The 85,262-nt window shown below is 65.9% G+C and carries 74 protein-coding genes, 1 pseudogene and 3 riboswitches; of the genes and pseudogenes, 29 read left to right on the forward strand and 46 right to left on the reverse strand.

The window, feature by feature from the left end; genetic code table 11:
- Positions 1–72: 72 nt before the first annotated feature.
- From GPL20_RS31140 to GPL20_RS31170, 7 genes are read left to right on the forward strand one after another with little or no spacing between them, the layout of a single operon-like run.
- Positions 73–1,095 carry a xanthine dehydrogenase family protein molybdopterin-binding subunit gene (locus GPL20_RS31140; RefSeq protein ID WP_157334978.1) on the forward strand — a complete coding sequence of 341 codons (1,023 nt, stop codon included), beginning with the start codon at positions 73–75 and terminating at the stop codon, positions 1,093–1,095.
- A gap of 10 nt (positions 1,096–1,105) precedes the next feature.
- Positions 1,106–1,987: an AAA family ATPase gene (locus tag GPL20_RS31145; protein WP_254125323.1), complete on the forward strand. Its 882-nt coding sequence runs from the start codon at positions 1,106–1,108 to the stop codon at positions 1,985–1,987.
- Positions 1,984–3,105 carry a vWA domain-containing protein gene (locus GPL20_RS31150; protein WP_157334979.1) on the forward strand — a complete coding sequence of 374 codons (1,122 nt, stop codon included), beginning with the start codon at positions 1,984–1,986 and terminating at the stop codon, positions 3,103–3,105. Before GPL20_RS31145 ends, GPL20_RS31150 begins: the two co-directional genes overlap by 4 nt.
- On the forward strand, positions 3,102–3,986 hold the full coding sequence (locus GPL20_RS31155; protein WP_254125324.1) for an amidohydrolase family protein: 885 nt from the start codon (positions 3,102–3,104) through the stop codon (positions 3,984–3,986). Before GPL20_RS31150 ends, GPL20_RS31155 begins: the two co-directional genes overlap by 4 nt.
- Positions 3,987–4,017: 31 nt before the next feature.
- Entirely contained in the window at positions 4,018–4,866 is an 849-nt protein-coding gene (locus GPL20_RS31160; protein WP_157334981.1) for an MBL fold metallo-hydrolase, read from the forward strand.
- Positions 4,867–4,897: 31 nt separating this feature from the next.
- Complete coding sequence (locus GPL20_RS31165) at positions 4,898–6,469, forward strand: isochorismatase family protein (RefSeq protein ID WP_157334983.1); 1,572 nt, start codon at positions 4,898–4,900, stop codon at positions 6,467–6,469.
- A 6-nt stretch (positions 6,470–6,475) separates the two neighbouring features.
- Entirely contained in the window at positions 6,476–7,102 is a 627-nt protein-coding gene (locus GPL20_RS31170) for an FMN-dependent NADH-azoreductase (protein WP_254125325.1), read from the forward strand.
- Between the two features lie 64 nt (positions 7,103–7,166).
- Here GPL20_RS31170 and GPL20_RS31175 read toward each other — a convergent pair whose 3' ends face one another.
- From GPL20_RS31175 to GPL20_RS31185, 3 genes are all read right to left on the reverse strand, one after another.
- Positions 7,167–7,352 (reverse strand): hypothetical protein, encoded by a 186-nt coding sequence (locus tag GPL20_RS31175; RefSeq protein WP_157334985.1) that lies wholly within the window; start codon positions 7,350–7,352, stop codon positions 7,167–7,169.
- Positions 7,353–7,458: 106 nt separating this feature from the next.
- Positions 7,459–7,653, reverse strand: coding sequence for a hypothetical protein (locus tag GPL20_RS31180; protein ID WP_157334987.1), 195 nt, complete (start codon positions 7,651–7,653; stop codon positions 7,459–7,461).
- 409 nt (positions 7,654–8,062) lie between these two features.
- Complete coding sequence (locus GPL20_RS31185) at positions 8,063–11,167, reverse strand: DEAD/DEAH box helicase (RefSeq protein ID WP_157334997.1); 3,105 nt, start codon at positions 11,165–11,167, stop codon at positions 8,063–8,065.
- A 22-nt stretch (positions 11,168–11,189) separates the two neighbouring features.
- Between GPL20_RS31185 and GPL20_RS39215 the strand changes: the two genes are divergently transcribed.
- Positions 11,190–11,501 (forward strand): hypothetical protein, encoded by a 312-nt coding sequence (locus GPL20_RS39215; protein WP_205751217.1) that lies wholly within the window; start codon positions 11,190–11,192, stop codon positions 11,499–11,501.
- A 14-nt stretch (positions 11,502–11,515) separates the two neighbouring features.
- Here the strand turns inward: GPL20_RS39215 and GPL20_RS31195 are convergent, their stop codons facing one another.
- A complete protein-coding gene (locus GPL20_RS31195) occupies positions 11,516–11,776 on the reverse strand; it encodes a hypothetical protein (protein WP_157334999.1) in 261 nt (86 codons plus the stop codon).
- Positions 11,777–11,897: 121 nt separating this feature from the next.
- Between GPL20_RS31195 and GPL20_RS31200 the strand changes: the two genes are divergently transcribed.
- Positions 11,898–12,629, forward strand: a complete 732-nt coding sequence (locus GPL20_RS31200; protein WP_157335001.1) for a DUF3750 domain-containing protein — start codon at positions 11,898–11,900, stop codon at positions 12,627–12,629.
- Positions 12,630–12,703: 74 nt separating this feature from the next.
- Here GPL20_RS31200 and GPL20_RS31205 read toward each other — a convergent pair whose 3' ends face one another.
- A complete protein-coding gene (locus tag GPL20_RS31205) occupies positions 12,704–13,723 on the reverse strand; it encodes a glycoside hydrolase family 5 protein (RefSeq protein WP_157335112.1) in 1,020 nt (339 codons plus the stop codon).
- On the reverse strand, positions 13,720–15,030 hold the full coding sequence (locus GPL20_RS31210; RefSeq protein ID WP_157335003.1) for an O-antigen ligase family protein: 1,311 nt from the start codon (positions 15,028–15,030) through the stop codon (positions 13,720–13,722). The genes GPL20_RS31205 and GPL20_RS31210 overlap by 4 nt, the downstream gene beginning before the upstream one ends.
- Positions 15,031–15,253: 223 nt before the next feature.
- Here GPL20_RS31210 and GPL20_RS31215 point away from each other — a divergent pair, with 223 nt between their 5' ends.
- Positions 15,254–16,390 (forward strand): GNAT family N-acetyltransferase, encoded by a 1,137-nt coding sequence (locus GPL20_RS31215; RefSeq protein ID WP_157335005.1) that lies wholly within the window; start codon positions 15,254–15,256, stop codon positions 16,388–16,390.
- Positions 16,391–16,419: 29 nt separating this feature from the next.
- Here the strand turns inward: GPL20_RS31215 and GPL20_RS31220 are convergent, their stop codons facing one another.
- Positions 16,420–17,643 carry an FAD-dependent oxidoreductase gene (locus tag GPL20_RS31220; RefSeq protein WP_157335007.1) on the reverse strand — a complete coding sequence of 408 codons (1,224 nt, stop codon included), beginning with the start codon at positions 17,641–17,643 and terminating at the stop codon, positions 16,420–16,422.
- Positions 17,644–18,104: 461 nt separating this feature from the next.
- Here GPL20_RS31220 and GPL20_RS31225 point away from each other — a divergent pair, with 461 nt between their 5' ends.
- Positions 18,105–19,451, forward strand: a complete 1,347-nt coding sequence (locus GPL20_RS31225; protein ID WP_157335009.1) for a lipopolysaccharide biosynthesis protein — start codon at positions 18,105–18,107, stop codon at positions 19,449–19,451.
- Between the two features lie 22 nt (positions 19,452–19,473).
- Here the strand turns inward: GPL20_RS31225 and GPL20_RS31230 are convergent, their stop codons facing one another.
- Positions 19,474–21,567 carry a GumC family protein gene (locus GPL20_RS31230; RefSeq protein ID WP_157335011.1) on the reverse strand — a complete coding sequence of 698 codons (2,094 nt, stop codon included), beginning with the start codon at positions 21,565–21,567 and terminating at the stop codon, positions 19,474–19,476.
- Between the two features lie 284 nt (positions 21,568–21,851).
- Here GPL20_RS31230 and GPL20_RS31235 point away from each other — a divergent pair, with 284 nt between their 5' ends.
- A complete protein-coding gene (locus tag GPL20_RS31235) occupies positions 21,852–23,042 on the forward strand; it encodes a glycosyltransferase family 4 protein (protein ID WP_254125327.1) in 1,191 nt (396 codons plus the stop codon).
- Between the two features lie 29 nt (positions 23,043–23,071).
- Positions 23,072–24,607, forward strand: coding sequence for a glucosamine inositolphosphorylceramide transferase family protein (locus tag GPL20_RS31240; protein WP_157335013.1), 1,536 nt, complete (start codon positions 23,072–23,074; stop codon positions 24,605–24,607).
- A gap of 19 nt (positions 24,608–24,626) precedes the next feature.
- On the opposite strand, the gene GPL20_RS31245 is transcribed toward GPL20_RS31240, so the two are convergent.
- From GPL20_RS31245 to GPL20_RS31320, 16 genes are all read right to left on the reverse strand, one after another.
- Positions 24,627–25,610, reverse strand: coding sequence for an ABC transporter ATP-binding protein (locus tag GPL20_RS31245; protein ID WP_157335015.1), 984 nt, complete (start codon positions 25,608–25,610; stop codon positions 24,627–24,629).
- The gene (locus GPL20_RS31250) at positions 25,607–26,596 is read right to left on the reverse strand and encodes an ABC transporter ATP-binding protein (protein ID WP_157335017.1); all 990 of its coding nucleotides are present in this window, start codon (positions 26,594–26,596) and stop codon (positions 25,607–25,609) included. Before GPL20_RS31250 ends, GPL20_RS31245 begins: the two co-directional genes overlap by 4 nt.
- Before the next feature lie 18 nt (positions 26,597–26,614).
- Positions 26,615–27,538, reverse strand: a complete 924-nt coding sequence (locus GPL20_RS31255) for an ABC transporter permease (protein WP_157335019.1) — start codon at positions 27,536–27,538, stop codon at positions 26,615–26,617.
- Positions 27,535–28,476: an ABC transporter permease gene (locus GPL20_RS31260; RefSeq protein WP_157335021.1), complete on the reverse strand. Its 942-nt coding sequence runs from the start codon at positions 28,474–28,476 to the stop codon at positions 27,535–27,537. Before GPL20_RS31260 ends, GPL20_RS31255 begins: the two co-directional genes overlap by 4 nt.
- A gap of 17 nt (positions 28,477–28,493) precedes the next feature.
- Positions 28,494–30,098 carry an ABC transporter substrate-binding protein gene (locus tag GPL20_RS31265; protein ID WP_157335023.1) on the reverse strand — a complete coding sequence of 535 codons (1,605 nt, stop codon included), beginning with the start codon at positions 30,096–30,098 and terminating at the stop codon, positions 28,494–28,496.
- A 395-nt stretch (positions 30,099–30,493) separates the two neighbouring features.
- Positions 30,494–31,927 carry an NAD-dependent succinate-semialdehyde dehydrogenase gene (locus GPL20_RS31270; protein ID WP_157335025.1) on the reverse strand — a complete coding sequence of 478 codons (1,434 nt, stop codon included), beginning with the start codon at positions 31,925–31,927 and terminating at the stop codon, positions 30,494–30,496.
- 99 nt (positions 31,928–32,026) lie between these two features.
- Positions 32,027–33,724 (reverse strand): GMC family oxidoreductase, encoded by a 1,698-nt coding sequence (locus GPL20_RS31275; RefSeq protein WP_157335027.1) that lies wholly within the window; start codon positions 33,722–33,724, stop codon positions 32,027–32,029.
- 60 nt (positions 33,725–33,784) lie between these two features.
- Positions 33,785–35,116, reverse strand: a complete 1,332-nt coding sequence (locus GPL20_RS31280; RefSeq protein WP_157335029.1) for an MFS transporter — start codon at positions 35,114–35,116, stop codon at positions 33,785–33,787.
- A 76-nt stretch (positions 35,117–35,192) separates the two neighbouring features.
- Positions 35,193–35,999, reverse strand: a complete 807-nt coding sequence (locus GPL20_RS31285) for an enoyl-CoA hydratase/isomerase family protein (protein ID WP_157335031.1) — start codon at positions 35,997–35,999, stop codon at positions 35,193–35,195.
- Between the two features lie 29 nt (positions 36,000–36,028).
- Complete coding sequence (locus GPL20_RS31290) at positions 36,029–37,573, reverse strand: AMP-binding protein (protein ID WP_157335033.1); 1,545 nt, start codon at positions 37,571–37,573, stop codon at positions 36,029–36,031.
- Positions 37,566–38,084 carry a (2Fe-2S)-binding protein gene (locus GPL20_RS31295; RefSeq protein WP_157335036.1) on the reverse strand — a complete coding sequence of 173 codons (519 nt, stop codon included), beginning with the start codon at positions 38,082–38,084 and terminating at the stop codon, positions 37,566–37,568. Before GPL20_RS31295 ends, GPL20_RS31290 begins: the two co-directional genes overlap by 8 nt.
- Positions 38,081–38,896: an FAD binding domain-containing protein gene (locus GPL20_RS31300; RefSeq protein WP_157335038.1), complete on the reverse strand. Its 816-nt coding sequence runs from the start codon at positions 38,894–38,896 to the stop codon at positions 38,081–38,083. The genes GPL20_RS31295 and GPL20_RS31300 overlap by 4 nt, the downstream gene beginning before the upstream one ends.
- On the reverse strand, positions 38,893–41,904 hold the full coding sequence (locus GPL20_RS31305; RefSeq protein WP_157335040.1) for a xanthine dehydrogenase family protein molybdopterin-binding subunit: 3,012 nt from the start codon (positions 41,902–41,904) through the stop codon (positions 38,893–38,895). Before GPL20_RS31305 ends, GPL20_RS31300 begins: the two co-directional genes overlap by 4 nt.
- Positions 41,905–42,034: 130 nt before the next feature.
- Entirely contained in the window at positions 42,035–42,874 is an 840-nt protein-coding gene (locus GPL20_RS31310) for a helix-turn-helix transcriptional regulator (RefSeq protein ID WP_157335042.1), read from the reverse strand.
- 124 nt (positions 42,875–42,998) lie between these two features.
- The gene (locus GPL20_RS31315) at positions 42,999–44,420 is read right to left on the reverse strand and encodes a UbiD family decarboxylase (RefSeq protein ID WP_157335044.1); all 1,422 of its coding nucleotides are present in this window, start codon (positions 44,418–44,420) and stop codon (positions 42,999–43,001) included.
- Between the two features lie 24 nt (positions 44,421–44,444).
- On the reverse strand, positions 44,445–45,062 hold the full coding sequence (locus tag GPL20_RS31320; protein WP_157335046.1) for a UbiX family flavin prenyltransferase: 618 nt from the start codon (positions 45,060–45,062) through the stop codon (positions 44,445–44,447).
- A gap of 172 nt (positions 45,063–45,234) precedes the next feature.
- Here GPL20_RS31320 and GPL20_RS31325 point away from each other — a divergent pair, with 172 nt between their 5' ends.
- The 5 genes from GPL20_RS31325 (at position 45,235) to GPL20_RS31345 (ending at position 49,944) form a co-directional block, all read left to right on the forward strand.
- Complete coding sequence (locus GPL20_RS31325; RefSeq protein ID WP_157335117.1) at positions 45,235–46,203, forward strand: LysR family transcriptional regulator; 969 nt, start codon at positions 45,235–45,237, stop codon at positions 46,201–46,203.
- A 99-nt stretch (positions 46,204–46,302) separates the two neighbouring features.
- Positions 46,303–47,127, forward strand: a complete 825-nt coding sequence (locus GPL20_RS31330; RefSeq protein WP_157335048.1) for an AraC family transcriptional regulator — start codon at positions 46,303–46,305, stop codon at positions 47,125–47,127.
- A 103-nt stretch (positions 47,128–47,230) separates the two neighbouring features.
- A complete protein-coding gene (locus tag GPL20_RS31335) occupies positions 47,231–47,917 on the forward strand; it encodes an O-methyltransferase (protein WP_157335050.1) in 687 nt (228 codons plus the stop codon).
- Between the two features lie 84 nt (positions 47,918–48,001).
- Entirely contained in the window at positions 48,002–48,688 is a 687-nt protein-coding gene (locus tag GPL20_RS31340) for a siderophore-interacting protein (protein ID WP_157335052.1), read from the forward strand.
- 215 nt (positions 48,689–48,903) lie between these two features.
- Positions 48,904–49,944 carry a Bug family tripartite tricarboxylate transporter substrate binding protein gene (locus GPL20_RS31345; RefSeq protein WP_157335054.1) on the forward strand — a complete coding sequence of 347 codons (1,041 nt, stop codon included), beginning with the start codon at positions 48,904–48,906 and terminating at the stop codon, positions 49,942–49,944.
- Positions 49,945–49,955: 11 nt separating this feature from the next.
- Here GPL20_RS31345 and GPL20_RS31350 read toward each other — a convergent pair whose 3' ends face one another.
- On the reverse strand, positions 49,956–51,365 hold the full coding sequence (locus tag GPL20_RS31350) for a PepSY domain-containing protein (protein WP_157335056.1): 1,410 nt from the start codon (positions 51,363–51,365) through the stop codon (positions 49,956–49,958).
- Positions 51,366–51,377: 12 nt separating this feature from the next.
- Complete coding sequence (locus tag GPL20_RS39050) at positions 51,378–53,732, reverse strand: TonB-dependent receptor (RefSeq protein ID WP_254125329.1); 2,355 nt, start codon at positions 53,730–53,732, stop codon at positions 51,378–51,380.
- Positions 53,733–53,849: 117 nt separating this feature from the next.
- Positions 53,850–54,052: riboswitch (cobalamin riboswitch) on the reverse strand.
- A gap of 73 nt (positions 54,053–54,125) precedes the next feature.
- On the opposite strand from GPL20_RS39050, the gene GPL20_RS31365 reads away from it, so the two are divergent.
- Positions 54,126–54,698: a histidine phosphatase family protein gene (locus GPL20_RS31365; RefSeq protein ID WP_157335059.1), complete on the forward strand. Its 573-nt coding sequence runs from the start codon at positions 54,126–54,128 to the stop codon at positions 54,696–54,698.
- On the opposite strand, the gene cobT is transcribed toward GPL20_RS31365, so the two are convergent.
- The 8 genes from cobT to cbiT all read right to left on the reverse strand — a co-directional run bounded on the left by cobT (position 54,679) and on the right by cbiT (position 61,887).
- Positions 54,679–55,743 (reverse strand): nicotinate-nucleotide--dimethylbenzimidazole phosphoribosyltransferase, encoded by a 1,065-nt coding sequence (cobT, locus tag GPL20_RS31370; RefSeq protein WP_157335060.1) that lies wholly within the window; start codon positions 55,741–55,743, stop codon positions 54,679–54,681. The two genes, GPL20_RS31365 and cobT, sit on opposite strands and share 20 nt — an antisense overlap.
- 10 nt (positions 55,744–55,753) lie before the next feature.
- Entirely contained in the window at positions 55,754–56,503 is a 750-nt protein-coding gene (gene cobF / locus GPL20_RS31375) for a precorrin-6A synthase (deacetylating) (protein WP_157335061.1), read from the reverse strand.
- Between the two features lie 40 nt (positions 56,504–56,543).
- Entirely contained in the window at positions 56,544–57,221 is a 678-nt protein-coding gene (locus GPL20_RS31380) for an energy-coupling factor ABC transporter permease (RefSeq protein WP_157335062.1), read from the reverse strand.
- A 37-nt stretch (positions 57,222–57,258) separates the two neighbouring features.
- Positions 57,259–57,478: riboswitch (cobalamin riboswitch) on the reverse strand.
- Positions 57,479–57,523: 45 nt separating this feature from the next.
- Positions 57,524–58,255, reverse strand: a complete 732-nt coding sequence (gene cobA, locus GPL20_RS31385; protein ID WP_254125331.1) for a uroporphyrinogen-III C-methyltransferase — start codon at positions 58,253–58,255, stop codon at positions 57,524–57,526.
- Entirely contained in the window at positions 58,252–59,562 is a 1,311-nt protein-coding gene (locus GPL20_RS31390) for a cobyrinic acid a,c-diamide synthase CobB (protein WP_157335063.1), read from the reverse strand. The genes cobA and GPL20_RS31390 overlap by 4 nt, the downstream gene beginning before the upstream one ends.
- Entirely contained in the window at positions 59,562–60,344 is a 783-nt protein-coding gene (gene cobM, locus GPL20_RS31395) for a precorrin-4 C(11)-methyltransferase (protein WP_157335064.1), read from the reverse strand. Before cobM ends, GPL20_RS31390 begins: the two co-directional genes overlap by 1 nt.
- Positions 60,341–60,709 (reverse strand): cobalamin biosynthesis protein, encoded by a 369-nt coding sequence (locus GPL20_RS31400; RefSeq protein WP_167533299.1) that lies wholly within the window; start codon positions 60,707–60,709, stop codon positions 60,341–60,343. Before GPL20_RS31400 ends, cobM begins: the two co-directional genes overlap by 4 nt.
- Complete coding sequence (gene cbiT, locus GPL20_RS31405; protein ID WP_157335120.1) at positions 60,706–61,887, reverse strand: precorrin-6Y C5,15-methyltransferase (decarboxylating) subunit CbiT; 1,182 nt, start codon at positions 61,885–61,887, stop codon at positions 60,706–60,708. Before cbiT ends, GPL20_RS31400 begins: the two co-directional genes overlap by 4 nt.
- Before the next feature lie 10 nt (positions 61,888–61,897).
- Between cbiT and GPL20_RS31410 the strand changes: the two genes are divergently transcribed.
- Positions 61,898–62,644 carry a cobalt-precorrin-6A reductase gene (locus GPL20_RS31410; RefSeq protein WP_157335068.1) on the forward strand — a complete coding sequence of 249 codons (747 nt, stop codon included), beginning with the start codon at positions 61,898–61,900 and terminating at the stop codon, positions 62,642–62,644.
- Here the strand turns inward: GPL20_RS31410 and cobJ are convergent.
- Genes cobJ through GPL20_RS31445 form a run of 7 tightly spaced genes read right to left on the reverse strand, consistent with a single transcriptional unit; the run spans position 62,620 to position 70,527 of the window.
- Positions 62,620–63,354: a precorrin-3B C(17)-methyltransferase gene (gene cobJ / locus GPL20_RS31415; protein WP_157335070.1), complete on the reverse strand. Its 735-nt coding sequence runs from the start codon at positions 63,352–63,354 to the stop codon at positions 62,620–62,622. The genes GPL20_RS31410 and cobJ overlap by 25 nt on opposite strands.
- A complete protein-coding gene (locus tag GPL20_RS31420) occupies positions 63,351–64,082 on the reverse strand; it encodes a precorrin-2 C(20)-methyltransferase (RefSeq protein WP_157335072.1) in 732 nt (243 codons plus the stop codon). Before GPL20_RS31420 ends, cobJ begins: the two co-directional genes overlap by 4 nt.
- 2 nt (positions 64,083–64,084) lie before the next feature.
- Positions 64,085–64,714 (reverse strand): precorrin-8X methylmutase, encoded by a 630-nt coding sequence (locus tag GPL20_RS31425; protein ID WP_157335074.1) that lies wholly within the window; start codon positions 64,712–64,714, stop codon positions 64,085–64,087.
- The gene (gene cobG, locus GPL20_RS31430; protein ID WP_157335076.1) at positions 64,714–65,877 is read right to left on the reverse strand and encodes a precorrin-3B synthase; all 1,164 of its coding nucleotides are present in this window, start codon (positions 65,875–65,877) and stop codon (positions 64,714–64,716) included. The genes GPL20_RS31425 and cobG overlap by 1 nt, the downstream gene beginning before the upstream one ends.
- On the reverse strand, positions 65,874–69,122 hold the full coding sequence (gene cobN, locus GPL20_RS31435; RefSeq protein ID WP_157335078.1) for a cobaltochelatase subunit CobN: 3,249 nt from the start codon (positions 69,120–69,122) through the stop codon (positions 65,874–65,876). Before cobN ends, cobG begins: the two co-directional genes overlap by 4 nt.
- On the reverse strand, positions 69,122–70,156 hold the full coding sequence (gene cobW / locus GPL20_RS31440) for a cobalamin biosynthesis protein CobW (protein WP_157335080.1): 1,035 nt from the start codon (positions 70,154–70,156) through the stop codon (positions 69,122–69,124). The genes cobN and cobW overlap by 1 nt, the downstream gene beginning before the upstream one ends.
- On the reverse strand, positions 70,153–70,527 hold the full coding sequence (locus GPL20_RS31445; RefSeq protein WP_157335082.1) for a DUF1636 family protein: 375 nt from the start codon (positions 70,525–70,527) through the stop codon (positions 70,153–70,155). The genes cobW and GPL20_RS31445 overlap by 4 nt, the downstream gene beginning before the upstream one ends.
- 93 nt (positions 70,528–70,620) lie before the next feature.
- A riboswitch (cobalamin riboswitch) is annotated at positions 70,621–70,840 on the reverse strand.
- A 39-nt stretch (positions 70,841–70,879) separates the two neighbouring features.
- On the opposite strand from GPL20_RS31445, the gene cobO reads away from it, so the two are divergent.
- Positions 70,880–71,515, forward strand: coding sequence for a cob(I)yrinic acid a,c-diamide adenosyltransferase (cobO, locus tag GPL20_RS31450; protein WP_157335084.1), 636 nt, complete (start codon positions 70,880–70,882; stop codon positions 71,513–71,515).
- 12 nt (positions 71,516–71,527) lie between these two features.
- Entirely contained in the window at positions 71,528–72,976 is a 1,449-nt protein-coding gene (locus GPL20_RS31455) for a cobyric acid synthase (protein ID WP_157335086.1), read from the forward strand.
- Here the strand turns inward: GPL20_RS31455 and cobD are convergent.
- Both cobD and cbiB read right to left on the reverse strand, forming a co-directional pair.
- Positions 72,965–73,930, reverse strand: coding sequence for a threonine-phosphate decarboxylase CobD (gene cobD, locus GPL20_RS31460; RefSeq protein WP_157335088.1), 966 nt, complete (start codon positions 73,928–73,930; stop codon positions 72,965–72,967). The genes GPL20_RS31455 and cobD overlap by 12 nt on opposite strands.
- An 11-nt stretch (positions 73,931–73,941) precedes the next feature.
- The gene (cbiB, locus tag GPL20_RS31465) at positions 73,942–74,883 is read right to left on the reverse strand and encodes an adenosylcobinamide-phosphate synthase CbiB (protein WP_254125335.1); all 942 of its coding nucleotides are present in this window, start codon (positions 74,881–74,883) and stop codon (positions 73,942–73,944) included.
- Between the two features lie 121 nt (positions 74,884–75,004).
- Between cbiB and cobU the strand changes: the two genes are divergently transcribed.
- The 5 genes from cobU to GPL20_RS31490 all read left to right on the forward strand — a co-directional run bounded on the left by cobU (position 75,005) and on the right by GPL20_RS31490 (position 80,844).
- Positions 75,005–75,508: a bifunctional adenosylcobinamide kinase/adenosylcobinamide-phosphate guanylyltransferase gene (gene cobU / locus GPL20_RS31470; RefSeq protein WP_157335090.1), complete on the forward strand. Its 504-nt coding sequence runs from the start codon at positions 75,005–75,007 to the stop codon at positions 75,506–75,508.
- Complete coding sequence (gene cobS / locus GPL20_RS31475; protein ID WP_157335092.1) at positions 75,505–76,287, forward strand: adenosylcobinamide-GDP ribazoletransferase; 783 nt, start codon at positions 75,505–75,507, stop codon at positions 76,285–76,287. Before cobU ends, cobS begins: the two co-directional genes overlap by 4 nt.
- A gap of 4 nt (positions 76,288–76,291) precedes the next feature.
- The gene (bluB, locus tag GPL20_RS31480) at positions 76,292–76,924 is read left to right on the forward strand and encodes a 5,6-dimethylbenzimidazole synthase (RefSeq protein ID WP_157335094.1); all 633 of its coding nucleotides are present in this window, start codon (positions 76,292–76,294) and stop codon (positions 76,922–76,924) included.
- 186 nt (positions 76,925–77,110) lie between these two features.
- Positions 77,111–78,154 (forward strand): ABC transporter substrate-binding protein, encoded by a 1,044-nt coding sequence (locus tag GPL20_RS31485; RefSeq protein WP_157335096.1) that lies wholly within the window; start codon positions 77,111–77,113, stop codon positions 78,152–78,154.
- Positions 78,151–80,844: a hybrid sensor histidine kinase/response regulator gene (locus GPL20_RS31490; RefSeq protein WP_347340048.1), complete on the forward strand. Its 2,694-nt coding sequence runs from the start codon at positions 78,151–78,153 to the stop codon at positions 80,842–80,844. Before GPL20_RS31485 ends, GPL20_RS31490 begins: the two co-directional genes overlap by 4 nt.
- Before the next feature lie 55 nt (positions 80,845–80,899).
- On the opposite strand, the gene GPL20_RS40335 is transcribed toward GPL20_RS31490, so the two are convergent.
- Together GPL20_RS40335 and GPL20_RS31500 are read right to left on the reverse strand one after the other, a co-directional pair.
- Entirely contained in the window at positions 80,900–81,322 is a 423-nt protein-coding gene (locus GPL20_RS40335; RefSeq protein WP_157335098.1) for a GFA family protein, read from the reverse strand.
- Between the two features lie 153 nt (positions 81,323–81,475).
- Entirely contained in the window at positions 81,476–82,363 is an 888-nt protein-coding gene (locus GPL20_RS31500; protein ID WP_157335100.1) for a LysR family transcriptional regulator, read from the reverse strand.
- Between the two features lie 126 nt (positions 82,364–82,489).
- Between GPL20_RS31500 and GPL20_RS31505 the strand changes: the two genes are divergently transcribed.
- Together GPL20_RS31505 and GPL20_RS31510 are read left to right on the forward strand one after the other, a co-directional pair.
- Complete coding sequence (locus tag GPL20_RS31505; RefSeq protein WP_157335102.1) at positions 82,490–83,428, forward strand: ring-cleaving dioxygenase; 939 nt, start codon at positions 82,490–82,492, stop codon at positions 83,426–83,428.
- The gene (locus tag GPL20_RS31510) at positions 83,425–84,066 is read left to right on the forward strand and encodes an alpha/beta hydrolase (RefSeq protein ID WP_157335104.1); all 642 of its coding nucleotides are present in this window, start codon (positions 83,425–83,427) and stop codon (positions 84,064–84,066) included. Before GPL20_RS31505 ends, GPL20_RS31510 begins: the two co-directional genes overlap by 4 nt.
- 1,072 nt (positions 84,067–85,138) lie before the next feature.
- On the opposite strand, the pseudogene GPL20_RS31515 reads toward GPL20_RS31510, so the two are convergent.
- Positions 85,139–85,262, reverse strand: a pseudogene (locus tag GPL20_RS31515) (IS481-like element ISRm20 family transposase); the annotation flags it as partial.

Below are 85,262 nucleotides of genomic sequence, written 5' to 3' on the forward strand. Positions count from 1 at the left end.
CGCCACGCCCGGCCGCGCCATCCCACGGCGCCACCCGGTTCTCGTCCGTGTTCGGGACAAGGAGACGCTGAGATGACCAGGCATCGCGGACGCGGCATGGCGTCGATCAACTATCCCATCGGCATGAACCTCGGCGGCGATCCGAGCCAGGCGCTGGTTCACTCCAATCCCAGCGGGAAGTTCACGGTGGCGCTGTCATCGATCGATCTCGGCCAGGGCATGAAATCGGTGACGCGGCAGATCTGCGCCGAGACGCTCGGTGTGCCGGTCGAGGATGTCTATGTCGACACGGCGGATTCCGATACCGGCCCGCACTGCATGGGCTCGTTCGCTTCGCGCGGCACACATCGCGTCGGCAACGCGGTCATGGCCGCCGCGCGGGAAGCGCGCGGCGTGATGATGGAGGCCGCTGCCGAGGAGCTGGAGGTCAACGCCGCCGATCTCGATACTGACGGGCGCGGCAACATCCATGTCAAGGGCGCGCCGCATCGCTCGATCTCGACCAAGGATGTCGCGATCGCCGCGCAGTTCAAGCAAGGCAAGACCATCTCCGGCCGCGGCATCTTCCTGGTCCCGCTCTCCGACGTCGATCCTGAGACCGGCGAGATGTCGCCGGCAACCTGTTACGCGCATGCCTGCCTCGTGGCCGAGGTCGAGGTTGACGACGAGACCGGCGAGGTCGCGATGGTCCGGATGGACTCCGCCTATGAGCTCGGCCGCGCGCTCAACCCGCGGCTCGTCGAGCAGCAGCTGGTCGGCGGCGCCTGGATGGGCGTCAGCCACGCGCTCTACGAGACGCCGGAGCCCTATTACCCCGACCCCAGCCACGGGCCCCGCGACTTCGTCGAATATCTCATGCCCGGCCCCGGCGACATCTGTCCGCACGATATCGCGGTGCTGGAACGTCCGGCACCCGATGGACCCTTCGGGGCCAAGGGCCCCGGCGAGATGTGCGCCAACCCGGTGCTGCCGGCCGTCGCCAATGCGATCTTCAACGCGGTCGGCGTCCGCATCGACGAGCTGCCGATCACCCCCGAAAAGGTGCTGCGCGCGATCAAGGCCCAGGGCGGCGCACGGCCGCAGGCGCGGCGCTAGAGGATCGACCGTGGCGGTTCGCGGCAACATCGTCGGCATCGACAGCCCCGAGGCGCTGGAGAAGGCGCTGCGCGCGGCCTATTACCTCGCCGACGAGGGCCTTGCGACCGCAGCCTATCTCGGCCTGGCACTCGGCAAGCCGCTGCTGCTGGAAGGAGCGCCGGGCGTCGGCAAGACGGAGGCCGCGAAGGCGACCGCCGCCGTGCTCGGCCGCCGGCTCATTCGCCTGCAATGCTACGAGGGCATCGACGCATCCGCCGCGCTCTACGAGTGGAACTACCCGCGCCAGATGCTCGCGATCCGCCAGGCCGGCGACGAGAGCATCGACATCTATGGCGAGACGTTCCTGATCGAGCGGCCCATGCTGGCAGCGCTCCGCGCGCCCGACTCCACCGTGCTGCTGATCGACGAAATCGACCGCGCCGACCAGGAGTTCGAAGCCTTCCTGCTCGAATTCCTCTCCGACTTCCAGATCTCCATTCCCGAGCGCGGCACGGTTCGCGCGGCGGAACGCCCCGTGGTCGTGCTGACATCGAACCGGACGCGCGACCTGCACGAAGCCTTGCGCCGCCGCTGTGTCTATCACTGGATCGACTATCCCACGGCCGAGCGTGAGGCGCGGATCATCATGATGCGGGCGTCCAGCGTTGCGGAGGCTACGGCGCGCGCCGTCGTCGCAGCCGTCGAGAAATTGCGCCGCGAACCGTTGAGCAAGGCGCCTGGGATTGCCGAGGCCGTTGACTGGGCCGAGGCAGCGACGCTGCTGCACAAGGGCGGCGCGCGCTGGCCGGACGCGTTCAAGCGCTCGATCGGCGTGGCGCTGAAGGACGAGGAGGACCTGCATTTCATCTCGCCGCGGCTCGACGCGCTGCTTGCGGAGGCGACCGCATGAGCACCGAGCCGCAGCTTCCGCGAGCCGCGCGCATCTTCGTCTCCTTCGTCGCACTCATGCGCGCGAATGGATTTTCCGTCGCGCCGGAGCAGACAACTGCGTTCCTCGCCGCGATCGAGCTGCTCGGCCCTCGCAATCTCGACGATATTCGTCAAGCGGCGCTGGCGACGCTCGCGCCGCCGCCGGAGCGGCGCGCGACATTTGACCGGTTGTTCGATCTGCATTTCCGCGGCAGCGAGGCGATCGAGCGCGACGATGACGGCGAGGACGACGAGACCGTTCGGCTCCAGGAGGAGGGTCGCGGCGACGAGGAGCCGCTGTCCTCCGACGAGGCCAGCGAATCGGGCCTCACCGCGACGCGAACCGAGGCCCTGGTCGAGCGCCGCTTCGCAGCCGCCTCCACCACCGACGCGCTGCGCCGTCTGGCGCGCGAGGCGCCACGGCGCCTGCCGAAACGGCGCGGCCACCGCCGCATGCGCGCGCGCCGCGGTCCCTTTGCGGATCTGCGCCGCACCCTGCGCGACAGCATACGCAGCGACGGCGAGATCTTGCGGTTGGGTCACCTGAAGCGGCGGCAGCGCCCGCGAAAGCTGCTGCTGCTGATCGACGTGTCGGGTTCGATGAAGAGCCGGACCGAGGAGAACATGAAGCTCGCGCATGCGCTGGCGCAGGCGGCGCCAAGCGTCGAGGTCTTCACCTTCGGCACGCGGCTGACGCGCGTCACCCGCCCCCTACGGCTGAAACGCCGCGAGCAGGCGCTGAATGCGGCCGCCCACCTCGTCAGCGACTGGGATGGCGGCACGAGGATCGGCGATGCGCTCCAGGCATTCCTCGCGGTGCCGCGGTTCGGCGGCTATGCCCGCGGTGCCGCCGTGGTCATCGTCTCCGACGGGTTAGAGCGCGGCGAACCCGACGCACTTCGCGACGCGGTCGCAAAATTGGCGCGACGGGCCTGGCGCTTGAGCTGGCTGACGCCGCTCGCAACAAGCCCCGCCTTCCGCCCGCAGACGGAAGCGCTCATCGCCATCGCGCGCTTCGTCGATGATCTCGTGGATGGCGGTTCGAGCGCGTCGATCGTGGCGCACATTCTGGCGTTGGGACGAAGGAGAGCGGCGTGACCGATATTGTCGACGGCCATCATCACATCTGGCGGCAGGCCGACCTGCCCTGGCTGATCGGTCCGATGCAGCCCCGGATCTTCGGTCCCTACGAGCCGATCCGGCGCGATTATCCGATCCGGGAATATCTCGACGATCTCAGGGGTACCGGTGTCATCCGCTCGGTCTATGTCCAGACCAACTGGGCCAACGACCGTTTCGAGGACGAGGCCGCCTGGGTGCAGCGGACCGCCGACGAGCACGGCTGGCCGCATGCGATCGTCGCCTATGCCAACTTTGCCGTCGAGGATGTCCGGCCGCAGCTCGATCGTCTCAAGCGCTATCCGCTCGTGTGCGGCGTGCGCATGCAGCTGCATTGGCACGACAACCCGCTCTACCGCTTCGCGGCCCGACCGGATCTCTGCGCCGATCAAGCGATCCGCCGCAACGTCGCGTATCTCGCAGACTATGGCTGGAGCTTCGATTTGCAGGTGTTCACCCCGCAAATGCCGGATGCCGCAGCGCTTGCCGAAGCCTGTCCCAAGGTGACCTTCATCCTTCAGCATGCCGGCATGTTGGAAGACCTCTCGCCGGCAGGCCGCGCCGCCTGGCGCGCCGGGATGGCCCGGCTCGCCGCCTGTCCGAACGTGGTGTCAAAACTCTCCGGGCTCGGCACCTTCATCCATCGCAACGATCCCGCACACATCGCCGCGGTGCTCGCCGACACCGTTGCGATCTTCGGTGCCGAGCGCTGCCTGTTCGGCTCCAATTTCCCGATCGAGAAGTTGTGGACCAGCTATCGCGAGCTCGTCGACGCCCTTCGCGCAGCCGCCGCGCCGCTGACGGCCGAACAGCAGGCTGCGATCTTCAGGGGCACCGCGACACGCGTCTATCGAGTTTGACAGACAGGAAGCAAAACAGGGAGGCCAACGAATGGCGCTGGAGATCAAGATCCTGGACTATGGCGATATCGAGCTGGAATCGAGCTTTCTGGTGCTCGGCCGCGACTGCGGCCGCACCCGCCGCGTCCTCACGCTCGGGTTCCTGATCCTCGGCGGCCCCTACCCGGTCGTGGTCGACACCGGTTACCGCTCCAACCAGATCATGGAGACGCTGGGCATGCGGGGGCTCCAGTACCACGAGAACATGATCGAGAACCAGCTCGCCCGCCACGGCGTGCGCATGGGCGACGTCCGTTTCGTCTGCCACACCCATTTGCACATCGACCACGCCGGCAAGGACGATCTCTTTCCGATGAACACGACCGTTGTGCTCAACCGCAAGGAGCTCGAATATTCCGTCTCCGGCCTGATGCATCCGCAATATCCGGCGCCCGACATCAAGCACCTGATCGACCGCCTGCACACCAAGAGCGCGCTGCGCTTTCTGGATCTCGAGATCACCGGCCCGATCGAGCTGATGCCCGGCGTCTACTGTGATGCCGCCAATGCCCACACCGAAGGTTCGATGAACATCATCGTCCACACCGCCGACGGCATCGCGACGATCTGTGGCGACGTGATCTATGATTTCAACGACCAGATCGTGACGCCCTTCAACGAGATCCACGATTGGGAGCCACGTACGACCGGCAACCACGGCACCAGCAAGCGCGCGGAGAAGGCGGCGATCAAGAAGCTGCTCAGCAATTCGCGCTACCTGCTGCCGGTGCATGACCGCCCCGCCAAGATCGAGGGTGGCCACGTCGTCGGCCGGTTGCACGACCAGGTCCCCGGACCAATCGTGCAGTCCCTGCCCCAGCGCAACTGGTTCCCGGCGTGAGGCCTTTTGTCTGCGCATGAAGGATCGACCGATGACGCACGTCACTCTGCGCTCCGATTTCGAAACCCTGATCGACCCGTATGCGCCCGTCGCGCAGATCGGCACCGGATTCGACTTCACGGAGGGGCCGATCTGGCATCCGGTCGACCACTATCTCCTGTTCTCGGATATGCCCGCCGACGTGCGGCGGCGCTGGGATGCCCGGCGCGGCGTCGTGGAGGTCAAGCGTCCCTCGAACAAGTGCAACGGCATGACCTACGATGCCGAGCTCAATCTGATCGTCTGCGAGCACGCGACGTCGTCACTGATCCGCGAACGTCCGGACGGACGGCGCGAAGTGCTCGCCTCGCATTTCGCCGGCCAGGAGCTCAACAGCCCCAATGACGTCTGCGTTCACTCATCCGGCGCGATCTATTTCTCGGATCCCTGGTATGGCCGTATGCCGGTCTATGGCGTCGAGCGGCCGCGCCAGCTCGGCTTCCAGGGCGTCTATCGCGTCGTGCCCGGCGGCGAACCGAAGCTGGTCGTCGATCGCAACCTGTTCGACCAGCCGAACGGGCTGTGCTTCTCCCCGGACGAGAGGCTGATCTATGTCAACGACACCGTGCAGGCGCTGATCCGCGTCTTCGACGTCGATGCGGATGGATCGTTCGCCAATCCGCGCGTGTTCGCAAGCGGCATCCGCTCCGAGCTCGAGCCAGGTCTGCCCGACGGCATGAAGTGCGACCAGCACGGCAATGTCTGGGTCACCGCGCCCGGCGGCGTCTGGGTCTATTCGCCGCGCGGCGAGCTGCTCGGCAAGGTCCGCGCGCCCGAGCTCGTCGCCAACCTCGCCTGGGGCGGTCCGGACTTCCGCACGCTGTATCTGACCTCGACCCATTCGGTGTACGCAATCCCGACCAAGGTCGGCCCGCGGCATGAGCCCTATATGAGCGGCCGGCGCAGCGGCGGCGCCAGCGCGAGTGCCGCGCCCGCGGCGCCGATCCTCGCCGAAGGCGAGATGCGGCTCGATCCCCGGCGTTGTGCCATGATCATCCAGGACCTCCAGAACGACGTCATCATGGACGGCGGCGCGTTTTCCGATTCCGGCGCGCCGGGTCATGCGAAGCAACAGCATGTCGTCGAGAACGTCCGCCGCCTTGCGGAGACGGCTCGCGCGCGTGGCGTCGCCATCATCCATGTCTGGTTCGTCGTCGAGCCTGGCGCGCCCGGCGTGACGCTGAATGCGCCGTTGTTCGAGGGACTGGTCGACAGCAAGGCGATGGTGCGCGGAAGCTGGGGTGCGGCGCCCGTGTCCGGGCTCGAACCGCGGCCCGGCGATTTCATTGTCGAGAAGATGCGCATGAGCGCCTGGGAGGGCACGCGGCTGGAGACGATCCTGAAGGCGACAGGGCGCGACATGATCATCAATACCGGCGCCTGGACCAACATGTCGGTCGAGCACACCGCGCGAACGGGCGCGGACAAGGGCTACTTCATGATCGTGCCCGAGGATTGCTGCTCGACCATGAACGCCGACTGGCACAACGCCTCGATCAATTTCGCCATGCAAAACGTCGCGGTCGTGACCAGGGCAGACGCCGTTATCAGAGCACTGGGATGACGGACGGTGCCGAAGCTCCTGCATTTGTCCTGCTCGCCGCGTCCCGACTCCTTCTCGAGCGAAGGGGCACGCGCCTTCCTTGACGGCTTCCGCCTCGCGCATCCCGATTGGGACCTCGACGTCATGGACATCTGGCACGAGCGGATGCCGGAGTTCGCCGGCCCCATCGTCGAGGCCAAGTACGCCCGCATGAAGGGACAGCCCTTCAACGATCCGCAGCGCAGCAGCTTTGCCGAGGCCGAACGCATGGCGATTCGCCTCTCGCTCGCCGATCGGGTGTTGATCTCGACGCCGATGTGGAATTTCGGCATTCCCTACAAGCTCAAGCAGTGGCTCGACATCATCGTTCAGCCCGGGCTCACCTTCCGGTTCGACCCGTCGCAGGGATATTTCCCGCTGTTGAACGACCGCCCGACGCTGGTGATCCTCGCCAGCGGCAGCGATTTCATCACCGGGATGAATCGCGGCCGCATCGACATGGCCACGCCCTACCTCCGCGAGATCCTTCGCTTCATCGGTATCAACGACGTCCGGTTCGCACTGATCGGACCCACCACCGGACCGCAGCAAGCCATCGAGGCAGCCCGCGAAAGCGCGCATCGACGCCTCGTCGCACTAGCTGCAAATTTCTGATGTGCTGTTCGCTCGCAAAAGCCGGAATGCGTTGATCCGACGTCGGGACGCGTGACCAGCGGCGTCATCGCTGGGCGCAGCAGTCCACAAGCAGCTCCCAGATGCGCCGAGCTTCGTCCCGCCGGCGGCTTTCCAGCGTCTTCTCCGTGTTCGACTGCGAGGAGGACGCCGTGGCTGCGAGCGGCTCACGCGGCACGATCCATCGCTGCGAGATCGGATCGTACCATTTTCCAATGTTCATTTCGGTCACGGCGATCGACTCCGTAGTTCACCGACGCGAACCGCGCCGGCCGAACCGTCTACGCCTCGCGTCATGTGCCAACCAGAAACCGACGCGAACGTTCCTGGCCGCGGCCTCAGGCCGGCCCCGCCGGATGAAACGTTCGCGGATGTCGCTCGTGCAGCAACCGTGCGAGCTCCTCACGTTCCGTCGCCCGTCCCTTCATGGCCGTCTCGAACAGGGCTTCCTGGATGTCGCGAGGCATGTCGCCCCACACCTCTATCGCTGCTCGTCCGAGCAGGTTGGCAAGGTGTTCAACTCCATCGCTCATTCGGCTCTCCTGATCTGCGCACGACTATGGAACAGCTGCCGCCGGGCTGCGTTCCAGTCGCATCATTGTGAAAGGAGGCGTCATTTACGGGTCTCTTCGCCAAGGACGTCGACAAGGGACGTCAAGCCGATGGTTTCTGCACCCGGCGGCAACAGGAACATAGGCCGATCGGCTGCGTTCGACCAGACGGGGCATCAGTCGCGAGACCACGCAGATGAAGTTCACGGCCGGCGCCGGCATTGCCGGGCAGCCCGGCAGCAAGAGCGGCCCGGCCGCCAAGCGCCCCGAAACTCGCTGATCGAACACGCGCGTGATCCCGTCGATCGAGGAAACTCGATCAGGTCCTCAACACGATCGCTGATATCCGTCGCGGCGAATGCCGACGACAGGCGACCAGGCTGAATGACCTTCATTCATCCAGGAGATCCAGGAATTCCTCGACCCGGCCGAACGGGTCCTCATGCCCCCGGCCGGCGTAGACGACGCGGTCGCCATCGCGTTGCAGCGATCGCGCCCTGGACTTCCGCAGCCGCCCGGGAAGGAATGTCGCGGCGACGGCATCCGGCCCGACATCCAGCCTGACGATGCCTCGCCGCTTGCAATCGATCCTGAGCCTAGCCGCGGCAAAGAAATCGCGCGCCTCCGGTGGCAGCTTGCCGAAACGACGGGACGTCTCCTCCTCCAGATCGTCGAGGTCGTCTTCGCTCCGACACCTGGCGGCGCGACCGTAGATCTCGAGCCGAACGGCTTCCGACTGCACATAACCTTCAGGCAACATGTCGCCGACGGGCAGGTTCAGATCGGGCACCCACAGAATGGAGCCGGTGTCACTGGTTCTCTCGGAAGCCAGCTTCAGCAGATGACTGTAGAGGACCGGACCGAACACCTGCACGTGCCCGGACTGCTGTTCCGAAAACAGATCGCCCGCCCCCCTGAGGTCGAGGTCGCGCTCGCTGATGGCGAAGCCGGCGCCCGGCTTGCTGAACTCCTCGAGGACGGCCAAACGCTTCTCCGATTGCTCCGAGGCCGACTCCGTCAGCAAATATGCAAAGGCGCGCGTTCCGCCGCGTCCGACCCGGCCTCTGAGCTGGTGGAGCTGCGCGAGGCCGAACTTTTCGGGCCAGCACACCACGATGGTGTTCGCGCGCGGAATGTCGAGACCGCTCTCCACGATATTGGTTGCCAGGAGGACGTCCGCTTCGCCATCGACGAAACTCATCATGCGGTCGTCGAGCTCGTCGACGGGCATCTTGCCATGAAGGCAGACGACGCGAAGGTCCGGCGCCACCGCCTGCACGCGCGCCAGCATCGGCTCCAGATCCTGGATGCGCGGGCAGATCAGAAAACTCTGCCCGTGCCGCCGCCGTTCGCGCAGCAGGGCTCCGGCAATGGCCGCATCCGAGAGCTGGGCGATCTTGGTCACGATCGGAAGCCGGTGAACCGGCGGCGTCGCGATCACGCTGAGATCCCGGAAACCCGCAAGACCGGCAGCCAGCGTGCGTGGGATCGGCGTCGCGCTCATCCACAGCGTATGGGCATTCTTTGCCAAGCCCGAGAGTTTCGCCTTCTCCGCCGCTCCGAAATGCTGTTCCTCGTCGATGATGACGAGGCCAAGATCGGCGAATTTCACATCTTTCGCCGAAAGGGCCTGCGTGCCGACCACGACCTTCATCCGGCCGTTTCGCAAGCCGTCTTTCGTCTGTCTCGTCTCAGGCCCCGAGGTGGCTCGCGACAGGCTTCCGACCTCGATTCCGAGGGGGCCGAAGCGCTTGCGGAAGGTTTCGAGATGCTGTCGTGCCAGCACCGTCGTCGGCACCGCGATCGCCACCTGTTTCCCCGATAGCGCCACCGCAGCCGCCGCGCGCAGGGCCACCTCGGTCTTTCCAAATCCGACGTCGCCGCACACCACCCTGTCCATGGGGTGACCCGCCGCGAGATCATCGAGGACGTCCTGAATGGCCTTCGCCTGATCCACCGTCGTGAAATAGGGAAAACGCGCGACGAACCGCTCATAGACCGGCCCCGGCGCGACAAGCTTCGGCGCACGGCGGCGGTGGCGCTGGCTGATGTGCTTGGCGAGCGCCTTGGCGGCGACCTGAATTTCCGCTTCGGCCTCGGTCCGCCGCGCCCACCATGTGCTTCCGTCCGCCTTGTCCCGCGCCAGTTTGCCGGGCTCGGTCGCGTACGGCCAGATCAATGCAAGATCGGCGGGAGGCACGAGAACGGCGTTGTCTTGCGCGAACGCAAGCCTGACCATTTCGCGCCGTGATCCCTTCCCCATATCGAAAGTCTGCAAGCCGTCGAGCAAAGCGAGCCCGCGCTGCAAATGGACCACCGCCGTGCCGCGCTCCGGTACGTCCGGATGATCGAACGCGGCGGTCCAGGTCCGCGCCATCGGCTGCGGATGATGGGCTCTGCTGCCGAGCACGTCGGACGCCGTCACCACGACCAGAGGCTTGCGGCCAGCCCCGACGAAGCCGGCATCGAAGTCGGCCAAGAGCGCCGTCTCGCGATCTCGTCCCTTTATTGCTTCGCTCCAATCGGCACAGCGCTCCGCCTTGATGCCGCTCATCCGCTCCATCGCGCGAACGTCATCCTCGACCGCCGCGACGAACAGCAGCTGCGAACCCGCGTTCTGCATATCGGCAATGAATCCGCGGAGCATCTTTCTTGGGGAGGCGGCTTTCGAGAAATCCGGTGTCGAGGTGAAAGCCGATCTTTGCGGCAGCACGCTCATGCGCTTCTTCAGCCGCTTCCAGTCCGCCCGTCCCAGATATTCGCGCTCCACATCCCTGCGGCCGGCCGCCTCCTCGATCGTCCCCAGCCAGCTATCGGCGTGCGCCGGCACGCCGGCATCCACGATCCACCGCGCGCGAGCGCAATAGTCCGGCAGCGTCGCCCGCTGTCCCCGTTTGCCGCCGAGCGCAATCTGCTCGGACATCGGATCGATCAGCAGTTCCTTGGTCTCGAAGACGACCTCATGCTCGACCGGATCGACGGCGACTATTTTGCGGATGACACCGCCGGAGTGTTCAATCCGGAACGGACCGAGCGCACCGGCGGGAAACACTTCGAACGTCTTGCCGTGGAACAGGACGCCGCCCGGGTACTCCGCCTCTTCGTCGAGATCGTAGCCGAGCGCTTCCAGGCGGCTCTCCAGCTCGGCTTCCGAATAGGCCGCGCCGACCTTCAGGCTGAGGCTGGTCTTCGACCAGCTCGCCGGCAGCGGCAGCCGTTCCATGATCGCCTCTGCGGTCGACACGAGGAAAACAGGCTTTCTTGCCTTGGCAAGGCGCCGCAACACCGAGCTGCGCCTGCCTGCGATCTCGCGCGACGGCTCCAGACCGTCGAATGGCAGATTGTTCAGTCGCGGGAATACCAGCACCTCGACTGAAGAGTCGAGCGCGTGGATCACGCCCCCAAGACGCTCCGCTCTGTTCTCGTCGTCGCAGAGGAAGACGAGGCCATCGCGGCCGGACTTCTCCCATTGCTCCAGAAGGTGGGGCGCCAGCATGCCGAGAGGCGATGAGGACGAGATGACGGAACGCGACGAGCTCCTGGTCTTTGCGCTCTTGGGTCTTGAGCTCCTGGTTCTTGAGCTCCTGGTTCTTGAGCTCGTGGGCTTTGAGCCCTTGCTCTTTGTCTTTATCGCGGAGCTCGCGACCCGGGCTTTCCTGGTGGGCGCCAATGTGTATCCAACTTTGTTTCGCGAATGGAGGCGAGCGACGACGAGCCCTCCCGTCGAGCTCCGTCGATCACGCACGTCGGGCCTGAGCGCCCAGAGACGTCATTACAATTTCGCGATGGCGTTGAAAAGCGAAAGACACGAGCCCGGCCAACCGGCTTGAGCGCGATCGAAGGGCTATTGCAGGACCTTCGGCAGCACCACGACCACGTCGACGCTCTGCCCGAGGACTTGCGTTGCAACCACTGCGAGCTGATGCGAGAACGCGTCCTCGATCTCGGCCGCGCAGTCCTCGTCCCTGGCAATGGCAAACAGCAAATTGCCATCGACTTCGTCGAACCGGATACCGGCGAAGATGCGGTCGAACGTCTCGGCGCCCGCGATGAACGCGATTCGCGCCTGGATGGCCTGATCTTCGACGAGTGACAGCTTCATCATAACGGGAACATGGGGATGCACCTCCCAAATGCAAGGGCATTGGCCGCGTTGGCGCTTGCCGCCGGCCGAACTATATTGATGGCGTATTCCCGCCCCATGGCTGCCCGCATTGAGGAAATTCTTGATTCTCTTCCTGCTGCTGATCTTCGTGCCGATCGGCTTGTCGGCCGGTCGATATTATTTGTTCGGCGACGGCCGCGGCAATTGGCAGACCGCGGATCGCTCGAGCGCGGGGCTGCTGCCGCCGGCATCCCTCAATCCGGAGGCGGTGGTCCGCGTCTTCGCCGCGCGCACCGTGCGCTGGCGCAGCATTTTCGCGGTCCACACCTGGATCGTCGTCAAGGAGAAGGGCGCCACCAGCTACAGCCGCTACGACTACACGGCGTGGGGTGACCCGATCCGCAGCAACGGATTTACACCCGACGGCCGCTGGTTCGGCGCCATGCCGGAGACCGTGGTGGCGGTCGACGGCGCGCGGGCTGAAGCGCTGATCCCGAAAATGCGTTATGTCATCGAGAACTACAGGTTCCGCGCCTACGGCGAGTACAGCGCCTGGCCGGGACCGAACTCCAACACCTTCGTGCAGGCGGCGCTGGACGCCGTTCCCGAGCTTCGTGCGGTCCTTCCACCGACGGCGATCGGCAAGGACTATCCTTACAACGGAAGATGGGCGGGCCTTACTGCGTCCGGCACCGGCATTTATGCCTCACTCTCGGGCTACCTTGGCATGACGATCGGCTGGGTCGAAGGTATCGAAATCAATTTCTTCGGAGCGGTGCTTGGCCTCGACATTCGACGACCGGCGCTCAAGCTTCCCGGCATAGGCCGCCTGGGCCTCGCTGCCGCCGCATAGCTGGACATTTCACGCCTCGAGATCGCGGCGCCCGCGTCATGCAGCGCGCGGCGTTCAGCCCTTCCGGTGGCGCTTCAATGCGGCGACGGGATCAGAGCCCGCAGGATGCCCGGTTTCCAGGCCTGACGCGCGCTGTCGAAGGCAGCGAAATCATGATCGAACTGCCAATAGGCCCATGACCAGCCAAGCCTGTCGGCGCTTCTCGCCATGAAGGAGAGGTATCGCAGGCGACTATCCGACGGGGCACGCTCGTACACACCGAACTCCCCGAGATAGATGGGACGCTTCTCCCTCTGCGCCCAGAGACTCATTTTCCTGAAATCGGCCGCGGCCCTTGCTTCGTCGTCCGGCGTGCCCCAATCCAGGGGGCCGATCTTCGAGAAAGTCTGAGACCACGGTGCACCCTGGTGCGTGAACCGTATCGGCGCGTAATAGTGAAACGTGACAATGAGCTTCCTGTCCTCGGCCGGCAGAGCCAGCTCGTCGACAGGGATGTCATCCGTGTTGAGAACCGCGGCAATGATCGGCCGCTCGGGATTGGTGCGGCGGATGATGCCGAGACATTCATTGAGCAGCGAATTCCAGCTGGCGGACGTCATTTGCCCGCCGGGCTCATTCAGGACCTCGAAGACAAGCACGGGATATTTCCCGGCATAGCGCTCGGATATCTGCCTCCAGAACGCCCTGAGCTTCTCGCCGCATCCGGCAACGTCGCTTTGGCAAATGTGGGTATCGTGCTCGTCGAGGACGGGAATGAGGTTCCTGGCGAGAACTTCCTCGATGACGGCGTCAAGCCGCCTCAGGACGATCTCGTCCAGGACATTGCCCGAGCCCATGAACTTGAAACCGAAGAAATTGATCCTGACATGCGAGAACCCGGCCTTCCTGATTGCCGTCAAATTGTCCAGGCGGAACGGAGCGTTCTGTCCGCCCTCCCAGATCCCATCGTAACCAAGAATATTGATGCCGCGCCCTAATCTCGGCAAGTCGCGGGCCTGCTCGGCCCCGTGGACGTGAGAGAACAGCGACGCAACGCAAACCACCGTTGCTGCGAGAATGACGCTCCCGGGCCATCGAGCACGCATGACGGTCATCTGGCGTCCATTTGCAAAGACTTGAAACCTGCCTGCGGCACCGGCCTGCACGCTGCGAAGAAGAATGCAACCAGCAGCACTGATGTGAACATGGTCGAACGAAGAAATGTCGTCTCCGTGAAATTGGTCTGGAAGCTGAGGACGACGAATCCGATGATCAGGGCGCAGTGCGATCGATCGATCGATCGGGCCGAAATCAGATGGAGAATCTTGTTCGAGAACAGAAAGACGCTGGTGGCGAAAAGCACGTATCCCAAGAGCCCCGTTTCCATCAGGATCGCGATGTAGCCGCTGTGATAATTGTCGAGCACCCAGGTGTGGTTCTGTTCGAAGTAATCGTAGATCGACGGGATCGTCCAGAACCCGTTGATGCCGAAGCCGAGCAGCGGCACGTCGTCGAAATGGCTTATCGCGTATTGCCAGATGAAGGTCCGCTCGGTGAAATCGATGGTCGCATCGCCGATATGGATCGCGTCATGTCCGGTCACATAGAAATAGAGGATCAGGAAGACGGCCAGGATGCACATGACGAATGGCAGGACCGCATAGATCCTCATGCAGCGGACCGACCACATCGAGGTCACGAGCAGCGCACAGGCAGCCAGGGCAACAGCGCCGGCGCCTCTCGATTCCGAGGCGAGGACACACGTTGACGCCAGGAGGAACGTCACGAGGAAGCCCGGCCAGCCCTGCCCTGTCATCTTCCGGTAGCAGGCAAAGAACATCAGGTAGGCCCCGACGAACCCAAGCGTTTGCTTCGATTCATAGACGCCTTGCCACTGACCATTATGCATCCAGCTGTGGTCTATCCCGATATCAGGTACGGCGACTGCGCAGACGGCGGATGCGGCTACCAGGATGAAGAGCCCAAGGGCCGTGGCTCTCACCACCTCGTCCATATCGACACGCGTGATGAGGCAGAACGCACCGAATGTCGTCATCGCAAGCGCCGCGCTCTTCATGATCGCTGCGGCGCTCAGGCTGGTCCAGAACACGGAGACGACGGCGAACGTATAGAATGCGACCAGTACGATCAAATCGGGATTGAATTGCAACCGCAGGCGCGGACGCACGAATGCGCTCGCATAGATGAGGACGCCCCACATCAGGAGAGTCACGGCCTGTTGCAGATAGGTCAGCTCTGCCGGCAACAGCGCGGTGTTGAGGGTGCCCATCGAAGCAACCACATTGATGGTGACCGAGCAGCTGATTGCGACCCTGGCAATCTTCTCGACGCCAACGCTGCGCGTCTTCCAGATCGCGCTCTCGAGTGCCCCGGAATCCACCTGAGTCTGTAGGCTGGCCATGAAACGACCTTCCTTAAGCACGGTTAATTATTTGCTAGCGCGGGACGATCTCCGCCGCTCACGCCCACGCGGATCGTTAAGAATTCGGTAACGGCAGGGGTCCGGACCCGCGCATTAATGCAATTCGCACCCTGTCGGTGTCTCGACCGTCACGACCCTGCTATAAGACCGCAGTTCCGGCTCGATCGACCTTTCTTAAGTTATCTGGTTTCCCTGGTCACGCATGAATAAGCCTAGCAACACGTTCGACGTCGTTCTTGAGCAGGCGTTCGATTTTCTGTCTCCGGAATACGCGGCGCTGTTCGACAATTCGGCCGCCACCGCGTTTCAGCATCCGCTCTGGTTGCATTGCCTCTACACCAGGCTCGCGTCTCATGCAGGGGCGACCCCTCTTGTCGTCGTGGTCCGACAGCGTGCGACGGGCACCCTTGCGATGGTGCTGCCTCTGCTCCGGGTCCGGCGCGGTCCGATCCGGACCATCGAATTCGCCGACCTGCGCGTGTCCGACTATCTGGCGCCGGTTTGCAGCCCGGAGGTGTTTTCGCAACTGCTGGCGGACGGAAGTGCATGCGCTGAGATCCGGCGCCTCGTCCGTCCTTTCGATCTGCTCCGGATGACCAAGCTGCCCGACGGGCGGCTTCCGATCGAGAACCTCCTGGCCGCGCCCCGCCGCGTATCGATGGACACGAATGCCTACGCGACCGTTCTCGTCGCGCCGTTCGATCAATGGCGCGCCAGCGCGATGGACCGATCCTATCAGAAAGAGCTCGCGAAGAAGTATCGTCAGCTCCAGAAGAAGGGCGCGCTGAGCTTTTCATGCTGCAACGACAGCAGTACCATCCTCGATGCGCTGGACGTGATGAGGAAATTTCGCGGGCCCCGGTTTCAGTCACAGGGCGACGGTGACCTGCTCCAGCGCCCCGAATATTACGACTTCTATTCCGACGTGGCGCTCCGTGGCCTCGGTTCCTTCGTGCGGCTCTATGCCATGAAGATGGACGGCGAGGTGATCGCGGCCGTGCTCGGATTGTGCCATCACGGCAGCTTCCTCGTCATCATGAGCGCCTTCGACATTGCCGGATACAAGAGCCAGTCCCTCGGCGCGCTGATGTTCGAGCAGGTGGCGAGGGATTGCATCGAGCGCGGCGATCAGATGCTCGATTTCACCATCGGTGACGAGCCCTACAAGAAGCTGTTCGGCGGGCAGCCGTCGCCGATGTGGGCGGTCACGCAGGCCGGCAGCACGGTGGGCGCCGCCACCCTGTTCGCCCTGAAGCAAGCTCCCTGGCTCAAACTCGCCGCCAAGCGAATGTCGGAGTTCAGGCTCTTGCCGACCCGCACCTCAACTCCCACGCGCTGACCGGCGCGTCGCGTCAGCCGGTCTGGCGCTCAGGCGCGCAGCGCAGTCCGGACGTGCGCGAGCCAGCCGGGGCGCATCTGATCGACCCGGTGGGTGATACTACGCCGCAGGAAATGCAGCCGTCGGCGCACGTCCCAACGGATATCGTCGCGGGACGTCAGGGCCTGACGGAAGCGCGCCATCTTCAATGAATGCTGATCGGACGCGACCTTGTCGCGATCGGCATAGAATTCCGAAATCTTTTCCCTACCCATGCCCTCGGTCATGAGCCATCGCGGCGCATATTCGGTGCAAAGGCGCTCGACGTCTGTCAACAGGCGGGCAACGCCGGTGCCGGCAGCAGGACAATTGGTCTGGAACGCATCACCGATGAGCACGACACCCGCCTGAAGGTGGCCCTCGACGACGGAGAGGTCCATCACCCAATTCTGGATCCGGTCTGTCACACGGAAATCGCCGAGATAGGGCTGCAAGCCCGGCAGCAACCGCAGGACCGTCGCTTCCGTCTCGCGACGTAGATCGCGCATGACCGGATCGGTCGGATCGCGGAACATGAAGAGATTTGCCCGCATGCCGCCAGGCACGGGAAACAGGCTGAGATAGTCGATGCCGTCCGCGGTGCGCTCGCCGTAACAGGTCAGGGCCTCGAAATCGAACGGTGCACCATCACGGCGGGCGATCGTGAAGCCGAACGAGACCGAGTGACGCTCCGCCAGCACGCGCCGCCTGATTCCCAGCTTGTATCCGAGAGCTCCCGCCATGCCCGTGGCCAGAACGACCAGCCGCGCGTTTACACGCCGGCCGGAGGCGAGTTCGAGATGCTGGACATCATCGCTGGAGCGGACTGCGGTGACCTCGTCGACGATCAGACTGCATGGATCGGGCATCTGACGGCGCGCCATAGCAACGAGATCGGCATAGGGAAGCCCGTAGGCCCGGCCAACGCTGACATCGACCACCTTGCCTTCCCGGATATTGAGCACACGGTCGTACGGACAACCGACGCTCTCGAGGCCGCCGATGAAGCCCAGCCTGCGTAAGATCTCGAGCTGATGACCGCCAATCTTCTCGACCCGGAACTCGTCCGGATAGATTGCGCGCTTGTCGATCAGGGCGACGCGATGTCCTGCCCGCGCAAGGACAGCCGCCGCGAGCGATCCCGCAAGCCCGCCGCCGACGACCGCGATGTCCGCAACGATCGTTGCGGTCTCGGTCGCGGCGATCGTCTCGGTCACGGTTCTATCGGCCGTCATGGTTCAGGCTCCAAGGTTAACGGTGGTTCCATGTGCAATTATCTCGCCTGATGTCGCATCGCCGGACCAAACGCGATCTTTTCCAATGATCGAGGTTAATGAATCGAAGTGCTGATCCGCTGGATGTCGTCCCGGCACGCGCCTTGCTCTGGATGCCGTGCAAAATCCCGGCCTCTGACCGTTCGGCGGCTTTTCACGGCGCGTCATCCTGCATCGAAGCCGCTGATCTCGTCTTCAGCGGCCGGCGATGCGGCGCTGTGCCGCCATACGGTCAAGCTGGGCCTTGCTCGATCCGGGACAATCGGGGCGGCGATGTTTCACAGTGAAGCAACCGGCTTACCCGCGACATCGTCGCGGTCGGCGAAATCCCCGGGCCTCCTATTAACACTCGCGGTTTTTCGGCATGCTAGGCTGTCACCGCTATCGCAACGCGTATTCCTGGGGGACGCCCCGTATCTTCGATGATCGAATCCATTGCTCAGTTCATGCGGCGCGACGTGACGCGCGGGGTCGTCGGGACCATCCTGCTCAAGGTTGGTAGCGGCGCGCTCGCGTTCGCATTGTTCTCGCTGGCGGCACGAACGATGTCGCCCGATGGATTCGGCATCTTTGCGACCTGGCTTTCGGTCGCCCAGATCGCATCGGTCGTGGGACTGGTCGGCCAGGAATCGCTTCTGGTGCGATTCCTGAACGAATATCAGGTTGACGATAAGCCCGATCTGACGAAAGGCGTGCTGCTATCAAGCCTGAAGATCTCGGGGCTCGCCATGCTGATCGCAATCGTCGCGATCGCGTTGATCGCGAACGTGCGGGGCGACTGGTGGCTGCTGATCCTCGCAGTGTCGGCCTACACCGCCGTGAATGCAGGGCTTATGCTCGGCAGCCAGGTCGCCCGCTCGCTGGTCAGCATTCTCATGGGAGAGGGAAACCGGGAGTTCTTCTGGCGGGTGATCGTCGTTCTGTTTCTGCTCGCCATGTTGCTCGGTCATCGCCAGCTCGATCCGGCCGAATTGATCGCGGTGATGACAATTGCGATGTCGGTTGGCCTCGTTGCGCAAATCATCGCGATTGCGCGAGCGCTGCCGGATTTCCGCGGCACGGCGGCGCGTTCCGAGACGTCGCGCTGGAGATCGAGCGCGCTTCATTTCTGGGTCGCGTCGATCCTCGAAGCTGCAAACCAGTATTTCGACGTCATTCTGGTCTACTGGATGCTGGATCCGACGACCGCCGGAATCTATTTTGCCGCCTCGCGCCTGGCCAACGTCTTCGCCATGGTGTCGGCCGCACTGTACAGTTTCGGCGCGCGCCGGCTTCCCTCGCTGTACTTCAGCAAGAACCACCGGGAATTCGAGCGGACGTTGCAGCTGATGGCGGAAGTGACTGCGCTTTGCGTGGTCAGCGGGCTCTTCCTGATCTGGATTGGCGGCCCTTACCTTCTCAACCTGTTCGGTCCCCATTTCGCCGCGCAGCACTGGGTGCTGATTGTGCTCGCGATCGGAACGGCATTCCAGGCGGCGGGCGGTCCATCCGCGGCGATCTTGCAGTTGACCGGCCATGAACGCAATTACGTCCCCGTCGTTGCTGCGAACGTGGCGCTGCGGCTGATCGGATTTCTCGTCCTGATTCCCTGGCTCGGCGTGCTCGGCGCGGCAATCTCCGCCACCGTGTCGCTGGCGCTCGCGACGATCGCTCTCAACGTCCTCTGTCGCCGGCGAACCGGAGTCGATCCATCAATTCTCGCGCTGTTGCGCTTCGCTGGATCGAAACGCGGCACCTACGCCGTCCGTGGCGCCGACGCGAGCGAATAGGCGCCAATTCACCGAACGACAATCAACCGGCCAAGCCCAGCACTTCGCCGCGGCGATGAGAAGCCGACGGATCGGCCGGTACATGATTGACGACGATGCCGGTCGGCACGCCGCCGAAGCGGGCGAGCGCAGCCGTCGCCCTGCGCATCGCGGCTGATCCGATCGCATCTTCGCGGGCCACGAGAACGACCAGATCGGCGTGAGCTGCCAGAGCCGCCGCCTCCGGCTGCAAGGCAAGCGACGTTGCATGGACGATGATCAGATCGAACTCCGAACGAATATCGTCCGCGGGCAATGGCTCCGGCCTCTTGCCGGCGCTCAGAAGCGCATCGACGCTGCGAAAGTCCGCCGTGGTCGCGCCGTCTGCCTGCCCCTTGACGGGTCCGCCCCTGGCGCTGCCGAGGTCCGGCTCGACCCGGATCAGAACGCTCAGCTTTCCGTTGTTCACCGCCCACCGGTTCAGCGACCGCGCGACGGTGTTGCCGCCGGCCAATTTCCCGACCGACATCACGAGGACTACCTTGCCCGCAGGTCCCGGCAATGCCACCAGCCTGTCGAGCAGCGGCCGCAGATGGAAACTGAGATCGAGCTCAGTCGCCGTGGACACCGGACCCTGCCAGATGTTTCTGGTGACTTCTCGCATCAGCTCGGGAATGCGAGCCCACACCGGCGGACGCGGCCACACCTCGGGCTGGCGCGGAGCCGCTTCGGGCTCACGAACGCCCGGAACGGATTTGTCCGACGCCCGTCCCGTTGCGGCAACGATCGCGGTCGATGCCAGCAGCGAGCCGATCGCGAGGGCGGCAAGCAGCAAGGGCAGCGGCGGCAAGGTCGAGCGAAGCGGCGGAATGGCGGAGGACGCAACCTTGGTCTGAGAGCTCTGCAAGAGGCGCTGCTCGTTCGTCGTCTTGGACCGCGACAGGAACTGCTCGTAGATGTTTCTGTTGGCTTCGGCGTCGCGCTGCAATTCCTGAAGCCGGACGAGAGCCTGCCCATCGACCAGGAGCTGCGATTCAGCCGCCTTCATCTGGCTCTCCAGCGCCTTCTGCTGATCGCGCTGAGCCTCATATTCCGACTTCGCGGTGTCGATGCCCTTTGACCGCTCGACCTCGATTTGCCGGTTCAGATCGTTCAGCTGGCTGTACGACATCACGAGATCGGGATGGCGATCGCCGAACACCGCCCGCTTCTGCGCAATCTGGTCGTTGAGTGCAGATCGCTGGGCGCGCAGCGCGCTCAGGAGATCCTGCTTGACGGGGCTGTCGACATTCGCCTTCACGTCACGCTGCGCCTGCTCGTAGCGGGCCTTCGCCTCTTCGGTCCGGGCACGCGCAGCGGCCACCTGCTGCGACAGTTCGGTCACCCGCAATTGCTGGGTCGTGGAGTCCTTGCCGGCGTTGACGATCCTGTGCTCGAGCTTGAAGGCCGCAACGGCATCCTCTGACGCCTTCAAGCGGTCGTTCAACGTCTTGAGCCGGCCGCTGAGCCAGTCGGCGGCCTCGTCCGTCGCCTCGGTGCGGATGCGGCCCTGGCTCGCAACGAACGCTTCGGCGATGGCATTGGCATAGTAGGCCGCGCGCTCCGGCCGGTTCGAGGTGAACCGGATGGCGATGACATAAGTCAGCCCGCGACGGGAAATGTCGAGACGATTGCGGAATCTTTCGAGCAGGCGCGTGGGGTCGGTGTATCCGCCGGAAATGTCCTGGTCATCCTGGACCTTGAGCTGCTCGATCAGCGGCTTGAGAAAGCCGTCGGACTTGGCCACCTCGACCAGGCTTTGCAGTGCGGCGCTATCCTGCCCTATGCCCGGCAGAACGTCCTGCTCCGTGGTCACGCGCTGCTCGCGAGGATCGACGACGACCAGCGCTGTCGCCGCAAATCGAACCGGAATCACCAGGAGAACGACGGCGCCAAGCGCGAAGATCGCGAGAGCGAGCGTCAGGATGCGGCGAGCATTGTCCCGAAGGAAGGAGATCGCGCCGGCGGCAGTGAGCGCGCCGCCCAGGCGTGCGCTGGTTTCGCGAACCTCACCGTTCGACGAATTCCGCGGCTGCCACGACGCGGCGACATCGGTCGATCCGGAACTTGTCGGGTCTGCGCGGCGACCGAACGTCATGGACTTTACTCGGATTCAACTGGCGAACACTGTTCAGTGGCCTGCTCCAACGTAAATATCTATGGTTAATCCGCAGTTACCCGCCCGCTACGCGACTATGACCAATTGGTTAACGCACTCGCATCATTTCGCCTGGGAACCAGCGGAATTCGCTTGCGAGAGACGCCCTTCCGATGGGCCTCGCATTAACTCCGTTTGTTGCTAGTCGGTGTCCGCCCGATGCTCGCATGATAGGTACGGAGTTAAGAAGGTGATAATTTCATTTCTTCAACGGGTCGGGATTCGTGCTCCATTACCAACCAGGCGCAGAACTGGGCGAGGCACCGAAGCTGCCGTCGACGGCGGCCACACTCGCAAGACCCAACAGCGGCGGATCGAAGCTGCACGTGCTTCTCGTGCAAACCCAGGCCGAGAACGCGGGCGCCCAGGAGATCTCGCGGCTGCTTGGCGCCGGCCTCTCCGCTCGCGGCTATCGGGTCACCAATCTGTTCTTCTTCCGCAAGTCGAGCTCCTTCGACGAGCCGCCCGATACGTTCTATTGCGCATCGCGCCGGCCGGGCAATCCGCTGGCCTTGCTGCGGATGCTGTGGACACTGGGCCGCCATATCAGGACCACCAGGCCCGACGCCGTCCTGACCTTTCAGCATTTCGGCAACGTCATCGGCGCCGGCGTGTCGTGCCTCGTCAGCCGGGCCCCGGTCGTCGCCAATCAGGTGTCATCGGCGCTGTCGATGAGCTGGCCGGTCCGCGCGGCCGACATCGCCATGGGCAGCCTCGGCTTCTTCGACCGCATCACGCTGAACTCACAGGCCATGGAGCGCGAATATTCGCGCTACCCCGCGACCTATCGCTCGCGCATGGTGCATGTCCCGCACGGCTTCGACGACAAGGCGCTAACACTGTCGAAGCAGGCCGCCCGGCAGACGTTCAACCTTCCGCCGGACAGCACACTGCTCGGCTGCGCAGCAAGGCTGCACCCGCACAAGCGGCTTGATGCGGCGATCCGTCTGTTGCCGGGTGAACCATCCTGGCACCTCGCGCTGGCCGGCCAGGGAGCCGACGAGGCCCGGCTGAGGCAGTTGGCGGACGAGTTGAAGGTATTGGACAGGCTGCATCTGCTGGGCGAAATCCCACCGCGCCGAATGGCGGACTTCCTCGCCGGTCTGGACGTGTTCGTATTCCCGACGCAGGCCGAGACCTTTGGCCTGGCCGCGGTCGAGGCCGCAAACGCCGGCGTTCCCTCCGTCGTCACCGATCTTCCCGTTCTGCGCGAGGTGTTGTCGTTCGAAGGAGAACCGACCGCACTCTTCGTCGACGCCTCCGATCATACGAAACTGGCGGCGGCCGTTTCCAGAATTCTGACGGATCAAACCCTGAGCGACCAACTGCGGCAAAACGCCAAGGGATTGAAATCGCGCTATTCGGTCGATGCCATGGTGGAGGAATACGTTCGAATTCTCGGCCAGGTCATTTGACGGGGCGCGTTGGGACAGATTGGCTCGACATGATCATCGAGTTTCGCTGTGAACGAGAGCATGCGCGGCGGTGGATGGACCGCGAGACGCTGTCGATCGACGGGCGCGATGTTCCGGTTCAAATCGCTTGGACCGCAACGACCGAGTCACGCCCCACAGGTCTCGACGCGCTGTTCGAACTCGAACGCATGGTGTTGCACAGGGGCAAACATAGCGGCGCCGAGAAACTGAAGATCACCCCGGAACGGACGCGGGCTCGCACTGGCACGGCCGACGCGATCATCGATTTTACGGGCGCAGCGCGGGACCCCGGCTGTTCTGTCCGGCTCTATCTGCGCCCATTGTTCAATGGAGCCGCGGGCGAAAACGCCGCGCTCGCTGCCATTCTCGCCGGCGACCTGCCGCTGATCGAGATCGTCAACGACGTCGACGGTGCAGTCCTCGATCGCGGCCACCCCTCCGGAGAGATTGCAACCGGCTTGAGCGGTGCGCTCGAAACCGTCATGGCGCGAACCCTGACCATGGTCGCGGCAATCCTGTCGGAACGCCCGCGCATCGTGCCGCAACTGGCACGTCCAGCCGGAGACAACATCGGCCGGCAGCCGGCGGCATACGTTGCGCGCGGCCTCGCGGTATCGATCGCCAAGGAGATCTATCGGCTCTGCTGCTATGCCCCGCATTGGCATATCGGATGGCGCTTCAATGACGGCGCAGGCGTCTGGCAAACCGGAAACCTATCCGGACCTCGCTGGAATGTTCTGGGAGATCCCGGCAACCACTTCTACGCCGATCCATTTCCCATCAAATGGCAGGGACGGACATTCGTCTTTTTCGAGGATCTCGACCACCGCGTTGGGAAAGGCATCATCTCGGCGATCGAGTTCGACGACGCGGGCCCGATCGGCGAAGTCGTGCCCGTGCTGGAGGAGCCCTGGCACCTGTCCTATCCGTTCCTGATCGAGGACGATGGCGCGGTGTGGATGATCCCGGAAAGCTCCGTCCACGGCGACGTCGCGCTCTACAAATGCGTTCGGTTTCCTGACAAATGGGAGCGCCACGCGACGCTACTGTCAGGCCTTGAGCTCGCCGATGCCACGATCACGCGGCACAACGGCCTGCACTATCTGTTCGGCGCCTGGCGCGACGGAACCGGCGGCTACTCGGATTCGCTCGCGATCTACTACGCCGAGCATCTCCTGGGCCCGTGGCTGCCCCATGCCAGCAATCCGGTCCTGATCGATCGTGCAAGCGCGCGGCCAGCGGGGAATTTCGTCACCATCAATGACAAATTGTGGCGACCGGTTCAGGATTGTGCCGACGGCTATGGCGCGGCGCTCCGCCTTGCGGAGATTGTCGAACTGTCGCCGACGACGTTCAAGCAGATCGTCCGCCATTCGCTCAAGCCCGGACCGGCATGGCCCGGCAGGAAGCTGCATACCCTGAACCGTTGCGGCCGCCTCGAGGTGATCGACGGATCACGCGTCCAACCCAAGACCCACGCCTTCACGCGCAGATTTCCCTCGGCTGTTCTGTCTCCGCGAGCCAGTCCGCACGCCGCCCGCTGAAGCCGGCATCCTGATCTGCTCAATCCTGCGGCAGCGCGTCGAGATGGCAGGCCACCCACTGGTCACCTTCGGCCGAACGAAGTGCCGGCTCCTCCGTTCTGCAACGGTCGAAGGCGAATGGGCAACGGGTGTGAAACCGGCATCCGCTCGGCGGATTGATCGGGCTCGGCACGTCGCCGCGGAGGATGATCGGACTGCGCCGGGCGCCCGGCTCGGGCAGCGGCACCGCGGAGAGCAGCGCCTTGGTGTAGGGATGCCTCGGCGCGGCAAAGATCTCGCGGCGCGGCGCTACCTCGACGATCTTGCCGAGATACATCACCGCGACGCGATGGGTCATATGCTCGACGATGGCGAGGTCATGGCTGATGAACAGCAGTGCCAGGCCGAACTCGCGCTGGAGATCCTGGAGCAGATTGACGATCTGCGCCTTGACCGAGACGTCGAGCGCGGACACCGCCTCGTCGCACACGATCAGCTCGGGCTCCGCAGCGAGCGCCCGCGCGATCCCGATGCGCTGGCGCTGGCCGCCGGAGAATTCGTGTGGCCGGCGGTTCAGGGCCTCGCGCGGCAGGCGGACGGTATCCATCAGTGCGGTGACGCGCACCTCGAGATCCTCTGCCGATTTGGCGAGACCGAAATTGCGGATCGGCTCGGCCAGGATGTCGCGCACGCGCATGCGCGGGTTGAGGCTCGAGAATGGATCCTGGAACACCACCTGCACGCGGCGGCGCATCTGGCGCATAGTGCTCGGATGTGCGTCGTCGATCCGCTGGCCGTCGAGGATCACCTGCCCCGCGGTGACGTCGAACAGGCGCAGGATGGCGCGGCCGACCGTCGACTTGCCGCAGCCGGACTCGCCGACCAGCGACAGCGTCTCGCCGCGCGCGATCTCGAACGACACGCCGTCTACCGCATAGACGAATTCGGTTTGTCGCCCGAAGAGGCCCTTATTGATCGGGAAATGCTTCTTGAGGTCGTTGACCTGGAGCAACGGAGCGCTCATGCCGCAACGGCTCCCTTGGCCGCATAGTGACAGGCCGCGATGTGACGGGGCCCCTTCTCTTCGAGTCCCGGCGCATATTGGCGGCAGAGATCGGTTGCAAGCGCACAGCGCCCGGCAAACACGCAGCCGATGATCGGCTTGCGCAGATCAGGCACCTGCCCCGGGATTTCTGCGAGCCGCGTCGCGGTGCCGGTGAGCGAGGAACCGAGCTTCGGCACGGCGCCGAGCAAGCCTTGCGTATAGGGATGGCGCGGCGAGCGGAACAACTCGGCGACCGGCGCCTCCTCGACCTTGCGGCCGGCATACATCACCATGACGCGCTCGGCGATCTCGGCGACGACGCCGAGATCGTGCGTGATCAGGATGATCGCCGCGCCCACGCGGCGCTTGAGGTCCAGCATCAGCTTCAGGATCTGCGCCTGGATCGTCACGTCGAGCGCGGTGGTCGGCTCGTCGGCAATGAGAAGCTTCGGATTGCAGGCAAGCGCGATCGCGATCATGACGCGTTGACGCATGCCGCCGGAGAGCTGGTGCGGATATTCGCGCACGCGGCGCTTCGGCTCGGGAATGCCGACCAGCGTCAGCATCTCGATCGCATGCGCCTCGGCAGCAGCCTTGTCGAGGCCCTGATGGATCATCAGCGTTTCGCGGATCTGGCGCCCGACCGTCAGGACTGGATTGAGGCTCGTCATCGGCTCTTGGAAGATCATCGAGATGTCGTTGCCGCGGATCGCCCGCATCTCGCGATCGGAGAGTTGCAGGAGATCCCTGCCCGCGAAACGAATGGCGCCTGCGATCCTGCCGGGCGGCTCCGGGATCAGCCGCATCAGCGACATCGACGTCACCGACTTGCCGCAACCGGACTCGCCGACGATGGCCAGCGTCTCGCCCTCGTTGACATGGAAGGACACGCCGTCGACCGCGCGGTTGATGCCGCCCGGTGTGCGGAAATGGGTCTGGAGATTCTCGACTTCGAGCAGCGCCATCGCAATCAGCCCTGAAAACTAGAGGCTCTTGGCCATGCGCGGATCGAGCGCATCGCGAAGGCCGTCGCCGAGCAGATTCACGGCGAGCACGGTGACGGACAGGAAGGCCGCCGGGAAGAACACGATGTAGGGCTTGACCTGCCACAGCGCGCGGCCTTCGGCCATGATGTTGCCCCAAGACGGAATGGTCGGCGGCGTGCCGGCGCCGATGAAGGACAGGATCGCCTCCGTGATCATGGCGCTGGCGCAGATATAGGTTGCCTGCACCAACATCGGCGCGAGCGTGTTGGGCAGGATGTGACGCAAAATGATCATCGGCGTGCGTGTGCCGCAGGCAACCGCCGCGTCCACATAGGGCTGCTCGCGCAGCGACAGCACCACGCTGCGAACGAGACGGGAGACGCGCGGGATTTCGGCAATGGTGATGGCCAGGATGACATTGCCGACGCTGCCGCGGGTCAGCGCCATCAGCGCGATCGCAAGCAGGATCGGCGGGATCGACATCAATCCGTCCATGAAGCGCATCAGGATTCCGTCGGCCCAGCGAACGAAGCCAGAAACCATGCCGATGGCGAGACCTATCACGGATGCAAATATCGCAACGGACAGGCCGACCGTCAGCGAGACCCGCGCGCCGAACAGCACGCGCGAATAGATGTCGCGGCCGAGCACGTCGGTGCCGAACCAGAAATCGGCCGACGGCGCGCGCGTGCGCTTGGCAGGCGCAAGCGCGGTCGGATCGACCGTTCCGAGATGGGGCGCGAAAATCGCGATCAGGACGAGCGTCAGCAGCAGCGCGCCGCCGATCGCGACGGTGGGATGGCCGCGCAGCAGACCGACGAAGCCGCGCCGGATCGTGACCGGCCGGAGGATCTCAGGCAGTTGCGGCGCGACGACGAGACCGGCCGGAAGTGATTGCGGGTTGACGGTCGTATCGGTCAATAGCGGATCCTCGGGTCAACGAGCGTGTAGACGACGTCGATCATCAGATTGACGAGGACGTAGACGAAGCTGAACAGCAGCACGATGCCCTGGATCACCGGATAGTCGCGGCGCAGGATCGCGTCGATCGTGAGCCGGCCGAGGCCGGGGATCGCGAACACGCTCTCCGTGACGACGGCACCGCCGATCAGGAGCGCGATGCCGATCCCGATCACGGTCACGATCGGCACTGCCGCGTTCTTCAACGCGTGGATGAACAGGATGCCGCCCTGCCCGAGCCCCTTGGCGCGCGCGGTGCGGATATAGTCCTGCTGCAAAACTTCGAGCATGGCCGCGCGGGTGATGCGCGCGACCAGCGCGATGTAGACACAGCCGAGCGCGATCGCCGGCAGGATCAGGTTCTCCAGCCACGGCCAGAAGCCCGCCGTGAGCGGCGTGTAGCCCTGCACCGGAAGCCATTCGAGCTCCAGTGCGAAGATATAGGCGAGCATGTAACCGACCACGAAGACGGGCAGCGAGAAGCCGAACACCGCAAAACCCATGATGGCGCGGTCGATCAGGCTGCCCGCCTTCCACGCCGCCACCACGCCAAGCGGCACCGCGACCACGATCGTGAGCAGGAGCGTGACGATCATCAGCGACAGCGTCGGCCCGAGACGCTGTCCGATCATCGCCGAGACCGGCAAGTTGGTGAAGATCGAGGTGCCGAGATCGCCATGCAGGATGCGCCAGACCCAGCTTCCGAACTGGATCAGGAAGGGCCGGTCGAGGCCGAGGCTCTGGCGGATGCGCTCCACATCCTCCGGGCTTGCCTGATCGCCCGCGATCACCACGGCGGGATCACCCGGCGCGATGTAGAGCAGGCTGAACACGAACAATGCGACGATCGCCATCACCGGCAAGGTCGCAACGATGCGGCGGAGGATGTAGGAGAGCATATCGCCTCAGCGCAGGATCATACGGTCTTCGATACGCCCCAGAAGAACGGCAGCGGCCCCTTGGTGATGCCGGCAACGTTCTTGCGCCACGCCGTGTAGGTCAGGAAGAAACCGGTCGGCGCGTAGACGACGTCGTCGAGTGCCGCCTTGTTGAGGCGGCCGACCGCGGCCTTTTCCTCTTCGAGATTCTTGGCCTCGAACCAGGATGTGACCTCCTTCTCGGTGCCGGGGCTGTTCGGCCAGCCGAACCAGGCCTTGTCGCCATTGGCGCGAATGGCGGTGTAGGAGGCAGGAGTGATGCAATCGGCGCCGGCATGCCAGCTGTGGAACATGTTCCAGCCGCCCTGCCCCGGCGGGGTCTTTGCGGCGCGACGGGAGCCCACCGTGCCCCAATCGGTGGCGACGAAATCGACATTCATCCCGAGCTTCTTCAGGAGGTCAGCGGTGACGTCGCCTTGCGCCTTCGTGATCGGCTGGTCCTGCGCCACCAAACACGTCACCGGCTGACCGGAATAGCCGCTCTCGGCCAGCAGCTTCTTGGCGGCATCGAAGTCGCGCTTGCCCTTCAATATCTCCCCGCCCATCTCGCTGTAGAGCGGTGTGTCCGGGGTGAAGAAGCCCGGCAGCGACTTCCACAGTGCGTTGTCGTCGCCGACGATTGCGCGCATATAGTCTTCCTGGCTGAGCGCCATCAACACCGCGCGCCGCGCCCGCACGTCGTTGAACGGCGCGAACAGATGGTTCATGCGGAACGAGCCGATATTGCCGAGGGGATCGCCGATGTCGACGCTGATGTTCTTGTTCTTCTTCAGCACGGGCACGAGATCGGCGATCGGGTTTTCCCACCAGTCGACCTCGCCGTTCTGCAATGCAGCCGCCGCGGTCGCGGGGTCCGGCATCACGATCCATTCCACGCGATCGACCATGATTTGCTTGCCGCCGGCGAGCCAGGATGCCTTCTCCTGCCGCGGCACATAATCGGCGAATTTCTCGAACACGGCCTTGGCGCCAGGGACCCACTCGCCCTTGGCGAACTTCATTGGACCTGAGCCGATATATTCGGTGATCTGCTTGAAAGGATCGGTCTTGGCGATACGCTCGGGCATCATGAAGGAGCACGGCGCGTTGTTCTTGGCCAGCGCGTAGAGCATTTTCGGGTAGGGCTGCTTCAAAACCCATTTGAACGTGCGATCGTCGACAGCGGTCAATTCCTGCTGGATCGCAACGATCATCAGGCCCATCGGGTCGCGCGCGGCCCAGCGAGACAGGCTCGCAACGACGTCCTTGGCCAGCACCGGCTCGCCGTCATGGAACTTGAGGCCGGGCCTTAAGCGGAATGTCCAGATCTTGCCGTCGTCGGTGGTCTCCTCGGACTCGACCATCTGGCGCTGCGGTTGAAGCTGTGCGTCGATACCGTAGAGCGTGTCCCAGACCATCGCGGCAGCATTGCGCACGACATATTGGGTACCCCAGATCGGATCGAAATTGGCGAGATTTGCCTGGGGCACGAAGCGCAGGGTGCGCGCCGCCGCCCCTTGCGACAGCGCGGGAGCCGCGAGGCCACCGGTCAGTGCCAGACTGCCCGCGCCAGCCAGTCCCTTCAATACGGTCCTGCGATCCATGAAGTCCTCCCAGTAATGCCGTGGTGCCGGCCAATTGTTGGCCAAGGGCAGGTGAAACCAGAGCCCATTGGCGTGCAAATGGTATGCCAGTAGCCGCGACTTCGCCAGCGGGATTTGGATCGGACCTCACGGGTCCGGACAGATGCCGCCGCGATCGAACACGGCGCATCGCTCTCGCGGCATGTTTGCCGGAGTTTTCTCACGCTGTCGTCAGGAGGGCACGGAGGCGACGGCTGAAATCCGCGACGGGACTCGTGGTGACGGCGATCACGACCGTCAGCTGCTCTGATGCCTCGTCACGCCGTCTGCGTGCATGGTCGGAGGACCGTAGGGCGATGGGTTCGCCCTTGCGGACTGCGCTTCGCACAGCCGCTGGGCCAACCCACCCTGTCTTTTTACGCGCTCGCCTGAGTCACGAACTTGGTGTTGAGGTAACCCTCGATCGCCTCGAGGCCGCCCTCGGAGCCGTAGCCGGAATCCTTGATGCCGCCGAACGGCACTTCCGGCAGCGCAAGACCGTGATGGTTGATCGAGACCATGCCGCTCTCGACGTCGGCGCCGATCGCCTGCATCGTCTTGGTCGACGTCGTGTAGGCATAGGCTGCGAGGCCATAAGGCAGACGGTTCGCTTCCGCCACCACCTCGTCATAGCTGCGGAATGACGTGATCGGCGCCAGCGGGCCGAACGGCTCCTCGTTCATGATGCGGGCATCGCGGGGCACGTCGGTGAGCACGGTCGGCTCGAAGAAGAAGCCTTCATTGCCGATGCGCTTGCCGCCGGTGCGCACCGTGGCGCCGCGCTGGACCGCGTCGGAGACAAGTCCCTCCATGGCGTCGACACGGCGCGGGTTCGCCAACGGACCCATGCGGGTGTCCTTGTCGAGACCGTTGCCGACCTTGAGGCTCTTGGCGGCCGCCACGAACTTGTCGACGAAGGGCTCGTAGACGCTTTCATGCACGAGGAAGCGCGTCGGCGAGACGCAGACCTGGCCGGCGTTGCGGAACTTGTTGGCCGACAGGACCTTCGCGGCATTGTCGAGATCGGCGTCGGCGAACACGATCGCCGGCGCATGGCCGCCGAGCTCCATGGTGACGCGCTTCATGTGCAGGCCGGCGAGCGCGGCGAGATGCTTGCCGACCGCAGTGGAGCCGGTGAAGCTGATCTTGCGGATGATCGGATGCGGAATGAGATATTCCGACACTTCCGACGGCACGCCGAACACCAATTGGACGACACCGGGGGGAATGCCCGCGTCGGCATAGGCGCGCACCAGCTCCATGCAGCTCGCCGGCGTCTCCTCCGGTCCCTTGACGATGATCGAGCAGCCCGCGGCGAGCGCGGCGGAGATCTTGCGCACGGCCTGGTTGATCGGGAAATTCCAGGGCGTGAACGCGGCGACCGGGCCGACCGGCTCCTTGGTCACGAGCTGGGAGACGTTGCCCATCCGCGGCGGCACGATGCGGCCATAGGCGCGGCGGGCTTCTTCAGAGAACCAGTCGATGAGGTCGCCGGCCAGCATGGTCTCGCCTTGTGCTTCCACGACCGGCTTGCCCTGCTCCATGGTCATCACAGGCGCGATCTCGGCGGCGCGCGAGCGGATGATGTCGGCCGCTTTCCGCATCAGCTTGTAGCGGTCGAACGGCGAGGTCTTGCGCCAGACTTCGAAGCCGGCCTTGGCAGCCTCCAGCGCGCGGTCGAGGTCTGCGCGCGAGGCGTGCGGGGTCTTGCCGATCGGCTGGCCGGTGGCGGGATTGAGGATGTCCTCCGATTTGCCGGAAGTGCCGTCGGTCCACTCGCCGGCGATGAACATCTGAACTTTCGGATACATCCGTGCTGCCTCCTGCATGACTTTCGGTCGCGGCGGGATCGACGCCCGCCATTTCAAGCCGGGGCAGAGCTACACTGAAAGCCGGCCGGCGAAAAGGGATCAATGATGCCGCAGCAATGCATCGCTGATCTTCTCGGCCGCCATGATCACGGGGATGTTGGTGTTGGCCGTCGGCAGTCGCGGCATGATCGAGGCGTCCGCCACGAAGATGTTATCGCTGCCGATCACCCTGCCCCCGGGATCGACCACCGCCATTGGATCGACGGGATCGCCCATGCGGCAGGTGCCCACGGGGTGCCAGACGCCGAACACGCTCTGCCGCACGAAGGCCTCCAGCGCGCGGTCGTCCGCGAGCGTCGCCTGGAAGGCCGTGCCGTTCAGCAGCACCAGGCGGATCAGGAGCTGCCGCAGGCCCGCAGGCACGTCGAGCATCGGGCCGAGGACGGAGGCGATGATGCGGTTCGCCGTGCTATATCGGCTCAGCCGCTTGATGCGCGGAGAATAGGAGGCCGGAAAGAAATCACCGGACTCGGCATTGAGCGCGGGATGAACGACGAGCCTCGCCAGTAGCCGGACGGACGCAACCAGCCGTTCGAGATCGCGCGGATCGGACAGCAGGTTGAAATCGACGACCGGATAGGCCTTCGGATCGCGCGCCGCCAGCGTGAGCGTGCCGCTCGAATACGGCCGGTTGCACCAGAGGAAATAGAGGCCGAGCCGCGTGCCCAGCGCATGCCAGCCACCGCGGGCCGAGGCCGTGATGTACATGTCCGAGATATCGCAGCCCGGACGTCCCGATGAGAAACGGAGCGCCGCGAAGTTGGGACGCCGCCGGGCCAGCGGCAGTCGCAGCCGGCGCGGCAGATATTGGCAGAAGGTCAGCGCGGGGTGATCGCGCAGATTGCTGCCGACGCCGGGACGATCGATGTTGACCGGGATGCCCAGCGCTTGCAGCGCCGAAGCCGGCCCGATGCCCGCCCGCATTAGGATCGCCGGCGATTGCAGCGCGCCTGCGGTGAGGATCACGCGGCCGGCGCCGACCGTGACCCGCTGGCCCCCACGAGCCACGACGACGCCCGTCGCGTGGCGACCGTCGACCTGAAGCTGCTCGACCTCGCTGTCGGCCCAGATGATCAAGTTCGGCCGCGCCCGCGTCGCCGCGTCGAGATAGCCGGCAGCGGTCGAGACGCGGCGGTCGTTACGGTTGGAAAAGGCGGGCGGGAAAATGCCGTCCTCGAATTCGGCATTCTGGTCCTTGCGGAACGGCAAGCCGGTTGCGGACAAGGCCTCGCCCACGGCGCGGCCGAACGGCGGCATTGCTTCGCGCGCGATGCGGCGGATCGGGATCGGACCGCGCGTGCCGTGCAGCGGACCGTCGAAATCAAGGTCGGTCTCGAGCTTGAGAAAATATGGCAGCACATCCGCCCAGCCCCAGCCGTGTGCGCCGAGATCGCGCCATTCGTCATAATCGCGCGGCAGGCCACGATTGGCCGACTGCACGTTGATGCTGGAGCCGCCGCCCATCACCCGGCCCTGCTCGTAGGCACGAACGACCGATCTGCCCTCGGCGTTGTGGCCGGCCGCAGCCGAGAGTCCCGGCCAGATGTATCTGTCGCCGAAGAACAGCGGCATCGGATAGCTGTCGAGGATTTCGGGCGGCGTCGCGTCCGGCGGCGTGTCGATCCCGGCCTCGATCAGGAGAACACGGCGGCGCGCGTCGGCGGAAAGACGGTTGGCGAGCACGCAGCCCGCCGATCCGCCGCCGACGATCACGTCGTCGAAATGCAGCTCATCCATTCCAGTCTCGTCGTGTGGTGAGCCGGTGCGGCCGCGAGTGCAGCCGCGCCGGTCTTCTGCTTAGCGGAAATTGCCCTTGGTCTCGGGGATCACGATCGCCCCGATCAGGTAGACCACGAACACACCGACCGCGAACCAGGCCAGCGACATCGGGATCTCCGCGGGGCTGCCGCTCACCAGCGAGACGAAGGTCGGCATCATGCCGCCCAGCGCAAAGCCGATGTTCCAGGACAGGCCCGTGCCGCTCGCCCGTAGCGCGGTCGGAAAACGCTCGTTCAGGAAGATCAGCACCGGCGCATAGCCGGCATTGCCGATGAAGGCGATGGCGAGCGCATAGAGCGTGATCTGCGTCGTGTCCTTGGTGGCCGCGAGATTCAGATAACACAGCGGCAGCAGCACCGCCGCGCAGACGCCGATCAGCAGGAACGTCTTCTTGCGGCCGATGCGGTCGCTGAGTGCGCCGATCAGCACGGCGGAGAAGAAAGCCGACACGCTCGCGCCCATCAGGATCAGCGACGAGGTCTGGTTCGGCACTGCGTTGATCACCTTCAGGAAGCTCGGCAGATAGCCCGAGGTCAGGTAGTAACCGGCGCCGCCGCCGAAGGTGATGAGCAGATTGACCAGCAAGACGCCGCGATACTCGCCCGAGAACACGTCCTTGACCGGCGATTTCGACACCTTCGCCTGCTTGTTGCCCTGCTGGCGCTTGAGCTCCTTGAAATACGGCGATTCCTCGAGGTTCCGGAAGATGAACCAGCCGAGCAGCGAGCTCAGCAGCCCCGAGAAGAACATGAAGCGCCAGCCCCACACGGCGAAGGCATCGCCGGGGAAGACCGAGGACGTGATCAGGAAGACGAAGGACGCGAGCAATGCGCCGATGCCGGCGCCGCCGCCGCCGACCAGGCCGGACATCGCCCCGCGCCATTGCGCCGGCACCGATTCCGTCCCGATCGTATGGGTCGAGGCCACGACGCCGCCGACGAACACGCCCTGCACCAGACGCAGGATCAGGAAGATGATCGGCGCGATGATTCCGACCTGCGCGATGGTCGGCAGCAGGCCGAAGGCCGCCGTGCTGAGGCCGACGCCGACAATGGCGATCAGCATCGCCTGCTTGCGCCCGTGCACGTCGGCATAGTGTCCAAACACCGCCGAGCCGAGCGGCCGCATCAGGAGCGTGACGGCGAACGAGCCGTACACTGCGGCGAGCGACAGCGCTGCATTGCTCGACGGAAAGAACAGCGCGCCGACGACCGGCGCCACGTAGAGCAGAATGAACAGATCAAACAGATCGAGCGCCCATCCGAGCACCGATGCGATGATCGCGTTGACCATCTGCTTGTTATCGGCCGATGCTTGCGCACCCGCGACCGGCATATCCATCTCAGCCATTTTGTTTTACCTCCCCCGTTTGAGTAGCGCCGCGGTCCGCGCCATTGCGAACCGCGGCAGTTCGTTGCATCGCGTATCAGCGGCCGACGAATTTCGGCGGACGCTTGGCATTGAAGGCTTCGACGCCTTCCTTGAAATCGTCCGACTGGCGCAGGCGGCTGTAGCAGTGACCTTCCAGCTCGATGGCGATGGCGAGCGTCGAGTCCTCGGTGTCGTTGAGGAGCTTCTTGGCGGTACGCTGCGCCAGCGGCGAGAAGGAGCGGAGCTCGTCCACGAGCTTGTCGGTCGCCTTCTCCAGCTCGGCGTCGGGCACGCATTCGGTGGCGATGCCCCAATCCAGCGCCTGCTTCGCCGAGATGCGCTTCGACCGCATCACGATGTCCTTGGTGCGGGTGATGCCGACCATCTTCTGGAGGCGCGCAGAGCCGCCCGAGCCCGGGATCTGGCCGAGCTTCTGCTCCGGCAGCGCGTACTGCGTGGTCTCCGAGGCGATGCGGAAGTCGCAGGCGAGCGACAGTTCGAAGCCGACGCCGAAGCAATAGCCGCGGTTGGCGACGATCACCGGCTTGGCGCAGCGCGCTGGTGCCGCGATGTTCCAGGCGAGCTTGGAGACGTGCTCGGGACTCGCCTCCATGAAGCCGCCGATATTGCCGCCGCTGGAGAAATGCTCGCCCTCGGCGCGCAGCACGATGATGCGGACGCGCGGATCCTCGTCCAGCGTCTCGAAGGTGAGCCGGAGCTGGTCGCGCTGCGGCATCGCCACGACGTTGTAGGGCGGACGGCCCAGGATGATGTCGGCCCGCTCATGCGCCTCGTCGATCTCGACCTTGAACCCGTCGAGCTTGGCGAGCCGGGGATCGGCAAATGTATAAGGTGACGGCATTTTCGTTTCCTTCTGTTGATGCGTGATGATCAGGCGGCGTCCGATGGCGGCAGGCGCTCGGCCTCGTATTCTCCGGCGACAAGCAATCGCCGCAGCAGCTTTCCGACCGGCGACTTTGGAATCGCGTCGACGAAGACGTAGCGGCGCGGCCGCTTGAAATTGGCAAGGCCGGACGTGCGGCAGAACTGCTCCAGCTCTGCTTCCGAGACGGGGCGGTTGCGCTTGACGAAGGCGGCGACGACCTTGCCCCACTTCTCATCGGCGATTCCGACCACCGCGACCTCGTCGACGGCGGGATGCAGCGACAAGCAGCTCTCGATCTCGACCGGCGAGACGTTCTCGCCGCCGGTGATGATCATGTCGTCGACACGGCCGGTGACGAACAGGTCGCCGGCGGGATCAATGAGGCCGGTGTCGCCGGTGAAATACCAGCCTTCGCGGAGCGACTTGGCGTCGGCCTCGGGGCGACGCCAGTAGCCTTCGAATGCCTCGTCGCCGGCAAGCGTTGCGATGATCTCGCCCTCCTCACCGACCGCGGCAAGCTCTGCAACCGAACGTGCGCCGATGCGCACGACCTTGACGTGCTGATTCAGGCCCGCCTTGCCGGCCGAGCCGGGTTTTGCTGCGGCGTTCTGGTCGATCGTGAAGGTGTAGATCTCCGAGCTGCCGTAATGATTGACGAACAGCTCCGGCTTGAACGCCTCGTTCAGCTTCTTCAGCAAGCCGTCGGTCATCGACGCGCCGGCGAAGCCGAGCTTGCGCACGCTGGAGACGTTGGTCGCGGCGAAGTCTTCGTGATGGACGAGATCGTGATAGAGCGTCGGCACCAGATAGAGGTTGGTGATCTCCTCCTTCGCGATCAGCGCCAGCGCCTGGCGGCTGTCATAGCGCGGCAGGCAGATGAAGCTGCCGCCGATCAGCGACATCGCGAGCAGCGAACGAACGCCCATGGTGTGATAGAGCGGCATCACGCCAAGCGTGCGCTCGCCGCGGCCATAGAGGTTCTGCGCGACGTGAGCGACCGCGGCCGCCCGCTCGGCGCGATGCCGCCGCGGCACGCCCTTCGGCCGCGAGGTCGTGCCGGACGTATAGAGCATGATCGACCAGGCATCGGCGCCGACGCGCGGCTCGGCATCCGGCGCAGTGTCCTTGATCAGATCGGCAAAGCCGGTCGCCTCGCCTGCTCCGGGATCGAGCGATACCCGCACCAACCTGCCGGCGTGCGCGGAGCCCTGCACCGCTTCGGCCGAGATATCCTGGTAGAAGACCGCGCAGGCTTCGGCGTTCTCGATGCAGTAATCGAGCTCGTCCGCCTTGGCGCGCCAGTTGATCGGCGTGATGACGAGACCTGCGAACTGGCAGGCCCAATGCAGCGTCGCGGCTTCCCAGCGGTTCTGCAACAGCGTGACGACGTGATCGCCGGGCTTCAGGCCAAGGCGGTCGAGCGACGCCACCAGCGCCGAGATTTTCTCATACCATTGCCGGTAGGTCAGGCGGAGATCGCCATCGACCAGTGCGATTGTCTGGGGATCGCGCGCGGCGCTGGCAATGAAGCTGCTGGCGAGATCAAGCATCTGACGTCTCTTTTGTGGGTGAAGCGAGCTGGGCGGCGGCTTCGAGCGCCGCCTGGATGATCGGGGTGTAGCCCGTGCAGCGGCACAGATGCCCGCTGAGGAGATCGCGGATCCCCGCCTCGGTCGGTGCCGGGTTCTCACCGAGATAGTGGTCAAGCGACATCAGGATGCCGGCGGTGCAGAAGCCGCACTGGAGCGCGTGATTGCGACGGAACGCCTGCTGCAGCACGCCGAGCCTGTCGGCCGAGGGCGCGAGCCCTTCCACCGTCCTGATCTCGCAGCCATCGACCTGCGCGGCGAGCGTGAGGCAGGACCGCGTCAGCATGCCGTCGACAATGACGGTGCAGGCGCCGCAGACGCCGTGCTCGCAACCGACATGGGTGCCGGTGGCGCCCAGTTGATGGCGCAGGAAATCGGAGAGCAGCATGCGCGGCTCGGCTTCCGCCTCGACGGGCTTGCCGTTGAGTGTGAAGCGGACGGCATGGCGCGCGTTGGAGTTAAGGCGGGTCATTGCAGCACCTCGCCGATCAGATCGCGGCCGATCATCCGCACGAGGTCGCGGCGATAGCGCGCGGTGGCGTGGACGTCGTCGCGGGCGCCGAGCTCATAGGCAAAGGCGTTGAGGGCATCGTCGAGCGCAGTTCCATCGAGCCGCGGCCAGTCTCGCGCGGTCGGCACGTCGGCAACGCCGCCGACGGCGAGACGCACGCCGGATGACGTCTTCATCGCGGCGCAGGCGACGATGGCGAAATCGCCATGCCGGCGCGCGACCTCGCGGAACGCGAAGCGTCCGTCGCGGGCGATCGGCAGCGAAATGCCCTCGATCAGCTCGTCATCGGCACGCGCCGTCAGCATCATGCCGGCGAAAAAATCCTTGGCCGCAACGCGGCGACGGCGTTTGGCGCTGCGGAGCAGCACCTCGCCGCCGAGTGCGACCAGCGTCAGCGGCATCTCGGCGCTGGGATCGGCATGGGCGAGCGAGCCGCAGACGGTGCCGCGGCTGCGGGTCTGCATGTGCCCGACCCAGGGCAGCGCCAGCGCCACCAGCGGCAGCGCCTCGGCAAGCGCCGGCCACGCCAACAATTCGGCCTGGCGCACGCTGGCGCCGATGACGACGGCATCCTTCTGCCGCTCGATCCGGCGCAGCTCCTTGATGCGCATGATGTCGACCAGGAGCTTCGGCTTGGCGAGGCGCATGTTCAGCATCGCCATCAGCGATTGCCCGCCGGCGAGTACGCGCGCGTCGCCGCCTTGCTGCGCGAGCGCTTCGAGCGCCTCGCTGGTCGTTGCGGCGCGGAGATAGTCGAATGCGGCGGGCTTCATCGGCGCCCCCCGAACAGGCTTGAGAGCTTCGCCAGCACCGCAAACAGCGAGAAACCGCTACCTGTCGTGCCACCGCCACCCGCCTTGCGGGCGAGCGCGGTGAAGAACTGGCCGATGATGACCCGCGTTGCACCGTCGAGCAGGCGGCCGCCGATGCTCGCGACCTTGCCGCCGATCGCGGCGTCATAGCTGTAGGTGAGCGTCGTTCCGCCCTGGCCGTCGGGCGCGAGCGTGATCCGTCCCTCGGCGCTGCCGAAGCCGAGCGCGCCGGTGGCACCGCCGCGCAGGGTGACCGCGTGCGGCGGATCGAGATCGAACAGCTCGACATCGGCGCGATAGCGGCCGGTGACGGGACCGATGCCGAGCGTGACGTCGGCACGGAAATGCGTGTCGGTGACCTTGTCGACGCGCTGGCATCCGGGGATGACGGATTGCAGCGTGGCGGGATCGAGCAGCATCGCCCAGACCTGCTCGGGCACGCCTTTCACCGCGGCCTGCCCTTCGCCGCGCAGCCGCCGATCGCCTTCGCGCATAGGCGCCGCGGTCACACCGCCCGCGGGAGGCGGCGGCTCGGCGCCGCGCACGAACTCCGCGAGCCGCGCCGGCACCAGCGGCAAGGTGATGTCGGCAACGCCGAGCGCATCCGCCACCGCATTGGCGAGGCAGACCGGCGTCGACATGCAATTGCCTTCGCCGACGCCCTTTGCTCCGAGCGGCGTAAACGGCGACGGCGTCTCCATGTGGAAGATCTCGGGCTCCGGCACCTCGGTGGTGGTCGGCAGCAGATAGTCGGCCAGCGTTCCCGTCAGAAAGCTGCCGTCGTCGGCGTAGGCGTATTCCTCGTAGAGCGCCGCACCAAGCGCCTGGGCGAAGCCGCCGCGGATCTGGCCGTTTACCATGCCGGGATGCAGGATGGTGCCGCAATCATGCATGGTGACGTAGCGGTCGATCCGCGTTTCCAGCGTAACGCGGTCGATCTCGACGCCGCAGAAGTCGAAGATGAAGCCGTGGCACAGCGAGGAGTTGATGCGGTCGTCCTCGTCGGGCGGCGTCAGCTCCGGCGGCGTCCAGAACACGGTCTCGCGGATGGTCTGCCCGGCATCATCAGGCAGCGAGCCCGGCGACCAGTGGCTGAGCGCGGCGACGCGGGAGAACGCGATCCGGTTCTCCGGGTTGTGCTTTGACGCGACGAAGCCCTTCGCAAACACGATGTCGCCCGCCTCGACATTCAACTGGCCGGCGGCGATGCGGGCGAGACGGCCGGCGACACGCTCGGCGGCGAGTTTTGCGGTACCCGCCACCGCCGCGGCAAAACGGCTGGCATAATTGCCCGAGGCGATCGACCAGGCGTCCTTGGCCGTGTCGATCTCGGTGTTGACGCGGATGTCCCCAGGCTGGAGGCCGAAGACGTCGGCGACGACCTGCGACAGCACGGTGCGATGGCCCTGCCCCTGCGGCACGGACGCGACGTGAACCGTGACGCTGCCCACCGGATCGAGGCCGACGGTGGCCGTTGCCTGCGCGCCGTTCTTGGGGCCCGCCTTGCGGCGCTCGGCCGCCGTCAGCACGGTCGTGATGTAGCCCATGTTGGAAACGCTGGGCTCGACCACCGCGGTGAAACCGATGCCGTAGAGACGCCCCTCGGCCCGCGCCGCGTCGCGTCGCGATTTAAGCTCCGCGAGCCTGCCCTGTTCGACCGCGCGCACGATCGCTTCCTGATAGTTGCCGGAATCGAGCAGGGCACCCGTCGCGGTGCGATAGGGAAATGCGCCGGCGTCGATCAGATTGCGCTTGATGACAACGAGCGGATCGAGACCGAGGCCTATTGCGATCCTCTGAACCAACCGCTCCAGCGCGAAATAGACCTGCGGTCCACCAAAGCCGCGGTTGAGGCCGGTCGGCGTCTTGTTGGTGACGACGACACGATTGCGGATTTTGACATGACGGATGTCGTAGGCGCCGGTCAGATTGCCGTGCATGCGGTAGAGCGTTGCCGGCTCGGGTGCGCGCAGATGCGCACCGCAATCCTCGACCTGGTCCCAGTCGAACGCGAGGATCTTTCCGTCGGCCGCGACCGCCGCGGACAGTGTCGTCGCGCGGTTGGTCGCCGACACCGACGCGGTGAGATGCTCGAGCCTATCCTCGATCCACTTCACCGGCTTACCCGCGACACGCGCGGCGGCGGCGATCAGCACGATGTAGGGAAACACGCCCTGCTTGACGCCGAAGCTGCCGCCGGAATCCGGCGGCGTGCGCAGCCGCAGCCGGTTGCCCGGCACCTTCAGCGCGCGCGCGATCACGGTGTGGATGCTGAACGGGCCCTGGAAATTGGCGAGAACCTCGAACGCATCCTCGCCCGCATCATGCGAGGCGATGACGCCGTAGGTCTCGATCGGCGTACAGGAGTTGCGTGGATACTTGATGTCGATGGAGAAGCGATGCGGCGCCTCCGCAAAAGCCTTTTCGGGGTCGCCGTAGCGGAAGGCGCGGTCGCTGGCGAGATTGCCGGGGAAGCCGTCATGCAGCACAGGCGCGCCGGACGCGAGCGCACCCAAGGGATCGACCACGGCGCCACGCGGGCGATACTCGACGTTGATGAGTTCGGCCGCGTCTTCGGCGCGGGCACGGTCGGTCGCTACGATCACGGCGACGGGCTCGCCGACATAGCGCACGCGGTCCATGGCAATGGGCCAGCACTCGACCGGCGCCTTCACGCCGACGACCAGGCTCGTGGTGACGGCCTTGACGTCGCGACCGGTCAGAACCGCGGCAACGCCCGGAAGACGCCTTGCGGCCTCAGTATCGATCGAGAGAACATCGGCATGCGCGTGCGGCGAGCGCAGGATCGTCGCATGCAGCGTACCAGGCTGAACGCCGAGATCGTCGATGAAGCGGCCGCGGCCAGAGAGCAGCGCGGCGTCCTCGACGCGCTCGATCGAACGCCCGACCCACGGCCTGTCGCCACTCTGATCGACTGAACTTGCGGGCTTGACCGCAGCCTGCACCATGTCCCGGCATACCTCCCGACGCGTTCTTTGACGCGACGGTGACGTTTGTCAGCACAGGGGTGCGGGGGCCATACCGCCCGCTCTCACGACTTACCAAATCGTCTCATTTGCAGGCGCGTGCGGCGCAATATCAGCCCGCAAGACGCGAGACGTTGCGAAACTCGCGCGGACTGACGCCGGCGTGGTCGCGGAAGAAACGCGTGAAATGCGCCGGCTCCGGAAAACCGAACCGCTCGCTGAGCTCGCCGAGCGGCGTGTCCTCGCGCATCACCGCATCGAGCGCACGCTCCATGCGGACGACGTTGAGATAGATCTTCGGCGAGACGCCGAGCGAGGTCTCGAACAGGCGGAAGAATTGCGCGCGCGACAGCCCCGCGCCCTTCACGAACTGATCGACGCTGCCATAGGAGTCCTGCACCCGCATCGCATCCATCGCGCGGCGAATGCGCCAGTCGCAGCTCGCCGCGCTCATGCCGCGGATCGAGGTCGGAAAGCTGCGCCAGGGCGTGAAACGCTCGATCACCGCGATCATCAGGTCGGATAGCGTCTGCTCGTGAGTCCGCACCGCGTCCGGGTTCGCCATCATCTCCGCCGCGAGATGCAGCGTCAGTTGGCGGATGCGTGGCGACACTTCGCCGGAGGGACGCTCGAAAAAGCCCGGCGCGCCGCTCGCGGCCCAGCCGGGACGGAACTCCTTCAGCCATTCCGGCTCGATATAGAGCGCCATGATGAGCGTGCGCGGGCGATTGACGTCATGCACATAGGCGTGCGGCTTCCAGCCGTCGACGAGCACCGCGGCCGTGTCAGTCAGCGGCGTGACCTGGTCGCCAACCATGAACTGGGTGTCGGCGCCCTCGACCTTGAGCAGGACGTGGCAGTGATGATGGGCGTGGCGGACCAGCGAACGGTCCATGTCGAGCAGAGCGACCCTGCCGAAAGCGCCATGAGCGATGCGCAGGGCCGTCGACATCAGTTCCTTCCTCCCAGCATTGCGCTGCAAAACGATTGGTCTATTGGCGCGGCACTATAAGCAGCACCCGCTTCATATTCCAACGGCGCAAACCGACGCAAGTTGCTTCCGGGCGGTAACCCGCTCATGTCCGCGCCGCCGCAAGAAGGCGCGCGACCGCGGCGCTCGGGTCGGCCTGCAAGGCGGTGGACAGATCGACCTCCTCCTCGCCCTTGACGCGGATACGCTTGAAGGCCAGCTCGGGCGCGCTGACCGGCGCGGTCGCATCCAGGCCCATCTTGGCGCTGATGCCGTTGTCGGTGGTCGGATCGAGCTTCGAGCCGAGCGCGCCGGCGACGACCATGAGGTCGCGATCGGCCTGGAAGCGCGTCGCCACCGCCCACTCGATTTCCTCGGACGAGGAGATGTCGACGTCCTTGTCCACAACGACCACCTGCTTGATGTCGTAATGCGCGCCGAAGGCGCACATCATGACGTTCTTCGGCTCGCCGTCATTGGTCTTGTCCATCCTGATCGCGAGATGATAGCGGCAGGTGCCGCCGCGCGTCAGGCGAACATCGAGCACGTTGGGAAAGCTGCGGCGCAGATGCTGGACCAGCGTCGCCTCGCGCGGCACGCCGCCGAGGATCAGATGCTCGAAGCCGCCGCCGACGATGGTGTGGAAGATCGGCGCCTTGCGATGCGTGATCGCATCGACCTCGATCACCTCGCGATTGGCGCGCGGACCGTAGTATTGAGGGAATTCGCCGAACGGCCCCTCCGGCTCGCGCACGCCCTGCAGAATGCGTCCCTCGATGACGATTTCCGCATGGGCGGGAACGCGGACCGAATTGGTGCGGCACTTGACGACGTCCACGGGTGAGCCGAGCAGCGCGCCGGCAATCGCCATCTCGTCCTCGTCAAGCGCAGCGATCGCCTGCGACGCCAGCAGCAGCGCGGGATGTGCGCCGATGACGATCGCGATCTCCAGCGCCTGCCCCATCTCCTCCGCGAGGCGATAGTAGGAGAACGTGTGTCGCGGCAGCAGCAGGACGCCGATGCGGTCCTTGCCGGAGATCTGACAGCGGTGGATCGAGACGTTCTGCACGCCCGTCCTGGGATTGCGGGCGATCAGCAGGCCCGCCGTGATGTAGGGGCCGCTGTCGCGCTCATTGTGCTTGGGCACCGGAAGCTGGCGGAGCAGGTCGACGTCCTCATGGACGACCTCCTGCACCGGCCCGCTCGCGACCTCGCAGGTGGGCATCGGATTGCTCGCAGCGGCAAGGAAGCGCGGCAGCAGCTGGTCCTCGGTCACGCCGATGGAGTCGGCGACCCAGTCACGCCCGGCGAAGAGATTGGCGACCACGGGGATCTCGTGCCCGTCGGGGCGCGGAAACAGCACGGCACTGTCGCGCTCCAGCCGCTTGGCGATTGCGGCGAGCTCGTCGGTCAGCGCGATGCCCTCGCGGGCGATCGCGAGCTTGCCGCGATCGGCGAGGTAAGCGAGCCAGGCGCGCAGATCGGACGGTGCATTGGCGCCTTTGCTGGCCGGGTTTTCCATTCGCATGTGACTATCCTCAAAAACCTTGAATCAGGGCGCGATCCTGCGCAGCGTCGGCGAGCGGCGCTTGAGCGCCTCGTCCTCGCCCCAGCGGCGCACGATGCCGATATCGATGTCGAAGAGATCAAGTACGCGGCCGACCGTGTGCTCGACCATGTCGTCGAGATTCTCGGGCTTGGCGTAGAAGGCGGGCACGGGCGGCGCGATGATCGCGCCCATCTCGGACAGGGCGGTCATGGTCCTGAGATGGCCGGTGTGCAGCGGCGTCTCGCGCACCATCAGCACCAGGCGGCGGCGCTCCTTGAGCACGACATCGGCGGCGCGGGTCAACAGGGTCGTCGTGACGCCCGAGGCGATCTCGGACATCGAGCGCATCGAGCACGGCGCCACGATCATCCCGGCGGTGCGGAACGAGCCGCTCGCGATCGAGGCGGCCATGTCGTCGATGGCATGGCTGACATTGGCGAGCTCCCTCACCTCCGCGATCTTCAGGTCGGTCTCGTAGGCGAAGGTCTGCTCGGCGGTCTTCGACATCACCAGATGCGTCTCGACGCCGGCATTGCGCAGCAGTTGCAACAGGCGCACGCCATAGGTGACGCCCGAGGCGCCGGAAATGCCGATGATCAGCCGCTTGGGCGTGTCCTGCATAGGTTGTTTCGCTCCCTCGAGTCGGCCCCCTTGCGGGCACGCGATCCGCCGCAAGACTAGGCATCCGCATCCATCAACACAAATAATGATTGATTATGCATTCGATCATCTGAGATGATGATGCGGGGAGCAAAGGTCGGCAAGCGAAGGACGGTCCGTGGAACTCAGGCAGATGCAATATTTCCTGTGCCTCGCCGAGGAAAAGAACGTCACGCGGGCGGCGCGCCAGCTCAACATCGTGCAGCCGGCGCTGAGCATGCAGATCGCCAAGCTCGAGGCCGAGCTCGGCCAGAAGCTGTTCGACCGCAGCGTCCAGGGCATGACGCTGACCAGTGCCGGTGAGGCCCTGGTGCGGCTGACGACGCCGATCGTGCGCGACGCGGAGTATGCGCGGCAGGAGATGGCCCAGCTCGGCGGCCGCATCTCGGGCCGCGTCTCGGTCGGCCTCATCACCTCGGTCGCGCAGAGCACGATGGCGAGCTCGTCGGCGACGGTCGCCAGCCGCTATCCCGACATCACGCTCTCCGCCTGCGAGGGCTACACCGAGACGCTGGTGGACTGGGTCAACACCGGCCAGCTCGATTTCGCACTGATCAACGTGCCGCGCCGAAAAACGCCGCTTGCGGCGCATCACATCATGGACGAGGAGATGGTGTTCGCCTGCCGCAAGGACAGTCCGATCAAGCCGCCGGCAAGACTGCGCTTCGACCACATCGCGAATTTCGACCTCGTGCTCCCCTCGAAGCGCCACGGCCTGCGGCTGATCCTGGAAGAGCAAGCCGCCGCCGTCGGCATCGACCTGCGGCCGCGGCTCGAGCTCGACACCCTGCCCGCGCTCTGCGACGTGATCGCGACCACCGATTTCGCAACGGTGCTGCCGACCATCGCGCTCCGGCAATCACTAGCGAGCGGGACCATCCGGGCCCACCGTTTCGACGAGCAGCGGATCGTGCGTTCGATCGCCTGGGTGCACCACCCGCGGCGAGCGGTGTCGGTCGCGGCCAAGGCCGTGCTCGACGTCATCAGCCACGATCTGGCGCAAGCTGCAGCCGTGGCACGAGAGTTCGTGGTGCCCGCCTCCGGAGGCGCGGGCTCGGTATCCCGCAAGGTGCACAGAAAGCCGCGACGGCGAGCTGGTTAGAACCGATCGAGATTCGCGCGGTCTGCGTTGAAACCCGCGATCGCGGGCCAGATATTACCTGCACCCGGCCCATCGCCTTCGGACTCATCACTGCCCGCCATGCCCTTCTTCAGGCTCAACGACGACCATATTCTCCCCGACGATCTCGGGGATTTCGATCCCGAAACCGTGCCGCGCACCCTCGCCGCCTTCGGCGGTCACATGGTCACAAAGGGCATGGAGCTGGCGAAGCACGCGCATCGCAAGGACGAACTTGTCCTGACCTTGCGGGGCATCGTCAGGCTGGAGGCCGGACACGGCGTCTGGATCGTGCCGCCACGCTGTGCGGTGTGGATTCCCGGCGGTGTCCCGCACAGCGTGAGCGTCGCAGGCGATGTCGAGATGTATTGCCTGTTCGTCGAGCCGGACGCGGCATCAAGGCTGCCGCGGCAATGCTGCGCGCTGTCGATCTCGCCCCTGCTCGCAAGCTTGCTGGTCCATGCCACCCACATGCCTGTCATGTACGATGTCGACGGCGCCGACGGCCGGATTGCCACGGTGCTGCTCGACCAGCTCGCGCTGGCGCCCGTCGAGGAGCTGCGCTTCCCGATGCCGGTCGATGCCAGGCTGCGCCGGATCGCGAGCGCGATGATAGCAAATCCCTCCGACCGCGCGACGATCGCCGATTGGGGCCGGCGTATCGCCGTCGCCCCACGCACCCTCACCCGCATCCTGCAACGCGAGACCGGCATGAGTTTTGGCCGCTGGCGCCAGCACCTCCACATCCTCATCGCGCTTCAGCGTCTCGACCAGGGCGCCTCCGTGCAGGCCGTCGCGCTCGATCTCGGCTATGAGGGCGCGAGCGCCTTCGTCACCATGTTCCGCAAGGCGCTGGGCAAGCCGCCGGCGCGGTATCTGGCCGAACGCCGCATCGGCGCACACTGACCGGAAATCGCAATCGATTGTCCCGTTCGCGGAATGCGGACGGAGGGACGATTTCGTATCCAGGCTCCGGAGCGCCCGGCGGGCGCAAAAGGAGCAGACCAACATGGATTCACTCAGCACGGGCCTCGTCGCGGACGTCCTTCGTCGTCTGCACCAGGAGGCGGAAATCGCCGACGCGCCCCTGATGCAAACCCTTGCGGCTGAGGCGGGCAGCCGCGAAGAGATGATCAGCCAGGCCGTCGCGGCCGAAAACAGCGATCTCCGGAAAGTCTATCAGGGATTTGCGAGCAACTTCCTGAGCGTCTCTCCGTGGTTCGGACGCTTCCTCTACATGTGCGCTCGCGCCTGCAAGGCGAAACGCATCGTCGAATTCGGCTCCTCGATGGGCATTTCCGCGATCTACTTGGCCACGGGCCTGCGTGACATGGGCGGCGGCCACCTGATCGGGACCGATCTCGAACTCGGCAAGATCGAGCGCGCACGGGCAAACGTCGCGGCCGCGGGGCTCGCCGACCTGGTCGAGTTCAGGCTCGGCGACGCCCGCGAAACCCTCGGATCCGATCTCGGCGGCGACATCGACATGGTGATGCTGGACGGCGCCTTCACGTTGTATCTTCCCATCCTCAAGCTGCTGGAGCCGCACCTCAGGCGTGGGGCGCTCATCGTCGGCGAGAACGCGTTCGAGGAAGCCTACATCGACTACGTCCGCGATCCGCAGAACGGTTACCTCTCGCTGTCGCTGCCGTTCGATCCGGGCCGCGGCAACGAATTCACGATCAAGACCAGATAGTCCGGGAGCCAAGCCTTGAACGAACCCGGCCAGGCACCGCAAATTTCCGGACCATCGCAAGCCCCGCAAGGGCGAGTCTCGCGGATGTTGCTGCGATGGCTGATGCGCCCCGCACGCGTCGCAACCGTCAAAACGCTCTCGCCGCACTTTCGGCTCGTCGGGCTCGAAGGCGACGCCCTCAAGGACGTCGCCTGGACGGCCGGCCAGAAGATCCAGGTCGCGATGGGCGCGGGCCTGAGCGCGCGCACTTACACGCCGATGTCATGGGACGCCGGCGGGGGCAGGACCCGGCTCCTTGCATTTGCGCATGGCGAGGGTCCGGGCAGCCGCTGGGCAAGCGCTTTGCGCGAGGGCGAGAGCTGTCAGTTCTTCGGGCCGCGCCGCTCGCTTGAGCTTGTTGGCCTTGAGGCGCCTGTCATCCTGTTCGGCGATGAAACCTCGTTTGGCCTGGCGGCGGCGTTGCGAGACAGTCTGCAAGCCGGCGGCGCGCTCCACATGTTCGAAACCACCGACGTGGCGGAGTCGCAGCGGGTGCTGGATGCCGTCAATCTCGGTGCGGCGAGATTGATCCCACGTAGCGCCGATGACGCTCATCTCGCCGCCGTCGAGGCCGAGATGCTGCGTCTGGCCGCAAACGGTGCGCAGTTCGTCCTGACAGGCAAGGCCTCCTCGATCCAGCGCATCAGCCGCGCCCTGAAAGCTGCGGGCGTCGCGTCGTCGCGGATGAGGACCAAAGCCTATTGGGCGCCCGGCAAGACCGGGCTGGATTAGGGCGCGCTGTCTTCTCGCGCGGACAAGACGTCGCGCCTCGTTCAAAATGAGACGGGTTGGTAAGTTCTGAGACGAGCCGGCATGACAGTCGCGTTCGCCGGCTCACTACGGTCCAGGCGCAGAAAACCGCGGCCTGGCGCTCATCCCCGACGACTCTCGTCCCGGACGCTCCCTCGGCCCGCACAACAAGACACGGTCGGGAGATTCAGTCCGAGATGGCACGGTTCGGTCGCAACAAGATCACGGACATCGCTCAGCAGCAGAGCGAGCGATTTCAGCCCGACCGCAGGTCGCTGCTCGCGCTCGGCGCAGGCGCGGTCCTCGCCGCTACGGGCCTGCGTCCGGCGCAGGCGCAGGACTATCCCACCCGGCCGGTTCAAGTGCTCGTGCCCTTTGCCGGCGGCAGCGCCAGCGACGTCATCACCCGCATCCTGCTCAACCGCATGGCGACCTCGCTCGGGCAGGCTTTTGTCGTCGACAATCGCCCCGGCGCCGGCGGCAATATCGGCACCGCGGCGGCCGCGCATGCGGCGCCGGACGGTTACACGCTGCTGATGAGCACCTCCGGCCCACTGGCTGCGAACAAGTCGCTGTACAAGGAGCTCCCCTACGATCCGCTGAAGGATCTCGCCCCGATCGGCCTGTTCGCCACGCTGCCGAATGTCGTCGTGATCAATTCGAGACTGCCGCCGAAATCGCTGCGTGAGCTGATCGATTACGCCAAGGCGCATCCTCGGGAGCTGAATTACGGGACGGTCGGCGTCGGCTCGTCGCAGCACCTCGCGGCCGCCTATTTCGAGCAACTCACCGGCACCGAGATCACGCACGTGCCCTACCGCAACATCGCCGCCTACACGCCGGACTTCATCGCGGGCCAAGTCCCGCTCGGCTTCCAGCTCCTGCCGAACGTGATCGGCCTGATCAAGAGCGGCGATGCGCGCCCGCTCGCGGTCGCCAGCGACAAGCGCATGACGGCGTTGCCGGACGTTCCCACCGCGGCCGAGGCCGGCCTTCCGAACTATGAGAGCGCCGCCTGGCTCGCTCTGCTCGCGCCCGCGAGCACCGGCAAGGCCGTGATCGACAAGCTCTATGCCGCGATGGTGGAAGCCGTGAACGATCAGAAGGTGCGCGCCCTCTTCGTCGAGCAGGGCGCCGAGCCGCTCGTGCTCGACCCGCAGGCCCTGAGAGATTTCATGAGCGCTGAAACCACCAAATGGGCCGGGATCATCAAGAAGATCGGCATCGAGCCGATGTGACGGCGCGCGCGTCAATTGGCGAAGGACAGACGCAGGCGGCGCCAGCCGATGACGATGCCGGTAACGGAGAACGCCAGCCCGAGGCCGCAGAGGCCGACGATCAGGCCGTCACGCAGCGATGGATGTGCCATCAAAAAGGGAAAGTCGAGCCTGTGCAGCGCGCTGTAGAGCCAGCGATAGGCGCGCCGCGACGCATCGAGCCGCTGGAGTACGCTGCCATCCGCGCCGTCGACGTCGAACCAGACGTCACCACATTTCGCGCGATAGACCGGCGCACCGGGAACGATGGATTGCGCGGAATAGTCGTCGTTGTCCGCGATGACGTCGGGTGCATCACAGCTCGTCACGAAGCGCGCCACAAAAGCCCGAACCTCGCCTGCACCGAGGAAGCCAGTCTTGCGATCGTCGCCGCCCTTGCCGCCCCCAAGCAGGACCTGCCTGTCGGGTGCGATCCTGTCGCGGCGATAGATATTGCCGAAGGCGAACCATTCGACCTCGCGTGCGAGGGACGGTAGCGGCTCACGATTGATCGACGCGGCGGCGGTCCAGTCCGGTACGGCGCCTGCCGCGTCGGCCTCGCCTTCGGTCAGCTGCCCGCGCGAAAACAACCGGCCGTGATCCATGGAAAGCCAGCCGCTGAAGATCCATGTCAGTACGAACATTGTCGTGGCGAGGCCAACGACGTGATGCAGGGCATGCCATCCACGATAGGGCAGCCTGATCCGCGTGACGCCAAGTATCGCGCCAAGGACAGCGGTGACCAGCGCCAGCAGCGAGAGGGTCCAGACCACGCGGTCCCACAGCAGCCAATTGCTGCGAAGGACGGTCGGATAGATCCAATGCAGGACGCTGCCGGCGAGATTCCATCCACGCTCGCTGCGCGTCGTGTCCAGCACGACCTCGCCGGTGCTGGACGAGACATAGACCTCGGTGCCGGTGGCGTCGCCAAGCGCCAAGCGGAACAGCGGCCGGTGGCGGTCAAACCCGTTCGGCACGCTCCATTGGTCATGATCCTCGTGTACGACGACGGCCGCGCGCGTTGCGTCGAGCCCGCGCCGGCGGGCATGGTCGCGTGCGATCGCCAGCGCGACATCGGACACGGTGACCGCGGCATCCGCTCCATCGGTGGCGCGGACGGCGCGCAGGCGCGAGGGCCCCGAGACGATGTAGACCGGCCCGTCGCCGCGTCGAATGAGGCGGACGCGGCTGGCATCGAGGACCCCGCTGGCTGCGACGGCGTCAGCGACAGCAATCGCCGCCGGCGTACCATCGAGGGGCGCGAGGCCGGCGACACGTTCCGCTTCCGTCAGCGACGGAAATGGAACGAAATGCATCACGATTCCGCTCGCGAACCACATCGCGAACAGGAGACAGAACGCGATCCCGAGCCAGCGATGCAGCAGGATGATCGCGCCCATCATGCGTTCAGCGCCCTACCATTTGAATGCCGCCGAGATCTCGTAGGTGCGCGGCGCGCCGAGCAGGATCTGATCGGGATAGAACGGATCGCCCCAGATCGCGTAGCGCTTGTCAGTGATGTTGCGCACGCGGAAGGTCAGGCGCGCCTGGTTGACCGCGTTGAACACTGTCTTCGGGATGTCGACGAAGGCATAGACGTCGGCCACGGTGTAGGCCTTCAGCGTCACCACGTTGGCATCGGTGTTGTAGCGATCGCCGACATGGCGGCCGGTGATGCCGAGCTCCACCGGCCAGGGTGTGAAGAACCGATACGAGGCGCCAGCATTTGCGACGATGCGCGGCACGTTCGGCGGCGTGTTGCCCGAGAACGAGCCGCCGGCGAAATTGTAGTCGGCATAGCGCGTATCGACATAGGCGATGTTGCCCCACAGCCGCAAAGGCTCGATCGGGCGCACCGCGGCGGCGAGTTCGACGCCCTTCGATTCCTGTCGCCCGGCAATGTTGAGCTGCATGCCGCCGGCCGCGGCATAGACGTTCTTGCGCAGGATGTCGTAGGCCGAGAACGACCATTCCGCCCTGTTGTCCCAGAACAGGTGCTTGACGCCGGTTTCATAGGTGCGCGCGGTGGTCAGGTCGAGCGGCTGAGTCGGCCCGAGCAGGAAGATGTTGTTGGCTGCGATATCGGCACCAGTGGCGTACTGGCTGAAGAAGGTCAGGCCGGGTACGGCGTCCCAAGTGTAGCCGATACGGCCCGTCACCGGTGCCCAGTCCTTCGTGAACGGGAAGCCTGCTTTCTCCAGGCCGTTCTTGTCGGTCGAATTACGGTCGAGCCCGATATGCTCGACGCGCAGGCCGCCGACCAGCGCGAAGGTCCGCGTCAGCTTCAGCCGGTCCTCGAACGACAGCGCCTCGTTGTCGATGCGCGCGGTCTGCTGCTGTGTCGTGAGCAGGCCGTAAAAGCCGCGGTTCGGATCGACCAGCGAAACGGAGTCGCCGGGGAAGTTCGCCGCGCCCGGCCTGACGAAATCGAGATAGCTTGACGACAGCGTCGTGACCAGCCGGTTGTCGAAACCTGCGATATTCGTGTCCCAGATCAGGTCGGTGATGTTGCCGACCAGGCGCTGGCTGTGTGCAACATAGAAACGCTCACGATCGACCAGGTTCGTTGTGGAATTGAACGCCTCGATCTCGTTGTTGAACCAGGTGCGCTCGGCGCCATAGCCATAGGCCTGGCTCTTCAGCGTCAGGTCGGGCGCAAGCTTCAGCTCGAAGCCGCCGCGCAGCCAGACTTCCTGCGCGACGTTGCGATTGTCGAGGACGTTGTAGTTGGTGTTGAAGGTGCGGTCGTCGATGGTGACCGCACCGAGATTGGTTCCGTTGTAGTTGGAGACGTAATTGCCGGACACGATGCCGCTCGTCGCATGCGAGCCGCTGAAGGCGACCGGCACCAGCGGCGCGCCCCAATAGGCCTTCGAGCGATCCTCGCGGTACTCGATCGCGCCCCAGACCTTGAGACTGTCGGAGATGCGGTAGTTGAGCTGGCCGGAGACGTCGAACGTCTTGGTATTGGTGTCGTCGGCAAAGCCATTGAGCGAGGCGCGGCTGATGTCGAAGCGATAGTCGAGGCCCTGCACGTTGGTGCTGCCGCCCGAGCCGTAGTGCGCGCGGAACGAGTTGAGCGAATCCCAGGAGAAATCCGCCTCGTTCCGGATCAGTCCGGTGTGCGGCTGCTTGGTGACGAAGTTGATCGCGCCACCGGCGGCGCCCTCGCCTGACATCAGCGAGGCCGGACCTTTCAGGAACTCCACGGCCTCCAGATTGGCCGTGTCCACGATCCGCGACGTCATGTTCTGCGGGCCGATCTTGATGCCGTTGTAGAGCGTGTTGATCTGGCTGTTGGTGAAGCCGCGCATGGAGAAGGCCGCGGGCTCGGCCGGGTTGTCGCCGGAGGTGACGCCGACCGCGCCCTGCGCCGCCTCGGACACGGTGCGATAGCCCTGCTCCCGCATGGTCTCGGCCGAGATCACCTCCACGGTCGCGGGTGTTTCCCGCACCGTCAGGCCGAGCCGCGAGGCGCTTTCCGCAACCACATTGGTGTTGAGGGGCGTTTGTGCCGTGGCGGTCGGCACGACAGGCCTGGGCGCTGCGGATACAGTCGCTGGCCTGCGCGCTGCCGCACGGCGTGCGCCCTGCGCCTCCCGGCCGGCCGGCCTCGCCTGCTTGCGCGATTGAGCCGGCGACACCTCGACGGGCGGCAGGGGTTCGCGGGCCTGCTGCGCGACGGCGGCAGGCACGACGACAACGAACGACGCGAGCACAGCGGAAGCGAGCAGGAAGCGTTGCTGTCGTAGAATACGGGTGGAAGACACGGTTTTGGACCTCGGTATGACGTCAGTGGCACGTCACAGCGAACGAGGTCCCACCTTTTGGCCTTCGAGGCCGTCCGATGAAGCCGAATGTCTGTACTCCCCGACCGACATCTTCGCGTGTGACCACGGCTGACGGCAGGTCTCCTGGCTCGCGGGTCGTGACCGCTTCGTCGCCTTCCCGGGGACCGAGGACCCAGTGGCTTCTGACGAAGGATTCACCGCTTACAGTTGCGGGGGCAGCCGCGGCATTGGGGACAATGTCCCCGCACCGCATTCCCTTTTCATCCCCTCTCGGGGAAACCGTCGCTGGCCATCTAGGATTACCATCAAGACAGAGTCAATGTGCAAGCTGCGGCGTTCGTGCCACAACGACCAATTTCCTTGGAGATGAGCATGGAAGGCGAGACCTTCCTCTGGCTGATACGGCATGCGCCCGTCGACGGCGTCAAAGGGACGATCCATGCGCCCGACGCGCCGGCCGATCTCGGGGATCACGCACAACTGGAGGCGCTGCGGCAGTCTCTGCCGCGGGATGCCGCGAGCTACGCAAGTCCGTCGCGCCGCACGGTCGAGACCGCGCGGGCGCTGGGGCTCGACCCAATGCTCGTGAGCGAATTCCGCGAGCAGGATTTCGGCGACTGGACCGGCCATCGGCACGACGAGCTCGCCGCGACCGGCGGCGAGGGTTACGCGCAGTTCTGGAGCGACCCGGCACATGGACGGCCACCGGGCGGCGAAAGTTTTGAGGACCAGGTCGCTCGCGTCCGGGCGGGGCTCTCGCGGATCGGCGCTGGCTCCGCAGCGCTGGTCGTGCATTCCGGCACCATCCGCGCCGCGCTCTGCATCGCGCTGGACCTTACACCGGAAGCTGCGCTGCGCTTCGTGATCGACCCGCTGTCGCTCACCCGGATCGATCGCCTTGCCACCGGCTGGCGCGTCGTGACCGTCAACCAGCGGGTCCGCTAGGGCGATCCGGTACATTGGCCTGCGCGAAGGTCGCCATGCCGTTGTGGAGCGCGCAGGCCGACCGAACCAGCGGCAGCGCGATGGCGGCGCCCGATCCCTCCCCGAGCCTGAGATCGAGGCTGATCAGCGGCTGCACGTTCAGCGCGCGCAGCACCAGCCGATGTCCCTGCTCCGCCGATTGATGCGACGGCAACAGGAACGGCTGGCAGGACGGATTGAGCCGCACCGCCGCTAGCGCCGCGACCGACACGATGAAGCCGTCGATCAACACGGGAATGCGGCGCTGCGCGGCCGCAATGATGGCGCCGCAGATCGCCGCGATCTCGAGGCCGCCGACTGCGCGCAGGATGTTTTCGGGCGAAGCTCCAGCGACGCCATGACGCGCGACCGCAGCATCGATCACGCGCGCCTTGTGCGCGCGGCCGGCGGCGTCGATGCCGGTGCCGCTGCCGGCGATCTCCTCGGCGCTCATGCCGAGCAGGCTCGCCGCTATCGCAGCCGATGTCGTGGTGTTGCCGATGCCCATCTCGCCGAAGATCAGGAGATCGGGCTGATGGGCCTCCGCGCGCGCGACTGCGCGCCGCCCGGTTTCGAAAGCGAATGCCAGCTCCTCAGGCGTGAGTGCAGCCTCGACGCTGAAATCGCGCGTGCCATTGCGCGGCTTGTCGGTGACGATTCCCGGCATCTCCTGCTCAGCCAGCGAGCCGGCGTCGACGACTTCCAGGCTCGAACCCAGCTCGCGCGCCAGCACCGAGATCGCGGCACCGCCGGAGGCAAAATTCGCCATCATCGCGATGGTCACGGCTTGCGGATAAGCCGAGACGCCCTGCGCGACGATGCCGTGATCGCCGGCAAAGATGATGATCGGCACGCGCGCGGCGCGCGGCTGTTCGGTCGCTTGCAGGGCCGCGAGCTCGATTGCGAGCTGTTCCAGCCGGCCGAGCGCGCCGGTCGGTTTCGTCAGTTGCGCCTGCTGCGCGATCGCCGCCTCGCGATGGACGGCCGAGACCTCGGCGCACTTTTTATAGACCCAATCGGGGAGCATGCTGCCTCGCTTACGGCCGGCGCTTGAGAATGTAGCTGTCCATGATCCAGCCATGCCGCTCGCGCGCCTCCTGCCGCAGCGCGGCGATGCGCGCGCTCAGTTCGGCCAGCGCACCGGACATGATGATCTGATCGGGCATGCCGAGATAAGCGCCCCACCAGATGTGAAGACCGGACGGATCAAGCGACTGGAATGCGGTGCCACCGTCGAGCACCACCACCACGGTATCGACGCCCTGCGGCCAGCCGCCCTCGCGCAAGCGGCGCCCGGTGGTGACCAGGAACGGCTCGCCGATGTCGTTGAGCGGCAGCGCATGCGCCGCGCACAGCGCCTGGATCGAGGTAATGCCGGGCACGACCTCGATCGTCGGCAAGGGATCGAGCCGGCGTGCAATGCGCAGCGAGGAATCGTAAAGCGAAGGATCGCCCCAGATCAGCAGCGCAACCTTGCCCTCACCTGCCAGATGGCTGGCGATCGTCTGCGACCAGGTCGCGGCCACCGCATCGTGCCAATCGTCCACGCCCTTGCGATAGTCCGCTTCAGCGGCGTCGCGCACCGGAAGATCGAACTCGGCGATGCGCGTCGTGTCGCTGGTGAGGACGTCCGCGCAGATCGTTCGCCTGAGATCGGCAAGATCGGACTTAGCCGTCCCCTTGCGCGGGATCAGGATGAGATCGGCCGTGTTGATGGCACGGGTCGCGGCGCGCGTGAGCTGCTCGGGATCGCCGCAACCGATGCCTATCAGGGAGAGCGTGAGCATCGCGCGTGTGGGGCGGCCATGGCGGCCGCCCCTTGTCTCTTTAGGCCGCGTTGTGCAGGCGCGGGGTGACGAGGCCGGGCGCGGTGACACCGCGCAACGACTTCGCCAGCGCCAGCACCGCGAGATCGGCCAGCGGCTCGATCACGATGACCAGCGCATAGGAGGCCGCAAACGTCGCGATGTTGGCGAGATTGCTCATGGCAAAGCCGGAGCCATAGAGCGCCCAGAACGCCACCCAGGCGATGACGCCGGCCTGATACGTGGTCGAAAGCGCCAGCGCCTGGCGATACTGCAAATCGACATAGGCGGTGGCGCGCGGAATGATCCGGGTGGCGATCGCCTGGATCGCGAACAGCGGCACCAGCAACGTGGTGACGTTCATGCCGTATTGCGGCAGGTCGGCCGGCTCGAACAACACACCCTGGAGCAGCAGGCCGAACGCGAGGCCGAAGGCCGCGGGCGCGGCGCCGAACAGCAGGAACAGCGTCGAGCCGAGGATGAAGTGCACCTCGGAGACGCCGACCGGGAAGTGCGGCAGGATCTCGAAGAAGGTGAACACGAGGCCCGTGGTGGCGAGCGTCCGCGCCGCGAACGAGCCGATGCCCTGCTCGCGCACGGTCTCGACCGCGAGCTTGAGCGCGACGCCGCCTGCGGCGATGCCGGTTGCGTAACTCAACACGAGCTTGGCGCCCGTCACCACTCCTGGTTCGATATGCATGGCTCAGATCCTTCCTGCCGTCACACCCGACGGCCTTGGCGTCAAAACGTGCAGGGCCGGTCTCCTGGCTCGCGGCTCACTGGGGTTCTCCGGCCTTCCCGGGTCTTGCGACCCAGTGGCTGATCGGAGCCCCTCACCGCTTACAGTCGCGGGGGCGGCTGGGGTTTTGAGCGCCGCAACTGGGTCCGCCCATCCCCATTCCCGATTATGCTCCGGCGCTTTGCGCCGCGTCGAGCACCATGCCCCTCCTGTGTGCCCCTTTCGCCAGCCGGGCGTCAAGGGGCGAAGGGCGACCGGCGCAATCATGACGGATAATCCCCCGCCAGTGCACCGAACAGGATCACGGCGGCCGTCGAGGCCGCGCCGCCCCGCGCAAGCTGCTCGGCAAGCTCGGCAATCGTGGTGCGGACCAGCCGTTCGTCGGGACGCCCGAGGGATTCGGCAAACAGCGCCGGAGTGTTCGGCGCGAGGCCATGCGCGATCAATTTTGCGGCAAGCGCCGGAAAGGTGCGGCGGCCCATATAGACCACGGTCGTCGCCTCCGGATCGGCCAGCGCCGCCCAGTTCAGGTTTTGCGGCAGTTCGCCGCTGACATCGGCCCCGGTGACGAACTGCACCCTCCGTGAGGTGTGGCGCCGGGTCAGGGGAATGCCCGCCTGCGCGGCGGCAACGCAAGCCGAGGTGACGCCGGGAACGATCTCGTAGCCGATGCCGGCCTCGCGCAGCGTCTCGAGCTCCTCCTCGAGGCGGCCGAATATGCCGGCATCACCGGACTTCAGCCGCACCACGCGCGCGCCGGTTGCGGCGTAGTCGACCAGCAGGCGATTGACGTGATGCTGCTTGGTCGAGGGCCGTCCTGCCCGCTTCCCGACCGCGACGAGATTGGCGCCGGGCCGGGCGAGATCGAGGATCGCGCCGGCGGCGAGGTCGTCGTAGAGCACGACATCGGCCTCGCGCAGCCGCGCGGCGCCCTTGAGCGTGAGAAGCTCGGGGTCGCCGGGTCCGGCGGAGAGGAAAGTGACGAAACCGCTCACCGGTCCTCCGCGATCAGATGGAAGAACGTGCCGGTGGCGTGTCCCCGCCGCGAGCCGGTCTCGGCGATGACGGCGCCCGTTGCATCGTGCACGACCGCCAGCGGCGTATCGGGCTGGGCGAGGATCGTCGAATAGTGGAACTCGTGACCGCGCAACCGTGCGCCAACCCGATGTCCCGGCATCGGGGCTGCGAGCTCTGCGAGACGATAGCCCAGATGCATGCGGCGCTTGGCAAAGCTCGTCTCCAGTCCGAGCAGGCCCGCCATCTCATGGCGGACGCCGTCGGCGTCGGTCAATGCGGTCCCCAGAACCATATACCCCCCGCATTCGCCATGCACGGGGCGCGTGTCGGCGAAGGCACGCAGGCCGCTGCGAAGGCGCGCATTGGCCGCGATCTTGCCGGCATGAAGCTCGGGATAGCCGCCGGGCAACCAGCAGACATCGGCGCTTGCGTCGGGCGCTTCATCGGCAAGCGGCGAGAACGGCAAGATCTCGGCGCCCGCCGCGCGCCAGGCTTCCAGCATATGCGGATAGACGAAGGAGAATGCCGCATCGCGGGCCAGCGCGATGCGCTGGCCGGGTGGCGTCACGTCCAGGCCATTCGCCGCAGCTTGCGGCGACCAGCCGGCTGCCGATCGCAGTACCGCATCGAGATCGACGTGCTCTGCGACGAAGCGCGCGGCCTCGTCGATCAGCTTGCCGATCTCCGCCTGCTCCTCGGCCTGCACGAGGCCGAGATGCCGTTTCGGAAGGCTGATCTCGGCGTGGCGCGGCAGCGCGCCGAACACGGCAATGCCGGCATCGCTCAGCGCGCGCCGCACGAGATCTTCGTGGCGCGGGCTGGCGACACGATTGAGCACAACGCCGGCAAGGCGCACGCCGGGGCGGTAGTCGCGAAGGCCAGCCGCGATCGCTGCCGCGGTCTGCGCCTGTCCCGACGGATCGATCACCAGCACCACCGGCCAGCCCAGCATCTGCGCAATGTCGGCAGTGGCGCCGGTGCCGGAGACACCGCGCGCGGCGACACCGTCGAACAGACCCATCGAGCCCTCGGCAAGCACGACATCGGCGTCCGCTCCGCGGCTGACGAGATGCATGATCGCCGCGCCATCCATCGCCCAGCTATCGACGTTGACGGAAGAGCGTCCCGTCGCGGCGGCATGGAAGGCGGGATCGATATAGTCGGGCCCGCTCTTGAAGCACTGCACGTTCAGGCCGCGATTGCGCCACGCGCGCGCGAGCGCCAGCGTCAGCGTGGTCTTGCCGACACCGGAGGCAGGCGCTGAGATGACAAGGCCAGCCGCCATCACGATGCCTCCGGAAAGCGCGGCTCGGCGCCGACGGGGCGATAGCGGCGGTCGTAATCGGCGGCATAGAGACGGCTCTCGTCGAAGTCCGCAGCGCCAAGCGTCTTGCCGACCAGGATCAGCGCGGTGCGCTCCATCTCGCTGCCGACGGCGGCATCGAGCGTTGCAAGCGTGGCACGGACGATGCGCTGGTCCGGCCAGCTCGCGCGCCAGACGATCGCGACCGGGCAGTCCGCGCCATAATGCGGCGTGAGCTCGGCGATGACGTTGTCGAGCAGATGGATCGACAGATGGATCGCGAGCACCGCGCCGGTGGCAGCGAATGCCGCGAGCTTCTCGCCTTCGGGCATGGCGCTGGCGCGGCCCGGCGTGCGTGTCAGCACCACGGTCTGGGCAAGGCCGGGCAGCGTCAGCTCGGCCTCCAGCGCAGCCGCAGCGGCCGAGAAGGACGGAACGCCGGGCGTCACGGTGTAGGGAATGCCGAGCGCGCGCAGGCGGCGGAGCTGCTCGCCCATCGCCGACCAGATCGAGAGATCGCCGGAATGCAGCCGCGCGACGTCCTTGCCGCCTGCGTGCGCGGCGGCGATCTCCGCGATGATCTCGTCGAGCGACAGCGGCGCGGTGTTGACGATCCGTGCGCCCGGCGGGCAATGCGCGAGCACGCCTTCGGGCACCAGCGAGCCGGCATAGAGGCAGACCGGACAGGCGGCGATCAGGTCGCGGCCGCGCAATGTCAGCAGGTCGGCAGCGCCCGGCCCGGCGCCGATGAAATGCACCGTCATCCGCCGTCTCCTTCCGCAATCGCCGCGGTCGCGGTGCGGTCCTGCGAGATTGCCCGCGTCGCAATCAGCCGCGCGCGGGGGCCGGCCGCTGCGAGTGCGGCAGCCTCTGCAAGCGATCCAGCTCCGAACTTTTCCATGACGAGCTTCGACTGCGTCGGCGTATCGATGCCGGCCAGCATGTCGGCCGGAACAGCCCTGATCGGCACGCCGCATTCGCACGCGAGTTGCTTCAGTGCCTCCGCATCGGCCTTGTCGCTGACGGTTGCCACCGCTGCGAGGCCTTCAGCGCCGCCGGCCGCCAGCAGCGCTTCGCGCAGCGAGGCCAGCGTGACATCCTTTTTGAATCCGAGCCCGGCGACCTTCATCGGACCGTACTCCATTGCACCACCGGCCGCGCGGCCTCCCAGGACCGGTAGCGGCCAAGGGGAGCGGCATGCGCGATCTCCACCCGCATCAGCTCGCCGCCGTGGCGCTGGTGCAGCTCGCCGAGCAGCGCTTCCGTCTCCAGCGTCACGGCATGCGCGACAAGCCGCGTGCCGGGCGGAAGCCGCGACCAGATTGCATCGAACATCGCGAGGTCGAGGCCACCGCCGATGAAGACGGCATCGGGCGCTTCCAGTGCAGCGAGAGCGTCGGGCACTTTCCCCGTAACGACAGTGATTCGATGCGCCAGTCCGAACGCGGCAGCATTGCTGCGGACGTTGCCGGCCCGATCATCGCGTGCCTCGATCGCAATCGCCGTCCCGCCGCACAGTGCCCACTCGACCGAGATCGAACCCGAGCCCGCGCCGATGTCCCACAGCCGTTCACCGGGACGCGGCGCCAGCGCCGACAGCGCGAGCGCGCGCACCGGCCGCTTGGTGATCTGGCCGTCATGGACGAAGAGAGCGTCCGATAGTCCCGAGCTGCGGGGAATACCCTGTGCGCCTGTCGCCTCAACAGCCACCGCGACCAGGTTTCCCGCAAGATCGCCGGCAAAGCCGTCCGCGCGATACGCTTTGATGCTTTCCCGCGGCCCGCCGAGCGCGGCAAGCGTCCAGAACGCCGAAGCGCCCCATCCGCGCGCGGTCAGCCATTTTGCGAGATCACCGGCCGCCCTCTCGTCGCGCACGAGGCAAATGATGCGCCTGCCTCGCGCCAGATGCGGCACGAGGCGCTCGAACGGCGCGGCATGGAGACCAACACAGGCAATTGCTTCGAGGCGCCAGCCCAAGCGCGCGGCAACGAGCGAGAAGGTCGAGGGCGCCGAATGCGCAATCCATTCGCCCGCATCGAGCCTTTCGGCAAGGCTTGCGCCGGCGCCATGCCAGAAGGGATCACCGGAGGCGAGCACGGCGGTCGGTCGGCCGCGACAGCTCAGCACGATGCCCGCGTCGAACGGCACCGGCCATGGACGGCCGCGGCTGCCGACATCCGCGAGCGCAAGATGACGTTCGCCGCCGAACACGGTTTCTGCCTTGGCGAGCGCCTTTCGACTTGCCTCGGACAGTCCGGCAAGGCCATCTTCGCCGATACCGATGATGGTCAGCCAGGGATCAGCCAAGGAATCAGCCATGACGCGCGCCCTCATTCTGGGCGGAACTGCCGATGCGAGCCTGCTCGCCGCGGAGATCGCGCGCGCGCGCATCGATGCCGTGTATTCCTATGGCGGCCGCACCCGCGCGCCGGCCGACCAGCCGCTGCCAACCCGCATCGGCGGCTTCGGCGGCGTGAGCGGGCTTGCCGACTACATTCGCCGCGACGGCATCACGCATGTGATCGACGCAACGCATCCCTTCGCCGCCGAGATGAGCCGTAACGCGATTGAGGCGTGCATGCAGACCGGCACGCCGCTGATCGCGCTCGAGCGCGTGCCCTGGGCCAAAATGCCCGGCGACAACTGGATCGAGGTCGCCGATGTCAACGCGGCGGTCGCCGCGCTGCCGGAGGCGCCGGCAAACGTGTTCCTCGCCATCGGCCGCCAGCACATCGCGCCATTCGCGATGAAGCCGCAGCATACCTACACGCTGCGGTTCGTCGATCCGCCCGAAGCGCCCCTGCCCTTCGCCGCCGATGTCATCGTGTCGCGCGGACCATTCACGCTTGATGACGAGCTGGAGATGATGCGCACGCGCGGCATCGCATGGATCGTCGCCCGCAACTCCGGCGGCGACGGCGCGCGCGCCAAGATCGACGCAGCCCGCACGCGCGGCCTGCCCGTGATCATGATCTCGCGACCACAATTGCCCGAACGGTTGCGAGTCGAGAGCGTTGCCGAGATCATGCAGTGGCTCGGTCATCGCACCTGCCTCGGCGCATAGACCCATCGGCCGACACGGCGCGTCTGCGAATTTCCGACAATCACCAGCGTGCGCATGTCGGCCATCTCGGGCCGGGCCTCGTTCAATGTGACGGTCTCGATCTTCTCGTCGGCCGCGCTGATCGCGCGCGCGAAGATCACGAGGCGCTCTCCGCAACCAGAGTTCCGCAGCACCGCAAGCGCGCGGCCAAATCCTTCCGGCCGGCTCACTGAGCGCGGATTGTACATCGCGATGGCAAAATCAGCTTCCGCCGCGAGCCGAAGGCGCTTCTCGATCACCGCCCAGGGCTTGAGATTGTCCGAGAGATTGATCGCGCAAAAATCATGGCCAAGCGGCGCGCCGGCGCGCGCGGCTGCCGCGAGCATCGCGGTGATGCCCGGCAGCACGCGGATCGGAAGCGCCTGCCATTGCGGCGCCTGTTCGAGCGCCTCGAACACGGCGGAGGCCATCGCGAAGACGCCGGGATCGCCGGAGGACACGACAACGACCTGCCCGCCTTCGGCCGCAAGCCGCAGAGCCTCGCTCGCACGCTGCAACTCTTCGCGGTTGTCCGATGGATGCAAGGTGAGCCCCGGTCGCGGCGGCACGCGCGCGACATAGGGCGCGTAGCCCAGAATGTCGGTCGCCGCCGCGAGCGCGGCGGAAACCTCGGGCGTCACCAGCGCGTCACTGCCGGGACCAAGGCCCGCGATGGTCAGCGCGCCCGTCATTCGGCGGCGTCCAGATGCCGGCCCTTGCCATGCACGAGCACGATCGCGAAGTAAGGACAATCGGCGGCATCGACTTCGGCGAGCCGCACCACGCGCTCGCCCGGCATGGTGCCGCGCTCGACCAGCCAGGCATCGTCCAGCCGGCCGGCGGACGCGAGCGCGCGGCGCACCTTTGCGAGATTACGCCCGGTCTTCATGATGACGAGCGCATCGGAATCGCGCATGCGCCGTTCGAGCTGATCTTCGGCCAGCGTCCCCATCAACACCGTCGTCACGTCGTCGCCCAGCGCGATCGGCTGGCCCACGCCATTCCAGCAGCCGACCATGCCGGGAATGCCCGCGATCACCTCGATCTCGACGCGGCCTTGCAGGCGCGCGTGCAGATGCATGAAGGAGCCGTAAAAGTAAGGATCGCCCTCGCAGAGCACGACCACATCCACCGCGCGCGCCAGCCGCGCCAGGCGCTCGGCCCATTCGTCGTAGAAGCCGGCGAGCAGGTTGATATAGTCCGGGCTGTCGAAAGCGATCTCCGTGGTGACCGGATATTCCATCGGATATTCGGTGACGTCGGCAGCGAGCATGCCCTCGACGATGCGCCGCGCCTGGCCCGGCCGGCCCTGCTTGCGGAAATAGGCGACGTGCCTGGCGCCGCGCACCGCGCGATCGGCGCGCACGCTCATCAAATCGGGATCCCCGGGGCCAAGACCGCAGCAGATGATGCGTCCCATGGCTATTCGCTCCGGCTCGCGAGCGCGTTCACGGCGGCAACCGTGATCGCGGACCCGCCGAGGCGCCCCTGAACCGTCAGCGCCGGCACCGGCGGATCAGCCATCAGCGCCGCCTTGGATTCGGCCGCGCCGACGAAGCCGACGGGACAGCCGATGATGGCCGCGGGCCGCGGACAGTCGCGATCCTCCAGCATGTTGAGAAGATGAAATAGCGCGGTCGGCGCGTTGCCGATCGCGACGATCGCGCCACCCAGATGTGGTCGCCACAGCTCCAGCGCCGCGGCCGAGCGCGTGTTGCGCATGGACTGTGCCAGTGCAGGAACGGCCTCGTCGCCGAGCGTGCAGATCACGGCGTTGGCCGCGGGCAGTCTCGCGCGCGTGATTCCTTCCGAGACCATCCGCGCATCGCACAAAATCGGCGCGCCCTTCTGCAAGGCTGCGCGCGCGACGGTCGCCATGCCGGGCGTGAAGCGGATATGCGCCTCAAGGCCCACCATGCCCGCGGCGTGGATCATCCGCACCACCACCGGTTCTTCGTCCGGCGTGAAGCGCGCAAGATCGGCCTCGGCCCGGATGGTCGCGAAGGATTGCCGGTAGATCGCCGCGCCATCGGTCTCGTAAGTGTGCGGCATCAGTGCCCTCCCACCAGAATGGAGGGATCGCTGACGATGTCGGCGCCGTTCAGGCCGCGCAGGACGGGCTCGTCGCGCGTCGACCCGCAACGGACGAGGTCGAATCCGGCGCGGGTCGCGACCAGCGTCACTGCGGCGGCGCCGGAATGAGCACAGCCCTTGGCGCAGCCGGAGACGTGAAGCCGCGTATCGGCTGCAATGCGCGGCGCGAGCGCCGCCGCAAGCGCGCGGGTGTCGGCATGCGCCTCGCGGCAACGCGGGGCGCCGCTGCAGGCGATGACGCGCAGCGCCGGATCGTAGGGCTCCGTGATGAGGCCCGGCGCGCTCGGCATCTCGCGCTTGCCCTCGCTCAGAACCATCCGCCATGGCGTCATGCGCAGCGCATGTCCGCAACCGGCGAATTGATGCAGCGTCGTATGCAGCATCTGTCCGAACGCGACGCCAACCATCGCACCTTGCGGGTAATGTCCGGGCCGCAATGCAGCCATCACCGGGGCGGGCTCGGTCTCGGCACGCAACGCCTCGGGCAGCGCCGCGCCGGCCGCGATATGGGCCGCCATGCGGCCCCGGCCATCCTTGGCGCCACCGGACGCGATGAACCAGTTCGCGAGCCCGAGCGCCGTGCTCACGGCCTCTCCGCGCCCGACGGAACGGCCGAGCCTCGCACCATCGGCCCGCACCAGAAGCCGGCCGCTGCGATCGCGCTCGATGCGCACGTCGGCGGAATCGCCGGCCAGCACGCGCGACGTGCCGTCGTCGATGGCGAAGCCGAATTTGGTGGGCAATGCGAGCGCGCTGTCGGCAAGCGCCTCTTCGAGCTCGGCGGCGAGCGACTGCGTCTCGTCACCGGGATTCCAGAACGGCATCACCAGGATGTTGCGCCGGGATTCGATATCGGCATCGGGATCGAGCAGCGCCAGTTGCGCAAGGCCGTCGAGCAGCGGCCGATGGCTCACCTCGCTGACGCCTCTGATCTGGAGATTGGCGCGGCTCGTCACGTCGATGAGACCATTGCCGAAGCGTCCGGCCAGCTCGGCAAGACCGGAAATCTGCGCCGGCTCGAGGCGTCCCCCGAACGGGCGCACGCGAACCACGAGCCCGTCGCCCGATTGCATCGGCCGCAGCGCGCCGGGACACCAACCCTTGACCGCAGAAGAACTCATGACGCCTCCCGAAGTCGCGCCGCAATCGAATTGCGGCGTGTCCGCCAGAGCGCCGCGTCATGCAGGCGCGTGAAGCAAGTCTCCATCGCGGCGAGCGCCAGCGGATTTTCGCGCGCCATGAAGGCGCGGACCTCGTCGTTGCCGAGCGTCGCATCATAATAGAGATCGAACAGATGCGGCGGCACGGCGCCGGCCAGATGCGCGAAGGCGGCCATGTGCTCGAGCGTCGCCGTGATCTCGGCCGCCCCGCGAAAACCGTGGCGCATCATGCCGGCGATCCAGGCCGGGTTGGCAGCGCGCGCACGGACGACGCGGGAGATTTCCTCGGTCAGCGTGCGCGCATGCGGCTGGTCGGGGCGCGTCGTATCGAGATGATAGAGTGACGGTGCTTCCGCGCCGAGATGCATTGCCGCCGCCGCAACACCCGCCTCATGCGCGGCATAGTCGGCGGCGAGCAGAAGATCGGTTTCCGGCAAATCCTGAACGTGGACGAAAGCATCGGCGGATGCGAGCCGCGCCTCGATGCCGGCACGATCCGGCTGCATCGCGCCATCCGCAGAGAATGCCCAGGACGATGCCGATAGCCAGGCCTCGCTCGCCGCGTCACGCGTCTCGGGCGTGAAGGCATCCGGGATCGCCGAGAGGCCCACACCGTATTGTCCGGGACGCGGCGCGAATACGCGTGAGGCACGATGACGATACGGATTCTCGTCGCCCTCCTCCTCACGGTCCGCGAGCGACTCGGCAGCGGCCTCGAACAGTTGCGCAAGGCCTGAGAAGACGTCGCGGAACAGGCCGGACACGCGTAGCGTGACGTCGATGCGAGGACGGCCGAGCTCGGCCGGCGCGATGATGTCGTAGCCGGTGACGCGGCCCGAGGCATGATCCCAGCGCGGCGCAAGGCCGGCCAGATGCAGCGCCATCGCAAATTCCTCGCCGGCGGTGCGCATTGTCGCCGAGCCCCAGAGATCGACCACCAGACCCTTCGGCCAATCGCCGTGATCTTGCAAATGGCGACGGAGCAGCTCTTCGGCGAGCCTGATGCCTTGCGCATGCGCCGACGGCGTCGGCACGGCGCGCGGATCGACGGCGAAGAGATTGCGTCCCGTCGGCAGCACGTCCTGGCGGCCGCGATAGGGCGAGCCCGACGGCCCCGGCGCGACGCGCTGGCCTGCAAGTGCCGCACGCAGAGCCCCCCGCTCCGCCTCGGCGCAGGCGCCACGGCCGAACACGTGCAGGCCGTCACCGAACTGGCTCTCCTTGAGATCGCAGACGAAGCGATCGATCCGGGGAATGGCTTCCGCCGGCGCGGCCGATGCATCGAGACCGAGATCATCCTCCAGCCCTGCGGCGCGCGCCTCGCCCCGGATCGCGGCGATCAGCCGCTGGCGGCGGGCGGGGTCGAGACCATCGGCCGTCGAATACTCGTCGAGCAGACGTTCGAGCCGGCGCAGGCCTTCCGGCACCGCAGATGCTGCGAGCGGCGGCGGCAGATGACCGATGGTGACGGCGCCGATTCGCCGCTTGGCCTGCGCGGCCTCGCCGGGATCGTTGACGATGAAGGGATAGATGACGGGCAGATCGCCGATCAGGGCTTCCGGCCAGCAGGCCGATGACAGTGCCACGGATTTTCCGGGCAGCCATTCCAGCGTGCCATGCGCACCCATGTGCACGACGGCATCACAGCCCTGCGCCCGGAGCCAGAGATAGAACGCGACATAGCCGTGGCGCGGCGTGCGGGCGAGATCGTGATAGTCTGCATCGCGCGTGGTCACATCGCCACGCTCGGGCTGAACCGCGACGATCGACTTGCCGCACGCGACGGCCGCGAATTGAAACGCACCGCCCTTGCAGCTCGGATCGCTCTCCGGCGCACCCCAGGCCTGCGCGAGGTCATCCTGCAACGAACGCGGAAGGCGCGAGAGCGCGACGCGGTAATCGGCGACGCTCCAGGTCAAATTCCGCTTCAGCAGCGTTTCGCCGAGCTCATCGACCGGCACGACATCGAAGCCGGCCTCGGCGAGATCGGACACCACCGCCTCGACCGACGCCAGCGCATCGAGACCAACCGCATGCGCGATCTGGTGCGGCCGGCCCGGATAGTTCGACAGCACAAGCGCCAGCCGCTTTTCGCTGGCCGGCTTCTCCGCAAGGCGCCGCCACGCCGCAACGCGTAAGGCGACCGCCGTCACGCGCGCCTCATCGGGCCTGTGCGCGAGATGCGAGAACTGCAAGTCAGGATCCCGCTCCCCGGCCGATTTGAAGCTCACCACCCCCGCGAACAGGCGGCCGTCGACCTCGGGCAGCACCACATGCATCGCGAGGTCGCCGGGCGACAGGCCGCGCAGCGACTCAGCCCAGTCCTCGCGCCGCGCCGTGGACAGCGCGATCTGAAACACGGGACACGGCGCGGCATCGAACGGCGTCGTGCCGTCGTCGCCTACCGCCGAGAACGCCGTCGCATTGACGATCGCGGCCGGAGGATTTTGCGCGAGATGCGCGCGCAGCCAATCCGCGACACAAGGAGCCTTCAGCGAGGTGACGAACACGCCGTAGGCCTCAAACCCCTTCCCGCGCAGCGCTGCGATCAGGGCGTCAACCGGCCCGGTGTCCGCGGCGGTGAGATAGGAGCGATAGAACGTCACCAGCGCGCGCGGCTTCCCCTCGCCGCCCATCGGCGGCGCAATGACACCACGCGCGGGATCATAGAATCCCATCTCGGGCACGGTCATCTCGCCGACCACAGGTCCGGCGTAGAGCCCCGAGGCCAGCGCGAACTGCGCAATCGCCGCTTGCGCCGCGACCGGGCCACCGGCGTCGCAAAGCACCTTGAGCCGCCGCAGCGTCGAAACCGGCAAGGTCGAATATTCGTCCAGCCGCGTGTCGTCGCGGCCATCGGCCGGCAGCACGGCGAGCACGATGTTGCGATCCTTGGCGAGCTGCTGCAGGGCTGCAAGGCCGTACGACCAGTAGGACTCGCCGCCGATCAGGCGCACCAGGATGCCGCGCGCCTGCGACAGCGTGCGCTCGATATAGGTGTCGACCGACAGCGGGTGACGCAGTTCCGCGAGATTGGCGAGCCGCAGCGACGGCAGGCTGTCACGGCCGCGCCGCCAGCCGGCTGCGAACGCGGCAAGATCGGAATCCGAATACGAGAGCACCACGAGATCGGCCGGATCCTGGCCGATATCCCTTGGCGTCGCGGTCTCCTCCAGACCGCGGCTCTCGCGGAAGACGACGTGCATCAGATACCAAGTCCTGCCTTGATGGCGGCCTCGTCGATATCGCCGTGCTCGCCGATCACGACGAGCTTTGATTGCCGTACGCCGGCAGCCCAAGGCTTGTCGAACTGGTGGCGCACGCGCTCGCCGACTGCTTGCAGCAAGAGGCGCATCGGCTTGCCCGCGACCGCGATATAGCCCTTGGCGCGCAGCACGTTCTGCTCGCGCGCGAGGCGCTGGACGGATGCGACGAGCGTGTCGACGTCCGCGACCTCCGGGAGGTCGATCACGACGGAAGCGAAATCATCGTGCTCATGCTCCTCCTCGCCGTCATGATGCGAGGGGCGCGCGGCGAGATCGTTCTCGGCGGCAGCGCCGAGGCCGAGTATGACGCGCGCGTCGATCGCACCGTCGGTAATGGGGAGCATCGGCACACGGCGCGGCATCTCGGCGGCAATCACCGCCTTTGCGGCTTCGATGCCCGCGCTGCCCGCAAGATCGGCCTTGGTCAGCAGCACGATGTCGGCGCAGGCGATCTGGTCCTCGAACACTTCCGACAGCGGCGTCTCGTGATCGAGATTCTCATCCGCCGCGCGCTGCGCTTCCACAGCATCCGGGTCAGGCGCGAAGCGGCCGGCGGCCACGGCCTCGGCGTCGGCCAGCGCGATCACGCCGTCCACCGTGATGCGCGAGCGGATCTCCGGCCAGTCGAATGCTTTCAGCAGCGGCTTCGGCAGCGCCAGGCCCGAGGTCTCGATCAGGATGTGATCGGGCCTCACGGGGCGCGCCAGCAGCTGCTCCATGGTCGGGATGAAATCATCGGCAACGGTGCAGCAGATGCAGCCATTGGCGAGCTCGACGATGTTCTCCTCCGGGCAGTTCGCGTCGGCGCACGACTTCAGGATCTCGCCGTCGACGCCCTCGCTGCCGAACTCGTTGACGAGCACCGCGAGCTTCTTGCCGCCCGCATTGGCGAGCAGATGCTGAATCAGCGTCGTCTTGCCGGAGCCGAGAAAACCGGTGACCACCGTGACCGGGACTTTTGCGAGCGAGTTCATTCGGCGGCCTCCGGCACGACGGCAATGGGGGGAATGCGGGCAAGCGACTGCTTGCGGAAGATTTCGGGGCGGCTGCGCCAGGGCACGATGCCGTCGGGCGCGGCCGCATAGGCTGCAGCACCCGCGACCACGTCGTGCGCATTCGCATCCGACAGGCGGCCATAGACATAGGACCAGCGGCCGGGCGCGCTGAGCGCGACCGAGCAGCCCTGGTTGCATGCCGACAGGCATTCGACGGGAACCACATTGACGCCATCGGGCACGCCGGCATCGAGGATCGCGCCATGCAGGCGTTTGCCCGGCGTGACATCGCCCTCGCCAAGCGTCTGGCCGGCACGGCAGGTAATGCAGACGTGAAGTGTGACCGTCATCGCCTCTTCCAGAATAAACAGCGGGAAGCGAAGAGGCGCACGGACCGCGTTCGAAGGCCCGTTTCCCCGTCGCGGAACACCCCGTCCGCCGGTCCAAAATCGTCCGCGCTGGCAGGTCTCCCGGCTTGCGGAGCAGGGTCTTGCCCTTCGATCCCCGCCTTCCCGACCCCCGCGGGGATCAGTGGCTTCGGGCATCTCTCCGGTCACGGTCGCGGGGGCGGCTGCATTTTGGATCCCAATCTTGCCGATTCGGACCCTATCGCATTCCCTCTTCGCCTGTCATAGGACAGGAACCAACGCCGGCCCACCATTTGCCGGTGGCCGCCACTTGTCAAGCCGAAGGACCCGTCCGATGACGCCTGAACCGGATACCCAAACGGCCGAGGAAACCGACGCCCGCCACGCCGCGAAAATGGCGAAGAAGAAGGTCGCCCGCGACAAGATCATGGCGACCAAGAGCGGCGAAAAGGGGCTGATCATCGTCCACACCGGCGCCGGCAAGGGCAAGTCCTCCTCGGCCTTCGGCATGATCGTCCGCTGCGTCGCCCACGGCTTCCCCTGCGCGGTGGTGCAGTTCATCAAGGGCGCCTGGGACACCGGCGAGCGGCGCCTGCTCACCGGCCATTTTGGCGACCTCTGCCAGTTCCACGCCATGGGCGAAGGTTTCACCTGGGAGACGCAGGACCGCGCCCGCGACATCGCGGCCGCGCGCGCCGGCTGGGAAAAGGCCAAGGAGCTGATATCGGATCCCAATCTGCGCATGGTCGTGCTCGACGAGATCAACATTGCGCTGCGCTACGACTATCTCGACATCGCCGAGGTGGTCGACTTCCTGACGACGCAAAAGCCGCCGATGACGCATGTCGTGCTCACCGGGCGCAACGCCAAGGACGAGCTGATCGAGATCGCCGATCTCGTCACCGAGATGACGCTGGTCAAGCACCCATTCCGCTCCGGCATCAAGGCGCAAGCCGGCGTCGAGTTCTGAGACGATCTCGCTATGGCGCGCGCGCTGATGATCCAGGGGGCCGGCTCGGACGTGGGCAAGTCGCTCATCGTCGCCGGGCTTGCGCGCGCTTTCACGCGGCGCGGCCTGCGCGTGCTCCCCTTCAAGCCGCAGAACATGTCGAACAATGCCGCCGTCACCGTCGATGGCGGCGAGATCGGCCGCGCCCAGGCGCTGCAGGCGCTCGCCGCCGGTGTCGAGCCCCACACCGACATGAACCCGGTGCTGCTCAAGCCGGAGACCGACGTGGGCGCGCAGATCGTGGTGCAGGGAAAGCGCATCGCGACCGCGCGGGCGCGCGAATACGCGGCGATGAAGCCACAGCTGATGGGCGCCGTCCTGGAGAGTTTCGGGCGGCTGAAGGCGCGCGCCGATCTCGTGCTGGTGGAAGGCGCCGGCAGCCCGGCAGAGGTAAACCTGCGCAAGGCCGACATCGCCAATATGGGCTTTGCGCGCAAGGCCGACGTCCCCGTCGTGCTGGTCGGTGATATCGACCGCGGCGGGGTCATCGCCCAGCTCGTCGGCATCAAGACGGTGATCGACCCCGACGATGCCGCGATGATCCGGGGTTTTGTCATCAACAAGTTTCGCGGCGATCCGACACTGTTCGACGACGGCTATAGGCTGATCGAGGTGAAAACCGAGTGGCGCGGCCTTGGCGTGTTGCCCTGGTTCGCGCGCGCCGGCGAGCTGCCGGCCGAGGATGCGCTGGGCCTGGGCGATGCGCGCAGGCCAGGCCAATGCAAGATCGCCTGCCTCGCGCTGTCGCGCATCGCCAATTTCGACGATCTCGATCCGCTGAAACTTGAGCCCGGCGTCGATCTCGTGATGGTGCGTCCCGGCGAAGCCATTCCCGGCGACGTACGCCTCGTCATCATCCCCGGCTCGAAATCCACCCGCGGCGATCTCGCTTTCCTGCGCGCGCAAGGCTGGGACATCGATCTCCTCGCGCATCACCGCAGGGGCGGCCACGTGCTCGGCCTCTGCGGCGGCTATCAGATGCTCGGGCGCAGCGTCGCCGACCCCGACGGAATCGAAGGCCCCGCGGGCGACACGCCGGGCCTTGGGCTTCTTGACGTAGCAACGGTCATGAGCCCGCAGAAGACTCTGACGCGTGTCGCGGCCGTGCACGCCGCCACGGATCAGCCGATCGAGGCCTACGAAATCCACATCGGCCGAACTGATGGCCCCGATCGCACCCGCCCGTTCGCAAAGCTGAGCGGCGAACCGGAAGGCGCAATCTCGCGCGATGGCCGCGTGCAGGGCAGCTATCTGCACGGCCTGTTCACGTCGGATAATTTTCGCAAGGCATATCTGGCGAAGCTCGACATTCCCGCAGGCGACGAGCCGTATCATGCGAGGGTCGAGAGCGCGCTCGATGCCCTCACCGATCACATTGAGGAGCATCTCGACGTCGAGGGCCTGCTCGCGCTAGCGCGCTAGCACCTCGCCAAGGCGTGTCCATTCGGCTTCGCTGCCCGGAAGTCCGAGACGCAGCCATGCCGGCTCTCGCGCGAAGACGCGCGACCAGATCTGCCTGCGCGCGAGCTTCTCCTGCGCGGCAAGCGCGTCAGGCGTCTCGTAGAGACGAAACAGCAGTGTGCCGCCGACGAGCCGCCAGTCTTGCGCTCGCGCCATGGCATCGAGGCGAACACCGTCACGCGCAAGCCGCGCCGACGTGGCCGTAGCCCAGTCATCATCACGCAAGGCACGGCAACCGATCGCGATCGCGGCTCCCGACACGGGCCAGGGGCCGGACATCGCGGCGAGCGCGGCGATGTCAGCGGCGTTGCCGAGCGCAAAGCCCAGCCGCAGGCCGGCGAGACCGTAGAACTTTCCGAACGAGCGCAGGATCAACAACCCCGACCGCTCTGCTTGTGCAGCCAGCGACACGTCCGGAACGGCGTCGGCAAAGCTCTCATCGACCACGAGGCGGCCGACGCGCGGCAATAGCGCCAGCAAATCCTTCGGCGCAAAACGTCGCCCATCGGGATTGTTGGGATTGACGACAATCGCAAGATCCGCGCCTGCCAATGCGTCGAGCTCTCCGACCTCCTGGACATCCCAGTTCGCGGCCAGAAGGACCCCGGCATATTCATTATAGGTCGGTCCGAGGATGCGAGCCCGGCCGCGCGGCGCGAGTTGCGGCAGCAATTGAATGGCGGCCTGCGCGCCACCCAGCGCGACGATGGGCGCGTTGGAGCGATAGGCGTGCTGCGCGGCCCGATGCAGCGCCTCGATCTCGGCGCGCGACGGCAGCGCGCTCCACGCGCGCGCGCTCACCTCGCCCACGGGATGAGGCATCCGGTTGATCCCCGTCGACAGGTCGATCCAGTCTTCGGCGCGCCCGCCAAAGCGCTGCTGGGCCAGATCGAGATTTCCACCGTGCTCGCGCATGCCCTGTTCTTTCACGCGAAGCCGAGGATCGCAAGCAGGCCGGCGAGCAGCAGCATGGCGCGGCGATAGATCGTCAATCCCTCGACGATGTCGGCGGGATGCGGATCGCGCGCGCCGTCGTTCAGCCACGGCTCGTTCGTGACGCTGCCGTGATAGATGCGGGGACCGCTGAGCCGGACACCAAGCGCCCCCGCCATGGCCGCTTCCGGCCAGCCGGCGTTGGGCGAGCGGTGGCGGCGCGCATCCCGCGTCATGCACGACAGCGCCTTGGATCGCTGCGGGGCAAGCAGCACGAACAGGAAGCCAGTCAGGCGCGCCGGAATGAAGTTGGCGACATCGTCGATGCGCGCCGCGGCCCAGCCAAAAGCCTCGTGCCGTTCGCTGCGATGGCCGATCATGGAGTCCAGTGTGTTGATGGCCTTGTAGCCCAAAATCCCGGGCAGTCCGAACAGCGCGCCCCAGAGCACCGGCGCCACGATGCCGTCGGAGGCGTTCTCGGCGAGGCTCTCGATCGCGGCGCGCGCGATGCCGGCTTCATCGAGCGCGGCGGGATCGCGGCCGACGATACGCGAGACTGCCTCGCGCGCGCCGGCGATGTCGCCGGCCTGCAAGGGCGTTGCGACGGCGGCAACGTGGTCGTAGAGCGAACGCAAGGCGACCAGCGGCCAAGCGAGGATGCCCACCAGCGCGATCTGGATCCAGCCTGAGAAAAGCACCAATTGAACGATCCAGCCGATCGCAACAGCAAGCGCGATCACCACAAGCGCGCCGGCGACGCCCGCGGCGCGGCGAAGGGCCGGCCGATCGGATGCGCGATTCCAGGCGGCATCGATGGCCGCGATCAGCCGGCCGAGCCAGGTCACTGGATGGCCGATCCGCGCGAACAGCGGGGCCGGCCAGCCCACAAGGGCATCCACCGCCATCGCCACCACCATCGCGCCCGCAAAACCCACACCCGCCTCCTGTCCCGCCCCTGTTGCGCAAGACGGCGGCCAAGCGCAAGCCCCCGCCCGCCTGATTTCGGCTTTGTCTTTGGCCACGATTGGTGATTAGTGCTGCCGACAGGAGACCTTCATGGCCGTCATTTTGATTACCGGCGGAGCGCGGTCGGGCAAGAGCAAGCGTGCCGAAATGCGGGTGCGCGCCTTTCCCGGTCGGCCTGTCTATGTCGCCACGGCTGAGGCCCTCGATGCCGAAATGGAAGCGCGCATCGCCGGACATCGCGCGCGACGCGGAACCGACTGGATCGAACGCGAAGTGCCGCTCGATCTCGGCGAGGTGCTGGTCGCATCCGACGGCGGCGGCGCAAGGCTCGTAGATTGCCTGACGCTGTGGCTCTCCAACCTCATGCATGCGGAACGCGACTGGGAACGCGAGGTGAGCGCACTTGCCGCCGCCCTGCCTCGCCTGAAGAGCCCCGTCGTCTTCGTCACCAACGAGGTCGGCCTCGGCATCGTGCCCGACAACGCGCTGGCGCGCAGCTTCCGCGACGCCGCCGGGATCATGAACCAGATCATCGCCGGTGTCGCCGACGAGGTCGAGTTCGTCGTCGCCGGCCTGCCGATGAAGTTGAAATGATGCCGCGCACCGAGCTTCTCAAAGACATCCTTGCCGACCTCAGGATGGCGGCATCGTTCGTGACGATCCTCCCCGTGGCATCGTCGAAGCCCGCAACTGACGGCGCCATCGCGCGCGCGACCTGGGCCCTTCCCGTTGCAGGATTGGTGGTCGGCCTTGCCGGCGCTTTGGTCTATAAGGTCGCCAGCCGGTTCGGGCTCACACCAAGCCTCGCCGCCCTGCTCGCGCTGGCCGCGACCGCTCTCATCACGGGCGCGCTGCACGAGGACGGACTTGCCGATACGGCCGATGGGCTCGGCGGTGGCCGGACGCGCGAGCGCAAGCTCGAGATCATGCGCGACAGCCGGATCGGCACCTATGGCGTCTGCGCGCTGATCCTGACATTCGGCCTGCGCTGGAGCGCGCTCGCGACGATCGCCAACCCGTGGGCAGTCACGCTTGCGCTATGCGCTGCGCATGCCGCGGCCCGCGCCGGCGTGCCGGCCTTCATGTCGCTGGTTCCGCCGGCGCGGCCCGACGGGCTGTCGGCCAGCGCAGGCCAGCCGCCTGGCCGCAGCGTTGCCATCGCCTTCACGCTCGGGATCCTCGCCCTCACCCTCGCCCTCGGGCCGGGCAAGGCGCTGGCCGGTCTCATCCTGCTCTCGCTCGCCGGCCTGATGCTGGCGCGGCTTGCCATCCGCCAGATCGGCGGGCAGACCGGCGACATCCTCGGCGCGTTCGAGCAGTTGGGCGAGATCGTGATCCTGCTGGTCGCCGCCGCCTTCCAGATGGGACGCTGACCTCATGGTCGAGTTCGACCACGCCTTCCGCCAACGTCTGCGCGAGCTATTCGTGTGGCGCCGCGACGTGCGCCGCTTTCGAACTGACCCGCTGCCCGTCGACGCCATCGATCGCCTGATCGAGACGGCCTGTCTCTCGCCCTCGGTCGGCCTCAGCCAGCCCTGGCGCTTCGTCATCGCCGATGATGCCGTACGCCGCCAAGCCGTGATCGACGACTTCAAGTCGTGCAACGCGGATGCGCTGAATACCTATGCCGGCGAGCGCGCGGCGCGCTATGCCACGCTGAAGCTGTCGGGTCTCGAACAGGCGCCCGGCCACATCGCGGTGTTCGCCGACAAGGCCAGCGACATCGGCCACGGCCTCGGCCGCGCGACCATGCCGGAGACCACGGAATATTCCGTGGTCGCGGCAATCACCGCGATGTGGCTCGCCGCGCGGGCCGAAGGCATCGGGCTCGGCTGGGTGTCGATCCTGAATCCCACCCGCATTCACGCCATTCTCGACGTGCCTGACACCTGGAAGTTCATCGCCTATCTCTGCGTCGGCTACCCCGAGGCCGAATGTGACCGGCCGGAGCTGGAGCAGGCGAAATGGGAGCACCGGCGAGGAGCCGACGAGTTCACGCTGCGGCGGTAATCAAGCGCGTTTCCGCATCCCAAGCTCGTCATGCCCGGGCTTGTCCCGGCCATGGACGGAGAAGAAACCCGACGCTACGACTTGCTCTTGCGAATGAACATTCACAAGTGCATTTTTTCATCAATTGTGATTGCCGGGGTTTCGCGTTATGCACGCGGTCAGGGGACAATCTTTGCGAAGCATTTCATGACTGAGCGGTCCGCTCCTGCCCGCGCTGTGCCGGCGGTCGCCCGCCGCGATTTCATCCGCCTTGCCGGCGCAACCGCCGCGGGCTTCCTGGCACTCGGCGCGACACCGGATCGCATGCGGATCGTCGCGTGGCTGACTGCATTGCCGCTCGACGACGAGCTGACCAGACGTGGCATGATCGAAGGCCCGGCCTCGCGCCTGGGCGGCCTCATCGTCGGCTTGAGACAGCGCGGCTGGGTCGAAGGCGTCAACTTCCACCTCGAGCTCCGTTCGAGTTTCGGCGGACCGGACAGGCTGAAGACCGCGGTCCAGGAGTTGCTCGACCTCAAGCCGGACGTGATCCTGACCGGATCGACGATCGAGACCGCCGCCGTGCTTGCAGCCACCAAGACTATCCCGATCGTCTTCGCCACCGCGAACGATCCCGTCGGCAATGGCTTCGTCGAAAGCCTTGCGCATCCTGGCGGCAACGTGACCGGCTTCACCAACAGCACCGCCGAGATGGGCGGCAAATGGCTTCAGCTGATCCGGGAGGCCGTGCCGGATGTCGCGCGTGTCGGCGTCCTGTTCAACCCGGCGACCACGCCCCGCGGCGGGCGTTTCTTCCTCGAATCGATCGAGCAGGAGGCTGCGGCGTCCGGAGTGTCCGCGGTGCCCGTGCCCGTCAACGCGCCAGCGGAGATCGACGAAGCCTTCAGGCGCTTTTTCGAACCGCCGAGAGCGGCGATGGTGGCGCTGGTCGACAGCTTCCTCGTCGTCAACCGGCATGCCGTCGTGGCGTCGGCAGCGAAGTATCGCGTCCCCGCGATTTATCCGTTGCATTATTTCATGGATGTGGGCGGGCTGATGAGCTACGGGCCGACGCTCGAAGTGCGCTCGGCCGATTATGTCGATCTCATCCTGCGCGGCACCAAGGCCGGCGACCTCCCGGTGCAATCGCCGCGGAAATACGAGCTCCTGATCAACCGCACGGTCGCCCGCTCGCTCGGATTGACGATACCATTCACGCTGCTCGCCCGCGCCGACGAGATCCGCGAGTGAACGAGCCGGTCGACCAGGGACATCTGCGGACGCATCCCGGCCGGCTGTTCCGAAAATATCTCTACTCGATCATCGCCCTCGCCTTTGCCGCACTTGCCATCAGCACCGGCTTCGACGTCTGGTTTTCCTATCGCGAGCAGAAGCAGCTCCTCGCGGCGACCCAGCGCGAGCAGGCGGCGTCCGCGGCCGTTCAGATCGGCCAGTTCATCGGCCAGATCGAAAGCCAGATCCGATGGCTCTCGCGCCTGCCGCCGGAGCTGTCGACCAACGAGGACGAGCGGCTGAACGCGATCCGCCTGCTGCGCCTCTCGCCCGCGATCGCGGAAATCGCCGAGCTCGACTCGCAGGGGCGCGAGCAGGTGCGCGTATCGCGCCGTGTCGCCGACAGGGTCGGCAGCGGGATCGATCTTTCCACCACGCCGGCATTCCGCGGCGCCAACGAAAGCCGCACCTATTACGGGCCGGTCTACTTCTTCGGCGACACCGAGCCGTTCATGACGATCGCCGCGCGTGGAGCCGGCCAAAGTCCCAATGTGATCATCGCCGAGGTCAATCTGCGTTTCATCTGGGACCTCGTCGCCGGGATCAGGGTCGGCAATACCGGCAAGGCCTATGTGGTCGACCGCATGGGGGTGTTGATCGCGCATCCCGATCTGTGGCCGGCGCTGCGCCGCAGCGATCTCTCCTCGCATGCGGACGTCCGCGCTGCGCTCGATGGCGTGGGGCCGCCCTCGGGCGGCCTGATCAAGCAGGACCTGTCGGGTCAACGCGTGCTGTCGACCTACGCGACGGTCCCCTCGCTCGGCTGGCTGGTCTTCGTCGAGCTGCCGCTCAGCGAGGCCTACGCGCCGATCTATGCATCGATCGGACGCTCGACCTTTCTCCTGGTCATCCTGCTGGCCTGCGCGGTGCTGGTGTCGCTGTGGCTCAGCCGGCGCATGACCGTGCCGATCCAGCTGCTGACCCAGGGCGCGCGGCGGATCGGCAGCGGCGACCTCGGCCTGCGGCTCGCGATCAAGACCGGCGACGAGCTGGAGGCGCTGGGCGACCAGTTCAATCTGATGGCCGCGCATCTTCGCGAGTCCTATGCGACCCTCGAGCGCAAGGTGACCGAGCGCACCTCCGAGCTCGAAAAGGCACGCGACCAGGCCCTTGCCGAGCATGACGCCGCCGAGCGCGCGCGCAGCGCTGCGGTCGCGGCCAACGAGACCAAGTCACGCTTCCTCGCGGTCGTCAGCCACGAGCTGCGCACGCCGCTGAACGGGGTCATGGGCGTGCTGCAACTGCTCGACGACGGCAACCTCGGCGAAGCGCAGCGGCGCCACCTCGCGACTGCGGCGGCATCGGGAGAAACGCTGATCGCGCTGGTCGATGCGATCCTGGAATATGCGCGCCTGGAGGCCAGCGCCGAAACGCTGGAGACGCGCGACTTCCGTCTCGGCCAGCTCATCGAGGCCGCCGCCGACCTGATGCGTCCGCAGGCCGTCGACAAGGGGCTGATCTTCGACCTCGCCTGCGATGCGACGGTCAACACGTCCGTGCACGGCGATCCGGTGCGGCTCAACCGCATCCTGCTCAATCTGATCGGCAACGCGATCAAGTTCACCCCGCGCGGCGGAATCGGCTTGAACGCGGCGGCCGAGCGGCACGACGATCATGTCCTGCTGCGCATCACCGTTCGCGATACCGGCATCGGCATCGCGCCCGACATGCACGAGCGGATTTTTGAGGATTTCGTCCAGGCCGACGACAGCATCGCGCGGCGGTTCGGCGGCACCGGGCTCGGGCTTGCCATCGCGCGGCGCCTCACGCGCCTGATGCGGGGCGAGCTGACGGTTGAGAGCACGCCGGGCGCGGGCAGCACGTTCACGCTTGAAGTGCCGCTTCGCCACGCCGCGAACGGCATCGCGCAGGGTGCGCTTCCGCCGCCATCGCGGCAGCTCCGCGTGCTGCTGGTGGACGACGATCCCGTCAATTGCGAGGTCGGCGAAGCGATCCTGAAGCGGCTCGGCCACCACCCCACGATCGCCATGAACGGCGCCTCGGCCATAGAGCTCGCCCGCGATCAGGCGTTCGACGTCATCCTGATGGATCTGCACATGCCCGACATGGACGGCGTGGAGGCGGCCTCGCGGATCGGAAAGCTCGGTCTGCCCAAGCTGCCGCGCATCATCGCCGTGACCGCCGACGTCTCGCGCAGCGCCCGCGAACGGCTCGCCGGCGCCGGCATCGCCAAGCTCGTCGGCAAGCCGATCCTGATCAACGCGCTGCGCGAGGCGCTCGAGGACGATAAAGCGCAGGAGACGCCCACACCACAGCTCGCGGCTGGTGCATTGATCGACCTGCATTTCCTCGACGACCAGAGGGAGCTGCTCGGCGCCGCGCAGATCGAGAAGCTCCACCACTTGCTCGCAGAGACGGGCGAAAAACTGATCGACGACATCGCCAAGGCGGCGGCGACGGGCGATCACAGCCGGCTCGCGCGGGCCGCGCATCAGCTCGGCAGCGCGGCAAGCGCGCTCGGCCTCGTTCGCCTGTTCGAGCGCTGCCGTGAGATCGAGCTTGCGGCGCCCGCGATGTCCCCCGTCGAGAGCGAGAATGCCGCCCGCGAGCTCGCCGCGCTTCGCGAGGCGTCGATGCGCGCGTTGGACGATCTGCTTCAGCCGGCCGAGCAGGGGCCGATCAATTAGAACGTACACCCGCCAGGCCCATTCCTGGATGGCAGAAATCGGCTCAGAACATGAACTACGTTTGTTCCATGGGCTGGCTTTGATCGCGCAGCAGGAGAAGTCCGTCGGGAAAGCGAACCCACCCAAGCTTAGACTCGCACCACGCCGCTACCTTCGGCGCAGGAAAGCTTGTATCGGCGAAGCAACCGACCGGAATGCCGATGACGCCGGGCAAGAGTTCAAGACTTGTGCTCACTGTTGATCCACATACGGGGCAAAACAGGAATTCGACGTTCTTACCTGAGGTACCCTTCCGGGCATAAGTAACGCCGTTGCCGGAGCGCTCCCTTACCTGCTCGGCGTTCCACCTCGAGGAAAGCGCAAACGCGCTGCCCGAACGTTTCTGACATCGCGTGCAGTTGCAAGCCGACACTAAGGCAGGCTCGCCTTCCACAGTTAGATTGAGCTGTCCGCATTGGCAGCTCGCGGTTCGTATCATGGCCGTTAGCCTCCCTCCGGAGCGACGGAGAGTAATATGATGGATTTGCTCCCTCAACTAAAGATTGCGGAACATGTTAGCGGCGAGCTGGGGCTGGAACCGGATCATCAACGCACGCGCCGCCGCTTATGATTGTCCAGCATGGGGCCTGCGTCACAACCCGCCGAACCGCTCGACCAGGAAATCGATGAACAGCCGCACCTTCACCGACAGATGCCGCGTCGGCGGATAGACCGCATAGAGCGCGAGCGGCGGCGCGAGACAATTATCCAGCACCGTCCGCAGCTCGCCCTTCCTCAAAGCATCGGCCGCGATGAACTCCGGCAGCAGCGCGAGCCCCCTGCCCTTGATCGCGGCGTCGCGCAGCACCTCGGCATTGTTGACGCAGAGCGACCAGGCGGGCTGGATCCAGTGATCGCCATCGCTGCCTGTGAGCTTCCACTGATTGCCGGTGAGCAGGAAGCCGTAAGTGAGCGAGGCGTGCTCGCGCAGGTCCTGCGGATGTTTTGGCGTGCCGTGACGCGCCAGATAATCCGGTGAAGCGCAGATCATGCGGGCGACCGGCATGATCTTGCGCGCGATCAGGCTGGAGGATTCCAGTTCCGCGATCCGCAGCGTCACGTCAAAGCCGTCCTGCACGGGATCGAGCAGGTCGTCGCTGAGCACGATCTGGAGCTGAAGCTCGGGATATCGCGCCATGAAATCGGCGAGCACCGGTCCGAGCCGCATGGTGCCGAACGACATCGGCGCGTTGAGGCGCAACAGCCCGCGCGGCGCCGACTGGGCCTGCGTCACCGCCTGATCGGCCGCCTCGATCTCCGAGAGGATCACCACCGCGCGCTCGAAATAGCGCTGGCCGTTCTCGGTCGGGCTCGCGTGCCGCGTGGTCCGGTTCAACAGCTGGACGCCGAGACTCTCCTCGAGGTCGGCGATGTATTTGCTGATCGCCGAGCGCGACAGCCGCAGCTGCCGGCCGGCTTCTGCAAAGCTGCCGCTTTCGACCACCTTCACGAAGGCCCGCAGGCTGCCGAGCTTATCCAAAGGCCCGCCCCGGCGATTGTTTCCAAATCGTAGACATAGTCGTCATATTTGCATGGATTGTCTCCAATCCAAAGCAGAACGATATTTCCGGCCAGAGCAAGACCGCTCCCCGAATGGAGGACGACAATGTCTGGACTGCACCATGTCACCGCGATCGCCGGCGACCCCATCCGCAATTTCGGCTTTTACACCCGTGATCTTGGCCTGCGCTTCGTCAAGAAGACCGTCAATTTCGACGATCCCGGCACCTATCATTTCTACTACGGCGACGAGACCGGCCGGCCCGGCACCATCCTGACCTTCTTCCCGTGGGCGGGCGTTTCGGCCGGACGCCGCGGCGTCGGCGAGACCCATCAGACCGCCTTCCGCGTGCCGCAGCGCTCGCTCGGCTACTGGACCCAGCGCTTCACCGAGAAGGGCATCGCTTACGAGGCGCTGGAGAAGCGCTTCGGCGAGTCCGTGCTGCCGTTCACCGATCCCGATGGCATGGCGCTCGCGCTGGTCGGCATTCCCGGTGCCGAGAACGAGCCCGGCTGGAGCAATGGCGACGTGCCGGCCGAGCATGCGATCCGCGGCTTCCACGGCGTGACGTTGCTGCTCGACAGCGCGGCGAAGACGGCCGCCATCCTCACCGACGTGTTCGGCTTCAAGGAGACGGGACGCGAGGGCTCGGTGATCCGCTTCAAGGCGCCCGGCGATGCCGAAGGCAGCGTCGTCGACATCTACGAGGCCAAGGGCTTCTTGCGGGGACATCAGGGCGGCGGCTCGGTGCACCACATCGCCTTCCGCGCGGCTGACGACGCCGAGCAGGGCCAGATGGCGCAAAAGCTCGTGAGCAATCACGGCCTGCATCCGACCGAGCAGCGCGACCGCAACTACTTCCGCTCGATCTACTTCCGCGAGCCCGGCGGCGTGCTGTTCGAGATCGCGACCGACATCCCCGGCTTCGCCGTCGACGAACCCGTCGCGACCCTGGGCCGCGACCTGAAACTGCCGGCCTTCCTCGAACAGCATCGCAAGCAGATCGAGGGCGTGCTGCCGAATTTGCAAGAGACCGTGTCATGACCGAGAGTGCATTCATCCATCGTTATGAGCCCGCGACCAACGCGGGCTCCCCGCCTCTGCTGCTGCTGCACGGCACCGGCGGCGACGAGAACGACCTGCTCGGGCTCGGCAAGATGATCTCGCCCGGCTCCGCCCTGCTCTCGCCGCGCGGCCGCGTGCTCGAGCACGGCATGCCGCGCTTCTTCCGCCGCCTTGCGGAAGGCGTGTTCGACGAGGAGGACGTGCGCAGACGCGCGCACGAGCTCGGCGACTTCGTCGCGGATGCGCGGCGGCGCTACGGCATCGCGGCACCCGTCGCGGTCGGCTTCTCCAACGGCGCCAACATCGCAGCCGCGCTGTTGCTGCTCAAGCCGGAGGTGCTCGCGGGCGCGATCCTGCTGCGTGCCATGGTGCCGCTGTCGGATCCGCCCAGGAACGATCCGGCAAAGGCCGATCTTGCGGGCAAGCCGGTGCTGCTATTGTCCGGGCAGGCTGATCCGATCGTGCCGGCGAGCAATTCGGCACGGCTCGCGGCTCTGCTGTCGCAGGCAGGTGCGAGCGTGACCCACAAGGTGCTGCCGGCAGGCCACCAATTGTCGCAAGCCGACGTCACGCTGGCCCGGAACTGGATCGGCAATGTCGACGAGAAAGCGGCATAACTCACGAGCGGCGCATCGTCTCCAAACGGTGCGCCGCGACTTCACGCGAACCGGCCGCGCCAATACGATCATCGGCCCGGCAAGGCTCAATGACGCGGGCCGTAGCTACGCTGATGGGCCACGACCGGACATCGTCGTTTTGATTTTCGGCGTTTTGATTTTCACCGCCAGGCAACCTGCGGCGAAAAAGCAGCAGGATAGGCGCGATATCCGCAGCAAGAGACCAAGCCGATAGATGGCCCTTACCGCACGTTGCCTTGGTACCTAAGCCCTACATAGGGACCGCCCACGGCAATATCCCGCGGCGGCTGATTGCCGAGATTCTGCAATGTCGGGGCCTGGTTTGGCGGTCTTTGCAGATTGGGGTAAACAAGGACGCCGTTCCTGACGACGGGCGCCGGTACATTCTGTCCCACATTCTGTGCACGAGCGTCGGTCGCGATCAGAACGGCGCCGAGCACCAAGGTTGCACCTGCAAGAGAGATCGCTCTGCTAAACATGGCGGGTTATCCTCAAAATAATCGACTTTTAAGTGGAGCGCGCCCGTTAGAGATTATCAAGGCCGCCGCTTCGCTCCAAACGCGATGACGGCTCAATTCCACGTGTAGCCGAGACGGCTTTGATATCTGGTTGGCTGGCTGGAGTAAGTACCGGTCGGCAATGCCGGGGTCTGGGTCTGGTTTGGCGGTCTTGGCGCCGCAGTGGGGCTGGGCAATGTGCGAGCAGTGACGCCGTTCCCGACGGCGGGCGCCTGCACCTTCTGCGCACGGGCATCGGTTGCAATCAGAACGGCGCCGAGCAGAAGGGTTGCACTTGCGAGAGAAATCGCTCTGCTAAACATCATGGGCTATCCTCAAAATAATCGACTTTAGGTAGAGCACGCCCGCTAAGGGTTATCAAGGCCGCCGCTTCGCCCAAACGCGATGACTGCTCAATTCCACGTGTAGCGGACAGAGATGGTCGCTAGTGCAAAATGGACGCTTGCCTACCCATGAGAAGGCAGGGCAATCGCATATGAGGTGTGGGCTAGGGGCACCGACAGTCTCCACAGCGTCATGGCCGGGCTTGTTGTTTAGCCCGGAGACATAGCTGACACCTGTTCGGACACATCACTGACAGGTTGGCGATTGGTCAAGTCGATCGATGCGACCTGCCAGCTCGCGAAGAAGACACCGTAGTGGCCGTCGCGATCCAGC

The sequence above is a fragment of the Bradyrhizobium cajani genome, from assembly GCF_009759665.1.
GTDB lineage: Bacteria > Pseudomonadota > Alphaproteobacteria > Rhizobiales > Xanthobacteraceae > Bradyrhizobium > Bradyrhizobium cajani.

Excerpts from the sequence above, each read along its gene's own strand:
- GPL20_RS31185 (WP_157334997.1), bottom strand. The coding sequence starts at position 11,167 with ATGCTGGCGCCCCACCTTCTGGAGCAATGGGAGAAGTCCGGCCGCGAT.
- GPL20_RS31160 (WP_157334981.1), top strand. The coding sequence starts at position 4,018 with ATGGCGCTGGAGATCAAGATCCTGGACTATGGCGATATCGAGCTGGAA.
- GPL20_RS31220 (WP_157335007.1), bottom strand. The coding sequence starts at position 17,643 with ATGACGGCCGATAGAACCGTGACCGAGACGATCGCCGCGACCGAGACC.
- GPL20_RS31290 (WP_157335033.1), bottom strand. The coding sequence starts at position 37,573 with ATGCTTGATCTCGCCAGCAGCTTCATTGCCAGCGCCGCGCGCGATCCC.
- GPL20_RS31260 (WP_157335021.1), bottom strand. The coding sequence starts at position 28,476 with ATGCTCTCCTACATCCTCCGCCGCATCGTTGCGACCTTGCCGGTGATG.
- GPL20_RS31215 (WP_157335005.1), top strand. The coding sequence starts at position 15,254 with ATGAATAAGCCTAGCAACACGTTCGACGTCGTTCTTGAGCAGGCGTTC.
- GPL20_RS31335 (WP_157335050.1), top strand. The coding sequence starts at position 47,231 with ATGGATTCACTCAGCACGGGCCTCGTCGCGGACGTCCTTCGTCGTCTG.
- GPL20_RS31265 (WP_157335023.1), bottom strand. The coding sequence starts at position 30,098 with ATGGATCGCAGGACCGTATTGAAGGGACTGGCTGGCGCGGGCAGTCTG.
- GPL20_RS31340 (WP_157335052.1), top strand. The coding sequence starts at position 48,002 with ATGTTGCTGCGATGGCTGATGCGCCCCGCACGCGTCGCAACCGTCAAA.
- GPL20_RS31350 (WP_157335056.1), bottom strand. The coding sequence starts at position 51,365 with ATGATGGGCGCGATCATCCTGCTGCATCGCTGGCTCGGGATCGCGTTC.
- cobJ (WP_157335070.1), bottom strand. The coding sequence starts at position 63,354 with ATGACGGGCGCGCTGACCATCGCGGGCCTTGGTCCCGGCAGTGACGCG.
- GPL20_RS31280 (WP_157335029.1), bottom strand. The coding sequence starts at position 35,116 with ATGGCTGAGATGGATATGCCGGTCGCGGGTGCGCAAGCATCGGCCGAT.
- GPL20_RS31270 (WP_157335025.1), bottom strand. The coding sequence starts at position 31,927 with ATGTATCCGAAAGTTCAGATGTTCATCGCCGGCGAGTGGACCGACGGC.
- cobS (WP_157335092.1), top strand. The coding sequence starts at position 75,505 with ATGATGCCGCGCACCGAGCTTCTCAAAGACATCCTTGCCGACCTCAGG.
- GPL20_RS31225 (WP_157335009.1), top strand. The coding sequence starts at position 18,105 with ATGATCGAATCCATTGCTCAGTTCATGCGGCGCGACGTGACGCGCGGG.
- GPL20_RS31505 (WP_157335102.1), top strand. The coding sequence starts at position 82,490 with ATGTCTGGACTGCACCATGTCACCGCGATCGCCGGCGACCCCATCCGC.
- GPL20_RS31195 (WP_157334999.1), bottom strand. The coding sequence starts at position 11,776 with ATGATGAAGCTGTCACTCGTCGAAGATCAGGCCATCCAGGCGCGAATC.
- GPL20_RS31420 (WP_157335072.1), bottom strand. The coding sequence starts at position 64,082 with ATGGGACGCATCATCTGCTGCGGTCTTGGCCCCGGGGATCCCGATTTG.
- GPL20_RS31315 (WP_157335044.1), bottom strand. The coding sequence starts at position 44,420 with ATGCGAATGGAAAACCCGGCCAGCAAAGGCGCCAATGCACCGTCCGAT.
- cobW (WP_157335080.1), bottom strand. The coding sequence starts at position 70,156 with ATGAACTCGCTCGCAAAAGTCCCGGTCACGGTGGTCACCGGTTTTCTC.
- GPL20_RS31365 (WP_157335059.1), top strand. The coding sequence starts at position 54,126 with ATGGAAGGCGAGACCTTCCTCTGGCTGATACGGCATGCGCCCGTCGAC.
- GPL20_RS31205 (WP_157335112.1), bottom strand. The coding sequence starts at position 13,723 with ATGACCGTCATGCGTGCTCGATGGCCCGGGAGCGTCATTCTCGCAGCA.
- GPL20_RS39215 (WP_205751217.1), top strand. The coding sequence starts at position 11,190 with ATGACGGAACGCGACGAGCTCCTGGTCTTTGCGCTCTTGGGTCTTGAG.
- GPL20_RS31305 (WP_157335040.1), bottom strand. The coding sequence starts at position 41,904 with ATGGTGCAGGCTGCGGTCAAGCCCGCAAGTTCAGTCGATCAGAGTGGC.
- GPL20_RS31300 (WP_157335038.1), bottom strand. The coding sequence starts at position 38,896 with ATGAAGCCCGCCGCATTCGACTATCTCCGCGCCGCAACGACCAGCGAG.
- GPL20_RS31330 (WP_157335048.1), top strand. The coding sequence starts at position 46,303 with ATGCCCTTCTTCAGGCTCAACGACGACCATATTCTCCCCGACGATCTC.
- GPL20_RS31310 (WP_157335042.1), bottom strand. The coding sequence starts at position 42,874 with ATGTCGACGGCCCTGCGCATCGCTCATGGCGCTTTCGGCAGGGTCGCT.
- GPL20_RS31180 (WP_157334987.1), bottom strand. The coding sequence starts at position 7,653 with ATGAGCGATGGAGTTGAACACCTTGCCAACCTGCTCGGACGAGCAGCG.
- GPL20_RS31485 (WP_157335096.1), top strand. The coding sequence starts at position 77,111 with ATGACTGAGCGGTCCGCTCCTGCCCGCGCTGTGCCGGCGGTCGCCCGC.
- GPL20_RS31165 (WP_157334983.1), top strand. The coding sequence starts at position 4,898 with ATGACGCACGTCACTCTGCGCTCCGATTTCGAAACCCTGATCGACCCG.
- GPL20_RS31140 (WP_157334978.1), top strand. The coding sequence starts at position 73 with ATGACCAGGCATCGCGGACGCGGCATGGCGTCGATCAACTATCCCATC.
- GPL20_RS31445 (WP_157335082.1), bottom strand. The coding sequence starts at position 70,527 with ATGACGGTCACACTTCACGTCTGCATTACCTGCCGTGCCGGCCAGACG.
- cobO (WP_157335084.1), top strand. The coding sequence starts at position 70,880 with ATGACGCCTGAACCGGATACCCAAACGGCCGAGGAAACCGACGCCCGC.
- GPL20_RS31230 (WP_157335011.1), bottom strand. The coding sequence starts at position 21,567 with ATGACGTTCGGTCGCCGCGCAGACCCGACAAGTTCCGGATCGACCGAT.
- GPL20_RS31510 (WP_157335104.1), top strand. The coding sequence starts at position 83,425 with ATGACCGAGAGTGCATTCATCCATCGTTATGAGCCCGCGACCAACGCG.
- GPL20_RS31245 (WP_157335015.1), bottom strand. The coding sequence starts at position 25,610 with ATGAGCGCTCCGTTGCTCCAGGTCAACGACCTCAAGAAGCATTTCCCG.
- bluB (WP_157335094.1), top strand. The coding sequence starts at position 76,292 with ATGGTCGAGTTCGACCACGCCTTCCGCCAACGTCTGCGCGAGCTATTC.
- GPL20_RS31150 (WP_157334979.1), top strand. The coding sequence starts at position 1,984 with ATGAGCACCGAGCCGCAGCTTCCGCGAGCCGCGCGCATCTTCGTCTCC.
- GPL20_RS31410 (WP_157335068.1), top strand. The coding sequence starts at position 61,898 with ATGACGCGCGCCCTCATTCTGGGCGGAACTGCCGATGCGAGCCTGCTC.
- GPL20_RS31210 (WP_157335003.1), bottom strand. The coding sequence starts at position 15,030 with ATGGCCAGCCTACAGACTCAGGTGGATTCCGGGGCACTCGAGAGCGCG.
- cobG (WP_157335076.1), bottom strand. The coding sequence starts at position 65,877 with ATGAGTTCTTCTGCGGTCAAGGGTTGGTGTCCCGGCGCGCTGCGGCCG.
- GPL20_RS31380 (WP_157335062.1), bottom strand. The coding sequence starts at position 57,221 with ATGCATATCGAACCAGGAGTGGTGACGGGCGCCAAGCTCGTGTTGAGT.
- GPL20_RS31275 (WP_157335027.1), bottom strand. The coding sequence starts at position 33,724 with ATGGATGAGCTGCATTTCGACGACGTGATCGTCGGCGGCGGATCGGCG.
- GPL20_RS31455 (WP_157335086.1), top strand. The coding sequence starts at position 71,528 with ATGGCGCGCGCGCTGATGATCCAGGGGGCCGGCTCGGACGTGGGCAAG.
- GPL20_RS31325 (WP_157335117.1), top strand. The coding sequence starts at position 45,235 with ATGCAATATTTCCTGTGCCTCGCCGAGGAAAAGAACGTCACGCGGGCG.
- GPL20_RS40335 (WP_157335098.1), bottom strand. The coding sequence starts at position 81,322 with ATGATACGAACCGCGAGCTGCCAATGCGGACAGCTCAATCTAACTGTG.
- GPL20_RS31295 (WP_157335036.1), bottom strand. The coding sequence starts at position 38,084 with ATGACCCGCCTTAACTCCAACGCGCGCCATGCCGTCCGCTTCACACTC.
- GPL20_RS31320 (WP_157335046.1), bottom strand. The coding sequence starts at position 45,062 with ATGCAGGACACGCCCAAGCGGCTGATCATCGGCATTTCCGGCGCCTCG.
- cobU (WP_157335090.1), top strand. The coding sequence starts at position 75,005 with ATGGCCGTCATTTTGATTACCGGCGGAGCGCGGTCGGGCAAGAGCAAG.
- GPL20_RS31400 (WP_167533299.1), bottom strand. The coding sequence starts at position 60,709 with ATGAAGGTCGCCGGGCTCGGATTCAAAAAGGATGTCACGCTGGCCTCG.
- cobT (WP_157335060.1), bottom strand. The coding sequence starts at position 55,743 with ATGCTCCCCGATTGGGTCTATAAAAAGTGCGCCGAGGTCTCGGCCGTC.
- cobM (WP_157335064.1), bottom strand. The coding sequence starts at position 60,344 with ATGACGGTGCATTTCATCGGCGCCGGGCCGGGCGCTGCCGACCTGCTG.
- cobN (WP_157335078.1), bottom strand. The coding sequence starts at position 69,122 with ATGCACGTCGTCTTCCGCGAGAGCCGCGGTCTGGAGGAGACCGCGACG.
- GPL20_RS31285 (WP_157335031.1), bottom strand. The coding sequence starts at position 35,999 with ATGCCGTCACCTTATACATTTGCCGATCCCCGGCTCGCCAAGCTCGAC.
- GPL20_RS31425 (WP_157335074.1), bottom strand. The coding sequence starts at position 64,714 with ATGCCGCACACTTACGAGACCGATGGCGCGGCGATCTACCGGCAATCC.
- GPL20_RS31250 (WP_157335017.1), bottom strand. The coding sequence starts at position 26,596 with ATGGCGCTGCTCGAAGTCGAGAATCTCCAGACCCATTTCCGCACACCG.
- GPL20_RS31390 (WP_157335063.1), bottom strand. The coding sequence starts at position 59,562 with ATGGCGGCTGGCCTTGTCATCTCAGCGCCTGCCTCCGGTGTCGGCAAG.
- GPL20_RS31345 (WP_157335054.1), top strand. The coding sequence starts at position 48,904 with ATGGCACGGTTCGGTCGCAACAAGATCACGGACATCGCTCAGCAGCAG.
- cobD (WP_157335088.1), bottom strand. The coding sequence starts at position 73,930 with ATGCGCGAGCACGGTGGAAATCTCGATCTGGCCCAGCAGCGCTTTGGC.
- cobF (WP_157335061.1), bottom strand. The coding sequence starts at position 56,503 with ATGCTCACGCTCTCCCTGATAGGCATCGGTTGCGGCGATCCCGAGCAG.
- GPL20_RS31240 (WP_157335013.1), top strand. The coding sequence starts at position 23,072 with ATGATCATCGAGTTTCGCTGTGAACGAGAGCATGCGCGGCGGTGGATG.